This window comes from Parasphingorhabdus sp. NYA22 (assembly GCF_976973735.1).
Genome location: NZ_OZ333477.1, coordinates 980,001 through 1,095,343, shown reverse-complemented (window position 1 = coordinate 1,095,343; position 115,343 = coordinate 980,001). Strand labels below are relative to the sequence as shown.

General features: G+C 55.3%; 96 protein-coding genes, 1 tRNA gene, 2 rRNA genes and 3 pseudogenes (2 of these 102 cut by a window edge). 42 read left to right on the top strand and 60 right to left on the bottom strand.

Annotation, left to right across the window (positions count from 1 at the left end; all coding sequences use genetic code 11):
* Together ACWFTY_RS05330 and ACWFTY_RS05325 are read left to right on the top strand one after the other, a co-directional pair.
* On the top strand, positions 1–1,124 hold the 3' portion of the coding sequence (locus ACWFTY_RS05330; protein ID WP_447526337.1) for an efflux RND transporter periplasmic adaptor subunit. It extends 256 nt beyond the left edge of the window; 1,124 of the gene's 1,380 nt are visible here — the last part of the coding sequence; its start codon lies beyond the left edge, outside the window; it ends in the stop codon at positions 1,122–1,124.
* Positions 1,121–4,357 (top strand): efflux RND transporter permease subunit, encoded by a 3,237-nt coding sequence (locus ACWFTY_RS05325; protein WP_447526336.1) that lies wholly within the window; start codon positions 1,121–1,123, stop codon positions 4,355–4,357. The genes ACWFTY_RS05330 and ACWFTY_RS05325 overlap by 4 nt, the downstream gene beginning before the upstream one ends.
* Positions 4,358–4,484: 127 nt before the next feature.
* Here ACWFTY_RS05325 and ACWFTY_RS05320 read toward each other — a convergent pair whose 3' ends face one another.
* Genes ACWFTY_RS05320 through ACWFTY_RS05300 form a run of 5 tightly spaced genes read right to left on the bottom strand, consistent with a single transcriptional unit; the run spans position 4,485 to position 8,450 of the window.
* Positions 4,485–6,764, bottom strand: coding sequence for a nitric-oxide reductase large subunit (locus tag ACWFTY_RS05320; protein WP_447526335.1), 2,280 nt, complete (start codon positions 6,762–6,764; stop codon positions 4,485–4,487).
* Between the two features lie 22 nt (positions 6,765–6,786).
* Positions 6,787–7,251: a hypothetical protein gene (locus ACWFTY_RS05315; RefSeq protein ID WP_447526334.1), complete on the bottom strand. Its 465-nt coding sequence runs from the start codon at positions 7,249–7,251 to the stop codon at positions 6,787–6,789.
* On the bottom strand, positions 7,244–7,549 hold the full coding sequence (locus ACWFTY_RS05310; protein ID WP_447526333.1) for a DUF1971 domain-containing protein: 306 nt from the start codon (positions 7,547–7,549) through the stop codon (positions 7,244–7,246). The genes ACWFTY_RS05315 and ACWFTY_RS05310 overlap by 8 nt, the downstream gene beginning before the upstream one ends.
* Complete coding sequence (locus ACWFTY_RS05305; RefSeq protein WP_447526332.1) at positions 7,549–7,992, bottom strand: hypothetical protein; 444 nt, start codon at positions 7,990–7,992, stop codon at positions 7,549–7,551. Before ACWFTY_RS05305 ends, ACWFTY_RS05310 begins: the two co-directional genes overlap by 1 nt.
* Complete coding sequence (locus ACWFTY_RS05300; protein WP_447526331.1) at positions 7,986–8,450, bottom strand: group III truncated hemoglobin; 465 nt, start codon at positions 8,448–8,450, stop codon at positions 7,986–7,988. Before ACWFTY_RS05300 ends, ACWFTY_RS05305 begins: the two co-directional genes overlap by 7 nt.
* A gap of 83 nt (positions 8,451–8,533) precedes the next feature.
* On the opposite strand from ACWFTY_RS05300, the gene ACWFTY_RS05295 reads away from it, so the two are divergent.
* Together ACWFTY_RS05295 and ACWFTY_RS05290 are read left to right on the top strand one after the other, a co-directional pair.
* Positions 8,534–8,959, top strand: a complete 426-nt coding sequence (locus tag ACWFTY_RS05295; protein WP_447526330.1) for an RrF2 family transcriptional regulator — start codon at positions 8,534–8,536, stop codon at positions 8,957–8,959.
* Positions 8,960–9,036: 77 nt separating this feature from the next.
* Positions 9,037–9,501 (top strand): MarR family winged helix-turn-helix transcriptional regulator, encoded by a 465-nt coding sequence (locus ACWFTY_RS05290; RefSeq protein WP_447526329.1) that lies wholly within the window; start codon positions 9,037–9,039, stop codon positions 9,499–9,501.
* Here ACWFTY_RS05290 and proB read toward each other — a convergent pair.
* Positions 9,498–10,664, bottom strand: coding sequence for a glutamate 5-kinase (gene proB, locus ACWFTY_RS05285; RefSeq protein WP_447526328.1), 1,167 nt, complete (start codon positions 10,662–10,664; stop codon positions 9,498–9,500). The two genes, ACWFTY_RS05290 and proB, sit on opposite strands and share 4 nt — an antisense overlap.
* Positions 10,665–10,847: 183 nt before the next feature.
* Between proB and ACWFTY_RS05280 the strand changes: the two genes are divergently transcribed.
* Positions 10,848–11,630, top strand: coding sequence for a pyrroline-5-carboxylate reductase family protein (locus ACWFTY_RS05280; RefSeq protein ID WP_447526327.1), 783 nt, complete (start codon positions 10,848–10,850; stop codon positions 11,628–11,630).
* A 98-nt stretch (positions 11,631–11,728) separates the two neighbouring features.
* Here ACWFTY_RS05280 and ACWFTY_RS05275 read toward each other — a convergent pair whose 3' ends face one another.
* The 7 genes from ACWFTY_RS05275 to exbB all read right to left on the bottom strand — a co-directional run bounded on the left by ACWFTY_RS05275 (position 11,729) and on the right by exbB (position 17,715).
* Positions 11,729–12,058 carry a PepSY domain-containing protein gene (locus ACWFTY_RS05275; RefSeq protein WP_447526326.1) on the bottom strand — a complete coding sequence of 110 codons (330 nt, stop codon included), beginning with the start codon at positions 12,056–12,058 and terminating at the stop codon, positions 11,729–11,731.
* The gene (locus ACWFTY_RS05270; protein ID WP_447526325.1) at positions 12,055–12,645 is read right to left on the bottom strand and encodes a sulfite oxidase heme-binding subunit YedZ; all 591 of its coding nucleotides are present in this window, start codon (positions 12,643–12,645) and stop codon (positions 12,055–12,057) included. The genes ACWFTY_RS05275 and ACWFTY_RS05270 overlap by 4 nt, the downstream gene beginning before the upstream one ends.
* The gene (locus tag ACWFTY_RS05265) at positions 12,642–13,325 is read right to left on the bottom strand and encodes a Fe2+-dependent dioxygenase (RefSeq protein WP_447526324.1); all 684 of its coding nucleotides are present in this window, start codon (positions 13,323–13,325) and stop codon (positions 12,642–12,644) included. Before ACWFTY_RS05265 ends, ACWFTY_RS05270 begins: the two co-directional genes overlap by 4 nt.
* Before the next feature lie 62 nt (positions 13,326–13,387).
* The gene (locus tag ACWFTY_RS05260) at positions 13,388–15,751 is read right to left on the bottom strand and encodes a TonB-dependent receptor (protein ID WP_447526323.1); all 2,364 of its coding nucleotides are present in this window, start codon (positions 15,749–15,751) and stop codon (positions 13,388–13,390) included.
* Between the two features lie 17 nt (positions 15,752–15,768).
* A complete protein-coding gene (locus tag ACWFTY_RS05255) occupies positions 15,769–16,515 on the bottom strand; it encodes a TonB family protein (protein WP_447526322.1) in 747 nt (248 codons plus the stop codon).
* Positions 16,512–16,937 carry a TonB system transport protein ExbD gene (gene exbD / locus ACWFTY_RS05250; RefSeq protein WP_447526321.1) on the bottom strand — a complete coding sequence of 142 codons (426 nt, stop codon included), beginning with the start codon at positions 16,935–16,937 and terminating at the stop codon, positions 16,512–16,514. Before exbD ends, ACWFTY_RS05255 begins: the two co-directional genes overlap by 4 nt.
* A gap of 4 nt (positions 16,938–16,941) precedes the next feature.
* Positions 16,942–17,715 carry a tonB-system energizer ExbB gene (gene exbB, locus ACWFTY_RS05245; RefSeq protein ID WP_447526320.1) on the bottom strand — a complete coding sequence of 258 codons (774 nt, stop codon included), beginning with the start codon at positions 17,713–17,715 and terminating at the stop codon, positions 16,942–16,944.
* 734 nt (positions 17,716–18,449) lie between these two features.
* Between exbB and ACWFTY_RS05240 the strand changes: the two genes are divergently transcribed.
* The 3 genes from ACWFTY_RS05240 (at position 18,450) to ACWFTY_RS05230 (ending at position 20,649) form a co-directional block, all read left to right on the top strand.
* Complete coding sequence (locus ACWFTY_RS05240; RefSeq protein WP_447526319.1) at positions 18,450–18,671, top strand: PqqD family protein; 222 nt, start codon at positions 18,450–18,452, stop codon at positions 18,669–18,671.
* A 48-nt stretch (positions 18,672–18,719) separates the two neighbouring features.
* The gene (locus tag ACWFTY_RS05235; protein WP_447526318.1) at positions 18,720–19,181 is read left to right on the top strand and encodes a lasso peptide biosynthesis B2 protein; all 462 of its coding nucleotides are present in this window, start codon (positions 18,720–18,722) and stop codon (positions 19,179–19,181) included.
* Positions 19,182–19,419: 238 nt separating this feature from the next.
* The gene (locus ACWFTY_RS05230; protein WP_447526317.1) at positions 19,420–20,649 is read left to right on the top strand and encodes an MFS transporter; all 1,230 of its coding nucleotides are present in this window, start codon (positions 19,420–19,422) and stop codon (positions 20,647–20,649) included.
* A gap of 123 nt (positions 20,650–20,772) precedes the next feature.
* Here the strand turns inward: ACWFTY_RS05230 and ACWFTY_RS05225 are convergent, their stop codons facing one another.
* Entirely contained in the window at positions 20,773–22,863 is a 2,091-nt protein-coding gene (locus ACWFTY_RS05225; RefSeq protein WP_447526316.1) for a CapA family protein, read from the bottom strand.
* A 197-nt stretch (positions 22,864–23,060) separates the two neighbouring features.
* Here ACWFTY_RS05225 and ACWFTY_RS05220 point away from each other — a divergent pair, with 197 nt between their 5' ends.
* A complete protein-coding gene (locus ACWFTY_RS05220; RefSeq protein ID WP_447526315.1) occupies positions 23,061–24,278 on the top strand; it encodes an FAD-dependent oxidoreductase in 1,218 nt (405 codons plus the stop codon).
* A gap of 8 nt (positions 24,279–24,286) precedes the next feature.
* On the opposite strand, the gene ACWFTY_RS05215 is transcribed toward ACWFTY_RS05220, so the two are convergent.
* From ACWFTY_RS05215 to ACWFTY_RS05175, 9 genes are all read right to left on the bottom strand, one after another.
* Positions 24,287–25,525, bottom strand: a complete 1,239-nt coding sequence (locus tag ACWFTY_RS05215) for a dicarboxylate/amino acid:cation symporter (RefSeq protein WP_447526314.1) — start codon at positions 25,523–25,525, stop codon at positions 24,287–24,289.
* Complete coding sequence (locus tag ACWFTY_RS05210; RefSeq protein ID WP_447526313.1) at positions 25,519–27,102, bottom strand: N-acyl-D-amino-acid deacylase family protein; 1,584 nt, start codon at positions 27,100–27,102, stop codon at positions 25,519–25,521. Before ACWFTY_RS05210 ends, ACWFTY_RS05215 begins: the two co-directional genes overlap by 7 nt.
* A 14-nt stretch (positions 27,103–27,116) precedes the next feature.
* Positions 27,117–28,349, bottom strand: a complete 1,233-nt coding sequence (locus tag ACWFTY_RS05205; protein WP_447526312.1) for a M14-type cytosolic carboxypeptidase — start codon at positions 28,347–28,349, stop codon at positions 27,117–27,119.
* Between the two features lie 21 nt (positions 28,350–28,370).
* Positions 28,371–31,433 carry a TonB-dependent receptor domain-containing protein gene (locus ACWFTY_RS05200; protein WP_447526311.1) on the bottom strand — a complete coding sequence of 1,021 codons (3,063 nt, stop codon included), beginning with the start codon at positions 31,431–31,433 and terminating at the stop codon, positions 28,371–28,373.
* 197 nt (positions 31,434–31,630) lie between these two features.
* A complete protein-coding gene (locus tag ACWFTY_RS05195) occupies positions 31,631–32,542 on the bottom strand; it encodes a LysR family transcriptional regulator (protein WP_447526310.1) in 912 nt (303 codons plus the stop codon).
* Between the two features lie 201 nt (positions 32,543–32,743).
* Positions 32,744–33,655, bottom strand: a complete 912-nt coding sequence (locus tag ACWFTY_RS05190) for a hypothetical protein (protein ID WP_447526309.1) — start codon at positions 33,653–33,655, stop codon at positions 32,744–32,746.
* Positions 33,652–35,481, bottom strand: a complete 1,830-nt coding sequence (locus ACWFTY_RS05185; protein WP_447526308.1) for a glycosyltransferase — start codon at positions 35,479–35,481, stop codon at positions 33,652–33,654. The genes ACWFTY_RS05190 and ACWFTY_RS05185 overlap by 4 nt, the downstream gene beginning before the upstream one ends.
* Entirely contained in the window at positions 35,478–37,043 is a 1,566-nt protein-coding gene (locus ACWFTY_RS05180; protein ID WP_447526307.1) for a cellulose biosynthesis cyclic di-GMP-binding regulatory protein BcsB, read from the bottom strand. Before ACWFTY_RS05180 ends, ACWFTY_RS05185 begins: the two co-directional genes overlap by 4 nt.
* Positions 37,044–37,067: 24 nt before the next feature.
* Complete coding sequence (locus ACWFTY_RS05175; protein ID WP_447526306.1) at positions 37,068–38,333, bottom strand: NAD-dependent epimerase/dehydratase family protein; 1,266 nt, start codon at positions 38,331–38,333, stop codon at positions 37,068–37,070.
* A 282-nt stretch (positions 38,334–38,615) separates the two neighbouring features.
* Between ACWFTY_RS05175 and ACWFTY_RS05170 the strand changes: the two genes are divergently transcribed.
* Positions 38,616–39,770 (top strand): endo-1,4-beta-xylanase, encoded by a 1,155-nt coding sequence (locus tag ACWFTY_RS05170; protein ID WP_447526305.1) that lies wholly within the window; start codon positions 38,616–38,618, stop codon positions 39,768–39,770.
* Positions 39,771–40,060: 290 nt separating this feature from the next.
* Here ACWFTY_RS05170 and ACWFTY_RS05165 read toward each other — a convergent pair whose 3' ends face one another.
* The 10 genes and pseudogenes from ACWFTY_RS05165 to ACWFTY_RS05120 all read right to left on the bottom strand — a co-directional run.
* Positions 40,061–41,092, bottom strand: coding sequence for a PfkB family carbohydrate kinase (locus ACWFTY_RS05165; RefSeq protein WP_447526304.1), 1,032 nt, complete (start codon positions 41,090–41,092; stop codon positions 40,061–40,063).
* An 11-nt stretch (positions 41,093–41,103) separates the two neighbouring features.
* Complete coding sequence (locus tag ACWFTY_RS05160) at positions 41,104–41,757, bottom strand: bifunctional 4-hydroxy-2-oxoglutarate aldolase/2-dehydro-3-deoxy-phosphogluconate aldolase (protein ID WP_447526303.1); 654 nt, start codon at positions 41,755–41,757, stop codon at positions 41,104–41,106.
* Positions 41,758–41,833: 76 nt separating this feature from the next.
* Positions 41,834–43,179 (bottom strand): IS3 family transposase gene (locus tag ACWFTY_RS05155; RefSeq protein ID WP_447524529.1). Its coding sequence is split into 2 segments (ribosomal slippage): positions 41,834–42,847 and positions 42,850–43,179, totalling 1,344 coding nucleotides; the frame shifts between segments, so codons are not numbered across the junction.
* Positions 43,180–43,243: 64 nt separating this feature from the next.
* The gene (locus ACWFTY_RS05150; RefSeq protein ID WP_447526302.1) at positions 43,244–43,696 is read right to left on the bottom strand and encodes a hypothetical protein; all 453 of its coding nucleotides are present in this window, start codon (positions 43,694–43,696) and stop codon (positions 43,244–43,246) included.
* A gap of 78 nt (positions 43,697–43,774) precedes the next feature.
* Positions 43,775–44,356: an RNA polymerase sigma factor gene (locus tag ACWFTY_RS05145; protein WP_447526301.1), complete on the bottom strand. Its 582-nt coding sequence runs from the start codon at positions 44,354–44,356 to the stop codon at positions 43,775–43,777.
* Between the two features lie 326 nt (positions 44,357–44,682).
* The gene (locus ACWFTY_RS05140) at positions 44,683–45,273 is read right to left on the bottom strand and encodes a GntR family transcriptional regulator (protein WP_447526300.1); all 591 of its coding nucleotides are present in this window, start codon (positions 45,271–45,273) and stop codon (positions 44,683–44,685) included.
* Positions 45,270–46,139, bottom strand: coding sequence for a phytanoyl-CoA dioxygenase family protein (locus tag ACWFTY_RS05135; RefSeq protein WP_447526299.1), 870 nt, complete (start codon positions 46,137–46,139; stop codon positions 45,270–45,272). The genes ACWFTY_RS05140 and ACWFTY_RS05135 overlap by 4 nt, the downstream gene beginning before the upstream one ends.
* The gene (locus ACWFTY_RS05130) at positions 46,136–46,756 is read right to left on the bottom strand and encodes an acyl-homoserine-lactone synthase (protein WP_447526298.1); all 621 of its coding nucleotides are present in this window, start codon (positions 46,754–46,756) and stop codon (positions 46,136–46,138) included. Before ACWFTY_RS05130 ends, ACWFTY_RS05135 begins: the two co-directional genes overlap by 4 nt.
* A 139-nt stretch (positions 46,757–46,895) precedes the next feature.
* Entirely contained in the window at positions 46,896–47,654 is a 759-nt protein-coding gene (locus tag ACWFTY_RS05125) for a LuxR family transcriptional regulator (protein WP_447526297.1), read from the bottom strand.
* A gap of 264 nt (positions 47,655–47,918) precedes the next feature.
* Positions 47,919–48,056 (bottom strand): annotated as a pseudogene (locus ACWFTY_RS05120) (DNA -binding domain-containing protein); the annotation flags it as partial.
* Positions 48,057–48,478: 422 nt separating this feature from the next.
* Here ACWFTY_RS05120 and ACWFTY_RS05115 point away from each other — a divergent pair.
* The 14 genes from ACWFTY_RS05115 to ACWFTY_RS05050 all read left to right on the top strand — a co-directional run bounded on the left by ACWFTY_RS05115 (position 48,479) and on the right by ACWFTY_RS05050 (position 61,668).
* Positions 48,479–48,940 carry an Lrp/AsnC family transcriptional regulator gene (locus ACWFTY_RS05115; RefSeq protein ID WP_447526296.1) on the top strand — a complete coding sequence of 154 codons (462 nt, stop codon included), beginning with the start codon at positions 48,479–48,481 and terminating at the stop codon, positions 48,938–48,940.
* Between the two features lie 233 nt (positions 48,941–49,173).
* The gene (locus ACWFTY_RS05110; protein WP_447526295.1) at positions 49,174–49,839 is read left to right on the top strand and encodes a lytic transglycosylase domain-containing protein; all 666 of its coding nucleotides are present in this window, start codon (positions 49,174–49,176) and stop codon (positions 49,837–49,839) included.
* Positions 49,836–50,201, top strand: coding sequence for a TrbC/VirB2 family protein (locus ACWFTY_RS05105; RefSeq protein ID WP_447526294.1), 366 nt, complete (start codon positions 49,836–49,838; stop codon positions 50,199–50,201). The genes ACWFTY_RS05110 and ACWFTY_RS05105 overlap by 4 nt, the downstream gene beginning before the upstream one ends.
* 5 nt (positions 50,202–50,206) lie before the next feature.
* Positions 50,207–50,551, top strand: a complete 345-nt coding sequence (locus ACWFTY_RS05100) for a type IV secretion system protein VirB3 (RefSeq protein WP_447526293.1) — start codon at positions 50,207–50,209, stop codon at positions 50,549–50,551.
* The gene (locus tag ACWFTY_RS05095; RefSeq protein WP_447526292.1) at positions 50,544–52,937 is read left to right on the top strand and encodes a VirB4 family type IV secretion/conjugal transfer ATPase; all 2,394 of its coding nucleotides are present in this window, start codon (positions 50,544–50,546) and stop codon (positions 52,935–52,937) included. The genes ACWFTY_RS05100 and ACWFTY_RS05095 overlap by 8 nt, the downstream gene beginning before the upstream one ends.
* 39 nt (positions 52,938–52,976) lie before the next feature.
* The gene (locus ACWFTY_RS05090) at positions 52,977–53,681 is read left to right on the top strand and encodes a type IV secretion system protein (protein WP_447526291.1); all 705 of its coding nucleotides are present in this window, start codon (positions 52,977–52,979) and stop codon (positions 53,679–53,681) included.
* A gap of 288 nt (positions 53,682–53,969) precedes the next feature.
* Positions 53,970–54,962 (top strand): type IV secretion system protein, encoded by a 993-nt coding sequence (locus tag ACWFTY_RS05085; protein WP_447526290.1) that lies wholly within the window; start codon positions 53,970–53,972, stop codon positions 54,960–54,962.
* 14 nt (positions 54,963–54,976) lie between these two features.
* Positions 54,977–55,327, top strand: coding sequence for a hypothetical protein (locus tag ACWFTY_RS05080; RefSeq protein WP_447526289.1), 351 nt, complete (start codon positions 54,977–54,979; stop codon positions 55,325–55,327).
* 3 nt (positions 55,328–55,330) lie between these two features.
* On the top strand, positions 55,331–56,017 hold the full coding sequence (locus ACWFTY_RS05075; RefSeq protein WP_447526288.1) for a virB8 family protein: 687 nt from the start codon (positions 55,331–55,333) through the stop codon (positions 56,015–56,017).
* The gene (gene virB9 / locus ACWFTY_RS05070) at positions 56,014–56,874 is read left to right on the top strand and encodes a P-type conjugative transfer protein VirB9 (protein WP_447526287.1); all 861 of its coding nucleotides are present in this window, start codon (positions 56,014–56,016) and stop codon (positions 56,872–56,874) included. The genes ACWFTY_RS05075 and virB9 overlap by 4 nt, the downstream gene beginning before the upstream one ends.
* Entirely contained in the window at positions 56,871–58,058 is a 1,188-nt protein-coding gene (gene virB10, locus ACWFTY_RS05065; protein ID WP_447526286.1) for a type IV secretion system protein VirB10, read from the top strand. The genes virB9 and virB10 overlap by 4 nt, the downstream gene beginning before the upstream one ends.
* On the top strand, positions 58,058–59,068 hold the full coding sequence (gene virB11 / locus ACWFTY_RS05060) for a P-type DNA transfer ATPase VirB11 (RefSeq protein ID WP_447526285.1): 1,011 nt from the start codon (positions 58,058–58,060) through the stop codon (positions 59,066–59,068). The genes virB10 and virB11 overlap by 1 nt, the downstream gene beginning before the upstream one ends.
* Entirely contained in the window at positions 59,040–60,875 is a 1,836-nt protein-coding gene (locus ACWFTY_RS05055) for a type IV secretory system conjugative DNA transfer family protein (RefSeq protein ID WP_447526284.1), read from the top strand. Before virB11 ends, ACWFTY_RS05055 begins: the two co-directional genes overlap by 29 nt.
* Positions 60,868–61,668, top strand: coding sequence for an LPD7 domain-containing protein (locus tag ACWFTY_RS05050; protein ID WP_447526283.1), 801 nt, complete (start codon positions 60,868–60,870; stop codon positions 61,666–61,668). The genes ACWFTY_RS05055 and ACWFTY_RS05050 overlap by 8 nt, the downstream gene beginning before the upstream one ends.
* Before the next feature lie 66 nt (positions 61,669–61,734).
* Here ACWFTY_RS05050 and ACWFTY_RS05045 read toward each other — a convergent pair whose 3' ends face one another.
* Together ACWFTY_RS05045 and ACWFTY_RS05040 are read right to left on the bottom strand one after the other, a co-directional pair.
* Entirely contained in the window at positions 61,735–62,499 is a 765-nt protein-coding gene (locus tag ACWFTY_RS05045) for an IS5 family transposase (protein ID WP_447526282.1), read from the bottom strand.
* 231 nt (positions 62,500–62,730) lie between these two features.
* Positions 62,731–62,955, bottom strand: a complete 225-nt coding sequence (locus tag ACWFTY_RS05040; RefSeq protein ID WP_417619462.1) for a hypothetical protein — start codon at positions 62,953–62,955, stop codon at positions 62,731–62,733.
* On the opposite strand from ACWFTY_RS05040, the pseudogene ACWFTY_RS05035 reads away from it, so the two are divergent.
* Positions 62,893–63,032, top strand: a pseudogene (locus tag ACWFTY_RS05035) (IS5/IS1182 family transposase); the annotation flags it as partial. The gene ACWFTY_RS05040 and the pseudogene ACWFTY_RS05035 sit on opposite strands and share 63 nt — an antisense overlap.
* Positions 63,033–63,347: 315 nt before the next feature.
* Here ACWFTY_RS05035 and ACWFTY_RS05030 read toward each other — a convergent pair.
* Complete coding sequence (locus tag ACWFTY_RS05030) at positions 63,348–64,967, bottom strand: acyl-CoA dehydrogenase family protein (protein WP_447526281.1); 1,620 nt, start codon at positions 64,965–64,967, stop codon at positions 63,348–63,350.
* Positions 64,968–65,348: 381 nt separating this feature from the next.
* Positions 65,349–66,581 carry an NO-inducible flavohemoprotein gene (gene hmpA / locus ACWFTY_RS05025; RefSeq protein ID WP_447526280.1) on the bottom strand — a complete coding sequence of 411 codons (1,233 nt, stop codon included), beginning with the start codon at positions 66,579–66,581 and terminating at the stop codon, positions 65,349–65,351.
* Positions 66,582–66,787: 206 nt separating this feature from the next.
* On the opposite strand from hmpA, the gene ACWFTY_RS05020 reads away from it, so the two are divergent.
* Positions 66,788–68,065, top strand: coding sequence for an acyl-CoA dehydrogenase family protein (locus ACWFTY_RS05020; protein WP_417619469.1), 1,278 nt, complete (start codon positions 66,788–66,790; stop codon positions 68,063–68,065).
* A gap of 118 nt (positions 68,066–68,183) precedes the next feature.
* Here the strand turns inward: ACWFTY_RS05020 and ACWFTY_RS05015 are convergent, their stop codons facing one another.
* The 9 genes from ACWFTY_RS05015 to ACWFTY_RS04975 all read right to left on the bottom strand — a co-directional run bounded on the left by ACWFTY_RS05015 (position 68,184) and on the right by ACWFTY_RS04975 (position 82,445).
* Entirely contained in the window at positions 68,184–70,469 is a 2,286-nt protein-coding gene (locus ACWFTY_RS05015; protein WP_447526279.1) for an adenosylcobalamin-dependent ribonucleoside-diphosphate reductase, read from the bottom strand.
* A gap of 132 nt (positions 70,470–70,601) precedes the next feature.
* A complete protein-coding gene (gene moaB / locus ACWFTY_RS05010) occupies positions 70,602–71,138 on the bottom strand; it encodes a molybdenum cofactor biosynthesis protein B (protein ID WP_447526278.1) in 537 nt (178 codons plus the stop codon).
* Between the two features lie 20 nt (positions 71,139–71,158).
* Positions 71,159–72,199 carry a GTP 3',8-cyclase MoaA gene (gene moaA, locus ACWFTY_RS05005; protein WP_447526277.1) on the bottom strand — a complete coding sequence of 347 codons (1,041 nt, stop codon included), beginning with the start codon at positions 72,197–72,199 and terminating at the stop codon, positions 71,159–71,161.
* Entirely contained in the window at positions 72,196–73,014 is an 819-nt protein-coding gene (locus ACWFTY_RS05000; RefSeq protein ID WP_447526276.1) for a peptidylprolyl isomerase, read from the bottom strand. The genes moaA and ACWFTY_RS05000 overlap by 4 nt, the downstream gene beginning before the upstream one ends.
* A complete protein-coding gene (gene narI / locus ACWFTY_RS04995) occupies positions 73,007–73,711 on the bottom strand; it encodes a respiratory nitrate reductase subunit gamma (protein WP_447526275.1) in 705 nt (234 codons plus the stop codon). Before narI ends, ACWFTY_RS05000 begins: the two co-directional genes overlap by 8 nt.
* A gap of 1 nt (position 73,712) precedes the next feature.
* Positions 73,713–74,420 (bottom strand): nitrate reductase molybdenum cofactor assembly chaperone, encoded by a 708-nt coding sequence (narJ, locus tag ACWFTY_RS04990; RefSeq protein ID WP_447526274.1) that lies wholly within the window; start codon positions 74,418–74,420, stop codon positions 73,713–73,715.
* Positions 74,417–75,913 (bottom strand): nitrate reductase subunit beta, encoded by a 1,497-nt coding sequence (gene narH, locus ACWFTY_RS04985; protein ID WP_447526273.1) that lies wholly within the window; start codon positions 75,911–75,913, stop codon positions 74,417–74,419. Before narH ends, narJ begins: the two co-directional genes overlap by 4 nt.
* 26 nt (positions 75,914–75,939) lie before the next feature.
* Positions 75,940–79,689, bottom strand: coding sequence for a nitrate reductase subunit alpha (locus tag ACWFTY_RS04980; protein WP_447526272.1), 3,750 nt, complete (start codon positions 79,687–79,689; stop codon positions 75,940–75,942).
* 17 nt (positions 79,690–79,706) lie between these two features.
* Positions 79,707–82,445, bottom strand: a complete 2,739-nt coding sequence (locus tag ACWFTY_RS04975; RefSeq protein WP_447526271.1) for a nitrate/nitrite transporter — start codon at positions 82,443–82,445, stop codon at positions 79,707–79,709.
* Between the two features lie 208 nt (positions 82,446–82,653).
* Between ACWFTY_RS04975 and ACWFTY_RS04970 the strand changes: the two genes are divergently transcribed.
* Positions 82,654–83,349 (top strand): helix-turn-helix domain-containing protein, encoded by a 696-nt coding sequence (locus tag ACWFTY_RS04970; protein ID WP_447526270.1) that lies wholly within the window; start codon positions 82,654–82,656, stop codon positions 83,347–83,349.
* Positions 83,350–83,374: 25 nt separating this feature from the next.
* Here ACWFTY_RS04970 and ACWFTY_RS04965 read toward each other — a convergent pair whose 3' ends face one another.
* Positions 83,375–84,619: an alginate export family protein gene (locus ACWFTY_RS04965; RefSeq protein WP_447526269.1), complete on the bottom strand. Its 1,245-nt coding sequence runs from the start codon at positions 84,617–84,619 to the stop codon at positions 83,375–83,377.
* A gap of 105 nt (positions 84,620–84,724) precedes the next feature.
* Here ACWFTY_RS04965 and ACWFTY_RS04960 point away from each other — a divergent pair.
* From ACWFTY_RS04960 to hemN, 4 genes and pseudogenes are all read left to right on the top strand, one after another.
* Positions 84,725–85,189: pseudogene (locus tag ACWFTY_RS04960) on the top strand (hypothetical protein).
* Positions 85,189–86,409, top strand: a complete 1,221-nt coding sequence (locus ACWFTY_RS04955; RefSeq protein ID WP_447526268.1) for an NnrS family protein — start codon at positions 85,189–85,191, stop codon at positions 86,407–86,409. Before ACWFTY_RS04960 ends, ACWFTY_RS04955 begins: the two are co-directional and overlap by 1 nt.
* An 88-nt stretch (positions 86,410–86,497) precedes the next feature.
* Positions 86,498–87,199, top strand: coding sequence for a Crp/Fnr family transcriptional regulator (locus ACWFTY_RS04950; protein WP_447526267.1), 702 nt, complete (start codon positions 86,498–86,500; stop codon positions 87,197–87,199).
* A gap of 121 nt (positions 87,200–87,320) precedes the next feature.
* Positions 87,321–88,631, top strand: a complete 1,311-nt coding sequence (hemN, locus tag ACWFTY_RS04945) for an oxygen-independent coproporphyrinogen III oxidase (protein ID WP_447526266.1) — start codon at positions 87,321–87,323, stop codon at positions 88,629–88,631.
* Between the two features lie 415 nt (positions 88,632–89,046).
* Here the strand turns inward: hemN and ACWFTY_RS04940 are convergent, their stop codons facing one another.
* The 9 genes from ACWFTY_RS04940 to ACWFTY_RS04900 all read right to left on the bottom strand — a co-directional run bounded on the left by ACWFTY_RS04940 (position 89,047) and on the right by ACWFTY_RS04900 (position 97,873).
* The gene (locus tag ACWFTY_RS04940) at positions 89,047–90,090 is read right to left on the bottom strand and encodes a relaxase/mobilization nuclease domain-containing protein (RefSeq protein ID WP_447526265.1); all 1,044 of its coding nucleotides are present in this window, start codon (positions 90,088–90,090) and stop codon (positions 89,047–89,049) included.
* Positions 90,090–90,524: a hypothetical protein gene (locus tag ACWFTY_RS04935; protein ID WP_447526264.1), complete on the bottom strand. Its 435-nt coding sequence runs from the start codon at positions 90,522–90,524 to the stop codon at positions 90,090–90,092. Before ACWFTY_RS04935 ends, ACWFTY_RS04940 begins: the two co-directional genes overlap by 1 nt.
* 239 nt (positions 90,525–90,763) lie before the next feature.
* The gene (locus tag ACWFTY_RS04930) at positions 90,764–90,988 is read right to left on the bottom strand and encodes a DUF1289 domain-containing protein (RefSeq protein ID WP_173202508.1); all 225 of its coding nucleotides are present in this window, start codon (positions 90,986–90,988) and stop codon (positions 90,764–90,766) included.
* Positions 90,989–91,243: 255 nt separating this feature from the next.
* Positions 91,244–93,067 carry a hypothetical protein gene (locus tag ACWFTY_RS04925; protein WP_447526263.1) on the bottom strand — a complete coding sequence of 608 codons (1,824 nt, stop codon included), beginning with the start codon at positions 93,065–93,067 and terminating at the stop codon, positions 91,244–91,246.
* Positions 93,068–93,200: 133 nt separating this feature from the next.
* The gene (locus ACWFTY_RS04920) at positions 93,201–93,524 is read right to left on the bottom strand and encodes a DUF736 domain-containing protein (protein ID WP_173202494.1); all 324 of its coding nucleotides are present in this window, start codon (positions 93,522–93,524) and stop codon (positions 93,201–93,203) included.
* A gap of 734 nt (positions 93,525–94,258) precedes the next feature.
* On the bottom strand, positions 94,259–96,091 hold the full coding sequence (locus ACWFTY_RS04915; RefSeq protein ID WP_415179001.1) for a ParB/RepB/Spo0J family partition protein: 1,833 nt from the start codon (positions 96,089–96,091) through the stop codon (positions 94,259–94,261).
* A gap of 158 nt (positions 96,092–96,249) precedes the next feature.
* Complete coding sequence (locus ACWFTY_RS04910; RefSeq protein WP_173202493.1) at positions 96,250–96,630, bottom strand: DUF2958 domain-containing protein; 381 nt, start codon at positions 96,628–96,630, stop codon at positions 96,250–96,252.
* A gap of 14 nt (positions 96,631–96,644) precedes the next feature.
* A complete protein-coding gene (locus tag ACWFTY_RS04905; protein ID WP_447526262.1) occupies positions 96,645–96,860 on the bottom strand; it encodes a hypothetical protein in 216 nt (71 codons plus the stop codon).
* Complete coding sequence (locus tag ACWFTY_RS04900) at positions 96,857–97,873, bottom strand: ArdC family protein (RefSeq protein WP_447526261.1); 1,017 nt, start codon at positions 97,871–97,873, stop codon at positions 96,857–96,859. The genes ACWFTY_RS04905 and ACWFTY_RS04900 overlap by 4 nt, the downstream gene beginning before the upstream one ends.
* Positions 97,874–98,481: 608 nt before the next feature.
* Here ACWFTY_RS04900 and ACWFTY_RS04895 point away from each other — a divergent pair.
* The 11 genes from ACWFTY_RS04895 to ACWFTY_RS04845 all read left to right on the top strand — a co-directional run bounded on the left by ACWFTY_RS04895 (position 98,482) and on the right by ACWFTY_RS04845 (position 111,479).
* The gene (locus ACWFTY_RS04895; protein WP_173202490.1) at positions 98,482–98,796 is read left to right on the top strand and encodes a hypothetical protein; all 315 of its coding nucleotides are present in this window, start codon (positions 98,482–98,484) and stop codon (positions 98,794–98,796) included.
* Between the two features lie 7 nt (positions 98,797–98,803).
* Complete coding sequence (locus ACWFTY_RS04890) at positions 98,804–100,210, top strand: hypothetical protein (RefSeq protein WP_447526260.1); 1,407 nt, start codon at positions 98,804–98,806, stop codon at positions 100,208–100,210.
* A 7-nt stretch (positions 100,211–100,217) separates the two neighbouring features.
* Positions 100,218–100,946 (top strand): DUF6088 family protein, encoded by a 729-nt coding sequence (locus tag ACWFTY_RS04885; RefSeq protein WP_367947070.1) that lies wholly within the window; start codon positions 100,218–100,220, stop codon positions 100,944–100,946.
* Positions 100,943–101,989 (top strand): nucleotidyl transferase AbiEii/AbiGii toxin family protein, encoded by a 1,047-nt coding sequence (locus ACWFTY_RS04880; protein WP_415179002.1) that lies wholly within the window; start codon positions 100,943–100,945, stop codon positions 101,987–101,989. Before ACWFTY_RS04885 ends, ACWFTY_RS04880 begins: the two co-directional genes overlap by 4 nt.
* Before the next feature lie 22 nt (positions 101,990–102,011).
* On the top strand, positions 102,012–103,676 hold the full coding sequence (locus ACWFTY_RS04875; RefSeq protein ID WP_415179003.1) for a VRR-NUC domain-containing protein: 1,665 nt from the start codon (positions 102,012–102,014) through the stop codon (positions 103,674–103,676).
* Between the two features lie 342 nt (positions 103,677–104,018).
* Complete coding sequence (locus tag ACWFTY_RS04870) at positions 104,019–104,825, top strand: RNA polymerase sigma factor (protein ID WP_447526259.1); 807 nt, start codon at positions 104,019–104,021, stop codon at positions 104,823–104,825.
* Entirely contained in the window at positions 104,815–105,381 is a 567-nt protein-coding gene (locus ACWFTY_RS04865) for a hypothetical protein (protein WP_415179005.1), read from the top strand. Before ACWFTY_RS04870 ends, ACWFTY_RS04865 begins: the two co-directional genes overlap by 11 nt.
* Positions 105,368–108,778, top strand: a complete 3,411-nt coding sequence (locus tag ACWFTY_RS04860) for a UvrD-helicase domain-containing protein (RefSeq protein WP_447526258.1) — start codon at positions 105,368–105,370, stop codon at positions 108,776–108,778. Before ACWFTY_RS04865 ends, ACWFTY_RS04860 begins: the two co-directional genes overlap by 14 nt.
* 88 nt (positions 108,779–108,866) lie before the next feature.
* Positions 108,867–109,721: a multiubiquitin domain-containing protein gene (locus ACWFTY_RS04855; RefSeq protein ID WP_173207728.1), complete on the top strand. Its 855-nt coding sequence runs from the start codon at positions 108,867–108,869 to the stop codon at positions 109,719–109,721.
* Positions 109,718–111,112, top strand: a complete 1,395-nt coding sequence (locus ACWFTY_RS04850; protein ID WP_447526257.1) for a ThiF family adenylyltransferase — start codon at positions 109,718–109,720, stop codon at positions 111,110–111,112. Before ACWFTY_RS04855 ends, ACWFTY_RS04850 begins: the two co-directional genes overlap by 4 nt.
* Position 111,113: 1 nt before the next feature.
* Positions 111,114–111,479, top strand: coding sequence for a DUF6527 family protein (locus tag ACWFTY_RS04845; protein WP_415179008.1), 366 nt, complete (start codon positions 111,114–111,116; stop codon positions 111,477–111,479).
* Positions 111,480–112,210: 731 nt separating this feature from the next.
* On the opposite strand, the gene ACWFTY_RS04840 is transcribed toward ACWFTY_RS04845, so the two are convergent.
* From ACWFTY_RS04840 to ACWFTY_RS04825, 4 genes are all read right to left on the bottom strand, one after another.
* A complete protein-coding gene (locus ACWFTY_RS04840) occupies positions 112,211–113,509 on the bottom strand; it encodes a tyrosine-type recombinase/integrase (protein ID WP_447526256.1) in 1,299 nt (432 codons plus the stop codon).
* Between the two features lie 175 nt (positions 113,510–113,684).
* Positions 113,685–113,761 (bottom strand) — tRNA-Met (locus ACWFTY_RS04835).
* A gap of 134 nt (positions 113,762–113,895) precedes the next feature.
* Positions 113,896–114,010 (bottom strand): 5S ribosomal RNA (rrf, locus tag ACWFTY_RS04830).
* A gap of 171 nt (positions 114,011–114,181) precedes the next feature.
* Positions 114,182–115,343, bottom strand: a 23S ribosomal RNA gene (locus ACWFTY_RS04825) (it continues 1,641 nt past the right edge of the window).

Genomic DNA, 115,343 nt, shown 5'->3' with positions numbered 1-115,343 from the left:
AAGGGCAGCGCATAGCGCGCGGCGCGATCCTGTTTCGCATAGACACCTCGGACTACCGCAATGCGGTGCAAACCGCGCAAGCCGATGTCGCTTCGCAGGGTATTTCGGTGTTGCAGGCCAAAGAAGAAGTGGTTCTGGCGAAGGCCGAACTCGAGCGTTTCCAGCAGCGCGCGGTCAGCGGCGGCAATGCTTATGCCAGCGTCGACATCAATGACTATGCTGCAAAGATCCTGCCGCCGGACGCGTTGGCCAAAAAATCAAGCACCGACGCCTCACAACCCAAACAGAATATCGCCACCAACGGCTTGGCTACGCGGGAGCCGCAACTGGAATCCGCCCGCGCCGGACTGCGAAAGGCGCAGGCCAATCTGTCCAATGCCCAGACCGCCCTGCAACGCACCGTTGTTCGCGCGCCCTTTTCAGGTATCGTTCGTACCGAGGACATTGCTCTGGGCAGCTATGTCCAGCCTGGCCAGTCGCTCGGCTCGATGGTCGGCACTGCGGATTATGAAGCGGTCATTCCCCTGTCGGAAAAAGACGCGGCGCTGATCCCGCAATTGTTTCACGCTGGAACCGGCGGCAGGATCGAAGCGTCGGTATATTCCGATTATGGCGGCATTCGCTATCGCTGGGCTGCCTATGTCGACCGGGTCAACGGCTTGCTCAATCCCCAGACACGCACGATCGACGTGTTTTTGCGAATCCCCAATCCGATAGGAGGTGGCGCGCCAGCCGCCGTGCCTGAAAATGCCGGAAAATCTGCGACCGCAGCCTCCGCTCCTCCCCTGTTCGTCGGCAGCTTTGTCGACACCGAAATTACCGGCAGGTCGCTGGATGAATATGCCGTGCTGCCGCTGGCGGCTCTGAGAGCGGGTAACAAGGTATGGCTGGTGAAGGACGGCAAATTGCACATACTAACCGTCGACATATATCAGCGGACCGACAAAACGGCGCTGATCAGCACCAGGAGACTGGGTAGCAATCCGGTCGCCGTAACCGGTAATCTGAAAGTCGCAACCGAGGGCCTGCAAGTCAGAATTGCGCAAGCACGGACGTCAGCCAGCACCGCGAAGCCCGCTGAACCCGATGCAAAATCTGAATCGAAAGCCAAGACGGTTCAATGACGCAATCAACTGATCTAGATCCGTCGCTGCCGGAACAGCCGAGCAAGGAAATCATGGAACAGCGCGGCGTTGTCGCGTTCATGGCGCGCAACGGTGTAGCGGCCAATCTGCTGATGATTTTCCTGCTCGTCGCCGGCATCGCATCCTACCGGACGATTGTTCAGGAAGTTTTTGCGGAAAATAGTCTCGACACAATTCAAGTCAGCGTCGCCTATCCCGGGGCCACGCCCGATGAGGTCGAGGAATCGATTGTCCAGAAAATCGAAGAAGCGGTCGAAGCCGTCGAGAATGTCAAAGAGATCAAGTCCAATGCTGCCGAGAATATCGGAACGGTGTCGATCGAACTGGAACTGGGGACCGATATTGATCGGGCACTGGATGACGTCAAAGCTGAAATAGACCAGATTCAGTCTTTCCCCGATGAAGCAGAAGAGCCCAATGTCCGGGAGCTTACCACACGGCAAAGCGTGGTCCGGATTGCCATTTTTGGCGATGTATCGGAAAATGCTCTGAAGGAGACAGCCTATCGGCTCGAGGATGCGCTCGCGGCGCTTCCCGAAATCTCGTTCGTCGATACCAGCTCGATCCGCGATTACGAGGTTTCGATCGAGGTGCCGCAGGGCACGTTGCAAGCCTTTGGCCTGTCGCTAAACGACATTTCTCGCACGATCGCCGCGAGCAGTCTGGACAGTCCCGCCGGCTCGATCGATACCGATAGCGAAGAAGTGCGCGTCCGGACCATCGGGCAAAATTACAACCAGCAGAATTTTGAAGATATCGTGCTGGTGAGCAATGAGAATGGCGCGATGATCCGGCTCGGGCAGATCGCGAATATCCGCGACGAATTCGAGGATTCGGATCTCGTGTCCTTGTACAACGGCAAACCCGTCGCATTTGTCGAGGTTTTCCGGACCAGCGACGAACGCGTGCTTGATGTATCCCGCGCCACCAATGAATATCTCGAGGGTCCCTTCGCGCACTCACTGCCGGAGGGCATTTCCTATGCTATCTGGAGCGATGATAGCGAACTGCTGAACGACCGGCTGAGTCTGTTGCTGAAAAACGCGGCTATCGGCCTGTTTCTGGTGCTGATTGCGCTTACCCTGTTTCTGGACATCCGGCTAGCAGCCTGGACGGCGCTGGGCATTGGCGTGACCTTTGTCGGCGCGATATTCCTGCTCGATCTCGCTGGGTCCAGTATCAACATGTTCTCACTGTTCGGCTTCATTCTGGCTTTGGGACTGGTGGTCGATGATGCCATTGTCGTCGGCGAGAGCGTCTATGCCCGCCGCGAAGCCGGGCGCACCGGAATCGGCGCAGCGATCAGCGGCGCACGCCGCGTCACCATGCCGGTCATCTTTGCCGTTCTGACGACCGTCGCTGCCTTTTCGCCCCTCTTCGCGATCGGCGGTGTCATGGGCAAGATATTGGCCGATATTCCTCTGGTCGTGGTCGCCGTTCTCTTCCTGTCGCTGGTCGAAAGCCTGTTGATTCTGCCCAATCATCTCAGCCACCTGCCAGCTCCCGGCACAGAGACGCGCAACCCCGTCACCCGCTTTTTCGAACGGGTTCAGGCCAAGGTCGATGTGCAATATCAGAGGTTCGTCAACGGCCCTCTCGATCGGGCCGTGCGCTACTCCGTTCGCATGCCTTTCGTCATATTGGCCGGCAGCCTTGCGTTGTTGATCCTGATCGGATCGCTGATCCCGGCCGGCATTATCAAAAGCTCATTCTTCCCCGCAATTGAAGCCGATATCGTTACCGCAAGCCTTGAAATGCCCGCCGGCACGACGATCGCGGAGACCGAGAAAATGGCGCGGCTGATCGAGGAAAAAGGTCGTGAAACCTACGCAAAATTTGAAACCGAAAAAGAGGATGACGAACCGTCAGCGTTGCGCGGTATATTCACTCTCGTCGGACAGGCACCGCGCGCAACCGGACCAAATGCACAAAGTGGCGGGTTTGCCTCCAATATTGCCAGCGTACAGTTCAGCTTCATTCCCGGCGATCAGCGCGAACTTGCATCGAGGGATTTCGAAAATGCCTGGCGGAAAACCGTCGGCCCGATCGTCGAAGCACGCTCGCTGGTCTTTGCCTCCGATCTCATTTCCATCGGAGCACCGGTCGATGTACAAATTTCCGATCCTGATCCAGCCGTGGTGGAGGCCGCTTCAACGAAACTGATGGAAAGGCTGAACCGCTTTTCCGGCGTGTTCGACATAGAGAGCGATCAGGATCAGGGCCTGAAGGAAATCCAGCTGCGGCTGAAGCCCGAGGCCCGGTCGCTTGGCGTGACCCTGCAGGATGTCGCGCTCCAGGTCCGTGCCGCTTTCTTCGGTAGCGAGGCGCTGCGCGTACAGCGGGGACAGGAAGATATGCGCGTCTATATTCGCCTGCCGGAAGAGGAACGCAACTCGATCATCGATGTCGAGCGGTTCCGCGTGCGGGTGCCGGGCGGCGAAGTCCCGCTTGCCACATTGGCCGACGTATCTTTTGGCCAGGCACCTGCGGTCATCCGCCGCACCGATGGCAGGCGGATCACTACGGTTACGGCCGATATCGACACAAATATCGTGACTGGTCAGGAAATTGCCAAGGCGCTGACCGACGAGATCATGCCCGAACTGCAAGCGGACTATCCGCAATTGCTCTACAGCTTCGGCGGCGAGCAGCAGGAACAGGCAGATTCCTTCGGTGATCTGGGAATCGCATTCGCAGCCGCATTGCTGATGATCTATGCCCTGCTCGCAATACCGTTCCGCTCCTATCTGCAACCGCTGATCATCATGGCGGTGATTCCCTTTGGCATCATTGGCGCCTTGATCGGCCATCTGATCCTCGGCCTGCCGCTTGGCGTGCTCAGCATGTTCGGTATGATCGCCTTGTCAGGTGTGATCGTGAACGGCTCGCTGATCCTGATCGACTTTATCAACGAGAATTTGCGCGATGGCATGGGAATCGAGGACGCGATAATCAGCGCCGCGAAATCGCGCTTCCGGCCGATCATGCTGACGTCGCTGACGACTTTTCTGGGTGTCGCGCCGATAACCTTTGAAACCAGCCTGCAAGCGCAGTTCCTGATCCCGATGTCGGCCAGCCTGGGCTTCGGCGTGCTGTTCGGCGCGATCATCCTGCAATTGCTGATCCCCGCGCTGACGATATTGGAATATCTCGGGAAGCGACGGGCGAAGCAATATTGGCACAGCCTGTTCGGGAACATCTCCCCGGCCTGATAGCCGAAGCCGCAATTTACGAAGTTCGCTCGGGCTCTGCAGCCCCAATCATAACGGCTGATCCTCGCGCCAGGATCGGGACGGTCTGTGCCCTAGCCTGGCGGAGATCTTCAACAGATAGCATGGCTTACCGAACCGTCGCTTTTTGCTTCCCAGGAACAAAGGCGCGGAACACGAACCAGACGAAGGCAAAGACGCCGATGCTAAACACGATGTCCCCCGGCACTCTGGCCCAGACCAGCGCCTGCATGATCGGGCTGTGAATGAACTCGGCCGAGCGGGCGAAGGAATAGCCTTTTTCTATGCTGACATAAGTCTGGAGCACACCCTGCGGCAGCAGCGACAGGAATGTCATCATCGCCAGACCGATATTGAGCGACCAGAACGAGATCTTGAGCATTTTCTCGTTCCAGAAATCAACGTCGGTCAGCCCGCGCATGCAATAGAGCGTCAGACCCAGTCCGAGCATGCCGTAGACCCCGAATAGCGCCGCATGGCCATGGTTGGCGGTGGTGTTGAGTCCTTGCATATAATAGAGCGCGATCGGCGGATTGATCATGAAGCCGAACAGCCCCGCGCCAACCAGGTTCCAGAATAACACTGCGGCAAAGAACAGGAACGGCCAGCGGTAATTGCGTTCCCACTCGGCCTCATGCTCGACCTTGTGCCGGGTATAGGCCTCGAAACCGACAACCAGCAGCGGCACCACTTCGAGCGCGGAAACCATCGCGCCAACGGCGATCACCGAGGTCGGCGTGCCGCTGAAGTAGAGATGGTGGAACGTCCCGAGCACGCCTCCGAACAGGAAGATGATCGTCGCGAACAGGACCATCACAGTCGCTGTCGATGTCCGCAATATGCCCATGCGGACGAACAACAGCGAGATGATTGCGGTGGCGAAGACTTCGAATATGCCCTCGACCCAGAGATGCACCACCCACCACCGCCAATATTCCATGATCGAAATATGGGTATGCTGTCCCCACATCAGGCCGGCAGCATAGAGCAGGCCGATGGCGATGGCGGACACCAGTACCAGATAGATCAGCGACTTCCCGCCCTTTTGCTGCAATACCGGCCACAGGCCCCGGACCACCAGTCCGACCCAGAGAAACAATCCTATGGTCAGATAGATCTGCCAGAAACGGCCGAGATCGACATATTCATAACCCTGATGGCCGAACCAGAAGTTCATCGTCAGATCATCAAAGAAGCGGTGGACCGCGGCCCATTGGCCGGCGAATGAACCGATCACGATGATCAGCAGACTGATGAACAGGAAATTCACGCCAAAGCGCTGGAATTTAGGATCTTTGCCGCCAAGCATCGGGGCGACATACAGCCCGGCTGCCAGCCAAGCGGTTGCGATCCAGAGCACCGCAAGCTGCGTATGCCAGGTCCGTGTCACCGCATAGGGAAGATATTCCGCGAACGGCAGGCCATAGAGCCCCTGCCCCTCCACCGCATAATGGGCGGTGACAATCCCGAGCAGGACCTGCCCCAGAAACATCGCACAGACGATCCAGAAATATTTCGCCGTCGCGCGCATGGAGGGCGTGATGACGGTGCTGTCCAAAATATCGGCTTTGGCAAAGCCCTCTTCCGGCTCGATCTCCTGCCGCCAGACATCAAATTGCTTGGCATAATAGGCGATCAGCGCGCCGGCCGCGCCAAGCAGCAAAATGACCGAGGCAATGCTCCACATCAATACTTCGGTGGTCGGTTTGTTGCCAACCAGCGGCTCGTGCGGCCAGTTGCTTGTGTAGGTAATTTCCTGACCGGGACGATTGGTCGTCGCGCCCCAGGCGGTCCAGAAATAGAAGGCGGAGAGTTGTTTCGCTTCCTTGTTGTTCAAAAGTCCGTGGACCGGAAATGCATAATCACGGCGCAGCGCCAGGGATTGCGGGTCACTGCCCTCATAAAGGCTGACATAATGGGTCTCGACCCGCTTGATCGCCTGCGCGCGCAAGTCACTGACGGTGATCACACCGGTCGCGGGATCATAGCTGTTGGTGCGCATTTCGTCCTGCAAAGCCGCTTTTTGCATGGCCATATGCTGCGTCTCGGACAGGCCTGCCAGTGGCGTTTCCATCGACAGGGCAAGCAATGCTTCTGCTTCCCGGTGCAACCAGTCGGCGCTCCAGTCCGGGGCGAGATAGCTGCCATGGCCCCAGATCGAGCCCTGCTCCATGCCACCGATAGATTGCCAGACATTCTGGCCGGTTTCGATATCATCAAGCGTGTACAGTATTTCGCCCGAGGCAGATTTTACGGCTGCCGGCATGGGCGGGGCCTGTTGATATATCTGCGCCCCGAGCAGCAGCAAGATGCCGAACATGAATATCATCCCGGCTGTCAGGATGATCCAAAGCCGCTTGATGCTGAAAGTATGCCTGTAAGTTTGCATGATGCCGTCCCCCCCCGTTACGTCAAAAAAGTCCGTGGCTCCCGCCGACCGCACCGAAAACTGTGATGATGCTGAACGTCAGTAATATCTGGTGCATCCGCACCATTTTTGCGAAGTCTCGTGCTGGATCCTTCGACTGTTCCATGCGGCGATGCAGGTGGAGCGGCTCGATTACAAAGAGCATCAGCGCGAATATCGCCCAGACCGCGACCATAGCATGCATCCACCAGTAAGACGCATCGAAGAACCGGTTCCACATATCCGTCCGCCAGACCATCCATAAGCCGCTCGCACCGGCGAGCAGCACCCAGATCCGCGCTTGCCAGGCAAAGCCGCTCTCGATCTGTTGAAATCGGGCAAGCCGCTTTTCCGGCGCTTCGCTGGCCTTCAGCATCGGCATGATTACCAGCGTGACAAAGGCAACACCACCAATCCACAGCAGCACGGTCAGGACATGGACAGCCCGGGCGATGCTGTAGTCATCCATCAGAAGGTTCAGCGCCCAGTGGATGCTCGCGGTAAAATTCCACCTGCATCTTCATCGGGCCGGTTAGTTTGACATAATGCGGTGCCTGCGGTGGGATCGGGGCGGGATTATCCACGGTTACCAGCCGCTGTGACGGCGGATCGATGAAAACCAGCTCCACCTCACCTTCCAATACGCGCAGCAGGCCCCAGGTGCCGTCTTTGGTACTATGCTCGTTGCGCAATTTGTCCGGCAGGCTGTTCTCGTCGAATATCGGCGAAGCGCCATAAGGAGCGGCTGGTGTGGATGCGCCGGCCATCAGACCAGAGCCCGGATGACGGCGAACGCGCAGGCAAAGACGGCCAGCAATATCGGCACGGTCAAAATCTGGGCATAAGCCGCTGTATAGTCCATCCATCCGGTCTGCGTTTCGATTCCACCAGTGGAGTGAGCCGGAGGTAGTGATTTCCGTTCGACTGCGCTGACATTGTTCAGAACCGCAGCTGTGCCGAAATACATTACGGTATAGGCGATGCTGATCACCAGCGCGAATATTGCAGCTGTGCCGTGACCGGTTGCGACAAACAAGGCCGTGAAAAACAAAGCATAAGAACCGAACATCGTGATCCAGACTGAAGCGGGCAATTCAAAATTGCGGCTTTCGTGAGCCGGTGCGCGATAACGCTCGGACAGGCCCTGCATTTCGGCAGTGATTTCAGCGGTAATCGCTTGCCCGCCTTCCATCTGAAAATCCATCAACATGACTGTTTCTCCTTTGGTTTCGAAATCGCATCGAGACCGCCACGCTGGACCTTGATGCCGGTGAGAAGACTGGAAGCGATGCGGTCCGCAGCCTCGCGAAAAACCTGAGCGGCGGCGTCATTGGGTGCGATGTCGTCCAGCGTCTGGTTCCAAAGCACGAGCCAGCGGTCAAAATGCAGATTGTCGAGGCCGCCGACGGCAATATGCTTGAGCATGGGATTGCCGCGAAACCGGCCGGACTCCAGCGTTACCGACGCCCAGAAATCTTTCATACGGGCGAGATGCGGCGTCCAGTCTGCGACATGGGATTGAAATATCGGCCCGAGCAGCGCGTCACTACGAATGGCACCGTAAAAAGTCTCGACCAGATTGGAAATCAGAGCGTCGTCAATGCCCAGCGCATTGGCTTGAGCCATTTTTTTTGCTCTGGCGCGTTCGGCATAGGTGGGTTCGGTCATGATCTCGACTCGGTTAATATGTATTTCATATGCACTGTTTATGCCGCTTGGCTTTTAAATGCAATATATGATACGCATCTTTTATGAGATTATCCGTTCAAACCGATTATGCCCTGCGCACATTGATGTATCTGGCTGCGCACGAGGGTCACCATTCGATCTCCGAAATCGCCGGACAATATGGTATCTCGAAGAACCATTTGATGAAGGTAGCGCAGCGGCTGGCCGCAGAAGGCTTTGTCGACAGTGTTCGCGGGCGCAGCGGTGGCCTATTGCTCAACCAGCCGGCCGAGACCATTAATGTGGGAAATGTCGTCCGCACTTTTGAAGAATATGGCGCCTTCGTGGAATGTTTCGATGCAACCAGTGGCGGCTGCGTCGTCACGCCTGTCTGCGGCCTGCGTCATGTGCTCGCCGACGGCATCGAAGCCTTCCTGCGGCATCTCGACGGATTCACCATAGCGGACCTGGTCGGTGACAAGGCGCGGTTCCGTGCCGTCTGGGAATGATCCGGTCATTCTCCGGCTCGCCGAGAAATATGCAATAATCTGGGCCATTGACGCCAAAAATCTGTATCAGGCTTGTCATGTCAAATTCAAACGCACTTTTGGTCGCCTTAAGGCAGATTAACCGGGCGATCGATTTACAGTCCAAAAAACTGGAGCGGGAGACCGGCCAGACAACGCCGCAACTTCTGCTTTTGAAGGCGCTGGAAAAGGACGGTCGGGCGAAACCTTCGGTTATCGCCAAATCGGTGCATCTGTCTCACGCCACGGTCACGTCGATCGTCGACCGGCTGGAAAAATCCGGAATGGTGATGCGCGAGAAAAGCGCTGATGATCGCCGTTCGGTAGAGATAGTTTTGACCGACAAAGGGCGGGAGTGCATCGAAAATGCACCGGAGATGCTGCAGGAAGATTTCCTGATTTCATTGGCGCAACTGGAACCATGGGAACAGAATTTGCTGATTTCCTCGGTCCAGCGCATCGCCGTGATGATGGATGCGAACCAGATTGAATCCGCCCCCATTCTGGAGGTCGGCGAAATCTAGCTTTGCGGTATCACGTCGGTCATGACCTCGTCCGCCGGCAAGTCCCAGGTAAGGTGCCGGTCATCCAGCACGATCATGTTTTTATCCGTGATCAGCGTGCCGAGCGTTTTATAGCCCAGCAACTGCATGGCCGATAATGTCGGATTACGGGCCAGAGCCATGGTTTCGTCGGAAGAGAAATTAGTCAGACCTCTAGCCAGTTCGTCGCCGGATTCTCCATATATGTGGATAACGTCGCCTTTGACATAGGGGCCCTGAATCGAGAGCACGTCCTCGCGGCCGATATTCCGCCGACCGGATTTAAAGGCTTCGGCAGTCGCCTCGGTAACGACAATGCTGCCCGCCATTTGCAGCCGATCCGACAGCCAGTTGGCCCAGGCAGATTCGGGCCGATCATTGGCCAGAATTCTGGTATGCGGCCGTTCATCGTTCAGCACCGACGTAACCGGATGCTCATATTCACCATGCGCGATCCGCGTATCGCAGCCGGCATTTTGCGCCATATGGGCCGCTTGTATCTTGGTCAGCATCCCGCCGCTTCCGAGAGTGCTCACGCCTTCTGTCACAGCGAGATAAGGCGACACATCGGTGACTTCCTCGACCAGCTTGGCGCCGGGCTCGGAAGGGTCTTTATCATATAGACCGTCAACCTGCGTCAGAATGATCAGCTCATCGGCCTGCAGCATTTGCGCAATTTTCGCAGACAGACGGTCATTGTCGCCAACCCGGATTTCTTCGGTCGTGATCGTGTCATTTTCGTTGATGATCGGCATGATATTGGCATCGAGCAGCCGATCGACGGTGTTCTTGGTATTAAGGAAGCGTTTGCGATCCTCAAGGTCGCGCAATGTCACCAGAACCTGCGCTATTTCAAAGCTATATTCGTGGGCAACCTGCTTATAGGCATTCAGCAAAAGCGGCATGCCACAAGCCGCTGCGGCCTGCTTGTCGCGCAGACCAGCCGTCTCCGGCCGCTCGCCGATCATATTCATACCCAGCGCGACCGAGCCGGACGAGCATAATATGACTTTCGCGCCACCTTCCCGCAACCGGGCGATATCTTCCAGCAAATTATGCATGAAAGCCCAGCGCGGCGTGAGTCGTTCTTCGTTGGCCAGCAGGCTGGAGCCGACTTTCACAACGATCGTTTTACCTTGTACCATTTAACGTGATGCCCTTATTACTTGTTGATGGAGGTAGGGATTGAACCTATCCAGTGCAATAATTTAGTGATCAAAACATATAATTTTGCGCCGAAGCTATATAAAACAAGCATTTGTTGACATATCTATTTTGAATACTAAGCACATTGCACAGTCCCTTATCATTAACAGCAAGAGATTAATTTGACAAAAATATTGCTCCTCGGATGCGGAAACATGGGCGGTGCGCTGCTGAAGGCATGGGCTGCCAACACCGATCACGAATTTACCGTGGCAGATCCGGCCAAACCCGATCTGCCGCAAGGCGTCACCCAGGTCGGCTCGGTCGAAGAACTGGGCGAACAGATTTTTGACTATCTTATCGTCGCGCTGAAACCGCAGCTGATTGACGACGTGCTTCCCGGCTATTTGCCGCGCTTGAGCCCTTCCGGTGTAATCAGCTCGATAGCAGCTGGATATTCCGCTGCGAAGCTGGCCGCACATGCGCCGGGCCGATCGGTCATCCGGATCATGCCTAACCTGCCCGCGGTCATCGGCAAGGGCGTCAGCGGCCTCTATGCCCATGGTGCTGTTTCCGAAACGGCATCGGGCGATATAGAGCAACTCGCCTTGTGCTCGGGCGAAATCGTCTGGGTAGACAGCGAGGATATGCTGGATCGCCTGACAGCGGTGGCCGGAAGCGGCCCCGGCTATGTTTTCGAAATGCTGCGCGCCTATGTCGAGGCCGCTGAAAATCTCGGCTTCAGCGAGGAAGATGCCAAAAACCTGGTTCTGGGGACCGTGCGCGGGACATTGGAGCTGGCGCTGGAATCGGACCTTTCGCTCGAGGATTTGCGCAAGAATGTCACCAGCAAGGGCGGCACCACCGCAGCCGGTCTCGATGCGCTGAACGGCAAGGAAGAATTTTCCGCGCTGATTTGCGACACGCTGGATGCAGCATACAAGCGCGCCGTCGAACTTCGCTAATAATAGCAATGTTTCACAGATGAATTACTCAGGCCGGCTGTACCCAGATGGCCTGACTCACGGCTCGTAATCAGACGACAACAGACGGAAGCTGGAACCTAACCGGTAAAGCCCGGCGCCCGATAGATTTCTGTTCCCCGCCGGTAGACGACCAGCTTCTTCAACGTTACCGGATGAAAAAAAGCCTCGATCGCCTGCCCGCTTTCGGTCCGGGCATAGACTTCGTAACAATCGCCCTCAACCTGAGTCTTGAGCAATTCCCAGCCTTCCATCCAAGCCTTTTTCTTCAGCTTCGAGATCGACTTCCAGTCCTTGGTCGGGCCCGCATCACATTTTATGTCGCCATCTGCATAAGCCGGTTGCGCCAGCATCAGCGTCGCCAGAACGGCAGCGGCTACGGCCGTATATTTGCGGGAAATTTTTCTCATGTCATACTCCGTTGCTTGCGGTGCCGTCGGCTGCGGCCGATAAAGCGTAAGATCCAGGCGAATATGAGCGGGGCCAGATGAATTAATGCTGGCTGCCAGGCCCAGTCGAGCAAAATCCAGTGCGCCAGCCCGATGAGGAAAGCCGGATAGACAAGCCGCTGGATATACTTCCAAGTCCGCCCGAGCTTCCGCATCGCGTAGTTGAAGCTTATCACCGCGGGTAGCAGCATCAGTACCAGCGAGAGCCAGCCGGTCCAGATTCCCGGAATGCCGAATTCTTCGGCCATCGCAGCGAGGCTGTTCATATCGAAGATGTAGAAAATCAGATGGAGCAGCGCGTAACCGAAAGCCGCGACGCCGAGATTGCGGCGGATTGCTATCCAGCCCCTGAAAAAGCGGTTGAGACCGAAAAATTCGGAAAGCGGCCCGGGCAGCATGGCGAGGATCATCAATCGCACTGACATCTCTCCGCTGGGATGCAGCATATCCATCGCCAGAGCATCGCCTTGGGTGAAAGACCACAGCATCAGGATACCGGGGACGGACAAAAGGAGCCACAACAGGCCTTTGGTGACGGAACTTTTCAAACCGTTGCCCAGCGCCGCAGCATGTTGTGATAGACGTGAATCAACCGGTCGATATCGGGATCATCGTGCGACCGGTCCGGTGTCAGCGATTGGATCGACTGATCGAGATCAAAAAGCAGCTCTCGTGCCGACGGGTCGGCAACGGCGCTTTGCATCCAGGTGATCGCACAAATCCGCTTGCCGCGCGTGACCGGCGTGACCTGATGCAGACTGGACGAGGGATACAAGACCATATCTCCGGCCGCCAGTTTGACCGGCTGTGCGCCATATTGCTGTTCTATCACCAGTTCTCCGCCATCATATTCATCCGGTTCGGACAGAAAAATCGTCGCCGACAGATCACTGCGGATGGTCATATTGGCTTCGGGAAGACGCATCAGAGCGGCATCGCTGTGGGTGCCGTAATGGCCGCCATTTTGATAAAGATTGAAAATGGGTGGCCAGATTTTCTCCGCCAGAGAGGCGGAGATGAACAGGGGATCATTGCCCAGTTTGCGCAATATGACATTGCCTAGTTCGACCGACAGCGCATTCTGGCGATCAAGCTGCAAATTCTGCTTCACCTTAACCGAGCGAGTGCCTGCCGACGCCGCGCCATCGGCCCATTCGGCAGCTTTAAGCTTCTGCCTGAAATCCCGGATCTGTTCTTCGTCCAGAATATTTTCGATGATTGTCAGCATGTGGTCAGCCGTTTGTTGGAATGGTAAGAGGGAGCGGCGATTCGCCGCTCCCTCTTCTCGTATCAGAAACGTCCGGTCAGCGTTAGCGTCGCGCGACGCTCGTCACCCTTGTACAGGAAGTGACCGCTGCGATAGCCGGCCAGATAATAATCCTTGTTGGTGACGTTGGTCATATTGACCCGCGCAGACAGATTTTCATTCACCTTGTAGCTAGCGAAGGCATCAAAGGTCCAGTAATCCGGAATCCGGTATGTGTAGACTTCCAGATCACTATTATAGCCTGCGGCATCATCCGGCTGGCCGGTGAACATTTCCCCTTTATAGGTAGCGGTACCACCAAAGGCGAAAGCCGACGTCGCCTGATAGCGTAACTGGGCCGTTGCCTGAGTGTTGGAGAAGTTGCTCAAGCGACGACCAATATTGTCCGGATCGTTGGAATCGGTGATTTCCGAATCCATGAAGGTGACCGAAGCCTGACCCGACAGTTTTGGCGTGATATTGCCCACCAGTCCGAGTTCAATGCCGCGAACCCGGTTTTCGCCAGTGTTCAGGCTGCCACCCGAGGCATAGTCATCGCCGGCAGATTCGAACACGTCGCTCTTGGTGATCTGAAAGGCAGCGGCCGTGAACATCAGGTGATCGTCAAACAGGTCAGCTTTCACGCCAAATTCATAGCTGGTCGAGCTTTCAGGCCGTCCGTCACCAATGTCGGTACCATCATCAACACAGATCCCGCCATAGCCGCAATTGCCGCCCAGATCGGATTCTCCGCCGTTGATATTCTTGGCAGAGCCCCAGTTGAAATAGACATAGACTTCTTCCATCGGCTTGATGCCGATGCCGGCATGGCCGTTCCACAATGTGTCCTTGTAGCGATAACCGGTCACCGTGCCGCGGCTGTCTACCGTGTTGCTATAGTCGAATGCATCGACGCGAACACCGCCGTGGACCGAGAGCCATGGATTGATATCGACCGTGTCCATCAGATAAACGGACATTGTCTCCACCTTCCAGGCGCTGTCAGCCGAACCGGTAGCAATATCCCGCTGCAGAATATTGTGAATGTCAGAGACGTTTACATCGCGGTTTTCGTCAGTGATACAATAGGATGCGCTTGGTCCATTACGGCCTTCCGTGATGCAGTTGGTCGCACCATTTGTCGTCAGATCATAGGTACCATTTGTTACTTCGAGGTTCGAATATTCGGCACCAGCAACGATATTGTGCCCAATTGATCCGGTGTCGAATTCACCGAAGACGTTGAACTGGTTGACGAAATATTCGACTTCCTGATTGCCCTGATGGGTGCTCAATGTGACGGGGGCGAAGGTATCCGTGTCCGTATCATAAGCGCCGCCGCGCAGACCGGTCAGCACATAACCGTTTGACGTTTCGCCATAGCGGGTAGAATTGACGATCGAGAAACCGTCAAAGGGCGTGATGAAAACACGTCCGGTGAATGTATCGACGTTAGTGGTGAGAAAGTCCCCGGACTGGGTGTAATTTGGTACATCATCCCATGGACCATAGACTGTCACGTCATCCGGTCCCGTGCCGGTAGGAGCTGGCACATAACCACCGAGATCCGGCGTGTCGTCGGCTTCGAGATGATAATAGTCGAGCAGGACACGGATCGTGTCATTCAGCTTGAAGCTACCCGACAGAGCCGCACCGATACGCTCGCGATCCGAGAAATTGCGGTTCGGCGCTTCGTCATAGCCGTAAAGCAGGTTGGCACGCAGCGCGATGTCGTCGCTCAGCGCCCAGTTGCTGTCGAGTGTGACACGGTAAAAATCGTCAGTGCCGATGCCCAGATCGATGCGGTTGAAATTATAATCGGTGCTGGCCTGTTTGGTGATCGAGTTCACCGCGCCGCCGGTCGAACCGCGGCCAGCGAAAGAAGAGCTTGGGCCCTTGGTGATTTCAATCTGTTCGACCGCAAAGGTTTCGCGCGTCGTCATGCCAGGATCGCGGAGACCATCGACAAACACATCGCTGCGCGCTTCATGGCCGCGAATGATGTAACGGTCGCCGAAAGCATTGCCGTTTTCACCGGTACCGACGGTTACGCCGGGCTGGTTGTCGAGAATATCACGCAAGTTGGTTGCGCCCTGCTCGTCGAGCTGGCTTTCGGTCAGCACGGTGATCGTGGCCGGCGTTTCCGACAATGGCTTCACGCGGCGAAGATCGCCGGAAATACGGGCCTTATAAGGAGCGCCTTTCTGCGTATAAGGGTTCACATCAGCGGCGTTATCTTCGATCTGAAGCGTTTCCAGTTCGACTTCTTCGGGCTCTGCATCTTGCGCAAATGCCGGGGCGGTGGAAAGTGCTGTCGTCAGACCTAATGCAACAACAGCGCTGCGCTTACCCAGGCTGGAGAAACGGAGGCTCGCTGGTCTCTGCATATGGGACGTATTTTTTCTCATCGTGAATTTTCCTTTTTTCAACGAGTTCTGAGGGAATAATCAATGGGCAGCGAGATCGTCACTGTGTCTCGCTCCATGGATGCGGGCATGGCAGGCAATGGCGCGACGCGCTGCATCAGCGCCAGAGTGGCCTGGTCAAGAATGACGTGTCCGCTGGATCCGGTGATCGAGACATTTGAAATATTGCCGCTGCGATCTACCGTGAACCGGACTTTGACCACGCCTTGCTCGCGGGCCTTGCGGGCCTCGGTGGGATATTTTTTGCGCTGGTTGAGATGCGCGCTGACCATCGCGTAATAGTTGGCCCGCTCTTTTTTTGCCTTGGGGCTGTTGCCTGCGCTGCGACTTGGAGCCGCACTGGGAGCGGCGGTCGGTGGTGCTTCTGCTCTTGCTGGCGCCGATATGGCAACAGGGGCGCTTTTAATCTGAGGTGCCGGCACTGATGGCGCTGCCGGGCGTTTGGGTTCTGGCGGCAAAATAACTGCATCATCCGGCAAGGGCGCGCGAACGGTCGGAACCTCGAACGGCAGCTCCTGTTGCGGCGGGATATATTCCGGCTGCGATGCGGGCGTCGGCTCAGACATGGCCTCGCTCGCACTCGCAGGGGGAAGCTCTACAAGAACCACCGGCTCAGGGATGGGGCGAACGTGCGGAGCCTTCCATGCCATCGCAGCCAGGCCAACAAAGCCATGTGCTGCCACGGCAATGGCTGCGGCGATAACCCAGCGACGTTTTTCGTCGGAACTGAGCATCGCCTTATTCATTTTACTGCGCCGGATTCCGCGCCAACCAGGGCGACGTGCAGATAGCCGGCAGAGCGCAGCGAATTCATCGCGCCCATGATGGTGTCATAAGTGATCGTCTTGTCGGCCCGCAGAAAGATGCGTTGCTCTCTGTCGGATTGGGTCGCCGTTTCGATCGCGGCTCCGAGACCGGCTTCGGATACCGGCGTCTCGTTCACGAGTAGATTGCCGTCGGCCTGGATAGACAGAAACACCGGCTTGTCGGGTTTCGGCGCGGCATTGGCCGTAGATACCGGCAGATCAACTTTCACGTCGACCGTAGCAAGCGGCGCCGCGACCATGAAGATGATCAGCAACACCAGCATCACGTCGATGAAGGGCGTGACGTTGATGTCGTGATTTACCGGAAGGTCATCGCTATTGTCGTTGAGCCGGATCGACATCGTTTCAATCCTTTTCGATCTTCACGGTGCCGCGGCTGAGGTCACGGGATACCAGTCGCAGGATTGCCGCAGCCGTGTCCGAAACGATCGCGCGATAGGCAGAAATCTGGCGGGAGAAATGGTTGTACATAACGACTGCGGGAATGGCGGCGACCAGGCCCAGCGCCGTGGCAAGCAGGGCTTCTGCGATGCCGGGCGCGACAACGGCCAAATTTGTGGTCTGTTTCTCGGCGATACCGATGAAGCTGTTCATGATGCCCCAGACCGTGCCGAATAGTCCGACAAAGGGAGCGGTCGCGCCGATGGTCGCCAATATATTGACGCCGCGCGTCATTTTGCGCGACAGAGCGGCTTCATATCGTTCAAATCGGGAAACGATCCGCTCCTTGATGCCGTCGCCGTCCTGCAGGGCATCGGCGGACAGCGCGAGTTCGGCAGAAGCCTCTTGCACCAGCGCGGTTTTTGACAGCACCGGATCGCTGCCAGCGTCGTCAAGAGAGCGCAGCTTGGCAACTTCATCATGGACGACCCGTTCAGCGGCCATTGCCTTGCGCAGTTCCGAAAGCTTGGCGATGAATATGGTCCAGCTCACCAGCGAGGCGATGATCAGGCCGAGGATGACGATCTTCACGATCCAGTCCGCCTGGGCGAACATACCACCGACACTGAGTTCGACGGGAATGGTCGATAAGGGTGAAGCAGCGGCCGCACCTGCTGTCACTAGCAACGCTGCAATCGCCACGGATTTTATAACATGCCCCATAGGTCTTTTGGCCACTCTTGCCCCCTGCTATTACTCATGCGAATCATTCGCATCGACGACATGCCAATTACAGCTTCTTATTGCTATTGCAAGTGATTCTCATTACTTTACTGATGATGAACCGGTTGCAGGAAAGTCTGCCACTCGCCTGCCCGATATCGGAGCACATGCAATTGGCCTTCGCGCTCGGGAACTTATTAAATGGCCAGGACAAAGCCTCCCGTTCGGGTCCCGGCGGCTGGGGGAATGTGGAACACCTGTTCCTACCAATATCGACCGATCTTATTCGGGTCTGCGCGTTCAGTGATCGGCGTTGGCAAAAATTGTTGTACCCGCCGTCCTCCGGAAAGCGACGCAGAGCCCGCCTGCACCCAATGACACCGAGGTTATATGACGGGATCACGGCGTACTTAAAATATCCGCCTCAACCAGCGAGCCATGGTCATCCCGCCGGTAACCGCTCACACCCGGTTTATACCGGAGATAAGGGGAAGAGATCCAGACTTCCGGCGTAACCCATACTTCAACCGGAGGCGACTTTTCAAAACATAGCAGTCCGGCAAATATATATATTTATCTGATCTCACCATTGTTGATTTGTCCAGCGCGGCAACTACGGCGGTGTCGGGCTTCATACCAGCGCTTTTAGCATAGCCATGTGCCTCTTTTCCCTGCCACGCTCGTATCATTTGCCAGCCAGACTTCCGTTTGATAATGCGGTGGCAAAGCTAATAATCTGAGATTTTTTTATGAGCGCCTTGAACCTCGACAGCGTCGAAAACAGCGCCTATTACGGATTGAACGCAGTGGTTTCCTATCTCTTGGAAGCCATACAAAATCCCGTCAGCATCGCGGCCCTATGTAATCATGTGACCGAAAATTTCGATATCGACCTTGTAGTACGCCAGAGCGATGTCATGGAATTGCTGACAGATTTCCGCAAACGCAATCTGGTGCAATTGGCAGGATAGCAAAATGGACGGATTCTCCACGCTCTTGCGTCCGTCATGATCAAGACCATGAAACGGAAATTTGTGACGGCAACACAGATGCCGCCGCTATTCTATCTCTGGCTTATCCCCGCGTGGTTCCTTCTGGGCCTAAGCCGCTTTGTCATTCTCACCGTAACGTTCAAGCGTTTCGTCCATTGGCTGGGCTTGCACGACGGTCTTGCCCCGCGCACACCGCTGACCACGGCCGATCAGCAGATGCGCGCACGCGCCATCAGCAGCGCGATTGCGGTCGCGGCCAAATATGCGCCATGGAAAGCCAATTGCTTTCCGCAAGCCATCACCGCGCGGCTGATATTGGGCTTTTACGATATACCTTATGCGCTATTCTTTGGCGTGACCCGCAGCAAGCAGGACGACGATATGGGAGAGCTGAAGGCCCATGCATGGGTTGTGTCGGGGCGCGTAAACGTCACCGGAGGCCGCAGCTTCCGGCAATTCACATCGGTGGGCTGCTTCGTTTCGAACTGAGCTTTTTTAAAACTGACAATGGAGCAGGCAATATTGTCACGCACATCATACGCATAATTATCGACCGGTGATAATCACCCTGCGGACAATATTCCCGTATCGCTGTCGAGACAGCAGGCTATCCTATATCCATAATTCCGGGTTTCCTCTTGGCAGCGGGTACCTATCCAAGACGAAGAGCCGATGAGCTACCAGTGTCCGTAACGATCCATTTCCACACAATCACGAGGTGACCAATTTGGAGCGTTCTGGCGGATTTCTCGACGAGGCTTTTAGCGGCGGCTGGAAGATACTGCTGGCGGGCGTGATCGGTATGATGCTGGGCATCAGTGCCCTGCCCTTTTACACATTGGGCGTATTTGCCCAGCCGGTGGCCGATGATTTCGGCTGGTCAAGAACGATGGTTGTTTCGGGCTTCTCCTTTCAGATGGCTGGAACCGTCATGGTGGCGTGGCTGGCCGGCTGGATGATCGATCGATACAGCGTACGGAAAATTGCCTTGTTCAGCCAGGCAGGACTTGCATTGGCTTTTCTGTTGCTCGCCATGCAAAACGGTTCGCTGTGGCTGTGGCAGCTGAACTGGTTCATGCTGGCCCTGCTGGGTATCGGGACCTCGCCGATGAGCTGGTCTCGCGGCATCGTCGAACGGTTCGAAAGCGGTCGCGGCCTTGCCCTCGGCATCGCCTTGTCCGGCAGCGGAATCACCGCCTTTGCCGGGCCACCGCTGATCGAAGCCATTATCGGGGCATATGGCTGGCGTGCAGGCTATTATGCTCTGGCCGGTGCAATCACGCTAGTCGGCCTTCCGTCCACATGGTTTCTGTTTCAGGCTTCTGGCCAGAAAGAAGCAGACAGCGGCGCGAAGCCGGCCAACCCGTTAACCGGCCTCAGCTTCAAGCAGGCGCTGCTCACGCGGCAATTCTGGCTGATCCTGGCGGCCTTCTGCACCATCACCTTTGCCGTCAGCGGCACCATTCCCAATCTGGTGCCGATCATGCAGACAATGGGCATCGAACAGGCGGCATATTATGTCAGTCTGATCGGCATCGCGATCATTTTCAGCCGCTTGGTCAGCGGCTTTCTGATCGACCGTTTCTGGGCGCCCGGCGTCGCGGCAACGCTGGTGCTGATCGCCGCCGGTGCCTGCGCCCTATTATCACAAGGCATAGCCCCGGCCTTCGCCGTCATCGCGCTTGGCGTTGCAGCCGGCGCAGAATTTGACCTGATCGCCTTCCTTTGTGTCCGCTATTTCGGCATGCGTGCCTATGGCCGCATCTATGCCTGGCTCTGGGCCGGATTTGCCATCGCGACCGGACTGGGCTCGCTCACGATCGCCTATTTCGTTGAAACAGGCCTCGGGCCGTCGGGCGTCATGCTGGCGGTCGTCGGCGCCTTGATCACCGCAGCGGCTGCGCTGCTGGCGCTGGGTCGCTATCCGGATCCGGATAAATGGGAGCGTGCGGCCTGACCTCTCAAGCGACATGGCACCAATCTCCACGTGCGCACCATCGGCCTTTGCAATCCGGCCAGCCACTGCACCGACACTGCCTGCGTCTTAGTCGCCTGCTGCAAAATCCGGATGGTTTGACAGCTATCGGCGAGACTTGCCGTCTATCCAGAAATTCTGGCGGAGAAGATCGGCGGCGCCTGGGTTTTTGTCCGATCCAGACTCTTCTATCACAGCGAAATCATCAAAGAGAATATCGCCGCCGTCCGATCCGGTCATTTGCAGAATTGGACGCATCGGCAGCGTTTTGCCTTTTTTGGAAAGGAGCGGTTTGAAATCAAAGCGGAAATGCTGCCAGCTTCCCGCCGGTATCGCTACGGATCCCAAAGACTTCCGGTCGGCTTCCTTTAAAGCCTGGAATCGGCCAACGCCTGACGGTCTCGATTGCAGGGATGCTGAAAGCCGTAGAGGATTCTCGGTTTTGATCCACCCGGCAACGGAATATCCGGAACCGTTCAGCACCCGCAGGAAGGTCCGTGGCGCTATCGTGATACTGCCCTTGTCCGACGTCTGTTGAAGTGCCAGTGCATAACGCCCCGACCGGCTGGTTTCCGACAAGGAGGCGTCAGCATTTCCGACCTCCCAGCTCTGGTCGATTACACCGTCATATCGACCGGATTCAAAATCCCCGCGATGCCAGATATCCTCTCCCGAAACCCAGTTTTCGGCAGGCTGATCGATGCACGCTTCCGGGCCGCGTTCAAGATTGAATGACAGGCGCCGCACGCCGCCCTCGCCCTTTTCCGGGACAGAGCAAGTCACCGCCGAGATAGCCGGGACCGTATCCAGGTTCTTGATAACAGCGTGACCGCCGGACATGGAAATATTTGTTCCCAACGCCCGGGATTGACTGAATAACCTGCGCAATACGCCTTCTCGCATATTGGCAACGGCCGGTACCGGTCGATAGTCAAGCAATTGCACCGGAATAGCTTCCGCCCGGTAAAATTGGTCTCCGTCCATCCACACCTTGAGCACATAAGCCAGTTGCGCCTCGAAAAAATACTGATCGAATATGAAATTCCCGAGCGAATAAGCGATCAATTTGCCGCGATAGAGTTCCAGTCCGTGGGTGACATGCGGATGATGGCCGACTACCAGATCGGCGCCGGCATCGACAGAGGTCTTCAAACGGGATTGCGTTATTTCCGTCGGCGCATCGCTATATTCGCGGCTACCGTGATATTGTACCACCGCGATCCGGTCATCAGCCGCTTCGCGCTTCACCGCCCGACCGATATTGCCAGCGCTTCCGTGCGCGGCCCCTCCCTTGTCGGTTCCGGCAACCTGATTGGGCGAGACATTGCCCGCCCATCCGACAAAACCGAGCATCGAATATTTTTGCCCACCAATGTCGACATGTGTTGCTTTCAGCGCATCTTTTGCCCGGTGCCCCGCACCAGAATAGAACAGACCCGCTGCGTCGAGCGCGTCCGTTGTCGATTCCATGCCAGCATCAAGATAGTCATAAATATGATTATTCCCCAAGGTCACATAGTCGATCCCGGCACTTTTCAGGGCTACGGCAGCATCGGGATGGCTGTAGAATGTGATCGACTTCGGAGCTCTCTCCGGCGGCTTGCTTGCCGACAGGACCGTTTCCAGATTTACCGCAGCGAAATCCGATGCGCGCAAATAGGGAGCCATTGGTGTCAGCAACGCCTCCATATCCCTGGCCCGGCTTGTCGGGCGTATCAGGGGCGATGACCGGAAGCGGGGCTTCTCGTATCGCCGGCCCATCATCACATCGCCGGCAAAGATCAGTTCTACGCGGCCGGGCTTGCGCGCGACAAGTTCAGTTTGTGGCACAATATAGTGGCCGTTCTCCGACCGCTGCAGTTCGGCCTGGGCAAATGTATAGATGCCGGTGAAGAGCGAACGGCTATCGAAACGAAGCTGGTAGATATCCGCCTGCGCAACGCGCGCTGCATAACGACCGTCTATTTGTACCGTGAATTTTTGACCGTTTATCGAAACCGTCAAATCCTCGACCGGAAGCTCTCCCTCATCCGCGACCGCTATCCCTTCGATCATAACCATATCAGGCTGACTTGCGATCAGCGGCGTATAAGCGAGAAAGCAGGCCAGAAACCCGATCACCACAAAATAGCAGTCTTTGGCAATATGGCTGAACTTATCCAGGCTCGCAGCCTGCACCGGCTTTCCAAAACTCATGATGACCCTCGCTTTCCCGATATGCGTGCCTTTCTAGTCAGGCGACGTCGGGAATCTGATAACCGAAACGGGAAAGACATCCAACATGCTCATCGTTCAAAGGCGCATAGCCAAAGGCTATGCCAGACCTGTCGAACGATATTGGAAGAACGACAGCAATATGCACAGAGTAGCTGCTCTAATCATTGGAAAAGTAATTGAGCAAACCTCGTACAGCCTTGATCATTGGAGCCGGCGTTGTCGGCATAGCGAGTGCCTATGCACTGGCGCGGCGCGGGGTGGCCGTAACGGTTCTCGACGCAATGCCCGGCCCCGCGATGGGAGCATCCTTCGGCAACGGGCGACAGTTGAGCTATGGCTATACCGATGCCTTGGCGAGCGGGGATTTGCTCGGCAAGATTCCGCGTCTGGCGCTGGGTGGTGACCCGGCATTCAAGATATATCCGACGCTCGATCTCGCCTCAATACGTTGGAAATTGCAATTTCTGAGAAATTGTACCGAACGGAAATTTCGCAAAAACAGCCTGAAAGGCCTGGAGCTTGCCCGCAGATCGCGCGACGCAATGGCGGATCTGCTGGCGGAGCATGAAATCGAATTTGGTCGCCGGACCGCTGGCAAGATGCTGCTTTTCGGCAACGAAAAATCCTTCGCCCGTGGCCGCGAGATCATGGAGATGAAAGTCAGGAATCAAGAGCGCCAGATGGCACTGAGTCCTGATGTAGCGAAAGAAATCGAACCCGCTCTGAATACGGTTGCCAGTCCCCTGGTCGGCGTGATCTACGCTCCGACCGAGGAGACGGGAAACGCTGCCCAGTTCGCCGAGAAACTGGGCGATATCATCAGTCGCGAATATGGCACGTCGTTCCGGTTTAATGCTTCTGTAAGCACGATCAGGTCGGATAGCGGTTCTGCATCAGTGACATTGGATACCGGCGAGGAGTTGAGAGCCGATATAGCGATTGTCTGTTCGGGTGCCACAGCAGGACAGCTGTTGCGCAAGACAAAGATACATATCCCTATTTACCCGATGAAGGGATATTCCTTCATTGCTCCGGCAACCGCAGCCAGTCCCGAGGTCAGCATCACCGATGTGGCCAGAAAACTGGTCTTTACGCGCATCGGAGACGAAATGTTGATCGCCGGCCTGGCCGATTTGGGCGATGACAGCCCCGTCGTCAGACCCGACAGAATGGCAGATTTGCTGGAATCTGCTCAGGCATCCCTGCCCGACGCCGCAGATTATAGTATGACACGGAACCATTGGTCGGGCCTTCGCCCGATGACCCCCAATTCGCTGCCGATCATATCCCGGCCAAGCGACACATTGGCAATCAATGCCGGCCACGGGATGCTCGGCTGGACGCTCGCCATGGGATCGGGCGCACAACTGGCCGAACTGATATTTGCAAACTGACGGGGACGTTACACATCGTCTGCGGAAATATATTCCTCGACGTCAATCTCGCCCGCCATCCGGCCAACCGCAACAGCCACGGTCGCATCACCGGTAACATTGGTCATCGTACGCATCATATCCATGATATGATTAATGCCGGCAACGAAGGCGATGGTTTCAAGCGGCACGCCGATCGAACTGAGCACGAGGCTCATCATCACCAACCCGGAACCCGGTATGCCGGCAGCCCCGACCGATCCCAATGTCGCGGTCAGGCCGATGAGCAGATAGGATGTCCAGGTCAGGTCAATGCCGTAGATCTGCGCGCCAAATAGCGCCACCAAACCCAGATACATGGCAGTGCCGTTCATGTTGATGGTGGCGCCCAAAGCCACGGTAAAACTGGCGACACTTTTGGACACGCCCAGATTGCGCTGCACACAGCGCAACGTGACCGGCAGAGCCGCGTTCGACGAAGCTGTTGAAAAGGCGACCGCCTGCGCATCGACAATACCGCGAAAGAAATCGATGACGGGAAGCTTGGCAATTGTCTTCAATATGACCGGATAGACGACAAGAATGATGATGAAACAGCCAGCATAGTTGAGTGCCACCATTTTCGCGAGTGGCAGCAAGGCCTCGAAACCGAATGTTCCGGCGACCCAGGCCATCAGCGCGAACACGCCAAAGGGCGTCAGCTCCATAACCAGCATGGTCATTTTCTGCATGACGACAGACCCGGCATCGACGCCACGAACGATCGGAGCGGCATCCTTGCCCGCCATCAGCAGGGCGATGCCAAAAAGCATGGCAAAAATGATAAGCGGCAATATTTGCCCCTCTGCCATCGACATTACCGGATTTTCCGGGATAAGCGCCAGGATCATATCTGTTGGAGAGGTGGCCGCTGGCTGAGGAATATCAACGCCAACTGGCAGGCTTATGTCCAGCCCTATACCAGGCTGAAAAATCGTCCCCATGGTAAGGCCGAGCGAAACCGAAATTATCGCGGTTGTGACAAAGAGCAGCAGCGCCTTGCCACCGACATTACCGAGCTTTTTCAAATCTCCCAGTGCCGCAATACCGGACACCAGCGAGAAAAAAATCAGCGGCACGATCAGCATCTTGATCGCCCGGATGAACAGATCGCCGATCCATTTGATGCTCTCAGCCCCCGGCCCCCAGAACAACCCCACGGCTATGCCCAGCACAAGCGCCCCGACGACACGCTGCCACAGCGGGATTTTGAACCAGAATTTCAACATTGAGTTTCCTTAAGCAGGGGTCTTCCGGGCAGAGCTCCGGTTGATTGTCCACCAGATATCACGGGTTGGCCGTTGACAAACAGATAGCGCACGCCAGTCGATAACAGCCGCGGCTGTTCGTAAGTCGCCCTTGGTGCAAATGATTCCGAATCAAAAACTACAATATCTGCCGCCATCCCGGCCCTGAGATAGCCCCGATCTTTCAAACCGACAATGTCAGCCGTCTGTCCGCTGCTCCTTCGAATGAACCGGGAGAGGGACAATATTCTACCATCCACCACAAAATCCCGATAGGCCTTCGGAAAGCTGGCATATTTGCGTGGATGCCCAGTGCTGCCGTCCGACCCCGTAACCACCCAATCCTGCTGGGCAAAGGCCTCGATATCTTCCGCGTTCATGTTGAACGAGGCGACACGCGCATCACCGGTTTTCAGTATATCGATAGCGACATCCAGAGGATCGCTTCTGCTTCGGGCGGCAAGGTCCGCCAGCGTTTGACCAATCTCGATTTCAGTATCGCCCAATCCGCCGGTTATGAGCAATTTATCCGCGCCGCCGCGTCGTTCCAGATTGGCGGCCATTTCGCTTTTTATCCGGTCAAATATGGTAGCATTTCCCACACGTTCGCGCAGGCCCGCCAGACCTCCGTCCAGCGCCCATCTCGGGACCAGTGCATTGCTTATCCGCGTGCCTGAAGCGGCCCAGGGATATTGATCCGCGGTAATTTTCTGCCCCTTTTCTCGCGCCGAGTTGATTAGCGAGATAATCTGGCTGCTCTGCCCCCAGACCACAGGGCCCAGCGCCTTGATGTGGGAAATATGGACAGCAACTCCGGACGCCGTGCCAATATCGAGCGCCTCGTTCACCGCCCCGATCAGACCAATATTATAGTTGCTTTCATCGCGCAAATGGGTGTCATAATAGCCGCCCTGTTGACCGGCGATCTTGGCTAGTTCGACAACTTCCGCGGTCCTGGCAAAATTTTGCGGTGTGTAATATAACCCGGCGGAGAGGCCAACCGCGCCCTCGCACATCGCCTGAGCCATCATTGTTCCCATCCGCGAAGACTCCGCTTCCGTCGGAGCACGATCATCATCGCCTACCACGCTTTTGCGAATATATCCGAAACCGGCCAAATAAGCGACATTGGTCCCGATAGCATCGTGCCGCGCTTGAGTTGCCATCCTCGATATTTCGGTGCTGCCAAAGCCGTCATTTCCAACCAGAACGGTCGTCACCCCCTGAAACGCGAACGCCTTGTTCTGACGTTGCTCGGGATTGCCGGAGGCCAGCTGGTTGTCCGCATGGGTGTGCGGGTCGATAAATCCGGGAGCCACGATCAAGCCCGACGCATCGATTCTTTTGGCCTCGGCGAACTGATCGTCGGTCGCGTCGCCGATGAAGACGATCCGGTCAAATCTGACCGCTATATCAGCGATCCGGGGTGCGGCTCCGCTGCCATCGTACACCACGCCATTTTCGATCAGATAATCTGCCGCCATGCGGTTCGGCTGTTCGGTGGACGTCTGGCAGGCTGTGAGCAACAAAGGCGCAAATGAAGCGATTAAATACGCCAAACTTTTACGCGCCTTCATCGGGGCGCTTCGGTTCCGAGTAGCGTTTCCATCATCGTGGTAGCTGCCGCAATGGCAATTTTGCGAACCAGCCGACGGTCCGTTTCGTCGCCCATTTCATAGGTCATTGTTGGCACACCATATCTCTTGTGGACATAGTTTTTGGAATTCGGCTGCCCCAGATTGTGACCGGCATCCCGATCAATCTGATAATCCGGCAAACGCTGCTCCAGCAAACCCAGCCAGTTCTTCAAGAACAGTGGCGGTGTTGTCTGGTAGCTATCCGGAATAGTGTAGAAAATATCATGTTTGGTGGAATGGAAATCGACAAACAGGCGCAGATTCTTGTCCGGGGCCTCTTCTATACCATCCAGCAACTCTTTCATCAGCTTTGTTTCCGGCTGCGTAAACGGGCCCCAGTCGCGATTGAGGTCGATGTGTCCGGTGCTGTGGCGCCAATGGCCGCGCACGACACCATCGGGATTGAGAATAGGAACAACAATTGTTTCAAATCTCTCGCGATAGCGCTTTGCAAGCGGCGTGTCGGCCAGCAGCGTTTCGACAAATGGCAATATCGCCAGCGCGCCCGTAACTTCCGGAGGATGCTGCCTGCCGATCAAGACCACCTGCTCAAGCGGCTGCGTGCCGTCTTTCCGGATGGTAAGTGCAGGAATATCGCGACCTTCTGCAGATTTGCCGAGCAGCCAGCTTTCGGCAGCGGGAGATTTTGCCGTCTGGCCGAGCCAGGCATTATAGGCCGAAGGTGGCAAAATTTCCTGTGCGGAGACAAATAGCGGAACATTCTTGAGCTTGACGGTAATCCGCGCCCGTTTCAGGCCGTCAACCTCTTCGACTTTGACAAATTTCTTCGGCAGATAGTCCCAGTTAACCCCGTCCGTACTGGTCTTTGGCCAATAGCGATGTCCGCAGGCTTCATAGTTCAAAATCAGCGTGACCTTGCCAGCCGTCCGGGGCGTCAGACGAAACGCATACCACGCGCTGCAATTGATCGGAGGCTTGTCTTCGGGTGCCAGCGTAACATCTATCCGTTTCGATCCCGATGGCTTGCAGGACGCCACATTGCCGGACGGAAAAGCCGTATCCAGCGTGACATTTTCCGTTTCACAACGGATATTGTCACCGGCTCCCGCGGCTTGCGCGGGAGCCGGCAGAAAAGCGGCCAAAGCAATTGCCACTATCCCCATCGAAACCGCACTCAGATCGGTGCGAACGAAACAACGGGGCAACATTCCAGCTAGCTTATACATGGATCAGAATTTCTTCTGGATCTCGAACCGGAACTGACGACCCCTTGCGCTGTGCAAAGCACCATCGAAACCGAACAGCTCGTCCGACAACGGTGGTTCTGCATTGAAGATATTGTTGAACCCGAATTTTAGTCGCGATCCATCCAGCGCAGTATCATTGTTGATCGTGTAGCTGATCGAGGCATTCATGGTGAACCAGTCATCGACCCGGTAGAAGGCGCCGGTATCGTCCTGAACGGCACCGACATCGAATATCTTGCCGACATAACGACCAAACAGGTTGACCGAGACCGGACCCGACCGCCAGTTCAGCGATCCGCTGAGCCGCCATTTCGGTCGACCATCCAGTTCGAGTTGCTCGCCAAAACCTTCCGGCCGCAACGTTGCAATACTGCCTGCAGAAACTTGCGGTATTGCAGCCAGAAGATCAGGCAGGTCCGTCAGCAGCGGCAGTCCGTCCGCACCGGGCGTTTGGTAAATACTCTTCAGGCGCGCGGCATTCAGGGTAAGCTTGAATTTGCCGATGCCAAAATCCGGAACGGTATAGAAAAGACCAAAATCGAAGCCTTTGCTTACCCGGGAGTCCAGATTTCGATACGGGTTCAAAATCTCGATGACATCACCAGCCGGCAGGATACCGGTTCCGGCGTACAGATCGAGCTGGTCTGCATCCGGATCGGCGCGGACAACATTCGGATTGCTCCGGCCTTGCAGACGCTCCACCAAGTCCAGATACAAGGCATTTTGAGCGCCAAAAATACCGACAATGCCAGTCTGTTTCACGCGCCAATAGTCAGCCGTCAGCGTCAGCCCGGGAATGAAACCCGGTGCAACGACGACGCCGAAGTTGATGCTCTGACTCTTTTCCGGTTCGAGATCATTACCCGTCCGATAATCGACAATCGATCTTGTACCGCAATCGCCTGCATCTGTTTCAATGCCCTTGATCAGCTCGGCGACACATTCGACGGCTGGCCGTTCGGAATTCGAACGGGTCGTGCCTGTATCATTGACCTGAATCAGATTTGGTGCCCGGAATCCTCGCGACCATGCCCCGCGCAGGATTAAACCAGAAAACGGTGTCCAAGAAGCGGCCGCTCTGGGAACGAAGGTACTGCTGGTATCCGAGAAGCTTTCGAAGCGCCCGGCCAACTGCAGGTTCAACGAATGCATCAGCGGAATCTCCATATCCTCCGATATCAAGGGCACGAATGTTTCGACAAACGCGGAATATACTTCGCGATTACCGCTGGTATCCGGGGTCGGGCTGCTGCCTACCACATCACTGCCATTGGTCGCACCGGTAACGGCGTTGGTGAAAGTAATGGTTCCGTCCAGTCTGGAATCACGATCATCGAGAAACGTCTCCCGGCGAAACTCGATACCACCGGCCAGGCCGACATCACCGCCTGGCAGGGTGAAGATATCGGGCCTCGAGACCTTGAAATCGGCCAGAGCCAAGGTCGTTTCGCCTTTGCGGAACACGTCAATCGCAATATCTTCCAGAACCTGGTCGTTGCTCGGCGTGCAATCTCCAATATTCACATTGTCGAGGCACCCGCCATTGAACGGGTTATAAGCTGTTGCATCATTGCGGTTGATTGCATCCTGAAGCAGGCTGCTGGAAATCCGGTTGCGGGCCAGATCGGTTGTATTGGCTTGCGAATAGAGAAAACCGGTATCAAAATCCCAGCCCCACAAATCACCTTTCAAGCCTGCGACCACACGATAGGTGTTTTTTGTCACCGTGATATTGCGCGGTCCAGCATCGATTACGCGGTAATTTTCGAGCAAGAGGTCGCGGCCGGAATCGCTGACCCCGGAACCCAAGCCATCCAGCCGATTGGGATTGGTAGACCCGTCGAGCAGGGTCGTCGCGCCCAGAGGGTTATAATAAGCCGATGACAGAACACCCAGCGGCACGGCAGACAGCGGACCGCTTTGTTCCCGAACGCGCGTTGACTTGGACCGGTAAAAAGACCCTTCTGCGTAAAATTCGACAGCATCGCTCAATTCATGATTGAAGAGCGCGGACACATTGTAGCGATCCTTTTCGGAATACAGGCTCCGGTCGGTGTTTGAATCATATCGGAGATCGGCATCCACGCTCGATCCATTATCGGCACAAAGGCCGCCGCCGAGATTAACAGAGCGCGTGTCTCCGTCCGACAAGAAACTGCACGGCTGGATGTGGAAATCATCATCGCGCACCGCCCAGATATTGCTGGAAGTCGCGCCCGATCCCTGGATATCAAAAGTCGCCCAAGGGGTATCCGAGGTTCTGTTATGGAAATTGGAGTCACCCTCAAAATCCGTACCTTCGACAAACGGCCGAAGATCGCTGCTTGCGGAATAGTCGCGCATCGACGTCGGAGCGCCATTTTCATGATAATAATAACCATAAAGCGTGAGGTTGCTGCGGCCCTCGTTGAAATCAAAACCATAGCCGCCGCGAATGCTCGAATTAAACAGGCTCGTGCCCATGGATGCAGCATAGTTGGCGCGCAAGAATCCGCCATCCAGATTGTCCTTCAATATCGTGTTCACCACACCGGCAACGGCATCGGCGCCGTAAAGTGCAGATGCACCGTCCCGTAAAACTTCGAGACGGCGGACGGCGCCGGGTGCGATTTCATTCGTGTCCGACGATACGACCGGAACAAACAGTTCGGTCTGGAAGCCGGGGTTCAGAACCATCCGGCGACCATTGATCAGAAGCAGTGTGTTACCCGTGCCCAATCCCCGCAAATTGATCGAAGCAATATCGCCGCGCGCCGCATTGGGACTATTCGACTGACTGCTCTGGTCATTGAACTCAACCGTGCCAGCTTGCGGGATGGCCCTGAAAAGCTCGTCACCGGAATCCGCGCCAGTGGTTTCAATTGCCTCTTCATCAAGCACAGTCACCGGGAGAATATCGTCAATTTTCGCGCCCTTGATCTGCGAGCCGGTGACCACGATAACATTTTCACCATTTGCAGCATCCTGTGCCGCCGCATCTTGCGCCGCTGTATCCTGTGCGAATGCTGTACCAGTCCCCGTTGCAAACAATGCTGTTGTGCACATTAAAGCACAGATTCGTGTTCTCGATTTTGACATTTCTGCCTCCCTGTTTCGGCGACCCCGGCCGGTTTTAATTCTATGCGAAACACTGATTTTTCCAGTTGCCCCGGATTGTTGTCGCATAAACGCAACCGCATTGGCAACGCCGGGGCCCCGACATTTTCGACCCAAAGTTATAGACCAAGGCTATGCCTTCGCCGTCAGTAATATTCGGGATTCTGGCTTGAGGACATCAGTTTGACGACTTTGGAAAGCGCGATCAGGCAGCTTTCGATCAATTCAGGTTGCTGGCTGTCCCTGTGGCTTACCGCGCACACAGGAAGAATCAGGGGATCGACAAAATGATGCTTGGTCAGATCATTCTCTGATGAACTAGCTGCTGTATATTGGTCGACAACGGATATGCCGACGCCCTTGCTGACCAGGGACAGCGCAATATGATAGGTATGCGCCGTAACCACTTCATGCGGGACAATTTGGCGATCGGCCATAGACTTGGATAATAGCACCCCGGCAGGGCCGCTGTCCTGCAAACCGATAAAATCGGCTTGATGCAGAAACCCGAGATCAACCTCCCCTTTTGGAATGCCCTCATAACCGAAGGGTGCGACCAGCAAAAGCTCGGCATCGCCAAGCCGTTGACTGGAAAGGCGCTCATCGGCCTCATTGCCAAAGCCGATACAAATATCACATCTTTTCTCCAGCAACGACAAATTCATCTCGCTGGAATGCAGGGTTGTCACTTCAAAACTCATCTCCGGATCGGCCAAACGCATGGTCGCTATACACTCGGGCAATAGATCCAGACTGAGCGAGGGCAGCACACCAAAGCGAATATGCCCGCCTTTACGCTTTCTGATATTCTGGGTGGTCCGGTCAAAAGCGCTGATCCGGTTGTAAATATCCTCGATTTCGACGAACAGTTCGTCGGCAGCGGGTGTAGCGAACAAACGGCCCTTTTCCCGCCTGAACAAGGCAAATCCCAGTTGGTCTTCCGCATAGCGGAGCACCTTGCTGACCGATGGCTGCGACACATGCAATTCGCGCGCCGCGCTGCTGATCGATCCCTCTCGATACACGTGATAGAATATTTCAATCTGTCGTAACCGCATAGCCTGTCATGGCATTTGCTATCGCGATTGGCAAACTCAGACGGCAAGATCGGAGCTTCCGGGCGTTTGCGAATGAACGGCTGCTTGCAGGAGCCGGTTTTCACCTAGCCCGGAACATTGTCTGTGACGCAACTTCTCTAGGACGGAGAAAGGCTTCAGATGTTCACGAAATTAATCCATCGGCTCACGGCGGGGCTCAGGCTATCTGCTTTCGAGCGAGAAACGCAGGCCGAGGCGGCCGACAAATCCGTCGAAATCGCGCACCGGAATGTTTGATGCGTTGCTGACATAGCCGGCTTCGGTAAATATCGAGACCTGATCCCATGCCTGATAATCGAGACCCGCGGTCGCCCGTATATGCGTATCGGACCGGTTCACCGGATAAAGGGATGAGAAATTATCCTCATAATCCCGCTGCACAACAGAAAAGCGGGCGAGACCGGTCAGTTTTTCAGCCAGAGCTGTGCTGCCGACCAGACGAAAGCCATAGCCGGTATAGCTGAAGCGATTGTCTTCCGCGTCATGTTTCAATCCAAGCAACGAGATATTGAACGACGTCGGACCACCGTCCGGACGCCAGTTGTGGCGCAATTCGGCCAGCCACTCGGATTGATCAAAGCCGGTGAAACGATCCTCGGACTGGTTGCGAAAGCCATAGCGCAACCGTCCAGTGGTTGTATGTTCTTTGGAGTGGCGGTGAATCAGCTGCGCCTCCGCCCGCGGGCGGTCAAACACGCGTCCGTCTTCACCCAGAACATATTTATATTCGGCACCCAGCCGCAATTTTGTTGCCTCATTCTCGCCCAGTGGAAAGTCGGCGCGGAGCCCCGGTCCGAATGCATAGCGGTTGAACCGGCTATCTTCGGGATAGACGGCAATATCTGCACCAAAATCGAGGAGCAACGGCCCCAAATCATAGCCAAGCCGGATTTCACTCTCGACAACGCTCGCAATGCGATCCTGATCGATCCCGTTTTCGATGATATCAGCCGGTACAACATCCCGCCCTGCCGACAATTCTGCTGTGGCAAAAAACTCGCCGTCTTTTGCAATAGCTGCACTGCTGGCATTTGCTCCGATGGCTAGCGTGATTATGAGAAATGGTGTTTTCATGGGCTGGCGTCGCTTTGTGTCAGGAGAGAAGGTTTGCGGAAGGATTTGGCCGTCCGGTTGATCGGGATTGTCAAAACGGATTCGAGGGTGAACCACGCGCGCATGGCCCGGAACAAAATATATTCCGGCAACCCCAACAGCGCATCGGGCCTGCCGTTGATCAAGATTGCGGCGATGGCCACCAGCATTGGAGCGCCGATCAGGACGGCAGCAATAGCCTGCCAGACCAGCGGGCTGGTCGGGTCCGTATCGGTGAAAAACTGAAATATGCCGAACAACAGGATCGGCACCATCATCGCACGGCGGGCCGAATTCAAAAGCATATAGGGTAGCACGAGCTTCCCGCAAATAGTCATCGAGGAGGATGTGATGATGTCCTGACAGCGTGAAGAGACATGATAGACAGACCGGAACCAACGCAGACGCTGCTCGCGCAAATGGGCGAAGCTGGTCGGCACTTCTGAAACATAGCGCACCCGATGGTCGACAATCGCCCGATAACCCATTTCGCCGATCCGCAACGACATATCGGTATCTTCGCCGTTCATCCCCGATGCGAATTCTCCGACGCTTTTCAAAGGTCCGGTCCGATAGACAGCGAACATGCCGGGTACTCCGACAAGGCCCCACAGAGCGCTGAGCGCCGGCGAATAATAGCCATGTTTCACCAGAACCTCGACCAGCCGGGCACGATCAAAAATCGCCCCTCCCGGTGGCAAGGGTATGCCGCCGACCACACCTATTTCTTCGTCGGAGAAATTCTGTACGGCGAGGGTAATATTATCAGGTGCGATAAGCGTGTCGGCATCGATGCGAATTGTGATCGGGTGGGTGGCTTCCGCGATTCCGCGATTGAGAGCGTGGGCCTTGCCGCTTTGCGCGACGTGAATGATCCGGCCCTGCAATGCGGTAGCTTCGGCGATCGCCTGTCTAGCAACCGCTTCAGTATCGTCGGCCGAGCCATTATCCAGAATGATGAGTTCGACAATTTCACCATAATGTTGGGCGGCTTTGTCAATATGACGGATTGTTTCTGCAATAATATAGCGCTCGTTAAAGGCTGGCACGATGATACTGACGGGCGACCGAAAATCATCTTTTGCGTCCAGTCGCCGTTCAATCAGGCTGATCAGATATAGCTGAAGGAAAAGCATTGGCAGAAACAGAAGGACGCCCGGGCCAATGCCGCCCAGCAACGTGATATCCCGCAAACCTTCCACCACGGCAAAGTCGGAATAACCGACGAAGCCAGAGAGGGTCGCCGCAATCACTGCGGTCGATGCCAGACGCAACACCGGACGGAGATTTTTATGCTCGCCGATATCTATGTCCACTTTTTCAGGCATCGAGCCACGTTCCAGCAGCATCAACGAGAATAAGGCGAAACCAATCAGCCCGGCAATGATCTGCACGACTATCAGGGCATAGGGATCGCCAACCAATGACAGAAAGATCGTGTTCAAAAGGTCGAGCAAACAACAGATCAACAGAAACCGCAGCACAAGATCAAAGGCGAAAAGCAGCCGAGCAATGGCTGAACCGCTGCCAAAACACGCAAAGGCGATGTAAAAGGAAACGATATAGGTACGGATAGCGATGGAATGCTGCCCCGTATAAGGCACAAATATATAATCCCGCTGGGGGAAAAGCCAATCGAGCTGGCCTGTTCCGAAGGCCCATAGCTGAAGCAACGCCAGCAGGCAAAAAGTCAGCAGCATTGCCGGCACGCGCAGAGGGGATACCGAAGCAGCCAATCCTAGTGGGCGACTATCGACCGATCCATATTGCGCCTCTCGCCTGGAATCACTGGTGAGTGGAGTGGTCAACCATCATTCCCTGCCGGACCAGCAACTCCATCATTTCCCGATATGGAAACAAGCAACGCGACAGCTGAACTGGGCAGCGTCACAATTTCACCGACAGGTCGAGCAACGACCCCGCCATCGCGATCCAATGATCTGTAAACAATCCAGTCATTGGGTTGCACACCTTCTTTGGCAATCGCGGCGACAATATCACCGCTGACGATGCGGATTTTTGCAGCTGTCCGGCCTGTTACAAAGGATAATCCGCGAGGATCGAGCTGACCCAGCAATTGCGCAACGGCCTGAGCGTCGACCGCAGTATCAATCTCGCCGAGTAGCGCGACCGTATCAACAGCGGATAATTTCGTGCGCAACAAAGAGAGACTGTCGGAGGCTCTTTGGCCTCCACCTTTCAAAACGGTTTCCGGCAGCAACTCGGCAACCGACTGCGTGTCCGTACCGCAGCGATTGTGATTACCATCGCCCGACGCCAGAGATATTTCTACCTTGTTATCAGCTTGGTGGAGCGCAGCGGGAAGCGCTATCGACTGGCTGACTCGCTCCGTCTGGGGCGACAGGCGCCGTGAGAACAGCAAATGATCATTAAGAGAGACGGTGACGTCATAGCGCGCGTCATTACCCGCTGGCCCCACCACCAAGCGCATATCCAACGCGGATGGCAAGATCTGGTTCGGCAAATCCGTGACGCTATAATGATAGCGCCAGCTAGTCTGCCGATCGAATTTTCGCATACCTTGATTGATATTCTTGCCGGTAAACGGAATTGGATAGGCTGGCTGGATAAATACGTCACTATAAGGCTTCGCTTCGCCGGAGAGTTTTGTCAGAGCGGCACTGTCGAGACCATTGGGACCGAAATGCAGCAAATAGCCTTTCTGCACGAGCCGGGCGCCATGCACCAATGTCACCAATGCGTCTTCATTGCCTTTGCGTTTATTCCATGAAACCGGAACCCGTCCACCCCAAAGGGAGAGCCGGTCGCTTGTCGTTTCGACCGCTTTGGCAAGCTCAAGCCGCAATCCGCTTTCCGGCTTGATCTCGACAACAGCCGCGATAGAATCATTGGGTGAGCATTGGGCGATCTCCCCACGGCCCTGCAAACTCAACCCGACATCAAGAGCACCGGTCGAGAGTTCGCTTGCGGTCAGCTCGATTTCGACTTTTTGCTGCCCCTTGCTCTGGTTCAACAGGATATCGGCGCGTTTGACTCCGTTGATCGAGACGCGCAAAACGCCTTCGAGGCCTTCAGTGATGCGGCTCGAATATACCAGTTCATACCGTCCGCTGATCGGACGAGCATCGGTTGGCAGGTGGAATACCAGCCCGGCGTAGGATGGCAGTCCACTGAGAATAAGCGGCGTGTCGGAGTCTTGCCCCGTCGTAAAAACGCTGGTCCCACTGGTGTCAGAGCCCTGGCCTGCCGTACCTTCATAGTCGGAAAACTGCTGCTGGTCACCACCACTGAGCTTGGTCCAGCCGGATTTGAAAGCACCGCCCTGCCCCAACAGGATCAGAACTCCCGCCAGTACAAAAGCCAGCAATCCTACGCCGATTAATCTCATTTCATTCTTCTTTTCGTTCTATTGTTACGCGGCTTGCTGACTTTGCTTTTGTTCCTGTGGCTCGCGATCCTCGCCTTCGATGTCAGCGCGGCTTTGATTGTCCAACGCATTGGACCGGTCTGCATTCCAGGCCGTACGGGCGGGGATTTTGGCAAGGTTGATCCGGTCTTTGTAACGCGATGATATCTCTATCGTATCGTCGAGCAGGCCGGCGGCCAGCAATATGGGATCAAGGCCCAAAGCACGCAAATGTCTGTTGCTGACATTAAGGTCATTTTCTTCCGCTTCCTTGCGCGGGTTGGGAACATAGGCGATTTCAGCGCCAGTGAGCGACGAAACCAGCTGCGCCAGTTCCTTGACACGCAATGTTTCCGCAACCTGGTTGAGGATTTTGACCGGGCTCCCGGTTTCCGGCGGATTGTTGACGGCTAGTTCAACGCAGCGAACGGTATCCTGAATGTTAATGAAAGCGCGGGTTTGACCACCCGTGCCGTGCACTGTCAGCGGATGGCCGACGGCGGATTCAACCAAGAAGCGGTTCAAGACCGTGCCATATTCACCATCATAATCAAACCGGTTGACCAGCGCAGGATGGCGCCGGGTCTGATCGGTCTGCGTACCCCAGACGATGCCCTGATGGAGATCGGTAATGCGCATCTTGTCGTTGTTCGCATAAAATTGGAACAGCAACTGATCCAGAGATTTGGTCAGGTGATAGACACTGCCGGGACTTGTCGGATAGAGAATATCGCGCTGATGCCTTTTTCCTTCGTCATCAGCCACTTCTACTGGAAGATATCCCTCGGGTATTTCAAAGCCTGCACCGGAATAGCCGTAAACACCCATGGTCCCCAGATGCACCAGATGGGTGTCCAGTCCCAGATCGTTCAGAGCCACGAGAACATTATGTGTCGCCGAAATATTATTGTCGACGGTATAGCGTTTTTCTTTCGCGCCGCGCATCGAATAAGGTGCAGCTCGCTGCTCGGCAAAATGTACAATTGTGTCAGGCCGCAGATCTTCTAAAAAGTCAGAGAACTCCTGATATTCCTTGGCAATATCGATGACTGCATAGTTTATCCGGTTTCCGGAAACTTCTTCCCACGCCTCGACACGAACGTCGATTGGCTCAATCGGTGTCAAGCTACGGATGCCGAGCTCAAGGTCGATCCTCCGACGCGACAGATTGTCCAGGATTGTGACGTCATGACCTATGGATGAAAGATGCAAAGCAGTCGGCCAACCACAGAATCCGTCTCCGCCAAGCACAAGTATTTTTTTGCCGTTCATAAGATAGGGCCCTATTCTTCAAATATTATTGTTCAATCGGGCTAGTATCCCGGCCAGTTACTACTGGAGCGCAATAACTCTCTGCGCGTCATTGATCTGTAGATTTCTGCTCGTCACAACAAGGGTAAATTACATTCCGTTAGACTTGTTTACATTTGAGAATTCCGGTGTGACGCTCGCTCAATTCATCAATTGTGAAGATAAGTCGTTGTAAACTTATTACAATTTCTTGAGAATCAATAGCCGTTGACTTTTCAGGGCCATATCAGCTTAACCTTGGACATGCGACAAGATACCAACTTGATGGAGCAGGTCTTCAACCGCAGGCATATGTTGCGCGGTACGATCGGTACAGGATTCGCGCTTTGCTGCCCGCTTCCGGCTCTCGCGGCCGCCAGCCCCGACAGCTCACTGGCCGCTATTGCCGCAACCCGCGGCATTTCATTCGGGAGCACGGTATCGACGCGATGGCTCGGCAATGAAAAATTGACCCGGCTTATCATTCGCGAATGCGATACCATCACGACAGAAAATAGCCTGAAATGGAAATATCTGGAACCCGAGCGGAATAATCGGGAGAGCGCACCGGCTAAGGCTCTGGCGAAATTCGCAAGGCACAACGGCCTCGATACGCGCGGGCATTGTTTCATATGGAATCATGATGAACGCATGCCTGCATGGATCGTCGAGATGGCCGACGAATTGCGCCGCGGCCGACGATATCCGTTGACCAGACGCATGTGGCGGCATGCTGCTTATCTTGGCCGGACATTCCCTGCCATCACATCCTGGGATGTCGTGAATGAGGCCATCAACCCGCGTAATGGGCAGATCCGACACTCGGCTTTGAACCGGATGATGGGTGAACGCTTTATCGATCTCGCTTTCAAAATGATGAAAGCAAAAGCGCCCAAGGCGCAGCTGGTTTACAATGACACGATGAACTGGGAGGCATCGCCATTGCATCGTGACGCGCTGTTGCGACTGCTTGAGCGGCTGCTGTCGCGCAATGTTCCGATTGATGCCTTGGGAATCCAGAGCCACCTCGGCAATACGCTGGGGAGGCCGCGGGATGAAATTGGCTGGCGGCTTTTCCTGCAGGAAATCAAAGCCATGGGTCTGGATATCATATTGACCGAACTTGATTGCAGCGATCGCAATATAGACGATCCGGATCCCGTCCGCCGCGACGCAGAGACCGCCGCATTTACCAAAGGCTATCTCGATCTGACGCTGGACTTTACCAATGTGAAACAGATAATCTTATGGTCTTTGACCGACGGGACCAGCTATATGAACCGCCCCGGCTATCCGGACTATAAACGCCGCGCCGACGGTCTGGCGTTGCGGGGACATCCCTATGATGATCGCTGGAAACCGAAAAAAATGCGCACGGCCATCGCCGATGCATTGCTGTCGGCTCCGCAACGTCAATAATTCTGCCACTTAACGCGCCAACGCGGCCGGAATAAGCTTGGGGCTGTCGCCCGAAATAGCATATTGTCGGTTCAGCCGATCGTTATGACCGGGGATCGGCTTTTCCTTTATCACTCGTTATCCCCTTGCCACCGTCCAGGCTTTTCCCGCCAAGTTCTCTCTGAACGCATTTCTCGAACAGTTGCTGCTCGCGAGAGGAATTGTCATTTGCGACGCGGATGCTTTGGCTTCCGTCCCCGGGTGCCTTTCTGCCGACAGACATATTGAGTTTGCTCAGCAACATCTGGCAGCTATCTTTGCACGCGACCAGAACCATCGCCGGACATGAGCTTCTCTACTTCCGGAACCGTGACCCGGTTGAAATCGCCCAATATGGAATGTTTCAGGCAGCTTGCTGCCACCGCGAACTCGAGCGACTGTTGCTTGTCGTCATAGGCGTTCAGGCCATAGATCAATGCCGAAGCAAAGCTGTCGCCGCCGCCAACCCGATCGACAATATCGGTCAGTTCATAATGCCGGGACAATTTGAAACCCTGTTCCCGGTCGCGCAGGCAGGCAGACCAGCCGTTGCGGTCGGCGCTGTGGCTTTCCCTGAGCGTGATCGCGATGGTCGACATGTCGGGATATAGTTCCAGCACCTTTTCCGACAGCGCTTCATATTTTTTTGTGTCGAGCTCACCGGTTTCAACGTCGACATCGACGCTGATGCCGAGAGACTTCTGGCAATCTTCTTCATTGGCAATGCCGACATCTACATATTTGACCAGTTGGCTCATCACTTCGGGCGCGCTTTTGCCATATTTCCAGAGTTTGCCACGGAAATTGAAATCACAGGAAACGGTCAGGCCTGCCTGTTTTGCCGCCTTCACGCATTCTATACTGAGATCAGCAGAATCCTGGGTCAGCGCTGGCGTGATACCGGTAATGTGTAACCATTTTGCGCCATCGAAAATGCTGCCCCAATCGAAATCCCCGGGCTTGCACTCGCTAATAGACGAATGGGCACGGTCGTAAATAACCTTGGACGGGCGCTGGTTGGCGCCGGATTCGAGAAAATAGATCCCGACCCGTTCACCCGAGCGGCGGACATGGGACGTATCCACACCGAAGCGTTTAAGCTCGCCAATCGCCGAAGCGCCGACATCATTGTCCGGCAGTGCGGACACAAATCCAGACGACAGGCCGTAATTGCTAAGCGCAACGGCCACATTGGCCTCGCCGCCACCAAAGGTTGCTTCAAACGAGGGTGACTGGAAAAATCGTTCGTGCCCCGGGGTTTTCAACCGCAGCATGATTTCGCCAAATGACAAATATTCTGCCATATCCAAATTCCTTATGGTCTAGAGGCACGTGCGAGAGCGACAGCTTCACGAGCCAGCTTGGTGATTGCATCGTAATCGCCCGCGTCGATCGCCGCTTTGGGCGTGAGCCAGCTACCGCCGCACGCAATTACGGAAGGCACGGCAAGAAATTCGTCCAGATTCTCTGCGGACACCCCGCCTGTCGGCATGAAACGCATATTGCGAAAGACCGAGCTCAATGCCTTGAGCATCGGCACGCCGCCAGCGAGCTTGGCGGGAAAGAATTTCACCGTTCCGAGACCGAGATTATGGGCCTGTTGCACTTCGCCCGGGGTCATCGTTCCCGGGAAGACCGGGAGATCATTTCCCTTGCAGAAATTGACCACCGCGTCGACCAGTCCCGGGCAAACAATGAACTGCGCGCCGCGGGTAGCAGCTGCCTTCGCATCGTCAGCGGTCAAGATTGTTCCCGCGCCAACAATGATGCCCGAAGTCTCCGCGATAATGGCTTCCATGCAATCGAGCGCCGCGTCGGTACGGAGGACGACTTCGATCACATCGAGACCGCCCGCCTGCAGCGCTTTTGCAGTCGCCACCGCAACCGCAGGGTCACTGGCTTCGATCAGGGGCACCACCGGCGCAGCGGCAAATTTCGCCTCTAATATCTGGTTCGTTTCGCTGGTCATTGTCCGTCGTCAGATAATTTGAGACATATGGCGGTTTAAAATAGGCGAGTATTTGGTTCCATCTGGTTGGTTGATATTAGGCGGCGATCTTGCGGTATTGCAATCGCCTTTGTTCGATGGTTTTTCGTTTGATCCTTTCTCGTTGTTTGATGATAGATTCTGCCCTGCCGAAGTAGGCATCGGCGGGTGTGACGTTTTTCAGGCTCTCGTGATAACGTTGGTGATTATAGTGCTCGACGAACGCCTCGACCTGCGCTTCGAGATCGCCGGGCAGATAATAATTTTCGAGCAGGATGCGGTTTTTGAGGGTCTGGTGCCAGCGTTCGATCTTGCCCTGGGTTTGCGGATGGAACGGTGCACCGCGAACGTGGCGCATCTTCTTGTCGGCCAGATAATCCGCAAGTTCACCCGCAACGTAGCTTGGCCCGTTGTCCGATAGCAGGCGCGGTTTGTGCAGCACATGCGCCTGCCCGCAGCCTGATGCCTCAAGAGCCAGCTCCAGCGTATCGGTGACATCTTCTGCGCGCATGGTCGTGCACAGTTTCCAGCTGATTATATAGCGGCTGTAGTCATCGAGGATCGTCGACAGGTAATACCAGCCCCAGCCAATGATCTTGAGGTAGGTAAAATCAGTCTGCCACAGCTGGTTGGGCGCCGTTGTCTTGTCCTTGAACTCGCTGGCGGCCTTCATCACGATGAAGTTCGGGCTGGTGATCAGGTCGTGGGCCTTGAGCAGGCGGTAAACGCTGGCCTCCGACACGAAGTAGCGCTGTTCATCGGTAAACGTCACCGCCAGCTCGCGGGGCGATAGCTCGCAGCGTTCCAGCGCCATATCCAGGATCTTGTCCTGCACCTCCTCCGGGATCCGGTTCCATGCCCGGCGCGGACCGGGACGCCGATCTTCTAGCGCCTCTTCGCCGAACCGCTGGTACAGATCATACCAGCGGTAGAAGGTAGGCCGGGCGATGCCCAGCCTGTCGAGCGTCTGCTTGGCAGGCAGATGGCTTTTCTCGACCAGCCTGATGATCTCGAGCTTTTCTGATGCAGGATATCTCATTCTTCGCCTTCCCCATCCCCGATCATGCTTTTTTTAAGCAGACGCATCTCAAGCATCTGTTCAGCGACAACCTCCTTCAGATCTCGGGCTTCCTTACGAAGGTCGCGCACCTCATCAGTATTGGCAGCGCGGGCAGTATCGCCAGCCAGCCTGCGCTTGCCAGCCTCCATGAAGTCCTTCGACCATTTGTAATACACGCCCTGCGCGATACCCTCACGGCGGCATAGCTCGGCAATGCTATCTTCGCCGCGCAGACCCTCCAGCACGATCCGGATCTTCTCTTCCGCGCTATACTGTTTGCGGGTCGCTCTGCGGATATCTTTGACCACCCGCTCCGCGGGGGCTTTCGAGTGTTTTGGTTTCATTTCCGTTCCTTACAGTCACTGCAATGAAACCAAAACACTCGCTTATTTTATGCAGCCAGTCTGTCTATTGAATGCTGACGGGGGACACCGGCCCAATTCCACGCAGATTCGCATGTGAACCTGAATTAATGTTGTTGTTGATCAGACCGCCACCGCTACCAACGCCTGGATTTTGACCTCCGCTGAAGTTCTGCGGCAAGGATCGGATGGCCTCGCCAAGATCGACCTGTCCGGCTGCGATTATGGCTTCTTGGCCCAGCGTGATGACATCGCCTGCAACCGCTGCGCCCCGGATCCGCGAACCCGTTACGACAATGGTCCCACTTTGATCTGGTGTTATATTGTCATCGGCACCTGCAGGATCGGGCATCCCTTCCTGTGCATTTGCTTTGTCCGTTACTGCCTCCTGGGCAGCAACTGCTTGCGTTGCGAAGGTAAGCGCTGTTCCGGCCAACAAGGCTGAAAATATATGTTTGTGCTGCATCAATATCTCCCTGATCGTTTTTCCGGCCAGCATTTTAAATTTTGGCCATGCAGGGATAGACGCAGAGATTGCCGGCGACCTTAGTTGCAGATGAAACTTTTTTTGAATTGCCTAAACCGCTTCGCCGAGCGCGATGCGAATATGCGACAGCGCTTTCATCATATGATATTCAACGGCAGCCATCGAGATATCGAGAGCGTAGCGAATGTCGCGATATGCCATCTCGTCGAACCGGTGCATGACGAATATCGTGCGCGTCCTTTCAGGGAGCTGCGTCAGCGCGCGTTCAAGGCTTAGTATCAGGTCGGTGGCCTCAATCTCATGCTCCTGTTCGGCGGCGCAGTGCGCGTCGCGCGCCTCGTTCAGTGGCAAAGTTACCACTCTGCACTGCTGCCGCCGCGCGGCATCAATCAGCAAATTCCGGGCGATGCATAAAAGAAAGCCGCGGGGATTGATGAGGCTGGACAGTTGCGGACTGGTGGCCGCGCGCAGGAACACCTCCTGCGCAATATCACATGCCAGCTCGGGTCCGACCCGGCTTTTGAGAAAGCGGATCAACCCATCGCGCTCATGGCGGAAAATTGTCTCGAGTGTCTGTCGCGCCGCATCATCGGGTCGACCTGACTTGCTGCAGTTACCCCGCTCAGGGAGCGCCTCGTCTGTCCGGCTTTCTCGGACATGTGTCTTATGCATGGAACCATCACACTGGCGAGATCAATCATCCCCGCAGCAGATGCAGAGAGTTAAGATTACCAGCGCTACGCCGCCGTTCAGGCTTCTGGCGAAGCCCTTATTCGGTTCGGCCCCCGGTCCATTATCGGACCAGCGTGAATGATGGTTGGCGGATTTTGTCCGCGCAGCCTTCGCCAAGTTTCAGACTGCGTGAAGTTTTTCTAACAAAACAGGAGGTACTGTGCAAGTATCGCTTTCCCTATTCAAGCAAGCATGATTGTCCGCTAATCACTTGCAGCGATGCAAATGTGACTGCGGTTATCGAGGAAAGACGAGGCCTGGCAAGATCATTGTAGGAGTTCGATGAGCGCCGAAGCTTTCTCGCGTCGCCGCTGATGATATAGGTGCAATTTGTTGCGTAATCCGGCCTTTTGCTCAGTCGAAAGCTGCTCCAACTCCTCAATCTCTTGCAGAGCATCGGGAAATGCCAGCGGGTCTTTCATCCGCACGGCATGCATCCGCTCGTTAAGCGAACGTACGGTTTCAATGATAATGATATTTCCGGAAAGGGAAGCGATGAAGTCAAAGAACGAGCCTACCCTGTCAGCATAGGTGCTGTTTTCAGACTTAAATTGTGCATCGCTCAAGTGTTCCGACCGGTCAACAAGCGCTAATTCGAGAAGCGCGCCATTGACTGCGAGCATATCGCGAAGGGCCTTTTCGCTAATGTGTGGAACACGGTAGCCCTCTCCCGGTTTCATATCGACCAGCCGCTCACCGACTAGCCGGTTCAGACAGTCCCTGACTGGCGTCATGCTGATCCCAAGCTCATCTGCCAAACGCAAGGCTTCGAGCTTTTCACCCGGCGGCCAAACCCCTTCCATCAGCATATGCTTCAGCTTTTTGCACGCGGGTTCGAGAACGTGCGCCGGACTCATGGCGCAAAACGTTTACTGTCTGCAAATTCGCGAACGGCGGCTTGCTGGTCCGCTCTCAGCGCATCTGTGGCACGGGGAAAGGCCGGCACAATGTCATGCAAGAGTGTCGAGGGGCACTGTCCTTCGTAATTGCCGAGATTGGGTCGGTGCTGCGTATATCCTGCAAGTTCGGCAATGTCGGGATCAAAATCCTTCGCGATATGCGGCGGGTAGGCAAGCCAGAGATTTTCGTAGGGCTTCAACCAGCCCAGACTGTAACCGATCACGACGGCGCGCCTGACATCATCCGACCGGTTCGCGCCGGCTCCATGGATCGTAGAACCGAGAAAGCAGATCGCCGACCCCGGCCGGCATTCTGCGACCATCGGATCCGGGAGTTGTTCCAGCGATTCGACGCTTTGTTTGTGCGTTCCAGGGTAGAGTCTGGTTGCGCCGTTCACCTTGGTAAAGCGACTGAGTGGCCACATGACGTTCAGCAGATATTGCTGGCCGCCTTTATCTCCCGGCCACATATCCTGATCGCAATGCGGGAATTGCTCAATCTCACCGGGGTGGATCTCGATGGCCTGCGCAACATTGAGCTGGATGCGCTCACAGGCCGGTTTCAAAATCGTTTCCGCAAGCGCCATGATTGTCGGCTCGCGAACCAGATCTGCAGCAAACCGGGATCGCCGCAGGAGGCTACCAAAGCGCTTGGTGCGATATCCGTAAAAATCACCGTACCCGAATGGCGTCTGCTGAAAATCCCTCTCGAGATCGGCCTCCAGATTCCCAAGGGTCGACTGGGGAAGCAGATCGGGAATTATGCAATATCCAACGGACGCGAGTTGATCCAGCCATTGATCGGTTTCTACAACGTAGGTCATTGCAGCCCCGCCATTTCGGTGGACTGATATCGCGGCGGTGAATAGATTCCACTATCCTGGAGTTGCGGAATCGTCTGATCATCAATTTCGATGTGGAGAGCAATGAGCAACTCGGTGCCAATCAAGCGCTGCGGCCCAAGCGCGCGGCATTTCCATCCGAACCGCGAGATTTGGCGGAACCACTGCATATTGGCAACGGCCGTGTAATCGGTGATATTCCAACGCAGCGCATGATCCACGAGCGCCGACACGAGCTCGTTACGCGTCCTGCCCCGCTCCGTCCGGTAGAGCGCGGGGTCAATGCAGAACCGCGTAATTTCTCGTGTTTGCAGACCTGACGGGATATTCCCCTCGCATAAAGACGGAAATAGCTGCCCTAGTATATGCGAACGATCAGTGCGCAGCAGCCGCGCGGACGCCCGGTGATTTGCGCTTTCATCGGCCAAAACAAGATATACCGCCTCGGATGTATCAAATTGGTCGACTTCGAACCGACCGTCGAGAACCGGCACATCCCATTTCAGAAGATCGACAAACACCCTTTTTCTGGCCTCGAACATAGACCGAAGAGCAGGATCCGATTTGTGGAGCACGGATTGGGAGGAATTGAGCAGCATAGAGTTGACCTGTCATGTTGAAGATGAAGACATGACACCAGCTTGCGCGAATAGACTCTATACCAAGAAATGGGGATAGCAATGGGCGCGTCGACAGGAAAACTTGGCCGCCGGTAAGCACGGCCAAAAAAGTCCCAGTTCAGCTTCTGACATATCCCTGCCACTTGAAGACATCTCCAAAGCCGATCAGCCCATCGAACATCGCTGCAAGGATCAGGGACTGAGAGCAGTGCACTTCATATCGTTCGCGCGCCATCTTCAGATGTTGAATTACAGTTTCGGAGCTAATGCCCAGAATGATAGCAGTCTCGGCAGCAGTTTTGCCGCGGGCGACCCACAACAGGCATTCTCGCTGCCGATCGCTTAATCTAGGGAGTGCAACTGGCCGCGCCATGCCACTGATCTTCAGCGCGGTAGCAAGCGCTAGCGTACCAAGATATTCCGCAACAACAAGCCACCGATGCGGCAGGCTCCTGTCGGGCGCAACCGCAAATGTGAATGTGCCTTTGGCCATACCCGGTAGATGTCGCGGTATGGTAAAGCCGTCGCCAATGCCGCATTCCCTGCCGACGGCGAGCATTTGCCGATCGCCTCGCGTCAATGGGATGAGTTGACCGATACCTTCCCATGCGAAACCGGCAAAAGCCTTATCGCATGCTCGTCGGACCGGGTCGCGGCCGGCAAGATCGAAACTCGTGTATACTTTCGCCCATTCATCGGGATAATCGTGCAGCAGCATTTCGGTATCAGCGTCGTCACTCGTTCGGGCTTCAAGTGAGAGGGCGAAGTGATCAAAGCCCATTCGCTGAGAAGCCCGTTTGAGCGCATCTTTCAATTCATTCGCCGTTTTGATTTCAAAAAATGAAGCGCCAAACTCCTGAGCAATCCGAACACGCATTAATCAACCGTTCGATTTAGCGGTGCGTCACCAACACGCTGCCGTTCAATCGCCTGGTTATCCGGGCCGGCAGGTTCCAATCCGCTTTTCCGGTTTGTTTAAGCCTATATTCCGAGCGAGCGCTGCGACCCCTCTATCGATACTGGCGTACGCACTGCTACTTCGGAAACCATGCAACTAATCTAAATAAAATCAGCAAATTATCAATATTATTACCGTTTCTGTCAAAGTAGGACATCGATTTACCCGCATGTCTTATTCAAATTAACGAAGATGAGCATAGGCTGATGTTTGGAGCAACGCCCTATAACCGTGCCGCAGTAGATGATGTGCTACGCTCACCAGACGTTGCACGTGTCGCCGTTCGGATGATGATTTCCATTTTATTGCTCGCCCCAGATCAGATCTTGGATAACTGGTCTTTTCGCGAACCCAGCAGCGGAACGCCGATCGGCTTCATGAACAGACGCTCCCGTTAGCTGGGATGCCAGCTTGATGTTTTGCAACTTTAACCATCGGGATTCGCAAATTGAGCTATACAGCTTGAGGGGCGGGATATTAACCGTGTCGTCCGGTTGATCATTTTGCTTACATCCTTTTAATGATTTAATCTCGGTGCGCATGCGCTTCGGCAGCTGCCCGCTCCTTTTAAAACCTACTTATTGTGAGCTAGCCATCCCCAGAAGTTGGTATGTCGCATTGGTCCGCCCCTGAGTAGATTTGCCGTTGGCAGAGTTTGTGGTCCGAAAGCCGATAAAGGCAACGGGTACCATGATTTGCCTTCGCAAGAATGCCTCGACAGCTGTACATCTTTGGAGCAAATTATGAACCGAAGTCGTTATGTAATCCGACCGATCGACGCGATTGATCGAGCAATTATAGCGTCATTAACTGACAATGGTCGCATCACTGTTCGTGAGCTTGCTGAACAAATAGGATTGTCTAGTCCCAGCATAACCGAGCGCATTCATAAACTTGAAGATGCGGGCGCGATTCAAAGATACACGATTATGATCGATCCCAAAGTGTTTGGTCGAGGTATTGCGGCGCACGTCCAAATACGCGCGATGCCAGGGGAAATGAAGCGTCTGACGCAGATGCTCATCGAAACACCGCAGATTGTGCAAGCTGATCGCGTCACTGGGCAAGATTGCTTACTTGCTAAGCTCATTTTGAACGATGTTGCGGAACTTGAGACTGTAATTGATCGTTTCCTGCCGTTCTCGTCGGCCGACACAGCAATAGTTAAATCTTCAATAGTCGCTCAGCGCCTTCCTAAATTGTAGACCGTGAGTCGTGACCGGATAGCAGGTTAAACCCAAATGGGCACACCGTAAATAAGGCAAAAAACTATAACTGCCTTTGTGAATCCATAGCTGACCTATTCCCCTACCGGCTACCAATGGTTCGATAGTCGGGCAGAGTATTACTGCTCCAAATCAGAGCTTTGGGAGCAATTCAAAGTGAACTTGAAAGCACATCTACGATCACAAACCGTGGTAGGGAGCGGCACCACATAATGGCCTATTCTGCGGCTACCTTGCTTGCACTGGCTTCGCAATGCGCACCAAGTGTTGCACCCGAAACGGTGCTGACGATTATCCAGACCGAAAGCAGCGGCGAGCCATTCGCGCTCAATGTAAACGGTGGTCGGCAACCCGCCCGGCAAAGCAACGCCGGCGATGCGGCAGCCACGGCGCGGCGTTATGTCGCATCGGGCTATTCGGTCGATCTGGGTCTTGGCCAGATTAACTCGCGCAACATGCGCTGGCTTGGTCTGACATGGGAAACAGTATTCGACCCCTGCACCAATGTTGCCGCCTTGGCGCGTGTCCTTACCACTAACTATAATGCGGTCAGCGCCGGACGCGATCCGCAAACCGCCCTCCGGATCGCGCTTTCAATGTATAACACGGGAAGCCAGACGCGCGGTTTTCGCAATGGCTATGTCGCCAAGGTCGTCGGCAATGCTGGCATCGCCGATATGCAAGTATCTTATACCACCACGGCATCGCAACCAATCGAGGAAACAAGCGGCGATCTGCGGACAATCATTGTCGCGGAAAATGCGGCGCAACTGGCGCCACCTCGCCCTGCACCGCCCCCGCGTTGGAACGTCTTTGAGCGTGCGGCTTACGAACGCGTAACCAAAGCTCTCGCAGATAATGAAAGGAGCAGCATATGAGCATCATCCTAAATTTGGCAAGCAGCGCTAACGTGTGGTGCACATCCCGTGCAGCGAAATCTAACCAGCTTCAAAACAAGCGCCTACGCGCGCTGTTCTGGAGCATAGCGTTCTTGTCTGCGATATTCATTTCGCTCGCGCTCCCCGAGCCAGCCTACGCACAAAACCTAGAGAGTTTTGCTAGCAACGTGCGCGGGCTTTTATCATCGACCCTTCTTCGAACGCTGGCAGTCATCGCCGTAATTGTAACCGGCCTACTCTGGTTTACAGGCCGCGCCTCGACCGCTGTTCTGGTGACGGTCATTATTGGCATCGCAATAGTTTTTTCGGCGGATTCCATCGTCGGCCTCATTGCGGGCTGACGGCGATGAGCGATGAAACCGAATTTCTGATCAAAAACACGCTGTTCCTCGCGGTGACGCGCCCGGCGCTCTGGGCGGGGATTCCAATTGAAGCGGCGGTGTTACTGTTGATCGCGAGCGCATCGGTACTGATTCAAAGCAACAGCCCGCTCTATGCCGCATTGATCGCGGCTTTCGGCTATTCAATCTCACGGCTGATTGTGCGTCACGATGTCAATGCGTTTCGTCTGCTGTTCCTTTGGGGCCGGACCAAGGCGGGCAACCGAAACCGAGCGTTTTGGGGCGGCAGCAGCTATTCACCGCTGCCGCTGACCGGTTTACGCCGCAAAGGCTTTGGTCGTCATGGGTAGATTGCTCGCCTCCAACAATTCTGTGCCGCTAAAAATAGCGCAGCGCGAGGCAACGCCTGAAAAGTTTCTGCCCTATGCTCGCCATATAAACGAAGAAATGGTGGCGCTCGATTCTGGCGACATCATGCTGACCTTCGAATTGCAGGGCCGCGCCTTCGAGACATCGGATGTGCGTGATCTCAACGACTGGCATACGAAGTTAAACGGATTACTTCGAAATCTGCATGACGAACGGCTGTCAGTATGGACCCATCTTATCAGGATGCGCGTCGATCAATATCCTGGTGGAGCATTCAAATCTGGTTTCGCTGCCGATCTTGACCGCGCCTATTTTGGCCGGATCAACCGGGAGCGGATGTTCGTCAACCGCTTCTTCGTCAGCCTTGTCATTCGCCCTTCTGCAACGGGAAGCGACAAGATTATCCAGCTCTTCAAACGCAAGGTATCGAAGCAGGCGGATAAAGGTCCGCTGATAGACGAGGCACTAGTCGAATTGCTCGATGATAAAGCGCGCGATTTCGAAAAACTCATGGCGCGCTGTCAGCCGCGCCGCTGCGGGATATATGAACATCGCGGATTGATGTTTTCCGAAACGATGGAAGTCGCGGACATGGTCATGACTGGACGCTACGTCCGGGTTCCCGTCGTGCGCGGGCATCTGGGCGGCGCGCTTTACCGCGCGCGCACAATTTTCGGCGCGGAAACTATCGAGGTTCGCGGTGCCGACACATCAGCCTTTGGCGGTATTTTCGGCATCCGCGAATATCCGGCGCAAACCACCCCACGCCAGTTTGAAGCTTTGCTGTCGGTTGATTTCGGGTTCGTACTGACACAATCTTTCACATTTCTCGGGCGAGCGGCTGCAACCGAGAAATTTCGGCTGCGCATGACGCAGATGGAAAATTCAGGCGACCGCGCAGTCAGCCAGGCCGATGCGCTGATTGATGCGAGCGACGATCTCATGTCAAACCGCTTTGTTCTCGGCGATCACCATTTCACGCTTGCCGTATACGGGACAAGCATGCGCGCCCTGCGCGATCATATGTCTGTGGCCCGCGCGGCCCTAGCCGATACCGGCATGGTGGCGGCGCGCGAGGGCGCTGCGCTTGAAGCCGCCTACTGGTCACAGCTTGTCGGCAATTTTGCATGGCGTGCGCGCCCTGCCCCGATCACCTCGCTCAATTTCGCAGCCTTCTCGCCCCTTCATACTTTCCCGGCCGGACGCGCGAGCGGAAATCATTGGGGCGAAGCCATTGCGCTTCTCAAGACCAGTGCGCGCAGCCCTTACTTCTTCAATTTTCACAAGGGCGATTTAGGCCATACACTCATCATAGGTCCGTCTGGCGGCGGCAAGACAGTACTGCTCAACTTCCTGATGGCACAAGCGGAAAAGACCGGCGCTCGGCAGATATTCATCGACAAGGATCGCGGCGCACAAATCTTTGTGCAGGCAAGCGGCGGAACTTATCTCGCATTGCATAATGGCATCGCCACCGGGTTCTCCCCGCTCAAAGCTCTTACAGATTGCGCCCCGGACAAGAGCTTTCTGTCGATATTCGTCCGCCAATTGGTCCGCGCCGATGGCAAGCCAATTTCTGTCCAGGAGGAACGGCGTATCGAAGACGGCATCAATGCAGTCATGAAACTGCCGGTCGCTGACCGCTCGCTCAGCGCGCTTCGCTCGATGCTCGGCATGAAGGATGCAAGCGGCGTTGGTGCGCGGTTGGAAAAATGGACGTCGGAAGGCTCGCTAGGCTGGGTGTTCGACAATCCCGATGACAGCATGACACTGGATGCGCGGTTCATCGGCTTCGATATGACCGATTTCCTCGACAATGCCGATATCCGCACACCCGTCATGCTGTATCTGTTTCACCGGATCGATCAGCTTCTGACCGGCGAGCGGATGATTATTTGCATTGATGAATTCTGGAAGGCGTTGGGCGATGAAGCCTTCCGGCGTTTTGCACAGGATGGCTTGAAAACTTACCGGAAGCGTAATGCTCTTATGGTGTTCGCCACACAGTCACCAGCAGACGCGCTTAAAAGCGATATAAGCCATTCGATCCTCGAACAGGTCGCAACCAAGATCATGCTGCCCAATCCGTTTGGTGCTCGCCGCGATTATGTTGACGGGTTCGCACTGTCAGAAGCCGAATTCAAACTCGTGCGCGAAGACCTCTCACCAGAAAGCCACAAGTTTCTGGTGAAGCAAGGCCATGACAGCGTGGTGGTCGAACTTGATCTGAGCGGTCTCGATGACGCGCTGGCGGTCCTGTCTGGCCGCGCTGAAACCACAGCCCAAGTCGATGAAATCATTGCCGAGGTCGGGAGCGACCCTGCCACCTGGCTTCCCCTCTTCCATAGTCGAAGGCGTCCCAGCTGAATCCAACAAAGTCGCTGAACCATGAAGAAAGGTAATGTCATGAAGAAGATGATCAAGCTACTAAGTGCAACGCTGCTTTTCGCAGCCCCTTTGCCAGCATTTGCCCAAGGCATGCCCGTCCATGATAGCGCTAGTCTGATTCAGCAAATCAACGCCGTCCGGCAAGCGCTTCAGATTGTGCAGCAAGGCAAAGAGCAAATTGCCGAAGCGCAAAAGCTCTATCAGGATTTGAACAAGCTAACCGACATTCCAAACTTGGCCCAGCAGCTCAAAACTGATGCATTGCGTGAACTCGATACCTCGAACGGCTCGCTTGGAGGGTATGGCAATGGCGATTTGAATGTTGTCGGAGCGGGCCGTGCCAAAGCGGATGAAGTCTATCGCGGCTTGCTCGACAAATTGGGGCTGTCAGGCTCTGAACAATCCCGTGCCAACTATGATCTCAATGCGCGCAACATCGGCATCAATGCGGCGCTTGCTGAAAATATCGGCGCTGCCGTTACGTCGCGGACGCAAGGCCTGGATCAGTTACGGGGCAGATTGGGAACCGCGTCCACCGCCAAGGAAGTCGCTGATCTCACCGCGCGGTTGAGCCTCGAATCTGCCGCCATGCAGAACGACCAACTGCGCTTGCAGGCCATCGCCTTGCAACAACGAGCACAGGAACGCGCTCGCGCTGCTGAAGGACACGCTGCCTTGGCGCAAAAGCTTGATGAAGCGAGCCGTTACTACCGTGGACAATGACAATGCGGGCCGCACCCCTGACGATCCTGTTGTTGCTCGCGGGGTGCGCCGCGTCTGAGACTTCTGGCGGAGCGGACACCAATATCCCTGCCAGAACTTGGCAATATTATGCTGCAAACTCTGCCGAGATCGGTCCGATGCAAGAAATTTGCCGCCGGTGGGCAAGTTCGAATGCCCCAGCAAGCGCGCAGCCTGCCGTGGTCACGACCAACTGCCGTGCAGCAGCATTCGCCAAGTCGCAGCTCCAGCTCACCAAATAACAACACGCCAAAAGGACCAAGTGACTATATGGATTTCAGCGATCATGTTTTTACCACGATGTTTGAGGCGCTTAATTCCGCCTTGGGCGCGATCGTTGGTAAATATGCTGCCATAAGCGGCATTGTATCGCCCGCGCTGCGCATTGGCATCGTGATCTATATTTCGCTGCTCGGTTACGCGATTATGCGCGGCGCTGTGCAATATCCATTCCGTGAATATGCCTATCGCGGCTGCCAGCTCGCGTTCCTCTATTTTGCCGTAACCTCGCTTTACGGAACCCAGATCGGCATGTTTGCGCTTGGCGGCCTACCGAGCCAGTTCGCCACCGCTCTTGGCGGCGCGGATGTTGGCGGTCTTGGCGGCTTTTATGACAAGCTGGCAGGCACCGGCTTTGAAACCGCCAACACTATGCGCAAGATCGCGGCGAATTATCAGGAAACTCAAGGCACGCTTCCCGATATTGGCTATGCCGTCTTTTCGGGCTTTCTGGTGGTGATGGTCCTTATAGCCACCTTGCTATGTGCTGCTATCGGCTTCGTCATCAGCGCGTTTGGCCTGTTTGCACTGGCTTTGTTATCGGTGGTCGGTCCGCTCTTTGTCGCGGCACTCCTGTTCGAGTCCACGCGCGGATATTTCTTTGGCTGGCTGGGTGCATGCATCAACTATCTGATGCTGATCGTCTTCGCGCTCGTTCTGACGCTGTTTCTTACTCAGACCGGCGAGACAATAATCGCCACTATTTCAGAAAATGACGAAATCGGGATGGCCGCGATCAAGGCTCTCGCATTCTATGCGCTCGGCTTTTTCTTTTTCCTGCAAATCCCGATGCTTGCTGCCTCACTTGGCGGGGGCGGCCCTGCCCTCGCCAACCAGTTCGCATCGGCGATTGCAGCGGCAGGCGGGTTCGTCGTCGGACGCGGTGCAACCGGCGCGCAGGCAACGAGCAAAGCCATCGAACGGGGTTTTGCACGCGGCATAGCGCGAATGCGAACATCTGGATCGGTCAGTCGTGGAACCTAATGAAGGAGCAAATCATGCGTAAACAACTCATCGTTCTGATTGCCGTATTCGCAATCACTATACCTGCCAGCCCTATTGCCGCCGCACCAAAGTCGCCCAAGCTATCCAAGTGCGATGGCAAGAAGCGCCGACCCGCCAATCCTTATGGCTCCATATTGCCGAGCGTCGATCCTGAGACGGGAACTTCAACGCCCGCAGGGCAAAGGCCTAGCGAGGAACAGGAACCGGAAAGAGATGGTGTGGACGTGTTCCCGAACAAATCATCCACGCTCGCAAAACCCGAAACAAGACCCGGCGAACAGACCGAAACCATAGTCCCACCCATCAGCAGCGCGCGGCCAAAGCGCGTATATCAGAGTTGCTGAGCGATGGCTGGCGGCGTCACCGATACAGATGATCTCAAAGCCTATTTTGCGGAAAGCGCAAGTTGGGACCGCGACCGCTTTGTCGCAGCGCGTCGTTCAAAGCGGCTCGCCTGGATAGTAGCGGCAGTAGCAAGCGGGCTTGCGATTACCGGCGTGGTAGCTGTTGCAATGCTGACGCCTCTCAAAACCGTCGCTCCCTACGTTATCACCGTCGATAAGGCGACCGGCGCAAGCGAGATTACCTCGCAGATGACGGGCGATAACCAGATTACCTATAATGAGGCGGTCGCAAAATATTTCCTCGCCGATTATGTCCGCAACCGCGAGGGCTGGATACCGCAAGCACGCAAAGAGTTTTTTGAGGGCGTGCTGGCAATGTCATCACGCGAGGAACAGGCACGCTGGACTGCCTTCTATAGCAAAGACAATGCCAGCTCGCCGCAGAACGTCTTTACCGATCTCGATACGGTATTCATCGCGGTTAAATCGGTCACTTTCGTTTCTGAGAATGTTGCGCAAATACGCTTCACAAAATCACTCCAGCAAGGGTCGCGGGTAACAGACACCCAGGCCATCGCAACCGTGACCTACGATACCACGGACACACCAACTACCGAACAGCAGCGGTTCAAAAATCCGCTGGGGCTGGAAGTGCAAACCTACCGCGCTGATCTGGAGGTCACACCATGAGAAATCTGAGAAACTATGCGTTAATGACGATGCTGCTTAGCGCATCACCAATCATGGCTGGCAAAACCCCTCAGCCGACGGCGCAAGACAGCCGTATCCGGGAAGTCATCTACGACGAGAATCAGGTTTTCCGCATTGTAGGGGTATTCCGGTCGGCAACGCAGATCGTATTTTCGCCCAGCGAACGGGTAGAGCATGTCGCGCTTGGCGACACTATATCCTGGGAAGTTGCTCCGGCTGAAAATTCATTGTTCATCAAGCCGCGCGAACGAGCTGGCCCAACCAATCTGATCGTCATCACGCGTTCAAATACAGGAAACCAAACCTATACATTTGAGCTGAGCGCACGTCGCGGGGCGATAGGCGAACGAACCGCTGATACCTTCTTTAAGGTAGCCTTCCGCTATCCGCGCGAAGAGGAAGCGGCTGCGCAAGCTGCTGCTACCCAAGCGGCATACACACAGGCCGTCGCGCTGCAATCAGGCGCAATACGCTCGGCGCTTGATATTGGCGTTCTCGAAGGCACCCGTAATCTCAAATACAGCGTTCAGGGATCATCGGAAATCCAGCCTTCTGAAATTACTGACAACGGGCAATTTACCGCTCTGCGTTTCCCAAACCAACGCGAACTCCCGGCGATATTTGCAATCAATCCGGATGGCACGGAAAGCATCGTTCCGTTTGATGTTCGCGATGAATTTGTCGTCGTCCACGGTGTTTTCAGCGGACTCCGCTTGCGGCGCGGAAAAGAGGTGCTGTGCATCTTCAATGAAGCCCCGGACTTTTATGGGCGCGATCCCAAAACCGGGACGGCATCAAGCATCGTTGAACGCACAGATGACGGGGAGACACGATGATGGCCGACACAGTCAATAACGTCGGGGCCGCTGAACACGCCAAAGTCGATCAAACCCCTAACCCAGAAGAAATCGACCGCAGCCCTGCGGGCGAACGCGGCAGTAAAATGCCGTCTATCCCCGGCACGGCGATGGACCCGAAAAAGATGATCGGCTTTGCCGCCGCCGCTGGCGCGCTTATGTTTACGGTACTGGCACTTGGAACCGGGCTGACTGGCGATTCAGAATTACCGCCCGCAAAACCCAAACCAGCACTCGAAGCCGCAGATTATGATCCGGCAACGGTGATCGCACCGACGCTTGCAGAAGCGGGAACAGATCCCAATGCGCCCATTCCAATCGGAGAGCCGGTTGTTCCAGCTATTGGCGAGCAGCCACCATACTCGCAAGCTCCGGCTCCCGTGCAACAGCGGCAGCAATCGCCAGCGGAAGCGCTGCGCGAAGCCGCGCGCCGGTCAACACTTATTGCCTATGGGGGTGAACGCGCCGGTGGAGGCAGTGCAGCGAACTATAATACGGCTGGTAGTGGAGCAAACACCGGAGAGACTTCGCCCCGGCAATCCACCAATCTTGATACGCTCCGGCGCGCATCAGTTATCGGGCAGACACAGGCCCGTCCGCTTCCCGACCGAAATTTCCTGATCACGGCAGGCAGCTTCATTCCGTGTGTCCTGCAAACCGCGATGGATTCAAGTCAGCCGGGATATGTGAGCTGCATTGTCCCGCGCAATGTCTATTCCGACAATGGCCGGGTTGTGCTGATGGAGAAAGGCACCAAAATCTTTGGCGAATATCAAGGCGGACTCAATCGGGGACAATACCGGCTGTTCGTCCTGTGGACGCGTGCCGTTACGCCGCGCGGGATAGCGATTGACGTGGGTTCGCCAGCTACCGACGCACTAGGTCGCGGCGGTGTGGACGGTAAGGTCGATAGCTTTTTCTGGAAGCGATTTGGCACCGCCCTGCTTTTCAGCCTTGTCGAAGATGCAGCAACCGTTGGGGCGGAAGCGGTCGGCAATAGTGGCTCGAACACGACGCGCGTTCCATCCGACGCTGCATCCACCGTCTTGCAACAGAACGGCGACATCAAGCCGGTGCTGAGAAAAAATCACGGCGAAGATGTTGGCATAACCGTCGCGCAAGATTTCGATTTCTCGACCGTTTACGGCCTCGCGCTTAAATAATGGCCGCGCCGGGCAAAAACACAGCAGTTCTGGACAGCGTAACCCAGCCTTTAGCTAAATATCTGGTTGATGAGAGCGTCACCGAACTGGTCATCAACATTCCCGGTGAAGTCGGCATTGAGCGGGGCGGACGCTGGACTTGGGAAAACGAGCCTTCGCTCGATTTCAAGACGCTTATGGCGCTGGCAACTGCTGCAGCCGCCTATACAGCGCAAGATATTACTCGTGAAAATCCGATAGTTTCAACCATCTTTCCGAGCGGCGAGCGGGTGCAAATCATTGTCCCGCCGGTTATCCCCGATGAAACGGTCTCAATCACCATTCGCAAGCCATCAAGTGTGTCTATGACATTGGATGATTTCGAAGCAGCGGGCTTGTTCAAAAACACTCGGATTGCTGAAAAGAAGGTGAGCCAGCATGAGCTAGACTTACTCACACTGCTTCGCGAGGGTCATCATGTCGAGTTCTTCGATGCTGCGGTTAAAGCAAAGCTTAACATTCTCATCTCGGGTGCAACCGGCTCGGGCAAGACTACATTTTCCAAGGGATTGATTCAGTTGATCCCTCCTGAAGAACGGCTCCTAACCATCGAAGATACGCGCGAACTGATCGTCCCCCAGAAGAATGTCGTGCACATGCTCTATGCAAAAGATGGACAAGGCACCGCCAATGTTACTGCTAAGCATTTGCTAGAAAGCGCGCTCAGGATGCGTCCGGACCGCATTTTGCTCCAGGAGCTGCGAGATGGAACGGCTTTCTTTTACCTACGCAACGTCAACTCAGGCCATCCCGGATCAATCACCACCATCCATGCTGATTCCGCAGAACTGGCCTTCGAACAACTAACCTTGCTGGTCAAGGAAAGTGAGGGCGGCTCCGACCTGGCCCGCGATGATATTCGGGCGTTGCTAAAAATGCTTGTCGATTGCGTCGTGCAAATCAAAAAGACTGACGGCAAATTTCGGGTGACGGAGATCTATTATGACCCAGAAGGCAGGCACGCCGCCTGACGGCGGGGCATTAAGATTACTCATCGCAATCCCGTTCGGGCTGCTCATTGCACTCGCCATAGCCAGTATGATTGGGTGGCTTATTCTAGGCCTGCCCGTCACCGCCTATGATCCGCTCAAAATGCCGCAGTTCGTCTGGTATTATCGCGGTGATCCTCAAGTTGTCCGGGCGATGGCGGGCGGTTTGATCGGCGGCGGCTTACTCCTGATTGGCCTAATCTATGCGCTTTGGCCGCGCGGTGCGCCGCTGCATGGAGCTGCGCGCTTTGCCCGTGAAAGCGAGATAAAGCGCCAGGGCTTTCGTAGCAGTGTCGGAATCGTCCTCGGCCGCAAGGGGGGCCGTTTCCTGACCTTTGGTGGCAGCGAGCATGTCATCGTCGAAGCTCCAACTCGCTCGGGCAAAGGCACCGGTATTGTCATTCCCAACCTGCTGACATGGCAAGGCTCGGTTGTCGTCCTTGACGTAAAACGCGAAAATTACGACGCCAGCGCAGGGTTTCGCGCCCATTACGGTCAGGACGTCTATTTGCTCAATCCAACTGACCGTGAAGGTCGCACTGCCCGTTACAATCCGCTGGCCTACATCAACCGCGATGATCCAGATGATGTCATCATCGAATTGCAAAAGATCGCGACAATGCTGTTTGTTGCGCCCGATCACGGCGAAGCCTTTTGGGCCAACGGCGCACGGACCGGATTTGCTGGTGTCGGTGCATGGATTGCCGAAACCAGCGACGAGCCTCTAACGATGGGCGCAATCTATCGCCACTTGAACGAAGGCGATGCGCGCGGCTTTTTCAAAAAGGAACTGGGCAATCCCGAATTGAACTTGTCGGTCGGATGCCGGACCGCCCTTGCTGATTTTGCTGGTGGTTCAGACAATAGCTTTGCTGACGTCAAGAAAACGATCACAAACGTCCTCGGTCTTTGGCTCAACCCCCTGGTTGACGCCGCGACCGCAGCAAGCGACTTCGATCTTCGCCAGCTCCGCAAACGCCCTATCTCGATCTACCTTGGTGTATCACCCGATGAACTGGACCGCATAGCCCCGCTCTACAATCTCCTGTTCCAGCAGCTTATTGACCTCAACGTTCGAGAACTACCGGGTGAGACCACGCCGATACCAGTGTTGGTCATCCTTGATGAATTTGCGCGGCTTGGCCGCGCATCGGTGATTGCCAGCGCCTTTTCCTATGTCGCAGGGTACGGGATCAGGCTCCTTCCGGTCATTCAGTCGCGCTCGCAACTGCGCGGTGTTTACGGCGAGCATGTCGCCGATGAAATCGTAGCCAATTGCGGTGTCGAAGTGGCATTCACACCCAAGGAACTGCGCGTTGCCAACGATTTGTCCGAACGCATCGGCTATGTGGGACAGGAAAGCGTTACCAAGTCGCTCACTATCAACGGCTTACTAGCCAACCGTTCAAAATCTATTTCAGAGCAACGCCGCGCTTTGATGCTGCCGCAGGAACTGATGCAATTTCCAGCGGACAGACTGATCCTGCTACGTGGTGGTATTCCGCCGATCATCGGCACGAAAATCGCCTTTTTCAAAAACCGCTTCTTCAAACGGCGCGCCTTCCCGCCTCCCGAGGTGCCGGTCGCCACGAAAAGACCACAAACCGCTGATTTTCAGGCACCATTTCGGGACATGACCGACGATGAATTAGCCGGACACGATACAAGAGCAATGAAACAGGAAGATATTATGACACACGATTGCCCAAGCCATATGGCCGATCTGGTGACCATAAATCGCAACGGCAAGGTGACCGGAACGCTATATGAAGGAGACGAAAATGGCTGATAAACTCGAAGGCGACTCTTCGTCCAAAAGAGGCAGTGCTGCCAAATCAAAAGCCGATCTATCCAAATTAACGCCTGACAAAAGCATTTCCAAAAAGCCAAAGCGAAAAGCCGAAAAACCCACGATTACCGATGATTTGACAGGAAGATTCCTGCGTGTCGGCAATAAGATTTACAGAACTTCGGATGACAAAAGGCCACTGGTTCGCTTGGAACCAGACCGCCTCAAAACCAGCAATATCGATGCTCTGCCTGATATTTTGCGCATTGCAAAAGCTAATGGGTGGACATCGGTCAGGATCAACGGCGGCGACAAATTCAAGAAGGCTGCATTCCTTGCCGCCGCAGCGCAGGGACTTACGGTTGAGAATTACAAACCGTCCAAAATTGTCCGTGCCGAAGCCGAGCGTTTGCAAGCAAGAATTGCAGAACGCGAGAAACGCCGCGAGGACAAAAAGCCAAATAGCAAATCGGTTGGCGCGGTCGATGAAACAAAAACATTCAAAACCCTCTCGGACCGCTTCCTAAACCAGACGCATGAGGAAAACGCGCGTGACCCGGAGCTGCGGCGCGCGCAGAGTCTGGTCGCCCAAACCATTTCGATTACGCGTGCAAAATATCCCGATGATCCGGTCAAAGCGTCGAAGGAAGTTGAAGCGAAACGTCATGATGTTGCGCGGCGAATTGCCAGCGGAGACAGTATCGCCGCAATTCAGATACGAAACCAGCAGGCTCAGAGAGTGCGGGAACTCACACAAGATCAAGCTTTGAGCCGCGATGGTCGATCGCGATGAGATAGCGCAGCGTCGGGAACACCAAGAAATATCTTAGAGTCTGACTCATAATTATTATGTTTGATATCATGGTCTTGCGATCCGTCTGGCAAGGAGTTGGACGGAAGCCATAAAGAGCCAAGCGGTTGCAGAAGCGATAGTTTGTTCAAAGTCTTTGGCCAGGCGGCGGTTTCGGTTCAGCCAGGCAAAGGTGCGTTCTACGACCCAGCGGCGGGGCAGAACATGGAAGCCTTTCACATGATCGGAGCGTTTGATGATCTCAATGGTCCAGTCACCGATCTTTGTCAGCGCCTGTTTGAGTTTGCCTCCAGCATAGCCTCCATCGGCGAAGACGTGACGGAGCCATGGGAAACTGGAGCGGATATCTGCCAGGACCAGCGGAGCGCCGTCACGGTCTTGTATATCGGCAGCATGGACAATGGCATGGACCAGATAGCCATTGGTATCGGTGATGATATGGCGCTTGCAGCCCTTGACCTTCTTGCCTGCATCATAGCCCCGTACTCCGCCGCTTTCCGTGGTCTTGACGCTCTGGCTGTCGATCACACCGGCGCTGGGCGAGGCCTCGCTGTCCTGCGCAATCCGCGCATCCTGCACGAGGCAATGGTTGATCCGCTCCCATGTACCATCATCGCGCCACGCATAGAACCAGCGCTGCACAGTGGTTGGTGGAGGGAAGCCAGGGGGCAGCATCGGCCATTTGCGCGGGCGGCCCACCAATGATGGCGGTGGAAAAAAAGGCTCTAACAACCCCCATTCCCCGTCGGTCAAATCGCATGGCAAAGCCAGCCCAGAGCGTGCATATTGCGCCCGAGTGGTGTCAGTCCACATCGTTGATTTCCTTTGGTTCGTTGCAAAACCGCTGAATCAACGATCACATGGAGCGTCAAGCTAAACTACTGATACCACTCAACTTAATTTCGGGTCAGACACTTACACCATTTAAACAGCGCAAAAGGTTCCGCCGAAGGTGTATGTAGTCAGAAGTAAAAATGACCTCTACGACCCAAAGTGGACGCTCGCGCGAGCCTAATCGTATGTCTGCTTCGCGCCCAATTGACGTCATTCCCAAGATCGACGCTCGTTCCTGGAAGCTGCCATTGCCTGAACTCGAAGCAGTCGCACCATCATGGCAACATCTGGGCGGATTGTGTTGAAAAAGTCGATCTTGCCAGCGTTGTAGAGATGTGATTCAGTATTTCTGTGGAAGCGGGAGGTACTGCGATGATGGGCGAGCGAACGGTGATGCAGGAAACGCTGTTTTACGGCTTCAGTTTGGAAGATCATGTGTCGCCTGATCCTCTCCTGCGGACGATGGACCGGCCGTTGATTTGTCGGGCATCCGTGATCATTTGAAGCCTTGGACTTTTACCGGTTTTGCGCCGGTCACTGAACTTCATCAAGCCACTTTGCTTCGAGCGCTGGTGGGCTGATGCCACCCGGATATGAGTGGAAAGCGGAAAATCATCAATCGAAAAGTCAAGGTCGATGGCTCCGGGTGATGTTTCCATTGCACTCACCGCATCGCGAACGACTGCGCTCAGATAGTCCTCTGCCATTACCCTATCGAATGCGGACGTGCGAGAAAGGACGGGGCATGTGCATCGCGTGGTTTTGGGTGGCTGGTTTGCATAGCTGTCCGTTCACCAATGCCTGCCGGGGTCTGCGATGCAGGCGCTTCAACCAAGCGTCGGTGTCGCCCGTTCGATGATTTCGCGCGTGTCGATGGCAGCGCCGGACGCTCCATAGGCAAATGCCGGTCGATCCAAGCGCAGGCGGCAAAAGGCTTCGGCAACCGGGCTGTTCGCGGCAATCAAAACCGCGCCCTGAGCCGCCAAAGCCAGCCGTTCGACGGTATGGCGGGCATGGTGTTCACCAGCATCGCCAAAATCGAGGCCGTCGATCCACTTATCGTACGCGGGAAAACGGCCACGCGCGGTGGCAAGAAATACTCGCAAGGCATCCACTGCTTCGGGCTCGCGCCCCATCGCGCGCAGAACATCAAGTGCGATGACATTGCCGGAGCCTTCCCAGATCGCATTCAACGGCGACTGGCGGAACAGGCGCGGCATCGGGCCGCTCTCGACATAACCGCCGCCACCCAGGCACTCCATCGCTTCATAAACCATGCCGGGCGCGCGTTTGCAGACCCAATATTTGGCGATTGGCGTGAGCAGCCGCGCAAGCGGTTCCCGGGCGTCAAACGCCGCCGCCAGCCGAAACGCCAGCATGGTCGCCGCCTCGCTCTCCACCGCGAGATCGGCTAGCACCGCCGCCATTGCGGGCTGATCAGCCAAGCCGCGCTGAAAAACTGTCCGGTGGGCCGTGTGCCAAAGCGCCTCGGCCAGCGCAGCACGCATTGTCGCCGCTGAACCGACAATGCAATCAAGCCGCGTATGCTGCACCATCTGGATGATGGTCGGCACGCCGCGTCCCTCTTCGCCGAGGCGCTGCGCATAAGCCTGATGAAATTCGACTTCCGATGATGCGTTGGACCGGTCGCCGAGCTTGTCCTTGAGCCGCATGACGCGAAAACCTGCATTGCGTTCGCCATCTGGTGTCCAGCGCGGAACGAGGAAACAGCTAAGCCCTCCCTCGGCATAGGCCAGCGTCAGGAACGCGTCGCACATCGGCGCCGAACAGAACCATTTGTGACCGGTGAGCCGATAGGCACCATCAGCAGGTTCGGCCCTGGTAGTATTAGCGCGAACGTCCGAACCGCCCTGTTTTTCGGTCATCGCCATGCCGATCGTAACGCCGGCTTTCTCCCAGGCAGGGCGGGTTGCGGAGTCATAGCGCGAGGCCGTGATCCGGGGTATCCATTCGCCGCCGATTTCAGGATCGAGGCCGAGCGCCGCGACCGCGGCATAAGTCATTGTCATTGGACAGCCAGTTCCAGCCTCGGCCTGGCCCAGAAGAAAGCTCAGGGCAGCGTGGAGCGTGTGCCCGGCCTCGGTTCCGTCCCACGCAGAAGCGGCGACGCCCTCGTCGAGGCCCAGTGCCATCAACTGGTGATAAGCGGGGTGGAACCGCACCTCGTCGATACGATGACCGAAGCGGTCATGCGTTTCAAGAACGGGCGGGTTCCGGTTCGCAGCTTCTCCCCAGCCAATTACTTCGGTCGAGCCAGTACGCTTTCCGAAGCTGCCCAGCCGGTCGAGATGGCAAGCTGCCCCGGCCATCGCCACCGCGTCGCGCAGCGCGCGATCCGAGCCAAAACGGTCGAAAGCTTCCAGCGGCGGCGGCTGGTTGGTTACTTCATGCGTATCGAGAGTTTCGATGGGGCGGAGGATTTTCATGATCGGTTCCTTCTCAGTGCTGGCGCAGTGCTCCGCCAGCTCGTTATCACAAATGCCATGCCGGCCCGGGCATCTGCAAGGGCCTCCATCCGCTTGTACGCCCAGCCTGCATATCGGGCAAATCCGTCCAATAATTTGATCCCGCGCAAAGACCAGGCAGCTCTCGGATCCTTGCGCAATTATCTCGAGCTTCCCGGCAACAGGATCCTCTCCCTGTTCAGACGCCGGTGGCCGGTCTGCCGGGATGGTAAAAACCCAGTGGATCAACGGAGAACGCCCGGATGTCGCCATCGGATGGATATGTCGGTCATCAGCCGGGCGGCTTCCGGCCCGCCACCCGGGCTGCGACCGGAACAGGCCGGACGCAGCCCGGGCGCGCTATCAGGCCGCCTGTTCGAGCGCCTCTCGCGGTCCGAAAAATTCAAAATGGACCTGCGAGGCCGGGATACCCCATATCAGCAGATCCTGATATATATTCACCATGAAAGGCTTCGGACCGCAGAAATAATAATCGGCATGACGGCTTGGGATCAGGGATTCAATCAGTTCCGCATCGACCATTCCGGCCGAACAATTTTCCTCCGCGAGCACAACATCCTCTGCCATGTCGCTGTAGCGAAAATGCGCTTTCAGATTGGGATGCTCGAGGGCCAATTGGTCGATGAAGGGCTTGAACGGCTGGACGTCATCATTCAGGCAGCCATGGATGAGGATGATCTCGCGGCTGGGCATGGCATTCAGCGTTGCCTTCAGGATGCTCATGATCGGCGTGATGCCGATTCCGGCAGCCAGCAGCACCAGCGGGCGTTCGTGACGGTCTTTGACATTGAGAAAAAACTCGCCGCAGGGTGGCCCGATTTCCAGCGTGTCGCCTTCGGCCATATTGTCGTGCAGCAGGTTCGAGACATATCCGTCGGGCGCACCGGCAGACGGCGCGACTTCCCTTTTGACACTGATTCGGAAATAGTCGCGGCCCGGCTGGTTTGACAGGCTGTAATTGCGCATCGTCGTCGATCCGTCGGCAGTGGGAACCCGGAGGGTGATATATTGGCCCGGCATGAATCCCGGCAGGGCGCCGCCATCTTCCGGCTTGAGATAGAAGGATGTGATATTCTCGCTCTCCTGGTCCTTCCTGTCGATCCTGAAGGTCCGGAAGCCTTCCCAGCCGCCGTCTTTGGTGGCGCTGTCCCTGTATAATTGCTGTTCGCGGCCCACCAGAATGTCGGTCAGAAAACCATAGGCTTCGGCCCAGGCGTCAATGACCTGATCGGTCGCGCCATCCCCCAGGACTTCACTGATCGATGCGAGCAGATTCTCGCCGACAATCGGATAATGTTCGGGCTTCACCATCAGCGACACGTGCTTGTTGGCGATGAGCTCGACGGCGCCGCCCAGCACTTCAAGATTGTCGATATTGGCGGCGTAGGCGCATATCGCTCCGGCCAGAGCGCGTTGCTGCGTTCCTTCGGCCTGGTTCGCCGGATTGAAAAACGGACCCACTTCAGGATTGTGGGAGAACATCCGCTGGTAGAAATGACGGGTCAGCGTTTCGCCATGTTGCTGAAGAACGGGCGCCGTGGATTTGACGATATCTATGGTATTCTGGTTGAGCAATTTTCTGTCCTTTAAAAATGTATTTGATATGCATGTTATGCGTTAGGCGGGCCGAATCTGCTTTGCAAGCTCGTTTCCGTCAAATGATCCAGATCAATTCATCTGCACCGCCATTGCGCTAAGCTGGCCAAGGATGCGGTGGAAAAGGCCAGCAGGGTAGGCTTGCATCGCCCAGAATTTCCGGAACGCGAAAGGCATCTTGCACCATGGATTTCTCCCTCTCGGATCGACAATTGGCCTGGCGTGATCGCGTCCGCGCATTCATGACGGGCCATGTTATTCCCGCTGCCGAAAAATACCGGTCTCAGGTGCACGATTCGCCGGAATCGCGATGGGATGTGCCGCCGATCATCGAGGAACTGAAAGCGCGAGCCTATGCCGAAGGATTGTGGAACCTGTTCCTGCCGCCATCCGAACATGATGATGAACATTATCACGGGGCGGGCTTGTCCAATCTCGAATATGCCCTGTGCGCCGAAGAAATGGGGCGCGTCAGCTTCGCGTCCGAAGCCTTCAATTGCTCGGCGCCGGACACCGGAAATATGGAAATCCTGCACCGCTACGGCACGCCGGAACAAAAGACGGCGTGGCTGCGCCCGCTGCTTGATGGAGAGATCCGTTCGGCATTTCTTATGACCGAGCCGGATGTCGCTTCGTCCGATGCCACCAATATCCAGACTTCGATCCGGCGGGATGGAGAGTTTTACGTCATCAACGGACGAAAATGGTGGTCGTCGGGCGTGGGGGACAGCCGCTGCAAGCTGGCGGTGGTGATGGGCAAAACCGACCCAGATGCCGTTCCGCATCAGCAGCAGTCCCAGATATTGGTGCCGATGGATACGCCCGGCGTGGAAGTCGTCCGGATGCTTCCCGTCTTTGGCTATGACGGTGCCCCTCATGGTCACGCGGAGGTACTGTTGCGCGATGTCCGGGTGCCGGTGTCCAACATTCTCCTGGGAGAAGGTCGGGGATTTGAAATCGCCCAGGGCCGTCTCGGACCCGGCCGGATCCATCATTGCATGCGCGCTATCGGTGCTGCCGAGGTCGCGCTCGAAAAAATGACCGACAGGCTTTTGTCCAGAATTGCCTTCGGCAAGCGGCTTGCCGACCAGTCCATATGGGAGCAGCGCTTGGGCGAAGCGAGGATCGACATCGAAATGACCCGGCTTCTTTGCCTCAAATCCGCTGACATGATGGACAAGACAGACAATAAAACCGCCAAACTTGAAATTGCGATGATCAAGGTCGCCGCACCCAGAACCGCCTTGCGTGTGCTGGACCATGCCATGCAGGCCCATGGTGCGGGCGGACTGTCCGATGACTTCGGCCTCGCCGAGGCTTATGCCGGCATGCGCGCGCTGCGGATTGCGGATGGTCCCGACGAGGTCCACTTGCGGTCGATTGCGCGGATCGAGTTGCGCCGGCATGGCGAACGCATGAATGCATGGAGGGATCAAAAGCAATCCGATTTCGGAGCGGGCTGATCTACGGCGAGACAGCTATTTCGACCGCTGATCGCAGCGCGGTAAAATGCTGACCCACTGAAAGTCCGCTTTTGTCGCATGGCGAATGCGCTCCATTCGGGTGCTGGTGCGGGTCACTCTACCCGCATCTGGAATAGCCGCAGTCCAAGCAGCTATCGCAGCCTTCCTTTCTGATCAGCGACAGACTGCCGCATTGTCTGCAGCATTCCGTCGGCCTTTCATCTTCCGGAATTTGCCTAGGAGAAGCCTGCAGATCCTGCCGCACAAAAGCATCCGTTGCCGAGACGCCGGCGACAGCGACATGTTCGGCGCCCTGCATATGGCGCTCGATGATCGAACCGATCGCCGCGAGCAGGGAGGGGACATAGCGGCCCTGGATCCAGCTGCCGCCGCCGGGATCGAAAACCGCCTTGAGCTCCTCGTGGACAAAGGCGACATCGCCGCCGCGCCGGAACACGGCGGAAATCATCCGCGTCAGTCCGAGCGTCCAGGCATAATGTTCCATATTCTTGGAGTTGATGAATATCTCGAAAGGCTGCTGCTTGCCATTTTCGATCAGGTCGTTGATCGTGACATAGACGGCATGCGCGCTGTGCGGCCATTTCAGCTTGTAGGTTGCGCCGGTCAGCCGGTCTTTGCGCGGCACCAGCGTGGTCAGGTGCGTTTCCCCGGCCGACTGTTCATCCGTCTCGAGCGTGTTTTCGGAACTATCGACGCTCAGGACCGCGCCGGTAATCGCATTGGGCCGGTAGGTCGTCATGCCCTTGCAACCGAGCCGATAACCCTCGACATAAACGTCGGCAAAAGATTTAAAATCAATATCTTCCGGACAGTTGATGGTTTTCGAGATCGAACTGTCGATCAGTTCCTGCGCCGCTGCGAGCATTTTGAGATGATCCAACGGAGCGAGATTCTGGGCGCTGACAAACAGGTCCGCTGGAGGAACTTCATCGCACCGGAGTTCCCGCCATTTTTGCATGGCATAGTCCTCGACCTTTTCCTCGCGGGCGCTGCCGTCCTTATTCAGGATGCGCCGGTTGTAGGAATAGGCGAAGACCGGTTCGATACCGGACGAGACGTTGCCGGCCAGCAATGACGTCGTGCCGGTGGGCGCAATCGACGTCAGGCAGCCGTTTCGCAGCCCATGTTCCTTTATCTGTTTGCGGGTTTTGGCATCGAGCGTTGCCAGACCGGGCTGTTTGAGAATCTTCCTAGCATATACCGGGAAACTGCCCTTTTCTTCGGCCAAAGCTGCGGATGCGCGATAGGCAGAGCGTTTGATAAGGCCCAGCCAGTGGCGGGTCAGGTCTGCGGCTTCATCGGAGCCATAGGCCTTGCCACAAAATAGCAAAGCATCGGCAAGCCCGGTGATGCCCAGACCAATGCGACGCTTTGCCTTGGCTTCGGCTTCCTGCTGCGGCAGTGGAAAGAGCGAAATATCGACCACATTGTCGAGAAACCGGACGGCAGTGGTAACCAGCTTGACCAGTGCCATATCATCGATTTGCGCCGCTTTCGTAAAATGACCTTCTACCAATGCCGCCAGATTGATCGAGCCCAGCAGACAGGCGCCATATGGCGGCAACATCTGTTCACCGCACGGATTGCTGGCGCTGATGGTTTCGCAATATTGCAGATTATTCTGCTGGTTGACCCGGTCGATGAAAATGACCCCGGGTTCGGCTGTGTCATAGGTCGAGCGCATCAACCGCTCCCACAGATCGACCGCGGCAACGGTGCGATGGACTTTGCCGTCAAAGACCAGCGGCCAGTCGCCTTTCCGGGCGAGGCATTCCATGAACGCATCGGAGACAAGCACCGAGAGATTGAAATTGCGCAGGCGGGTGCGGTCATGCTTGGCGTCGATAAATTCCTCGATATCCGGATGCCCGATTTGCATGCAGCCCATCATTGCGCCGCGGCGCTGGCCGGCGGACATGACCGTGCGGCACATCGAGTCCCAGCAGTCCATAAAACTGAGCGGTCCGGAAGCATCGGACGCAACGCCCTTGACCAGACTTCCCCTGGGCCGGATGGTGGAAAAATCCATTCCGACGCCGCCACCCTGCTGCATGGTCCTTGCAGCCTCGCCCAGATGCGCAAATATGCCGTCAAGGCTGTCGGGAATCGCGCCCATTACAAAACAGTTGAACAGGGTTACGCGGCGTTCGGTTCCAGCCCCGGCGAGGATTCTTCCTCCGGGGATGAACCGGAAATCGGTCAGGGCTTCGGCGAAGCGGCCGGCCCATTTTTTCCGCAGTTTTGGTATTTCCGCTTCGGCGACCGCGCGGGATACGCGCTCGATCATATCATCTACCGTCTTGTCTGACCGGCGGCCGTCATCGGGGTTGAACCGATATTTTCCGTCCCAAATTTCCCTAGCGAGCGCGTTGCTGAATTTCATTATCTACTCCCTCGACACCACATATGGGGGTAGTAATAGCTCTCTGGACACAAGTATTCTTGATATATATCAATTTTAAGGGTGAGAATTATGACTGATGCGTGCCCAGTATCGCGCGCGGCATCGACAGCCTTAAGCGCAAAGCCCATGCAAGCGCGGCACCATGCCGGCGATCGAACAGGGGCGGTGGCGGCTGTCGAATTCCATATTCAACACGAGATCCCACGCATCGCGGCACGCTCCGGTGGATCCGGGAACGCTGAAGATGAAGGTGTCGCCGGCCTGTCCGGCAAAAGCCCGAGACTGCAAGGTTGAAACGCCAATGGTGCCAAGGCTTGCTTGGTGAAACACCACCGAGAAACCATCCATATCACGCCCGAACAGGGGCTTGATGGCTTCGGGGGTCACATCGCGCTCGGTAAAGCCGGTTCCGCCGGTGGTGACGATGATTTCAACGTCAGGATCATCGATCCATTGCTGAACCTGCGCGCGGATCGCCGCAATATCGTCGGTGACGATGGCATGGGCGGCATGCTGATGTCCTGCCCCGGTCAGTCTTTCGATCAGCAATTGGCCCGACGTGTCGGTTTCTTCGGTACGGGTGTCGGAAATCGTCATCACCGCTATTTTAAGCGGATAGAAGGTCAGTGTTTCGTCAATGCCGGCCATGTTCAAATTTTCCGTTCCTGCTAGCCGCCGATGGAGGCGAGATGCGGTGTGGCACCGCTATTGTCCTGTTGCAGCAAATGGCCTGGTGCCTTGGTCATGGTCAGAGCGGTGATCCGGGCGACCAGTTCATCCTGTTGGTTGTCGCTCGCCAACAATGGCCGCAGATCGATGCCGCCGTCGCCGAACAGGCAGAGATGGAATTTGCCGGTCGCGGACACGCGCAGCCGGTTGCAGCTGGCACAGAAATCTTTCGAATAAGGCGCGATAATGCCAATCCGCCCCTTGGCGTCGGCGTGGCCATATTCGACCGCGGGTCCGGCTCCGGATACGTGAGGAAGCCGCGTCCAGCCGAGCTGTTCCAGCCGGTCGGTCACATTTTCGCCGGGCAGGTGATGGGATTTGAAAAAGCCGGGATTGTCGTTGGTCCGCATCACTTCGATGAAGCGAAGGGAAATATCCCGGGCCGCCACAAATTCGATAAAGTCGTCGATTTCCATATGGTTGAGGTCGCGCATCAGAACGGTATTGATCTTGATATTCTCTATGCCCGCTGCGCGCGCCGCCTCTATGCCGTCGAGAACCTCTTCCAGCCGCGCATGGCCGGTAATCTGTTTGAACTTCGCTGCGTCGAGAGAATCGATGCTGATATTGATCGCGCGGATACTGGCGTCGTAAAAGCTCTGCGCCCGTTCGGCCAACCGATAGCCATTGGTGGTCATGGCCAGACGGCGAATGCCCGGGACCATGCTCACGGCACTGGCAATCTCGGTGAATTCCTTGCGCAGCGTTGGTTCGCCGCCGGTCAACCGCAGCTTCCACAGACCCAATGTTGCGAACGCTCTCACCAGACGCACGATTTCTTCCGGCGAAAGATTGGACGGCGCGCCCTTGGCCTTGCGATAGCCATCGGGCAGGCAATAGGTGCAGCGAAAATTGCACATATCGGTGAGTGACAGCCGCAGATATTCGAAGCGCCGACCCAGCGCGTCCGACAAGCCACTGCGGGCCTCGATGGGATCGGGGGCTCTGGCGTCGATACGATCCGCTACATGATCCGTCACTGTACCAACGGCCCGTCCGCAGCTGCAAATGCGACGCCTTCAATCTCGGTGCGCGAAGCGAGTATCGAGAGATATTGTGACACGGCCTTGCGGAAACTGGCCTCTTCCAGATAGTCCGCAATCTTCTGCTGGACGGCCTCAAAAGGCAATGTCTTGCCTTCTACCCGGCGACCGGCGCGGATGACGTGGACGCCAAAGCGTGATTTCACCGGATGATCGCAAAGCTCGCCTTCTTTCAAGGCAAACAGCGCCTGCTCAAACGGTTCAACTGTTTGCCCGGGGCCAATCTGTCCAAGATTGCCACCATGCTCCTTTGAAGAACAAGCCGAAAGTTCACCGGCCATTTTGCCGAACAGCTCTGGTTCGGCCTGCAATGTCCGGATCGCACCGCGAGAGTCGCCAATCGCCAGGGAATAGGCAAATTCATCATCCGGTGATGCAGCAAACAATATATGTTCTGCTTCGACAATCGTCGGCGATGAAAAGCGTTCCTTATGATGCTCGTAATAGCGCATGGCGGTCTCGTCATCGGCGGAGGGCGTTTTGACTTCCTGATCCAGCAGCGCCTCGATCCGGGCGTCGTCGGGAGCGAGCCTGTGACCGTCGGCGTCTGTCAGGCTGGGTGCTGCTATATCAAGCCGGTCTGCCTCGTTGAGCAACAATTGCCGGACGACAAGCGCTCTGGCAGCATGAGCCCAGGCCTCGTCAGGCTTTTGCGCCGGATGGTTTTGCGCCTCTGCCGCGATATCGCTTTGCGGGATTTCGATCCCGGCGACACTGATTTTTTCCATCACATTTTCCATTATATCATCCATTGCGCATCGCCATTTTGCGTGAGCGGACGATCTGGTAGCCGGACCGCCAGATATAGCGAACCGGAGCTGACAGCATGTGCACCAGCCGCGTGAACGGGAACAGCAAGAGTATCGTCAGGCCGAGCACAAGATGCAGTTTGAAGACAATATGGGCGTCGGCAACAAAGCTCGATGCGTCGGACTGGAAGGTGAAAATACCTTGCGCCCAGGTCATGAACTTGACCATTTCGCCGCCGTCGAGATGGCCCATCGACAAAGGAATGGTCGACATGCCGAGCACCAACTGGATCCATAGCAAAACCAGGATCATGATATCGCTAAAGCTTGATGTCGCGCGAATTCTCGGATCGAACAGACGCCGGTGCAAAAGCAAGGTGGCCCCTACCAAAGCGAGCGTTCCGGCAACGCCGCCGAGAACAATCGCCATAATCTGCTTGGCACTATGCGGAATGCCCAAGGCATCGAACAAGAAAATCGGGGTTAATAGTCCGCCGAGATGGCCGAAGAAGATCACAATGACGCCAAGATGAAACAGCACCGATCCCAGCATCAGCTGTTTGCGGCGCAGCAACTGGCTCGAGCCAGACCGCCATCCATAAGGTTCCCGGTCATAGCGGATGATCGATCCGATCGCCAATACCGACAGCGCGATATAGGGATAGATGCCGAAGAGCAGATGATTGAAGAAATCAGCCATGTCAGTTACTCCTTGCGGGTTCGGAGCCAGCCGGAACGGCAAAACGATTGACCATCGCGGCGGCTTGCGGACATTCACCTGCGCCATCGGGTGCGGAGCCGGCACCGAAAGTGACTTCCTCCTCCTCCCATGCGGCATCCAGTGCTTCGAGATCATCGGGATCGTCGGCCGGCTTGATTGCGCTTTCGACATCCATGCTGCGATCAACCCCGATCAGGTCGCAAAGCGCGATCAATATGGCAGCATAGTTCGGGTCGCGCTGTTCCAGCCTTTGCGCCAGCGCTACCAGGACAACGCCGGGTTCTGCCAGCTGTTCGAGCGCTTCTTCTTTGGGTAAAATCGAACAATATTCCAGAAATTGCGGCAAATAATCGGGCAGCTCGTTCGAGACCGGATCGAGGCCAGCAGCAAGATAACGATCGCGCAGATCAACCATGGCCTGACCGCGGTCACGGCTCTCGCCATGAACATGTTCGAACAGGTGTAGAGAATGGACTCTGCCGCGATCGAACAGTTCGACATAATCTTCCTGAATATCGATCAGGTCACTGGTGGCCAGTTTGCCCAGCAAAGGGTCGAGTGCGGCAATTTGTTCCGCTCCCAGCAAGCCGTCTTCGATAAGCGCCGCGCGCATTTCGGGCGCTGCCTTTTGTACGTCAGCCGTAGGATATTGCAGCAACGCGGACAGGATACGATAGGTTACGCTCATGATATGACCTCCGTTGGTGTCTGGAGTTTCTTGCGGGCCGGTGCGCCGAACAGGTTGGTTTCGCTGCTCCCGCTTGAACAGCCGTTGCCGAACGAGAAACCGCAGGAGCCACGTTCTTCGAACATGTCTTCGGCATCTTCACGATGGCCTGACGGGATCACGAAACGATCCTCGTAATTGGCAATCGCCATGATCTGGTACATTTCCTCGATCTGCGCCGGAGCAAGGCCTACGCGTTCCGCAATATCTTCGCGGATCACGCCATCGACCGTCTTGCCGCGCATATAGCTGCGCATTGCCAGCATCCGTTCCAGACAGGCCGCAATCGGCTCTTCATCGCCAGCCGTCAGCAAATTGGCGAGATATTTGAGCGGAATGCGCAGCGAGCGTATGTCCGGCATATCATCGACCATTTCGATCTTGCCAGCACCGGCAGCGGCGCTGATCGGCGACAATGGCGGTACATACCAGACCATCGGCAAGGTCCGATATTCGGGATGGAGCGGGAACGCGACTTTCCATTCCATCGCCATTTTCCAGACCGGCGAACGGCGTGCCGACTCGAGCCAGGCTTCGGGCACACCGTCTTTACGCGCCTGTGCGATGACTTCAGGATCATTGGGATCGAGGAAAATATCGAGCTGGGCCTGATACAGATCTTCGACATTTTCAGCGGAGGCCGCTTCCTCGATACGATCGGCGTCATAGAGCATCACGCCAAGATAGCGAATGCGTCCGACACAGGTTTCGGAACATACTGTCGGCTGCCCGGCTTCAATACGGGGATAGCAGAAGGTACATTTTTCCGACTTGCCGGATTTCCAGTTATAATAGATTTTCTTGTACGGGCATCCCGAGACACACATCCGCCAGCCGCGGCATTTTTCCTGGTCGATCAGGACAATGCCGTCTTCCTCGCGCTTGTAGATCGACCCGGAAGGGCAGGCCGCAACGCAGGTCGGGTTGAGGCAATGTTCGCACAGGCGCGGCAAATACATCATGAATGTATTTTCAAACTGCCCGTACATTTCCTTCTGGATGCCGTCGAAATTATAATCTTCCGACCGTTTGGAAAATTCACCGCCGAGGATTTCTTCCCAGTTGGGACCCCAGTTGATCTTTTCCATCCGTTTGCCGGTGATCGCCGAACGTGGCCGGGCTACCGGCTGCGCCTTGGACTCCTTTGCGGTTTGCAAATGGGCATAATCGAAGGTGAACGGCTCGTAATAATCGTCAATTTCCGGCAGATCGGGGTTGGCGAAAATCTTGGCCAGAAGCCGCCATTTCCCGCCCATCCGCGGTTGCAGGCGACCGCCCTTCTTGGTCCATCCGCCGTTCCACCGCTTCTGGTTCTCCCAATCCTTGGGATAACCGATGCCCGGCTTGGTCTCGACATTGTTGAACCAGGCATATTCCATGCCTTCACGGCTGGTCCAGACGTTTTTGCAGGTCACCGAACAGGTGTGACAGCCGATACATTTGTCAAGGTTCAAGACCTTGCCGATTTGCGCGCGAACCCTCATGCCATCTGCTCCCCGGCCAATGCCCCTTCAGGCAATTCATCTTCCAACCAGTCCACTTTGGACAATTTGCGAACGATGACGAATTCGTCACGGTTTGATCCGACCGTGCCGTAATAGTTGAAGCCGTAAGAAAGCTGGGCATAGCCACCGATCATATGGGTCGGTTTCAGCACCGCCCGGGTGACGCTGTTATGGATACCGCCGCGATTGCCGGTCAGCGGTGAGCCTGGCACATTCACCAGCTTTTCCTGCGCGTGATACATGAACAAGGTTCCTTCCTTCATGCGCTGGGAGACGACGACACGGGCGACCAGAGCGCCATTGGTGTTGAAAGTCTCGACCCAGTCGTTATCGACGAGGCCCGCTTTCGCGGCATCTATTTCCGACATCCACACAATCGGTCCGCCGCGCGACAGCGTCAGCATCAGCAGATTGTCGGTATAGGTTGAGTGGATCCCCCATTTCTGGTGCGGCGTAATGAAGTTCAGGATGACGTGCTTTTCATCTTTTGCCTGATCAATCATCGGCTTGACCGTCTTGGTGTCGATTGGCGGACGATAGACCGCAAATCCCTCACCAAAGGCCCGCATCCAGCTGTGATCCTGATAGAGCTGTTGCCGCCCGGTCAGGGTGCGCCAAGGGATCAGCTCGTGCACGTTCGTATATCCGGCATTATAGCAGACATGCTCGCTCTCGATCCCTGACCACGTCGGAGAGGAGATGATCTTGCGCGGCTGGGCCTGCAAATCGCGGAAACGGATTTTCTCGTCTTCCTTGGGCAGTGCGAGATGCTTGTGTTCGCGTCCGGTATTTTCGGACAATGCCTCCCACGCCTTGACCGCCACTTCGCCATTGGTTTCAGGCGCCAGCATCAAGATCACCTCGGCCGCATCGATCGCGCTTTCGATCTTCGCATGGCCCTGGGTCGCGCCGCCGTCATTGACGGTTCCGTTGAGCTCTTTGAGCAATCGCACTTCCTGATCGGTGTTCCAGCCAATGCCTTTGCCGCCATTGCCCAGTTTTTCAAGCAACGGACCGAGCGAGCTGAAGCGTTTGTAGAGACCTGGATAATCTCGTTCGACGACCGCGACATTGGCCATGGTGACTCCGGGAACTGGTTTTGCATCGCCCTTGCCCCAGTCTTCGACATCAAATGGCTGCGCCATTTCGCCCGGCGTGTCATGGAGTATCGGTGTCAGCACGATGTCCTCTTCAACGCCCAGGACTTCCGGTGCTATTTCGGAGAATTTCTTGGCAATGCCCTTGTAGATTTCCCAATCCGACTTGGATTCCCACACCGGATCGACCGCAGCTGACAGTGGGTGGATGAACGGGTGCATATCGGACGTATTGAGGTCGTCCTTTTCATACCAGCTCGCGGTTGGCAGAACGATGTCCGAATAGAGGCAGGTGGTGGACATCCGGAAATCGAGCGTCACCACCAGATCGAGTTTTCCTTTTGGTCCCTCGTCATGCCAGACGACATCGTCGGGTTTTTGGGCGCCGGTCTCTCCGAGATCCTTGCCCTGAACACCATGGGCCGTGCCCAGAAGATGCTTGAGGAAATATTCATGGCCCTTGCCCGATGAACCAAGGATATTGGACCGCCAGACAAACATGTTGCGCGGCCAGTTGGCCGGATCATCCGGATCGTGGCAGGACATTTCCAGCTCGCCGGATTTCAGCCCTTCGGCAACAAAATCCTTGGCGTCCTTGCCAGCAGCCTTGGCCGCTTTGGCGACTTCCAGCGGGTTGGTCTTGAGCTGCGGCGAACTCGGCAACCAGCCCATCCGTTCGGCGCGGACATTATAGTCGATCAATGTGCCGGACCAGTCGCCTTCGGGCGCGGTCGGCGACAATATCTCTTTGACGTCGAGGGTTTCGTAGCGCCACTGGTCGCTATGCGCGTAGAAGAAGCTGGTCGAGTTCATCTGCCGCGGTGGACGATTCCAGTCGAGACCGAAGGCAAGCGGTTGCCAGCCGGTCTGCGGGCGCAATTTTTCCTGGCCGACATAATGCGACCAGCCGCCGCCCGACTGACCGATACAGCCGCACATCACCAGCATGTTGATAATGCCGCGATAGTTCATGTCCATGTGGTACCAGTGGTTCAGCCCGGCGCCGAGAATGACCATCGACTTGCCGTTGGTCTTTTCTGCATTGGTCGCGAACTCGCGGGCAACGGTGACGATCTTTTCGACCGGAACACCGGTGATCTTCTCCGCCCATGCCGGCGTATAAGGCACGTTGTCGCTATAGTCCTTGCTGACATGATCTCCGCCCAATCCTCTGTCGAGGCCGTAATTGGCGCAGAGCAGGTCAAACACGGTGGCGACCATCGCGTCGCCGTCTTTCAGGGTTACCGAGCGCACCGGTACCCGCCGATTCAGAACATCGGGATGATCCGTTCCTTTGAAATGGTCATGTTCCTGATTGCCGAAATAGGGGAAGGATACTTCGACAACATCGTCGCGATTCTGTTCCAGGATGGCGGTCAGGCGCAAGTCGACGTCGTTGCCCTTGCCATCTTTTTCCTCGAGATTCCATTTGCCCTTTTCGCCCCAGCGGAAACCGATCGATCCCAAGGGGGTGACGACGTCGCCGGTCTTTTCGTCGATGGCGACCGATTTCCAGTCCGGATTATTCTTCTCGTCAAGACCGCCCTTGAAGTCGGACGCGCGCAGCATCCGGTCGGGAACATAAGCGCCGTCTTTTTCAACCAGCCGGACCAGCATCGGCATATCGGAATATTTGCGGCAGTAATTTTCGAAATAGGGAACCTGCCGGTCGAGATGATATTCGCGCATGATGACATGGCCCAGCGCGAGGGCAAGCGCGGCGTCGGTGCCTTGCTGCGGGTTGAGCCAGATGTCGGCAAATTTCGTCGCTTCGGCATAATCGGGGGACACCACGGTCACCTTGGCGCCGCGATAGCGTGCTTCGGTCATGAAATGGGCGTCGGGAGTCCGGGTCTGCGGAACGTTGGAACCCCAGAGCATCAGGTAACCGGAATTATACCAGTCGGCGCTTTCCGGCACATCGGTCTGTTCACCCCAAGTCTGCGGTGACGATGGCGGGAGATCGCAATACCAGTCGTAAAAGGACATGCAGGTGCCGCCGAGCAGGGACAGATAGCGCGATCCTGCGGCGTAGCTGACCATCGACATTGCCGGGATTGGCGAGAATCCGATCACCCGGTCGGGGCCGTATTTCTTGGCTGTAAAAGCGTTAGCCGCCGCGATGATTTCGGTGACTTCGTCCCAATGGGCGCGGATGAAGCCACCATGGCCGCGAATGCCGGTATAGCTTTGGCGCTTGGCCTTGTCTTCGACGATCGAGGCCCAGGCAGCGACCGGTTTCATGGTCTTGCGCGCTTCGCGCCACAGGCGGACCAGCCGCGAACGGACCAGAGGATATTTCAGCCGCTGCGCCGAATAGATATACCAGCTGTAGCTTGCGCCGCGCGGGCAACCGCGCGGTTCATGATTGGGCAGGTCGGGCCGGGTCCGGGGATAATCGGTTTGTTGTGTTTCCCAGGTTATGATCCCGCCTTTGACATAGATTTTCCAAGAGCAGGAGCCGGTGCAGTTTACGCCATGGGTCGAGCGGACAATCTTGTCATGCTGCCAACGCTTGCGATAACTGTCTTCCCAGCTCCGGTCTTCGCCGGTGGTCACGCCGTGGCCATTGGCAAAGGGTGCCTTGGTTTGCTTGAAGAAAGTTAGACGGTCGAGAAGATGGCTCATTTTTCAGTTTCCTCGGTTTATACGGTCGCAGGGATGGGGCTGGCAGCTTCGCGTCCCCGTTCGATATCGTGGAGCAGGCTACCGCGTCGCGTGTAGCTGTTCCATGTGACGAAGGCGCAGCCGGCATAGAAGGTCAGAAATGCCCACAATGCGCCGTCAGGCGTGCCGGTCATCGAGATCGACGTGCCATAAGCTTTCGGGATGAAGAACGCACCGTAGGCGGCGATGGCAGAGGTGAAGCCGATGATTGCTGCCGATTCCTTTTCCGCATTGCGCAGCTGTTCGTTGGCGGGCAGGCCGGGCATCAGTCGCCCGATTTCCTTGCGCATGATCACCGGGATCATCTGGAAGGTAGAGGCATTGCCGACACCGGTTGCGAAGAACAAAAGCATGAACATCGCGAAGAAGCCCCAGAATGCGCCTTCCTGATCCTTGATACCAAGGAAGTAGAGGACACCGACCACCGCCGCGATCATCAACAGGAAGGTCCAGAAGGTAACCCGTCCGCCACCCCATTTGTCGGAGATCCAGCCGGTAGCCGCTCTTGAAACCGCACCGACCAACGGCCCGAGGAACACATATTTCAGCGAATCCACGTCGGGAAAGGCGATTTTGGTCAGCAGCGGGAAGCCGGCGGCATAGCCGATGAACGACCCGAACGTACCGGTGTATAGAAAGCACATGATCCAGTTATGCTTGCGCTGGAAAATTACTGCCTGATCGGCAAAGCTGGCTTTGGCCGAGGCAATGTCGTTCATGCCGAACCACGCCAGCGCCGAACTGATCAGGATGAACGGCACCCAGATGAAGCCGGCATTCTGGACCCAAAGCTCGCCGCCATCGGTCGTAACCTGTGGTTCACCGCCCATGAAGCCGAACACACCCAGGGTGATAACGATCGGCACCAGGAACTGCATGACCGATACACCCGCATTGCCGAGACCGGCATTGAGCGCGAGCGCATTGCCTTTCTGCCGCTTGGGGAAGAAGAAGCTGATATTGGCCATCGAGGAAGCAAAATTGCCGCCACCGAAGCCGCAGAGCAGTGCCAATACGAGGAAGATAAAATACGGTGTATCGGGGTTCTGCACCGCATAACCAATACCGAATGACGGAATGAGCAGCGACATGGTCGTCAATGTGGTCCAGAGGCGGCCACCGAAAATCGGTACCATGAAGCTATAGAAGATTCTCAAGGTCGCACCCGACAGACCCGGCAGAGCTGCCAGCCAGAAGAGTTGATCGGTCGAATAGTCGAACCCGATTAGCGGCAGTTTTGCAACCACCACCGACCAGACCATCCATACCGAGAAGGCGAGCAACAGGCAGGGAATGGAAATCCACAAATTGCGTTGGGCAATTTTTGCTCCCTTGTCATCCCAGAATCCCTGATCCTCGGGCTCCCATTGGTGGAGAACCTTGCTGGCTGGTTCTTTGTGGACTTTTTCGTCATGGATATCCGCCATTTCGGGGAATTCCGGCAATGACCGCTGGTCAACGCCCGCAGCATCCTGTTCCATCTGGCGTACCGCGAAATGCATCCAGGCCAAGGCAATGCCTACCAGCGCGAACAGCACCATGAAGCAGCTCGTCCAGATGCCGGTGAGATCACTGACCGCACCGAAAATGATCGGCAGAATGAATCCGCCCAGACCACCGACCATACCGACCATTCCGCCGACTGAACCGACGTGACCGGGATAATAGACCGGGATGTGCTTATAAACGGCGGCCTTGCCCAGCGACATGAAGAAGCCGAGCACGAAAACGGTGATGACAAAGGGTATCAGGCTCATCGATGTCGAGAAACGGATGTCGCCCTCAATGCCGTGGATCACATAGTCGGTTGCCGGATAGGAGAGCATGAAAAGGCAAAGAAGCGATATGCCGAAGGTGGTATACATGACCTTGCGGGCGCCATATCTGTCCGAAAGCATGCCGCCATAGGCACGGAACAGGCTGGCCGAAAGTGAGAAGGTTGCAGCCAGGATTCCGGCCATTTTGATGTCGAGGCCATATACGCCCATCAGATATTTGGGCAGCCAGAGAGCGAGTGCGACAAAGGCACCGAAGACGAAGAAATAGTAAAGCGAAAAACGCCAGACCTGCTGGTTCTTCAGCGGTTCGAGCTGTTGTTTCAGGGACTTGGGCTTCTCGCCGGAAATCTTACGCGAGGCAAAATCGGGATCGTCTTTTGCGAATATGAAGAAGGCGATCGCGGTGACACCAAGCACCGCTGCCCAAATCTGTGCGACTGCGGTCCAGCCGAGCGCAACCATTACAAATGGCGCAGAAAATTTGGTAACCGCTGCGCCGACATTGCCCATGCCGAAAAAGCCGAGCGCCGTTCCCTGCTTCTCTTGTGGATACCATTTGGAGACATAAGCGACACCGACCGCAAAACAGCCACCGGCCAAGCCCAGACCAAGCGCTGCAACCAGCGTCAGGAAATAGGTGTCGGCATAAGAGAGCAGGAATGTCGCGGTGGCAGAGGCCAGCATGGTAAGCGGAAAGACCAGTCGTCCGCCATATTGGTCAGTCCAGACCCCAAGAAACAGCCGGGTCAGAGATCCGGTAAGAATTGGCGTGCCAACGAGCAGACCGAATTGGGTATCATTCAGACCCAGTTCGGCTTTGATCTCGATACCGATAATGGCAAATATCGTCCAGACAGCAAAACAGATGGTAAAGGCAAAGGTGCTTAGTCCGATGGCCCGGTTTTGATCAGCTTCGGATGGAATATGAGTCGTTGGCATGATATGGCCCCAATGGAGTTTCTCGCGACGCTGTTGGATGACTGAACCAGACGGTTTTTTGATCTGAATCAAAGCAGGAGGGAGCCGGGGGTAAAATTCGCTTGTTGCCTGATAAGTTTCAGGCCAGTCCTAGATTGTTGTCGTCCGATGAATTGATAATTATCAATTGACTCGAGTGTTTTGAATATTTTGATCTGAGGAAATGTTTTTGCGTGAAGGTGAACGTCCGGAAATAGCCAAATTGCCGCTTTTTGCCGAAATGAAGGAAGAACAGCGCGAACGTGTGTTCTCTGCATCCCATTTGCAGGTATTTCCCCCGCAGTTGATATTATTCGATGTCGGTCAGAAACCGGACTTCCTCTATGTCCTTGTCGATGGTCTGATCGAGCTGTTCACAACAAATGGTGACCGGGATTCGACCATGGCGATTGTCGAGCCGGTCAGCAGTTTCATTCTGGCTGCGCTCGTGACCAATCAACCGTTTCTGATGTCTGCGCGGACGTTGCAATCATCCCGAGTCATGCTGATCCCGGCAGATTTATTGCGCGATGTGATCAAACAGGACGGCGCTCTGATGCAGGAGGCGATGCGCGAATTGGCGGTCGGCTACCGGCATATGGTGCGGGCGCTGACCGATATGAAATTGCGTCAATCGACCGAACGGCTTGGGAATTTTCTGTTGCTGGAGAGTCACAAGCGCAATGGCGCGATGAATTTGCAACTGCGCGGCGAAAAGAAACTGCTCGCCTCCCTGCTCGGAATGACTCCGGAAAATCTCTCTCGGGCGCTCAGCGCGCTGGCGAAACATGGTGTATCCGTTGCTGGCGGCAATATAACCATCACCGACCATGACGCTTTGGTCACATTCGCCCGTCCCGATCCATTTCTGGATAGGGTTGAGTGATAGTCGCCATTCGGCTTGTCCTGGACTAGAATTTGGCCTCAACGGAGAACCAGGCCTTGGTGGTATCGGTGGAGAACCGATCCGCGTCGTAACGGGCAAATTTACCGAGCAGCGTGATGTTTTTGCGAATGGGCACGCTGACCACCGCATCCCATTCACTGCCATATCCGATGCCCAGCCGGGTAGACCGGAAATCATGGTAGACCAGCCGGAAAACCGTTCCCTTAAGCGGCCCGTCACCGCCCAGCTTATAGCCAAGATCAGCATAGAGGTCGCGCAGGCCGTTTGCCGGGGTGACGAGAAATTTGTCGGACCAGCCATTGAAGGCATGAAGCGTCGCCAGCGGCGTCTGCAGCGCTGAACTGCCATCGCCTTCCAGCCGTTCAAAGCCGATTTTTGCGGTAGCCGCTCCAGCAGAAAGGCCGGCCTCGGCGAGCAGATAGTCATTGTCCGCAGCAAGTGGATTGGATCCATGATCCTGCTGGTTGGCATATTCCGCCGTATAGAGTATTTTCAGGTTCTGGTTGAGCGCCTGATCACCGGACAACCGGACGCCGAACGTGCGCGACGACATCGCCGGAGCAGAGGGTATGTCCAGCCAATAGCCATAAGCAGAAAGGGTGCCCAGCGGCTTGATTGTTACGCCAGCGCGCAATCCGTGGATATCTGTGTTCCGCCAAATCCCTTGAGGAGAGTCCGTTCCGAAAATACGGTTGACGCGCCAGGCATGGAAATAGTCGACCGAGACATCAGCAACTGGTCTTGCCGATAGCCTGACCGCATCCAGTGTCTGGTCATTCTGACGCCAGCCGACCGAACCGATCCATCTCTGGTTATCAAGATTTACCGCCTGCCGGCCTGCGGTCGCCTCGATCCGGCTATCCGGATTCCAGCGGACATAGGCCTGATTGAGCAGAATATCTTCCGGGTCTGCGACAACGGGAAATTGGGTCCGCCCGTTGACCGTGTCGTTGAACCGCTCCTTGCCGACGGCGACAATCGCTTCCCCTTCGACAACCGCGCTCAGCCCGTTCCATTCGCCGGTCTTCAAACCGGCTCGAACTCGCAAGGTCGAAGCAGTCGCGTTCCTGGCGATACCGTCTTGATCGACTAGCTCCAGCCGATAACGAATATTGGCATAAGGCTTGATAACGGGAACCTTTTTTTCAGCCTGAGAGCCGGAACTGTCTTGCGCCAAAGCGGGAGTAGCCAAGCTGCCACCGACCAATAGCGCGAGCGCGACGAAATTCTTCTTGTTGATCATTGTCATGCTGGCGGAGTAGAGGCCGGCTCGCACGAAGTAATTGATTTAAATCAAGAGGTATGATGCTGTTTTGTGGCTATTGTCCCGCCATGCTGCAAAAAAGACAAAGATATGGATGATTTTACAATAGCGCGCGTTGTTCACGTCTCCAGCGTCCTTCTGTGGATTGGCGGGGTGGCCTTCGTGACGATGGTCGCGATGCCGGCAATCCGGCGTCAGTCGCGTGCCGACGAGCGTCTGTTCACCTTTCACGGGTTGGAAAATGGTTTCTCATGGCAAGCCAAAATATGGGTCTTGCTCGCAGGCGCGAGCGGCTTCTGGATGACCTGGCGCGCCGATCTGTGGGATCGGTTTGCCGATCCCCGCTTTTGGTGGATGCACGCGATGGTGATAGTCTGGTTCATATTCATGATGATGCTGTTTGTGCTGGAGCCCTTGTTCCTCCATCGGAGGATGGCGGAATCCAGAGAGCCCGAACGCGATTTTGCCAGAATGGAGAGGGTGCACTAAATTTTGAACATATTGGGAATCATAACCGTCATCGGGGCGGTCGCCGGCAGTCACGGGCTCATCTGATGCGGGCGCGGATCGCGATTATCTTCGCCGCTCCCCATCGTTCGCTGTTCCTTGCCGGCGTGCTGAATTTTGCATTGCTGATGATCTGGTGGACCGCGACGCTTTTTGATATCTATATCTGGCCGATAGGGATGGCGTCCGGCAATGTTCCGGCCTCACTTCTACATGCGCCGCTGATGCTCTTTTTAATGGTGCCATCGTTCTTCTTCGGCTTCCTGCTGACCGTCTTCCCGCGCTGGATCGGCTTTCCAGACCTCGGCCAGAACCAATATGCGCCGACAGGAGGCGCATTCATCATTGCATCTATCTTGGCATGGATTGCTTTGAATGGTGGCAATCATCATTTGCTCGCGATCGCGCTGTGCGTTGCCGGGCTCGGCTGGCTGGTTGCTCTGTGGCATATGATCGTTCTGCTGATAGCCGAAATCCGCGATAGCAAGGGTCCGACATGGCACGGATGGTCAGCATCTGCGGCTCTGTGCTTCGGCCTGGCCGGACTCGGTTTTTCGGTTAAATTCCTGCTGACGCTGGATGCTCATGCCTATCAGATCGCAAACAGCCTCGGAACATTCGGATTTCTGTTGCCCATATTCTTGACCGTCGCCCACCGGATGATCCCGTTTTTTGCGGGCAATGTCGTCAAGGACTATTTGGCTTGGCGACCTTTTTGGTTGCTGGCGCTGCTGTGGGTCTTTCTGCTGGCCCATCTGATATTGCAAATAGGTGGTTACAATGATCTGCAATTTATCAGCGCTGCTGCTCTGTTTGCGCTGACCGTGACAATGCTTTGGCGCTGGTGGCCACGACAGCAGGCTCCGGGTCTTTTCATGGTATTGGTATGGGGCTTTGCCTGGGCGCCGATCGGCTTTTCACTGATCGCGCTTGGCAGTTTCGCCGAGTTCGCCGGATATAATATCAGTCTGGGGCGGGCGCCGGTCCATGCGATCTATATCGGCATGGCGGGAAGCCTGGTGATCGCGATGGTGACGCGGGTCACCCTTGGGCATTCTGGCCGACCGCTGGCGATGAGCCGCCTGACCTGGCTTGCCTTCTGGGCCATCCAGCTATCGGCTATCGCCAGAATAGTCGCCGGCGTTCGCGGCGAACATGGCCACTGGTTTGTTCTGGCGGGCGTTATCTGGATCCTGCTCGTCACGCCATGGACCTTGCGACAGGCCCGCATCTATTTGTCAAAGCGAGTCGACGGGAAAGCTGGGTGATTGGCGGACGATCAATATCGCACGGCGTTTCAGGGGTGAAGACCATCGGTTTGTTGTGTTTGGCGTTGCCCGGGCGTAGACGTCGGGCATGAGCGATTGTTCAACATGCGTTGTCCGCAACCGCGCGATTTGCGCCAGCCTTGAAACTGATGAACTGCAGTTATTGGGGAAGATGGGCCGTAAACGGACGATCAAGCGCGGTGAAACTCTGTTGTGGGAGGGTGATCCGGCTCCGGTTGTCGCCAATATCATTGATGGCGTGCTCAAGCTCTCCGTGAACCTGCAAGACGGGCGCGAGCAGATCGTCAGCGTTATGTATGCCGCCGATTTTATCGGCCGGCCGTTTGGCAAGGAAAGCCCCTATCGGGTGACCGCAATGACAGATGCCGAGCTCTGTGTTTTTACAAGGTCTTCCTTTGACAGCTTTGCAAAGGAGCATCCCGACCTGCAAAATAAACTGCTCCAGCGGACTCTCGACGAGCTCGACCGCGCTCGCGAATGGATGACCTTGCTGGGCAAGAAATCGGCAACCGAGCGCATTGCTACTCTGCTGGTCGAATTGTCCGATCGCCTGAGCATGGATGGCTGCAGTCCGGAGACGCTCTATCTGGACCGTTTCGAGCTGCCCATGGACCGGCAGCAAATCTCGGACATATTGGGCCTGACGATCGAAACCGTCAGTAGGCAGTTTACCCGCATCCGCAAGGAAGGGATCATAGAACTGCCGGACCGGCGCACGGTCATCATCAGGGATCGTACCCGGCTGAAGGCCCTCTCAGAAGCGGAGTGACTCCTGCCATTTGGGGAATATGTAGTTCCTCATTTCGGGCATTCCATCTCCGTTGCCCGGTGACAGGAGTTTTTGACCGAGATCAAAGCGCAACGCGGCCGTCGCACCTATCACCCGCATCATGTGGCCATATTATCCAGAATTGCTGGCAAAGCCGGTACCGCGCTATACGAGCTACCCGACGGCTGTGGAATTCAACAGCAGCTGTGGTGCAGACGAATATATTCGGGCGCTGCGCAACGTGCCGCCCGGGACAGCGCTATCGCTCTACGTCCATATTCCCTATTGCCAGTCGATCTGCTGGTACTGCGGTTGCAATACCGGTGCGGCTGGCAAGGTCCAGCGGCTGACGGCTTATCTGGACGCGCTCGAAAGCGAATTTGCATTGATTGGACGGTTGCTCGGCGGCCGGGGGAAAGTACGCCGTATCGCATTTGGCGGCGGCAGCCCGAACGCCATTACGACCATAGAATTTGTCCGCCTTCTCGACCGGATTACGACAATATTCGATGCCGGCACGCCAGAAATCTCGGTCGAGCTGGATCCGCGCGGCTTTACCTCCGAATGGGCGCTGGCGCTGGCGGCGTCCAATGTCGGCAGAGTGAGTCTCGGCGTCCAGACCTTTGCGCCCCATGTCCAGGAAGCGATCGGTCGCGTCCAGCCGCTCGCCGATATCGAGAAATCGGTATCCGCCTTGCGCTTGCGCGGCATTGATTCGATCAATTTCGATCTGATGTATGGCCTGCCCAAACAGTCTTTGCAGGATCTCAACGAAACGCTGACTCAGGCAATCGAACTTCAACCCAGCCGCGTCTCGTTATTCGGCTATGCCCACATGCCCGAGATGATACCGCGGCAGAGGCGGATTGATGGCGACAGCCTCCCCGATGCAGAATTGCGCTTTGAACAAAGCGAGCTCGGCTATCAGCGGCTGACCGAAGCAGGCTATGTGGCGATCGGCTTTGACCATTTCGCCTTGCCGACAGATTCATTGGCCATTGCGGCAACAGAAGGCCGGGTCCATCGGAATTTTCAAGGCTTTACCGATGATCCCAACGAGGTCCTGCTCGGCTTTGGGGCCAGCGCAATCAGCAGCTTGCCGAGCCTTTTAGTGCAGAATGAAAAAAATGTCGGGCGATACCGGTCTTTGGTCTCTTCGGACACGGTCGCGGCTGTTCGCGGCGTGACCCGCGACGAAGAGACAAGGAAACGGGGTGCGACAATCTCTTCTCTTCTGTGTCAGGGGCATGTCGATGCCGGGGCCGCCAATATGTTGCCGGATGCCCATATGCTCGATATTTTTAGAGAAAAGGGTCTGATCCGGCAGCGCGATGGCCAGTTGGTCATTACCGAAGCGGGACGGCCTTATGCACGGCATATTGCGTGTCTTTTCGATCAGTTTCTTACTCGGCAGGAAACAGCTGCAGCGTAGCGGCGACATTACATTTTTGTTTCCCATGACAGAGAGAAGAAAAATGTCTCCATACTCTGATCGAGACAGTCGACAGTACCACATCGTCAGAACATCTGGTATCGATGGCTGCGTAAACTAACCAAGCGATAGTTCCGTCTCGTTTCCTGCATCTTCCTCTTTCGCAGAGTCCATCCTTGAATACAGGCAGACCAGTTACGGCCGAAATCCGGAGCTGCGGACTTTCCTGAAACGCGAGCAGCAACGTCCGCTTTGTCGGTGTTGAAGGTTAAATGCGGACAGACCGCTTACGGCCCAGAAACTGACGTTTAAATTGCGTGCCTGGAACTTCCGCTCCCGACCCAACTCCAAACATTTGCAGATCTTATATCGAAGGTCGTCTTCGGCCCAATTTAAATATCAAAGAAAGTGAAGCTCACCTTGCTCGATCACGTGGTGAGGCTACACGCGACTGCGCCAGTTTCCCTCGATCTAGTCCCAGATTTCGAGCATGATGTGCAGCAAAGATTTCCGGCGTTGCATTCATATCGGGGTGCTTATCAAGGAATTTACGAACATCGTCTGCTAAAGCCTGATCCTCGGACTGTCCGGTTGCTCCGAGCGCCGCAGCAGCTTGCCCATAAGCTTCACGTATCTTCTGCCAGCGCGTTTTTCCTTTGGCGATAAACGGCGGAAGATCTGATTGGCCGCGCGCGACAGCAACGGCCTGTTCGTTAGTGCGCCGATCTGCATTGGTCATTGCTGGGCTTGCCCCACTTGCCAATCGGGCGCGCAATTTGACGAGTGCCATACTTGACCCGGCAATACCGCGACCCCGCGCGCGTCTCGGTGTGGCTTCGGCGGCAACACCGCGCGCTCGCAGTTCATGAGCAAACCGCTCGCGAAACCGGCTAAGCTGAGCAGGACGGGGATTAAACCTCACGCGGTCCAGCCCTTCGGCCTGCACTGTCAGATGGACATGCGGACGCGGCGTATCTGTGTGCAATGCCAAGACGTAATCATGATTGTCGCTTAGCTCACTGTGGGCAAGCGCGCGGACAGCTCCCATTACCTTTTCGGGGTCGGTTCCTGCTGGCATCGAGAACACCAAGGACACCGATGATACGGTTGGCCGCGACCGCCATTGCATCGTGTCGCTCCACTCTGCTGCGCGCTCGGTAACATCTTCCTTTGAGGTCAGGATCTCTCCATCGCGACTCTCAATGTCGACGATCCCTTTGCGCCCGATATAATCGAGATGGGCTTTGACATGGCTACCGCCGCGCTGGCGGCCAGTGACCTTGACCAACACTTCCGGCGCTCCCCGCACAATCCGGGCCAGCTTTGCCCTCGCCGTCTTGCCAGTGGCAGCACCGTAACTTCCATAAAGCGGGATATGCACTGATCCGTTTGGATCATGGATATAGCGTACCCGGTATGCGGGACGGGTCGCTTCCCATAAGGCCGAATCCAGGCCCATTAGTCAGCAACCTTCCAGTAACTCACATCACCGTGCATGGCATCACCGACAGCGGCGATCTGTTCGGAAATTTCCGTCCGCATATCAGCGATCCGTCGAAGGTCGTTTTCGATCTTCTTGTCGCCGTCATCCATCATTCGCAGATTGGCAGCCTTCATCGCTTGATTGAGATTGCGGCCAATGCGGAGCAATTGCATCCTGATTGGCGCAAGCTCGTTAAGCAGGCCATCATCGACGCGAGATTTCAAAGCAAGGTGACGGCGCACCAATGCCTTGATCCAGCCTGACCGATTGGTCGAACGCTGTGACGAACGGTATTCGATCACGGCAATTTCGGCATCGGTAAAGCGCAACGAGATACGATTATGCGCGATTCCTTCGCGGCGTTCTAACAGAGTACGGCCACTATTCTCCTTCAACATCTGTTCAATCATTTGCCGCAAGATCGCGCTTCTACCACCCCGCCCTACTGCGAAGCTGTCGAGCGCAGATAGCGCTCCAGCATCTAGCCTGATGCTCAACATCGCAGGTTTTAGATCGGTATTTGTCGCCATGAAATTGCCTCGTGAAACACGGGCATTGTAATACAACACGCGCCGCTAGGCATATCCTGCAATTAAGACAAATACCCTAAAACCCCCTAAGAAATGCGCATCCAAAGTGGCCATATTTGTTAAATATGAAGGCACCCTTGGATGCGCTTGGGGGTTAGGACTCTAAGTGCGTTTGTGAAGCGAGGCTTGCCAAACGGACAAAAGATCGCCGCACGATTTCGTGCTGGCGCGTTCGCACTCCCCCATTCGGCGATCTCGGCGACGGAGCGACCGCAGCCGTTGCAGACGCTGGCACTGGTGTCGAGCGCGCAAGTATCTTTGCAAGGAGAGAGTAGCCGTTCAATGACAATTCTAACCAGCTCTCTACCTATTCCGCCAGCTAATCTACTCGAGGGAGCGTATGAGGAGTGAAACGTTGGCTTCCATGGTCACGATTGATCGACTGGATTTCCGCTCCTGGGTGGAAAACGGAAGGTCTGCTTTCGAGCTGCAGGCTTAAAAGGGTGCTTTAAGACATATCGGAGATCGCCAACAACTGCCGCTAATAATGCGCACGTTCAGGGAATGTGTGGCGCGGCCTCAGAGCGAACATTTAGTTATTATTGCTTGCCCAGAATTCGAGGCTTCGCGACAGGACTTCCAGTATCACGTGACAGAAAATAACGATCAATCGCGAACGACATTCCAGCGATCATTCCAGAATGAGTGCCTGCCAGTAGCTCTGGCAAATCGAGCCCATTTTCCAGATACATGCCGAGATAGTCCATTTCGTAACCAAAAATTGGTGTCGCGCCTTGGAGCCGCTCGCGTGCGGCGAAGTAATTGAGAAAATCTAGAGGATCGCTCAGGATATCGACGCAACTACCAAGTTCTGCAAGATTCAAGGTTGGAGGCAGTTTGAGATCCTGAGGAATCCAACCTGCTCTTTTGAGTTCAAATTCAGACATAGCCATCGTTGAAAAGTCATCGAGCGTAACTGAAATACGCACCACAGCATCGATGTTGTGAGGATCGAAGCCGAGGCCCGCCGCGACTGCCAGAGCGTCAGAGTTTCCTTCAGTAGCCAGTTTTAAGATACCAGTCAGTCGGGCTGATTGCTCTGCTGGTTCAACGATCAGTCGCTTAACGTGCTGTTTGAGCGCTTTTGGGGAGCCGCGCAGTGCGGATGATGAGACACTGCCAGATTTGGCTTCTGCAATCAGCAGGATCCGGTCGAAAGTAGCCAATAAATCGGTGTCATACTGAACGCCTTGCCATTGCCATTTCACGCCGCTCTTGACGCAAGCTGAAGGTAGAGCGGTTCGCACAACTTTGCTAATTTCGTCTTCAAGATAGGTAGATTTCCGACGGTCTAAATCATCAACGATTCCAGCTTTTTCGCTTAGGTCCCGCAAGATCACTGGCAGAAACGCCGGGATCGACTGTGGAATGAAGAAAAGGAAATCGTCGCCGTCGTGCAAGCCCGGTTTCTGCCAGACAGGGTTTGCTAAAAATAGGTGCTGCGTGTCGGAGTCCTCTAGACATCCCGGCACCATGCTCAATGATCGTAGAATTGAAACCACTTTGGCGACGGGCTGTCCCGTCTGAGCGGCAATGATTGAAGGATCGATCAGCATTTCCATCATAAGCCAGCGGTCGGCATGAACTTGCAGCATCATACGGAGACTGCGAAGGCTCATGCGCTTTGGAAGGCTATCGAGAAGTTCGGCGGGATCTCCAGCGACTCCCTCGTAACGAACAAAGAAATCATGAACAATTTTCTTCTTCGTGCGTCCTTTGAAGATGTCCTTTAACAGAATGAATCGGTCACCAAGGCGTTTTTGGTGCAAAGATACCATCTTCTCGATTGTCGAAATCAAGTCGCTGGCACTGAAGCCATGATGGACCTCAAGTGCTCGGTCTAGCGGCTCATGCCATGACCGAACGATCCGAAGCATGTCATCGTAGTAGCCCCAGTTTCGGACCATCTGTGTATGGTCACGCATTTTTTCCTGAAGCCCAATGACCAAGAGTGTATCTGGGTCGTGCGTGCCACTCAATTGCTGCAATCGCTGTTTGTGGAAAGCGGCACTAACCGCCTTCACTGTATCAATTGCTTTCTGGACATCTGACGGTGTTGCAGGTTCGGTGCCCCACTCCCGGCGGTCGATGGTCAGCAACAGTGCCTGTAGCAATTCTATGTGATGTTGCTCAATCCCTTCGAGCAACCCTTTGCCTGAGGTTCCGTCAGGGCCGACTGGTGAAGACATTCCCCAGCAGGCTATTGTTGCCATAAGATGTGGCGGGAAGGCAGAACGGAACAAGTTCTGGATTGAGTTGATATGAGCAGGGAAATGCTCGGCTGCCTGTTCCGCCATTGCTATTGACGCGCGCCGATGAACGTCTTTGTTGATTTTAGAAAAGGGTAACTCCCGGATGATCATGTTTGAGATATATGCGGGCGGGAGCCTTTTGGTAAGCGGTGATTGGCAAGCCCAGAGGCAAAAGGTGCTCTAAGCGATTAAAACACAGCGAAGCCCCGCCCGAACGGATCGGGCGGGGCTGAAATTTGTTTGCTTATTCGCCGCTGGCCTTGCGGGCGCGTGACCAGATCAGATTAAAGGTCTTGCCATCTTCGTCGTCGAACAGGTTGGCGAAAATGGGTGCGGTGAAGCTGGGATCGTCGAGCTTGACCGACAGATACGCCCGGTCTTCCTTCGAGGTCTTGGTCCAGGCTGCTCCGATTTCTGCGCGACCGACAAAAACCCGGTGGGTCGGTGCGTTTTCATTTTCGCTTGCTTCTTCGGGAACGATGCGGACGTTCTTGGTCTGAACGCTCATTGTGACGATTTCGCCTTTGTAGCTTTCACCTGACTTTGTGAATGATCCGATATTTGCCATGATATTTCTCCTTGAGTTTATATCGATCCCGCGCTCATCGCGGTCTCGATGGCTGGTTCAAAGGCCGGGATATGGACTGATGCACCCGCAGGGCCGCAGCGCAGCGAAGGACGTTGGACACGCGGATTTCTTGTTTCCGCGAGGAATGCCTGGAACAGGCAGGGGAAGAAATTGGTGGGGCCAGCGTTGCAGCAAAGGCCATAAGGCGCAGCCGTTCCCAGCCTACCAAGCCATTCGCAGAGACCGGGCTGGGCGCGGACCCGCTAAATCAGAACAATGGAGAAACTGGCAAATATCGCTGTCTGAACCAATAGCAAAAAGTGCAAATCCGGCGAAATCTGTGAGCATGACCTCAAACCAAATTCCAATGATTTCCCGATCTGCGCGATGGTAATATGCCGCCCACCCCCGTATTGAACGCGCAGAAACCGAAGGCTGCCGCCAAGACTTGAATCAGATCAGCAAATTGATCGCTCATCACGAACACCCAGCCAATGCAAACCATCCTGCCTGTTCGCCGATGAAAATGGCTGACAGTCGCTCGGCTACGCGCCTTTAAGGCTGGCGAAAGATAGCCCAATAGCCCCGCCCGATCTGTTCGGACGGGGCTTTCTCGGAAAATTGGAGGCTTGGCAAATTCACACTGATCGCCGCCAGTGTATCCCAATCATAAGGCGGGTTGTCTTTATCGGACAAATACACGGACGGCGCTAACGCGCCGTCCGCTCATTCACTCAAGCCGCAATCCGCCCGTCCTCGGCGGCTTCGCTATGGGTAGCTTCGCCGCTCTCGTCCTCGTCTTTTGCTTCTTCGGGAGACACCGCAACCTGCGGGACTGGATCCGATGGTTCATCCTCCTCCATGAGCCACTTGGCTCTTTCAGCGGCGGCCACCGTTCCGACCCCGCCGCGCTCGGTATAGGCGGATGGCGGAAACGCCATCCAGCGCGGAACCCAATGCTCCTGCTTTTCGCGGCCATTCTCGCCGGTCAGGAAATCACCAATAACGCCTTTCACGACCTTGGTCTTTTCGCTGGCATTGGCGGCAGCAATGCTGGCTCCGCCAACATCCGCCAAAAGCGCGGTCAAGACTTCACGGTCGCGCACAAGGTCCATGAACGCATCATCCGCCGTCCAGTAATCCGCCATCTCCACATCAAGATGGACACCCAAGGTTTCGATAAGATCGCTTCCCGCTGCCAGCGTTTCGGCCATGACAACACCCAATATCTCCATGACCACGCTATCGGGCACATCAAGCAAACGCAGCAGCAAGCCGCTCATGCCGTTTCTTGTCTCATGGCCAAGCGTGACCGTGGGTTCATCGGCATCAAAGCCAAGCACCGCCAACACCGAACGGCGGCGCTCGTCAAAACGGGCCTCCGCCACGCTGGTTTCGACGCTCTCGGTAATCGCTTCCTTGCGGCTGCGCTGCTCCTGCACCTTCACATTCCACAAAGGCGACCCGCAAATCGCGTGAGCGACCATCACGCGCAGCGCGACATAGGGACTGGCCGCAAGTTCGCAGCGCACAGCCGCATGGCGGTGTAGATTGACATATTCCGCCATTGGTCCGGTAATTTCGGGACGCTTGGGCTTGTCTGCCTTGCTATCCACTTGCCCGGTTTCCCGCACCCGCGCTTCCTTGGCGGTCAGATAGCCTTCGTGGACAGTCACTTCACCCTTTGCGCTAACATCAATATAGACCCGGCCCCCTTTGCGCTTGGTGGTCTTTTCATGGTCCCAAGTCTGGAAATAGCTGTCTTGCGGGATGATCTGCACATCGCTCCAGCCATCCTCAAGATATGCCGCTTTCTTCGCTTCAATGGCGGCAGACTGTGCTTCCCAAAACTGGTCCGCGTCACCAAAATAGCCATCCTCGGCAAACAGATCGCTGACGATCTGGCCCTTGAACTGTGCCATATCGAAGATTGCAGCGGACACCGAAATCGACGCGCCGCCAAAGAGCCACGCCTTTAGCTGCGTCCCGCGCGGCGCATAGGCTTCTTCATCCTTGAACAGAGCCAGCCACGCCTTTTGCTGCGCCTTGCTGGCCAAGGTTAGATGGCGCACGGTGGCCGCATCAATTTCTTCGGCGCGGTAGGCTTTGCGGATGGGCGGCAAAAGATTGCCAAGCGCAAGAATGCGCCCCACCATCTTTTCGTCCATCCCGAATGTATCGGCAATCTCGGACGCCTTGCGGCCTTTCTTCACCAATTGCGTAAACTGTTCCCACTGCGTCACCTCGTCGGGATTTTCGCGGACAAGATTTTCAATGAGCGAGGCCTCCAACGCGGCGGCATCGTCGCCATCTTCCAATATCGCGCAAGGGAGCGGTCCATCGCTGCCGCCTTCTTCGGCAACTGTGGTTGCCGCATGATAGCGCCGCCGTCCCGCGACAATCTCGAATGTTTCGGCGCTGCCGTTGGGACGCACCAAGAGCGGAACAAGAACGCCCCGCACCCGCACCGAGGGTAATATATCGCTAATATCGGGCGGCTTCTTGCCGTTTCGCATATTGGCCGGTGACACCGACAGTTTGGCGAGCTCTATATTTTCGAGTTGCATTGGTATTCTCCTACAAAGTTACGTTGATGATTGGCCCCGCTCCCGTTGCATACGGGGGTGGCGGTGGAAGCGGGGCCGGTGGGCCGCACGGCAGGATTGCCGTGCGGGGTCTGCCGCGCCTTGACCGGAGGGGTGGGCAAGACGGCGGAAGCTGTAGATCATGCGCGGCGCTCTTGCCTTTGCGCCAAGACGGCGGCTTTCAGCCGCGCCTCATCCTCGGTGATGCGCCCGACCATTCGGGCGGCATCGGCGTAAACGGTGAGCGGAAATCGCGCTTCAAAATGCAGATCGCGCTCAATGGACAGATCGAAAGGCAAGGTCAGAGATGCAATCTCTGACAGGCTGACCGAACCGAGTTCGGGACAGCCGAACCCTAGATCGGCCAGACCGAACAAAGTGTCGCCATCGCTATCCAGTTCCGACAACAGCCAAGTGGCTGCGCCGACCGGATTGAAAAATTTGACCACAGGCACATGATCGCCGCGATTTTGGCCGTTGGCGATCAGGCGCTTTCTGTGATCTTGGGTCAGTAGCATCATAGCAAAAACTCCTTTCAGAACATCTCGATCTGGTTGCGGCTATTGGTGTCGAACAGGCCATGATCGGCGGGTCGCTGGGCCTTCTTGGGTTCCATCGGCGCGTTGGCGCGCATCGCGAGCCGCTGGGCTGGCGTGATCGGCGCGACACCCGACACCAAAGTCTGGACACCGAGGGGAGTCTGCTCCGCTTCAAGCGGGGCGGTGGCATGATCTGGCGACACACTGCTCATGCCACACACTCCGAGCGCAGCGGCTCCTGATCGGCGAACGCCAAAAGATAATCCGCCGCCTTGCTGGCCTGACTGGCGGCTTTGAAAATGGCGCGGTTGTCCTGCCGCAACACCGCCAGCCAAGAGCCGAGATAATCGGCATGGCGAACGGTGGGCACGATACCGAGCGCAGCGCAGAGAAAAGCCGAGGTGAGTTCAGCGCATAATTCTTCCCGCGCATAAAGCGCGGTCCCGAAATTGCCCGACTGGTCGCGGCCAAGGCGGGTCTTGTGGCCCGTCCAGTGACCAAGTTCGTGCAAGGCGGTGCGGTAATAGTCGATTTGATGGGTGAATGCGGGTTGCGGGGGAACCTGCACAAAATCCCCGCCGACATTGTAAAAAGCCTTGGTCCCGCCCGTTCGAAAATCCGCTGCGGTTGCTGCAATCAAAGCCTCGGCCTGATCGTGCAATTCGCGCTGCGGAAGCGGTGCGGGTTCGGCGGTCAGCCGCTCCGGCAAGCCATCGCACTGCGCGGCATTAAACACGGTAAAGCGTTTGAGGAATGGAATTGAGCGGGGCGCATCTGAATTGCCAGCGTCACCGTTCCCCTGCTCTTTCCTATCATCATCCGGCGTAAAGCGGTCGGCATAGAAGATTGTCCGGCCCTTCTCGCCTTTGCGGACGCATCCGCCAGCGGCCAAGGCTTGTCGGAATGTCAGCCAGTCCTGCGAGGGATAACCGCCATCAATGACAGCGCCCCAGAGTATAAGGATATTGATGCCCGAATAGTGCCGCCCAGAAATCGCATTGCGCGGCAAGCCGGTCACGGCGTTTCCGCTGTTCCACGGCTTGACCCAAGGAAAAATGCCTTCCTCAAGCTGCGCGATAATCTGCGCGGTCACTTCATCATAGAGCGACACTTTCGGCGCAGCATGACCGCCACGGCAAGTCTTGCGCGCAGCGCGCGAAGCGCGCTTGGCCTTCGCTGTTCTGCCTTTGCCGCCATCCGAAACCCTAGAATTTTCATGCAACATAACCGCCTCCATCGCCCCAAAACTGCCGCACCCGGCCCCGGAGAGGCGGGGTGGGCGGCAAGAGCGACCAGAAAGGCCCGCATCAAGCGGTCAGGCGCACCCGAAGGGATGGAACAACGAGGAATACCCGGTCCTGAAAGGCCGGGTTGCGCCTGAGCGCGGCGGGCCTAGCCGGGAGCGCCGCCCACACCGTCTCTCTGGTGCCGGAAAACAACGCCGGCGCGTCCGCGCCGTCCATATCCATCGCAATAAATCGCGATTCCCTCATCCGCGAAGCGGCCTGATAAAGACGGCACCCTTGCACGGCGCGACGCCGCGCGGTGGTGTGCGCGCGCGTCCGTGCGCCAGCGCCCACCGGGCAAGGAGAGAGGCAAGAGTGCCAGCGGGTCAGAACAAAAAGCCGCACCCTCAAGGAGCGCAGCGGGAAAGAGTGCGTCCTTAGAAAATCCCGCTCATTATCCAGGGCGTTGCGGGGTGTCCCCGCAGAAGGGGTAGCCGGAGACAGCATAGCGGCTCCGGCTCAGGGGAAGGCCTTCCCCCAACCACAATTTCAAACAATGTTCTTGAAATGTTTTTACCTCTGTCAGTGAACAAGCTACAATATCCCAATGAGCAATTTGTCCAACCGACCTGATCAATTTGAAGCCATCCATATCGCCCACCAAGCCCGTGAAATTCTGCGCATATTGAATCACGAAAGAAGCACAAATAGCCAAATTCTAACCAGCTGGCTCGGCAGCATAGGCCTTGGAATCTCCCATCGCGGCCTTCAAGATTTACTGGATCGTCTCGAAAAAGAGGCTTTGGTTCGCACCGAGAAAATCGACAATTTCCGTGTCATCCACCTCCGGCAACTGGGCGGAGAAATAGCTTCCGGCACTGAAACATTGGACTGGATCGCCAAACCAGATCTGCCCGATTGATAATATTATGGCAGATCATAAACGTACTATCCGGATCGCTGACTTTGAACTGCCGCGAGGTCCAGTAACAATCGAGATGCTCATGGCTATGCCGCGGGCAAGCTGGGAACATTTGCGCTCGCAGATCAATCTGCGCCGACAATCTGATTCATCAGTGCCATTGGCCCGGTGCAGGCTTTGCGAGGCTGGTATATTCATTCGCTCGCAGGCGACGAAGAACGGTCATGTGCCAATGTTTGTTCATTTTCCGGAAGGTTCCAAGGACTGCCCTTGGTACGAGGGCCGGACTTTGCGGCCGGATGCCGCCCGTGCCGCGCAATATCAAGGGCATCAGGAATCGGCACTCCACCGTCAACTATGCGTAACAATTGAACAACTGGCTAACGCCGATACCCGCTGCACACATTCGGCGGTGGACACTTATCTGCGGCCCGCGATCCACATGCGTGGGCGCTGGCCAGATGTGTATCTTGAATTTGGAGAATTGGGCAAGTTTGCACTCGAAGTCCAGCTTTCCAAGCCCTTTGCGCCGGAGATTGCTGCACGCCATATTCACTATGACAATGAAGGCGTCAGGCTCGTATGGATTTTCAATATTCGCGAAGACCCGCTGCCGCAAGGCTTCCATGATGTCATCACGATGCAGCGAGGCAATGCCTTCCTGTTCGATGATGCTGCACAGGCGGCTTCAATCGAACGCGGAACGCTGGTCCTGAAATGCTATCTCGAAAATGGTAAAGGCGGTTGGCTCGATCCACAACTGGTAACGCTGGATGATCTGCAAACTGACTATGGCCGGTCGGCATTTGTTGAGGACCGGCGGAGCGATTTGTTGGTAGCAAGCAGCAAGGAAGAACGATCGCGCTGGTGGAAGGCATTTCAACAAGCGCAAAATGACAAGCCCAATTCGCCGTTCTACAGCACAGCATTTGTATCTGCCTGGGATTCGCTACAATCGAGTGTGCCGGGGCTGGATGCGTGGAGGGAAGAATTTTGGGCATCGCGCTCCGACAGAAGCCAAGCGCATTTGGCCATGCTCTTTGCGATCCTTTGCTCGGTCGCGCACAGCGCCGACACCGGCACGGAAAATGTCTATATCACAAAATATAAAGGGGAAGGCGCTGTTCTCGCCATGCTCAATAGCAAACTGAGTAGCGGCGATTTCAAACATTGTGCCAATCTCATAGATAGCTTTGTTCGCTCGACCGCGCTAGCCGATCTTGCGGAACGGCCATCATTAAAGCGAATGATCAAACAGGCCCAAGAAACTGAAGCGCAAATCGATAACGAACATCCGGTTTGGCGGGCGATGACTCGGCTTTTCCCGGAAGTGCTGGATGGTCTAGTCAGAGCTGAACTGGACGATCTTGGACGCCTTCCCAAATGGGCCGCTTGTTCTGATAAGGCTAGTTGAGCAAAAAGTGTCCGAAATCATGCTACATATTTCGGACATTTCTAACTCGACATTGTCCGAAATCATGCTACATATTTCGGACATGGACAAGTCACCCATCAGTCTGAAAGAGCAAATTCTTGCTCGCATCGAAAGCGGTGCAACTATCACGGTCTGGACACCGAGCGATTTTCTTGACCTTGGTAGCCGTGATGTCGTCGATAAAACCCTGCAACGTCTCGTCCGTGCGGAAGAATTGCGCAGGATCGACAGGGGCCTCTATGATAAACCCCGAACCAACAAACTTACACAGCAGGATAACCCGCCAAATCCAAAGGCCGTTATCGATGCCGTCGTGCGGCGCGATCAAATACGAGTGCTGGTTGACGGGATGACCGCAGCTAACGATCTCGGCTTTACCAATGCGGTGCCAGCCAAGATCATCGTCCATAGCGAAGCGCGCTCCAAGAAGATCAACCTCGGAAATCTTACCATTTATTTCAAACAGACAGCTCCAAGCAAACTTTTCTGGGCAGGCCGCCCCGCGATGCGCATCGTCCAAGCCCTTCACTGGCTGCGCGACACGATGCCGGGTGACGATATGGCAAGTTGGAAGAACAAACTATCGATCCTGCTCAAAGACCCAAAGCATGGGACGAAGCTGCGTGCTGACCTGACCAATGGTATGTCCACCCTTCCGGCCTGGATGCAGGAATTGCTCCGTCCGCTTGTTTCCAACGAAACGCCGTCCGCATGAATCCAGCTTTTGACGATATCTTGCGGGCCGATATTGATACGCGCCAAGGTCTGTTCACCACAACGGCTCAACGCATGGGAACAACCCCGCAAAATGTCGAAAAGGATTTCTGGGTCTGCTGGACGCTTGATGCCCTGTTCAATGGCATCACCGAAGGCCCGCGCCTACTGTTCAAAGGTGGCACCTCGCTTTCCAAGGGGTTCGGATTGATACAGCGATTTTCAGAAGACATCGACGTCACAGTCTTTCGCGATGATCTCGGCGTTCCCGCATCGATCAATGAACTGGCCGCGTTGAGCGGCAAAAAGCGCCAGAAAGCGCTTGATGCGATCAAAGACGCTTGCGAAGCATATATAAATGGCCCGCTGATGCAGCACCTTTCAGCGATTTCAGAAAATGCCTGCACCCGAAATGGTCTGGAGCAAAATGCGATCCGGATAGAGGCGGACCCTGCCGACCGGCAAACCTTGCTGGTTATCTATCCCAGCATAACACCGACCGACGCCTATATCGCTAAATCAGTAAAAATTGAATCGGGCGCTAAATCGGCACTCGATCCAAACTCCAACCGGTCGATAACGCCTTATGTTGATACCGATGTTCCTGGGATTGATCTGGCCGTTCCCAATGTCACCATTGTCGATGCCGAGCGAACCTTCTGGGACAAGGTGGTGATCCTGCACGGGCTGCGCCGATGGTATGAAATCCGAGGCCAACTGCGCGGTAACGGCCAGCGTATTTCGCGCCACTATTATGATTTATACCGTCTGATCCAGTCGGAAACGGGACAATCGGCTACCGAAAACCGGGCGCTGGGTGAGGATTGCGTCGCGCACGCCCGCATGTTTTTCAACCGTCCGCCCTTTGATCTGGCTTCCGCGCAGCCTCCAACATTTGCGCTATGCCCCGAGGGAGGAATGGTTGACGACCTTCGGCAGGATTATAAAGCGATGAACACGATGATTTTTGGCGATCCGCCGCCGTTTGATGCGATCATCGAGAAAATTGCAGAGCTCCAGCAAACCCTCAACGGTGCCGCATGACCGACTGCGCAAGAGCCGCAAAATGAGATCATTTCTCAAGCGACTATTTGGAACTGATGCTGAAACCAAATCCAATGAGCCACCAGCGTCATCCCAGGACCTTGAAATCCAAGAATTTGGTCATGGTCTCATCTCTATCGACCCGCTCGATTTTATTGGTCGTTCCTCCAAATCGCCGAATGGACAATATCGCCTCATCTGGTCTGATAGAAATCCCGAAGGCACGAGAGGCGGTCATCGTTATGAAGGGCATGGATCATGGACGTTGCTATCACAAGACCAGATATTAGCGGAAGGCAGGCTCGAACGACCAAACGACGGACAGGTAGCTGACAATGGTACTTTCATTTTCAACGACTGGATGTTCGGAGACGGACTGAATGGACGTTTCCACGCTTTCTCTGTGGATGGAACGCAGCTCATTGCGAAAGATCTAGCGGCCAACCTTTCAAGCAATGGCCTGTCCAAAGATGGCCGATATGCCATTTGCCAGACGGCCAATGCGCCCGGCAGCGATGACAGTTGCCGCTACATCCTGTTCGATCTTGAGGAAGCGCGGGAAATGGCGCGATGGGAGCCTGAAACCGGATGGGCGAGCGGCTATGAATTTGACAGCGTAAATCGGCGGTTATTCATCATATGCGAAGGTGATGAGCGCGTTGGCTACAATTTCGACGGTCAGATGGTTGACCGTGACGGATGGCAAGAGCGGAAAATAGCCGATGGCGATATCAATATCATCCGTAAAGTTCTTGAAGGTGTTGATAGCAAACCGGACAGCGACCTTCGGAGCGCAATGATCGATGGGCTAAACCGCACAATCGAACAGGGAGAAGGCTGGCATCAGGCACGCGCATTACGCTTGCTTGGCGAAATCCACGAAGCCTCCGACAAGCCAGCTGAAGCATTAAAGGCTTATGACAAAGCTTTGACGATTGATCCGCAGGTTGGCGTTTCAAGACGAGCCGAAAAGCTAAGAAAGTCCCTCACCCCCAAATCCAAACAAGGTAGCGTCAAAAAGATGGGGAAGTTTGAACGGCAAGCGCATCGGCTGGGCATTGAGCATGAAGTGGTGAACCTGGAAGCTGGAGAAAAGAATAATTGGCGGTTCCAAACGCGCGATGCCTGGTCATCGGTCGAAGAAGCCACCCTCACCCACTACGAGAATGCTGGTTGGGCCGGGGCCGCAGCAGAAGGCGGCCTAATGTTGACGCTCATTAAAGCCGCATCATTCACAAAACTGGACCGCAGGAATGCCGACACTTTTATAGAGGCCCTTTACGCTCAGAATGTTGCATTTGACCAAGACAAATTCGACACTAACCAGCTGATTGGGACGCTCACTCGCGCAACGCATGAGCAGCTCAAGCACAATTGGAAAATCATTTCAGCGACTGCCGGAGTGTCGCCCGCATATTACCCGACTGTCCGATTGAATCATGTCCTCGAATTATTCGATCATCTAGGTCCGGAACGGCTTGCACAGATTGCACAATTATTTGCGAAAGCACCCTACGATCTTCGCGCCGGTTGGCCCGATCTGACGCTTTGGAACGGTGACGATATTCGCTTTGTGGAAGTGAAAGCTCCAGGCGATTCCATGCACGCAAGCCAGTCGCGCCTCATTTCAACCATTTTACTGCCCTTGGGGTTCAAAGTCAGCCTCGCGGAAATTCGTATCAAGTAATTCGCACTCGAATTTACTCATAGATTTTGCGAACCAAGACTACACAGCGGCTCTGAATGAAAATACCAATTCAACTCCAAGCCAGATCAATCATGGCAACGTGCAACCAGGCAGTTTCTCAAACACGCAGAATGTGCAGCGTTGCCGAGTAGATCTTTCCTATCCCTTACGAATTAGCCATTTAACAGCAGCCGTAAACAGCGAATCGCAAACATTCTACCTGTCACTCACACTAAGATTTCAATATAGCTAAATCATCAAAAGCCTACCCTCTGCATAAAAAATTCTATAGCCATAATACATATGAGACTTTGCTCGTAAATTACTATAAAGATCGCAAGAATGGACAATCTACCGCCACTTAGAAAGACGACTGAGGAAGGGAAGCTTTATGAGCGGAGACCTGAAACAGTAGCGCTCATCCAAGTATGTCGTGAATTGACCTCTGAACAGCTTTGCGATCGTGCGGAGATCAGCGCCCGAACGCATTCCGAGTACATTCCTTCAGAGGTGCTGGTGTACTTTCTGAGGCAAACAAAAACACATAATAGCGATGCCCAGTTTGGAGCACTGTATCAGCTTCTGCAAACACGCATAAAGAGAGTGTGCCCACATTCTGAAGTCCGCCTAGGCGAGAAAGATGGTGCCGTCGCACATTTGCTGGATCTTCAGGAATTCGTTCTCGATGATTTTGCTGAACGGGTCATGTGCGATCGGCAAGTTTACGACGAGAAGCTTGACGGTTTCGAAGTCGCATTTGACCATATGATTGCCCGGCGCAAACATGATGCGATGCGAAAAATGTATAGGCGGGATAAGCCAACAACACAGCTTGAGTATGATGAGGATGGGGATATTCCCTTTGAAGTGGAGGAAGCCCTCGCCCGATTGAATCCTGCTTCAAAAAGCATTGAAGATGAAATCACTTACCGGTTTCAACTGCAACGAGCGATTGACACCCTTCCAGAAGACGAAAGGCGAGTGATCAACATGATTTTTGCAAAAATACCGAGCGAGAGCAAAGACCCAGAAGTTCAAACGATATCAAAACTTCTTGGTTGTGGTCCACAGACAGTCCGAAATCGTCGTGATCGAGCAGTCAAGAAATTGCAGCAAATACTAGAAACGGAGGCTAAGAATGTCAGCTAAAACAGATAAAGATGACATTCTCGATGACTTCGCAACGGAGCCGTCGCTAGGCCCCGAGACGTTACAGAATTACGTCCAAAGATTCCCTTCGCTCGCAGTGGAGCTAACTGACCTATATCACGAGTTGCGCCTGGTTGATCTGTCAGTCGCGGTTGATCGCATGCCATTGGAAACAAAATTGGCAGATGAGAGCTCTCAACAGAGCACAACCGTCGTCATGAATGCTCTATCCGGAACCAATCTACGCGGACTGGCCCAGAGTTTGGGCCTTCCAAGAGATTTCGTTGCGGGATTTCGCGATAGAAAAATCCGCCTTGGTTCAATTCCTGGTGCCGTAGTCGGAAATCTCGCGCGAACCGCCAGAGTAAGTATCCATCAGCTGATCGACCATCTTCAAAATACAGCAGGACCTGCCCCGCAAATGGCCTACAAGGCCGATGCAAAACCGCAGGGATCTGCGGCAGTTGAATTTGATGATTTTGTCGCTGGCCTGGATTTGGATGAAAGCGAAATGGAATCTTTAAACAAATTGTCCGCATCAAATGGATCGGATTGAGCTTGCCAGACAAAAGGCCGCCGAGTTCCATGCGAATTTGGTTGCAAAGGGTGGCGATCCGGAAGACTCTCTGGCGTTTGTTCGTCGGGAAGCCAAAAGACGTGATATCGAAGTGCGCTCCTATCCCCCAGGCCATGCTCAACTGGAAGGCGGCCGCGCACTTTTCGATGCTGATTCCAAGGCCATTCGCCATGAAGACACAGGCAATAAGTTTCTGAACGCCTTTCTGATTGCTCACGAAATCGGGCATGACGAGTTTGACAGCACCGATGCTGCAGAACCGGTAATTGAGATTGATCCGGCTCGTTCTGCCGATCCATCGGCGACCGGCGCGGAGCGTCTGGTCGATTACAGTCACAAAGGTCGTCAGGAAGTCTTGATGGACCTGTTTGCCCGCGAGCTGCTCTTTCCGAGATCATTGGCGCGAGAATGGTATCTCGTGGAAAGCCTATCGGCAAAACAGATCACGGATCGGCTTGGGGCACCATACGATATGGTCGCAGTCCAACTTTTCGATGCTCTGTTACTACCTGAAATTGAACCTGCATCGCCTAAATCATCGAAGCCAAAACCGCTTAACCCCGAACAGAGTGAAGCTGCAATCCACTCGGAAGGTGCCCTGCTGCTGAGAGCTGGACCAGGTACGGGAAAAACTCAAACATTGGTGGGGCGGCTCGAACATCTTAGGGACAAAGGTGTCGATCCAGGCTCAATCTTGGTTCTCACATTTTCAAACAAGGCCGCTGGAGAGCTTTTGGAAAGAGCGCTTGCTTTGTGGCCCGAGGCAGCCGGGGCTATCTGGATAGGAACCTTTCATTCCTTTGGGCTCGACCTTGTTCGCCGCTTTCATGATCGTTTGGATCTTCCCGCTGATCCAACACCACTCGATACAACCGATGCCATAGCGTTACTCGAAAATGAGTTCGTTCGCTTGTCCTTGTCTCATTTTAAGGACCTGTGGGATCCTACCGAAAAACTCAAAGATATCCTGTCGGCGATTTCCCGTGCGAAAGATGAAGTGGTTGATGCGCCCCGCTACAAAAAACTCGCTGACGCAATGCAAGCGAAGGCCGCCTCAGACGAGGAAATTGAAGCCGCTGAACGCTGCCAGGAAATCGCTCAAGTTTATCAATCTTATGAAACCCTTAAGAAAAATGGTGGCTTCGTAGATTTCGGCGATCTGGTTGCATTACCAACAACGTTGCTGGAAAGCGATGTCGAGGTCTGCACTAACCTGCAAAACAAATATGAACACATCCTCGTCGATGAATATCAGGACGTAAACAGAGCCAGTGTCCGGCTGTTACGCGCGATGAAGCCGAGCGGCGAAGGCCTATGGGTAGTAGGCGATGCCAAACAATCAATTTATCGCTTCCGCGGCGCGTCTTCGTTCAATCTGGAACGATTTAAGGACGAGGATTTCGCGGGCGGCGCAGTCAAAAGCCTGAAAACGAATTATCGTTCTTATCAGGAGATTTGCGACGCGTTTGTCGAATTCGCAGAAGCTGACATGCTTGCTGCGGAACCCAATGTCGAAGCCATCGCCCACAGAAAGGTAGCAGGCAAGCTACCAGCCTTTGTCGCTGTTGAAAGCAAAGAGGATGAAATTGCTGAAATTGCTGCCCGGATAGAAACTGCGCATAAAAATGGCGTTCCGCTCAAAGAGCAAGCGGTTTTATGCAAGGCCAATGATCGCCTGGCAGCCGTTGCTAAGGGATTGGAGGCCCATGGCGTCCCAGTTTTATTTCTAGGACCGCTTTTTGATCGACCCGAAGTAAAGCAGGCGCTGGCGTTCCTGTCTCTGCTTACCGACCCGCGCGGCATGGGCCTTGGTTGCGTGGCCACCATGCCTGGCTTCGAGTTGTCTGTAGATGACGTATCAAAATGCGCACATCATATGGCTTCTATTCCTGAACCGGACTCACTTGAATGGAAGGAATGCCTGTCCAGCCTTGCTGATCTGAGCCAAAATGGACGACACAGCCTTGCTTCGATCATCGCCACATTGGACGGGCTCACAGAAACATCCACTCCTTGGCGCGCTTTTACAGCGATTTATTTGGACAATTCCAATCTGGTCCGCGACCTTGTCAACCAGGCGGCTGACGAACCATCATTACCAGCGATAGCCTTGTGGCAATTCCAGAATTTCTTGCGTTCCGTTCGTGCAGACGGAGAAGGATATCCCGTCACGCTTCTTCTCGACCATATTCGCAGACTAGTGATCCTTTCCGATGAAAGAGATTTGCGTGACTTGCCAGTAGCGGCCCAATCTCTGAATGCGGTTCGCCTGATGACAATTCATGGAAGTAAGGGTTTGGAGTTTAAGACACTGCATCTTCCAAGCTTGACCGGGCGTTCAATGCCATCTTCTGCACGGCAGAATACTCCGGCTCCGCCTGATGGAATGATCGAGGGCGCAATTCACTCAGGAAAGGATGCCGTTAGAGCTGGGCATGACGAAGAACAGGAGTGTCTGTTTTTCGTTGCACTGTCTCGAGCTGAAAACGAGCTTTTGATGTACGCCCCGTCAAAACAGGCTGATGGTAGATCACAGAAGCGGTCCAAATTTATCGATCGCATCGTGGATAAACTCGAGTTTCCAACGCCAATCGCAGTATCAGGCTCATCAGTCGATAGTAAGAAGGCAGTTGGCGTCTCCTTCGACACGCCCTTGGTGATCACACCATCTCAATTGGCGCTCTACGAAAAATGTCCAAGGCGGTTTCTGTACACACACGCTCTAAGGCTGGGAGGTCGGCGAACGGAAACTGCCTTCATGCAAATGCACTCAGCAGTTCAAGGCGCAATCCATGATCTCGTAAACCCGGCCACTACGGTGGCGACTGAAGCGGAGCTAGACAGCCTCTTTCAAAGCCACTGGGAAACCAGGGGTCCGGTCGATCACGGATATGAAGATGACTATAAACGCATCGGGCGACAGTTGCTTTCATATCTGTTCAATTTACGCAGCAATGAGGTACCCGAGGCAGTCACCGACCTCGTTTTGAATTTGGCCGGCGCGCAGATTATCGTGCGACCGGATGAACGCACGACCAGCTCTGATGGTCGGCTCATTTTCAGGCGCATCAGAACGGGCCGAAAAACTTCCACGTCAACTGATACACTGGATGCTGCGGCCTATCAGCTCGCAGCAGAATCAATAGGTGACATCGAATTTGTGTTTCTGACTGATGAGCAGCGCTCACCGGTAGATATGGGGACGACAAAGCTCAATTACCGCAAAAAGCGGATTGAGAGCGCTGTATCATCGATCATGTCGGGTAGATTCCCGGCCAGCCCCAAGCAGCCAGCGAGAACTTGTCCGCGCTGCCCATATTTTTTCATTTGCACAGACATACCGTCGGGCAGTCTTGCGAAAAAAAATCTGAACTGACTTACCGGTTTCCCGCTGGGCCAGCGATTAACCTTGTGAAAGCACAGGCATGAGGCCGGTGCTTCGTAACAAACAAGGTATTAAACTTATGAAACCGAACGAAAAAGATGATCGCTTCCGCGTTCTCATTGCAGATGAAAATCTCGACTACAAACCTCACATTTTTGACGATCCGAAGGTTCTCGGTCGTCAAATTATTGAAGCAAACGGCAGCCATCCGGTCGATGAACATGTCGCAATCGCAATTCTTCCAAATGGCGATTTCGAGGATCTTCGCCTTGATGAAAGCTATGATCTTCGTGGGCGTGGTGCTGAAAAAGTACTTGTTGCTCGCACCGATCGCAGCTTCAAGTTCAAGATTGACGATAAGGATCTGGAGTGGCCGCATGCCTGTATTAGCGGCTTCGTCCTTCGCAAGCTTGCCGATCTGCCGAAAAACTACAATCTCTGGCAGGAAATCCCTGGTCAACATGACCTCAAGATTTCTGATACCGACGTCGTTAATCTTGCCGAGAAAGGTGTCGAGCGCTTTGTCTCGTTGATCGATCAGACGACCGAAGGCGATGTTCTTCCATCGATCGATCAGTCATTCCTGTCCGGACATGGATATGATTTTGAGGTCGTCCAGGAAGGCAATCAGACCGGTATTGTGCTGAAATCGCTAAAACTGCCTGCTGGCAAGTTTGAATGCGAAACGGCTGATATTCTGGTGCTGTTGCCAGGCGGATACCCTGATTGCCCGCCGGACATGTTCTATGCTTCGCCGAAATTGGTTCTGAAGGGCACCGGGCAGGTTCCCAAAGCCTGCACGGTCGAGCACAATTTCGCTGGGCGGGTCTGGCAGCGCTGGTCGCGTCACAACAATGCCTGGCGTCCAGGCATTGATGGTTTGCGCACTATGGTGGCGCGTATCAAGACGGCTTTGGCTGGGGCGCGGACATGAAAGGCGCCTTAGATATCGTTCTGCTAAAGCCACATGAAGACGGCATCCGGTCCTTGCTGACGCAAGGGGCCGGTGCCGAACGTTCGGCATATATGCTGTTTGGGCGCGCTGACATCCAAATGGACCCGTGGTCCAGGGCACCGCGTACTCGTCTGATCTCGCATGCGTTTTCGAACCTTGATCCTGCCGATTTGATTTCGGCCTCAAACCGCCATGTGACCTGGCAAACCGACGGATTTATGCGGTTGCTTGGTGATGCGTTGACCGACAATTTGGTACCTGCCCTTGTCCATACCCATCCCGAAGGCAGGGCCGCGTTCTCTGAACAAGATGATCAGAACGAAGCGATACTTGCGCGTACAGCGCTGATGAAAGGTGCGGCGGGCCTTATCAGCATCGTCATTGCGGGTAACGGCGAAGTCGCTGCCCGTATCTGGATGTCAGAAGAAAAGCCGGTCGACATCACTCGCATCTTCCATTCAGGACCACGGTTAAAGCTGGATTACGACGATGATGCCGAGATTGCATTTTTAGACCGCCAGACTCGGCTCTTTGGTGAACATACGACTCAGATGCTGACGAAGTTTCGGTGCGGTATTGCGGGAGGCGGAGCGACGGGAAGTGCTGTTCTTCCTCTCCTGATGCGGCTCGGTATTCGTGAAGCGGTCATGTTCGAGAAGGACCGTGCAGAACAGTCAAATCTCAACCGGCTTTACGGAGCGAGACAAGGGGATGTGGCTGCAAAGGCCCTCAAGGCCGATATTCACGCTCGCACGGTTTCTGAAGCAGACCTCGGCATGTCACTAGTAACAATCGATGCATGGGCGGGAGAGCCATCAACGTGGGACTCCTTGAAGGCCTGTGATGTGATTTTTTGCTGCACGGACGATCACGCGGGGCGATTGTTCTTAAACCGGTTCGCACGGTTTTACGGCATCCCTGTCATTGATGTGGGTTTGGCCATGCAACGCCGAGACGATCAGTCCTTTGATCTATTTGCTCGAGTCTCCACATTGGTTGTTGGGCATGCATGTCTGCTCTGTGGAGGTTTCATCGATCCTCGACGTGCGCGCGAAGAGACGCTGCGTCGGACCGATACCAACGCATACCAGAAGCTGAAAGAAGAGGCATATGTTCTCGGTGAAGGTGATCCGTCCCCAGCTGTGGTGACGTTTACCACTGAAGCTGCCAGCATGGCGGTGAATGAGTGGTTGACCGGCATTACAGGTTTTGCCGGGCCTTCCGGCATGCTGCCAACCCGCATTCGCAGGTTTCACGCGCGCGATGAGCGGGTGCTGGGATTACCTCCAAAGCCGGATTGTCCCTGTTGCGAGAACCCAAGCACTTTGGGACGCGGCGACGTGACCCCCTTTATTGACATGGTGAGCTGAAATGAGAGCATTTTTTGCAAAAACGCTAAAACGGCTTGGATGGCTGCGCTTTGAATTTCAGGTCAAGCGAGAGGAAATATTGCCAGATCGTGCTTCAATTGAACCAGGCACCATGGTTTCGGTGGAGAGCGGCAAAATTAAAAAATGGGCCTGCATGTCCTGCCCCGGCGGTTGCGGAGAGATGATTTCACTTTCACTCAACCCTCAACGCCGACCGCGATGGACGCTCGTCACTGATTTCTGGCTGCGACCTACGATCCATCCGTCGGTGCATCAAAGGAATGCCTGTGGATGCCACTTTTGGCTCAGGAATGGTCAAGTGCACTGGTGCAAGGATGGGCGGCCGCAACCCAATCCCATGAATTGAAACAGCGCCCCTCTATTCGCTGAAAAGACCTGGCTGAAGTCAAAGCTGTTCTGGTGGCTAAGCGCATCTACGACGCAAGCGCTATAGAGGATCGACAAAACACCGTACCAGTCAATTACCAAAGGCAGAATGGCGCATCGCGCCGTAAATTTGTGGTTATGGCCAAATCCCGTCCGGGATCTCTTAGGCCAACATGACAATAACCTTCGATTGTCATTTCGCGAACGCGGAGCGCGGGACGTGCGTCCCTAAGCGATCCGCTAATGCAGGCTCCTACCCACCGTGCGGTGGGCTTATCGGAGCCTGCTAATTTAGATGGTGCGGGCGGTGGGAATCGAACCCACACTCCTTGCGGAACGGGATTTTGAGTCGAACGAGACTACCGACTCGACCTTAGCATTTCCGTGCTTCGATCTTCGAGCGAATTCATGATTTCCGGAAATGGACCAATTTCCGGGCAAATTGTGTAAGGCTTTGTGTAAAGCGCAGTTGATCAGAAATTGATGTCTTTTCCAATTCGAGCTTTCAGCACGGATGAATATGGCGGTCTGAGGGGCTTTCTAAAAATTCAGGCGATGGCTCAGTCGCCTTCGGGATTTACTTCGCCAACATGACTGGCCATTGCCTGTCATTTCGCAGAAAACAGAGGCGCTGCCCCTTTGGTCAGTCTGCCTCATTGGTATGGTTATACCACCGTACAGTGGTCTTTCTCGACCATACCGTTAGCAAGACTAATCATCGTCAATTCCGATCACAGGGCGGGCTGATGTTTTCAATCCCGCAGGTCGCTTAGGACGGCGGACATTGATCGAGGCCGCATCAAGGGTGCTCTTGATGTGCGCGGCATAGAATTTCTCGATCATCTCGACGCTGGTGCGGCAATTCTTAGCAATTTGGTAGATGTCGGCACCCTCCATCAACCGCATGCAGATATAGGTGTGACGCAAGCTATAAGCAGTGCGCGGTTTTTCGTCCCTGTCGCGCTTTAGGTTTGCCCGCTCCAAAATTCCGTTGAATAATCTCACATGGTTGCCTGGAAACACAGAATCTCGTAAATCCGGATATTCCAGTTCCGGTGGATCTTCAGACAGGGGCGGTAAACCCGCTTTGCGGCGGCGCTGCTTTTCACGACGGCTTTCGGCTTGCACCGGCTTCGCCCGATTGAGCAAACGCTCATAGGGCCTCACAGCGCTCGGCATTGATTTGCAATAGCCGACACCGCGTTTGCCTCGAACTTCGATTTCAAGGATCGTCTCACCGCTCGCATCATCTTCGACAATTGCCACATCGCGGTGCTGAAGGTTCTTTGCCTCATCGGGCCGCAGGCCCGTGTTGGCAAGGAATAGCACATAGTCATGTACCTGCTCGGCATTCCAGCGATCCCGTTCATGATAGGGCTCACGCGCATAAGCGCGTGTGGCTTCATAAAGCTGCTTATATTCAGCGGGACTGAACCAGGGACGATGCACTATTTTGCCCTGCGTTCTGTATGGCGGAGACAAGTCCGGCAAATGTTCTAGCCAGCCATTGCGGATCGCTGTCTTCAAGACCATGCGGAGTGTAACGATTTCGTTGTGCAATGTGCTGCGCGCCGGCGGCTTGTCGACTAATGGGCGATTGCTCCGCGAGGCTGGATTTGGTTCAAGCCGCGATGTCATACGGTGAACGCGGTAATCTTGCACCTTGGCTGGATTAACCTTTGAGACGCCAAGCTCCCCGAAGAATGGCAACAGATGTAATCGCAGACGGATTTCATGGCCCTCGGTCCACTTTTGACTGCGCTCGCCCTCCGTTATGACTGCATATTCCGAAAGGAACTGCTCGGCGGCCTGGGCAAAGCTTTTCTCCGAAAGGAGAATACCGGCATGATCTTTACCCCGCAGAGCCAAATACCAGTCTTCGGCAAACTCAGAAGCAAGCGCGAGACTTTCACGCTTGGTAGTCGCCCTGCGCTGTTTGCCGCCAACCGAGGCCGAACACTGCCAGATACGGCTTTCGCCGCGCCGGTAGAGCTGAACCTTGCCGTTCAATATTGGATGGCTTTTCACGAAACCGCTCCATCATTTTGAAGATCAGAACCTATAGCTATCAGGTTTTAGTCAATTCGTCAAAATGTGTTAGCGATGTGATAGGGCTTAAACGAGCAAAAGCCCCGATCTTTCGACCGAGGCTTTTGGTTACGTCACTGATATTATGACATTTTGTTGGTTGCGGGAGTAGGATTTGAACCTACGACCTTCAGGTTATGAGCCTGACGAGCTACCGGACTGCTCCATCCCGCGCCAACGTTTCCGGTTTGGCTTTTGTGCCGTACCAGAGAATCAAAAAAGCGGCCGGCCCTACGAGGGACAGGCCGCTTTTGAAAAGGTGAATGGGTTATTTCCTCGTGACTACAAGTCTATGCGCCTGCTGCAATGCCTGGCGACGTCCTACTCTTCCATGCCTTGAGACAAAGTACCATCGGCGCAACCTGGTTTCACGGCCGAGTTCGAGATGGGATCGGGTGGGGCACAGGCGCTATGGCCACCAAGCAATGAAGCAGGCGCATAAGCTGTAATCACGGGTCTTTTAATCGATGTTGGTAAGATCACGCCCGGACATATCCCGAGGGGTAATATCCGTGCATGTTGACCATGGGCCGAGCTTAATTGTCCGTTCTTCAACAAACATGCTTTCCAACATTGTTGTTGATGGCGGGATTCTACAAGCGCGAATTGAGTAATTAGGACTGGTTAGCTTCACAGGTTACCCTGCTTCCACACCCAGCCTATCAACGTGGTGGTCTTCCACGACTCTATGATAACTTATCTCGAGGGAGGCTTCCCGCTTAGATGCTTTCAGCGGTTATCCCGTCCATACATAGCTACCCAGCAGCACGCCTGGCGGCATGACTGGTACACCAGAGGTATGTTCAACCCGGTCCTCTCGTACTAGGGTCAACTCCTCTCAATTATCGACGCCCACGGCAGATAGGGACCAAACTGTCTCGCGACGTTCTGAACCCAGCTCACGTACCACTTTAATTGGCGAACAGCCAAACCCTTGGGACCTGCTCCAGCCCCAGGATGTGATGAGCCGACATCGAGGTGCCAAACGATTCCGTCGATATGAGCTCTTGGGAATCATCAGCCTGTTATCCCCGGCGTACCTTTTATCCGTTGAGCGATGGCCCTTCCACGAGGGACCACCGGATCACTATGACCGACTTTCGTCTCTGCTCGACTTGTCAGTCTCGCAGTCAGGCTGGCTTATGCCATTGCACTCTAACAGACGGTTTCCAACCGTCCTGAGCCAACCATCGCGCGCCTCCGTTACTCTTTAGGAGGCGACCGCCCCAGTCAAACTACCCGCCACAGAGGGTCCCTGATCCGGATAACGGATCTAAGTTAGACACCAGAAAACAATAGGGTGGTATTTCACATTATGGCTCCACTCGGACTGGCGCCCAAGTTTCAAAGCCTCCCACCTATTCTACACAATTCTTTCCTAATGCCACTCTGAAGCTGCAGTAAAGGTGCACGGGGTCTTTCCGTCTAACCGCGGGTACTCCGCATCTTCACGGAGAATTCAATTTCGCTGAGCATATCCTGGAGACAGTGGGGAAGTCGTTACGCCATTCGTGCAGGTCGGAACTTACCCGACAAGGAATTTCGCTACCTTAGGACCGTTATAGTTACGGCCGCCGTTTACTCGGGCTTCAATTCAGAGCTTGCACTCCTCCTCTTAACCTTCGAGCACCGGGCAGGCGTCAGACCCTATACGTCGTCTTGAAGCCGACTTAGCAGAGTCCTGTGTTTTTGCTAAACAGTCGCTACCCCCCAGCTTGTGCCCCCTACCAAAAGTTGCCTTCTGATAGGGCCTCCT

Coding starts and splice junctions, on each gene's coding strand:
- ACWFTY_RS05325 (WP_447526336.1), top strand. CDS start 1,121: ATGACGCAATCAACTGATCTAGATCCGTCGCTGCCGGAACAGCCGAGC.
- ACWFTY_RS05320 (WP_447526335.1), bottom strand. CDS start 6,764: ATGCAAACTTACAGGCATACTTTCAGCATCAAGCGGCTTTGGATCATC.
- ACWFTY_RS05315 (WP_447526334.1), bottom strand. CDS start 7,251: ATGGATGACTACAGCATCGCCCGGGCTGTCCATGTCCTGACCGTGCTG.
- ACWFTY_RS05310 (WP_447526333.1), bottom strand. CDS start 7,549: ATGGCCGGCGCATCCACACCAGCCGCTCCTTATGGCGCTTCGCCGATA.
- ACWFTY_RS05305 (WP_447526332.1), bottom strand. CDS start 7,992: ATGTTGATGGATTTTCAGATGGAAGGCGGGCAAGCGATTACCGCTGAA.
- ACWFTY_RS05300 (WP_447526331.1), bottom strand. CDS start 8,450: ATGACCGAACCCACCTATGCCGAACGCGCCAGAGCAAAAAAAATGGCT.
- ACWFTY_RS05295 (WP_447526330.1), top strand. CDS start 8,534: ATGAGATTATCCGTTCAAACCGATTATGCCCTGCGCACATTGATGTAT.
- ACWFTY_RS05290 (WP_447526329.1), top strand. CDS start 9,037: ATGTCAAATTCAAACGCACTTTTGGTCGCCTTAAGGCAGATTAACCGG.
- proB (WP_447526328.1), bottom strand. CDS start 10,664: ATGGTACAAGGTAAAACGATCGTTGTGAAAGTCGGCTCCAGCCTGCTG.
- ACWFTY_RS05275 (WP_447526326.1), bottom strand. CDS start 12,058: ATGAGAAAAATTTCCCGCAAATATACGGCCGTAGCCGCTGCCGTTCTG.
- ACWFTY_RS05265 (WP_447526324.1), bottom strand. CDS start 13,325: ATGCTGACAATCATCGAAAATATTCTGGACGAAGAACAGATCCGGGAT.
- ACWFTY_RS05260 (WP_447526323.1), bottom strand. CDS start 15,751: ATGAGAAAAAATACGTCCCATATGCAGAGACCAGCGAGCCTCCGTTTC.
- ACWFTY_RS05255 (WP_447526322.1), bottom strand. CDS start 16,515: ATGAATAAGGCGATGCTCAGTTCCGACGAAAAACGTCGCTGGGTTATC.
- exbD (WP_447526321.1), bottom strand. CDS start 16,937: ATGTCGATCCGGCTCAACGACAATAGCGATGACCTTCCGGTAAATCAC.
- ACWFTY_RS05240 (WP_447526319.1), top strand. CDS start 18,450: ATGAGCGCCTTGAACCTCGACAGCGTCGAAAACAGCGCCTATTACGGA.
- ACWFTY_RS05235 (WP_447526318.1), top strand. CDS start 18,720: ATGAAACGGAAATTTGTGACGGCAACACAGATGCCGCCGCTATTCTAT.
- ACWFTY_RS05225 (WP_447526316.1), bottom strand. CDS start 22,863: ATGAGTTTTGGAAAGCCGGTGCAGGCTGCGAGCCTGGATAAGTTCAGC.
- ACWFTY_RS05215 (WP_447526314.1), bottom strand. CDS start 25,525: ATGTTGAAATTCTGGTTCAAAATCCCGCTGTGGCAGCGTGTCGTCGGG.
- ACWFTY_RS05205 (WP_447526312.1), bottom strand. CDS start 28,349: ATGTTGCCCCGTTGTTTCGTTCGCACCGATCTGAGTGCGGTTTCGATG.
- ACWFTY_RS05200 (WP_447526311.1), bottom strand. CDS start 31,433: ATGTGCACAACAGCATTGTTTGCAACGGGGACTGGTACAGCATTCGCA.
- ACWFTY_RS05195 (WP_447526310.1), bottom strand. CDS start 32,542: ATGCGGTTACGACAGATTGAAATATTCTATCACGTGTATCGAGAGGGA.
- ACWFTY_RS05190 (WP_447526309.1), bottom strand. CDS start 33,655: ATGAAAACACCATTTCTCATAATCACGCTAGCCATCGGAGCAAATGCC.
- ACWFTY_RS05180 (WP_447526307.1), bottom strand. CDS start 37,043: ATGAGATTAATCGGCGTAGGATTGCTGGCTTTTGTACTGGCGGGAGTT.
- ACWFTY_RS05175 (WP_447526306.1), bottom strand. CDS start 38,333: ATGAACGGCAAAAAAATACTTGTGCTTGGCGGAGACGGATTCTGTGGT.
- ACWFTY_RS05170 (WP_447526305.1), top strand. CDS start 38,616: ATGCGACAAGATACCAACTTGATGGAGCAGGTCTTCAACCGCAGGCAT.
- ACWFTY_RS05165 (WP_447526304.1), bottom strand. CDS start 41,092: ATGGCAGAATATTTGTCATTTGGCGAAATCATGCTGCGGTTGAAAACC.
- ACWFTY_RS05160 (WP_447526303.1), bottom strand. CDS start 41,757: ATGACCAGCGAAACGAACCAGATATTAGAGGCGAAATTTGCCGCTGCG.
- ACWFTY_RS05150 (WP_447526302.1), bottom strand. CDS start 43,696: ATGCTGGCCGGAAAAACGATCAGGGAGATATTGATGCAGCACAAACAT.
- ACWFTY_RS05145 (WP_447526301.1), bottom strand. CDS start 44,356: ATGCATAAGACACATGTCCGAGAAAGCCGGACAGACGAGGCGCTCCCT.
- ACWFTY_RS05140 (WP_447526300.1), bottom strand. CDS start 45,273: ATGAGTCCGGCGCACGTTCTCGAACCCGCGTGCAAAAAGCTGAAGCAT.
- ACWFTY_RS05135 (WP_447526299.1), bottom strand. CDS start 46,139: ATGACCTACGTTGTAGAAACCGATCAATGGCTGGATCAACTCGCGTCC.
- ACWFTY_RS05130 (WP_447526298.1), bottom strand. CDS start 46,756: ATGCTGCTCAATTCCTCCCAATCCGTGCTCCACAAATCGGATCCTGCT.
- ACWFTY_RS05125 (WP_447526297.1), bottom strand. CDS start 47,654: ATGCGTGTTCGGATTGCTCAGGAGTTTGGCGCTTCATTTTTTGAAATC.
- ACWFTY_RS05115 (WP_447526296.1), top strand. CDS start 48,479: ATGAACCGAAGTCGTTATGTAATCCGACCGATCGACGCGATTGATCGA.
- ACWFTY_RS05110 (WP_447526295.1), top strand. CDS start 49,174: ATGGCCTATTCTGCGGCTACCTTGCTTGCACTGGCTTCGCAATGCGCA.
- ACWFTY_RS05105 (WP_447526294.1), top strand. CDS start 49,836: ATGAGCATCATCCTAAATTTGGCAAGCAGCGCTAACGTGTGGTGCACA.
- ACWFTY_RS05100 (WP_447526293.1), top strand. CDS start 50,207: ATGAGCGATGAAACCGAATTTCTGATCAAAAACACGCTGTTCCTCGCG.
- ACWFTY_RS05095 (WP_447526292.1), top strand. CDS start 50,544: ATGGGTAGATTGCTCGCCTCCAACAATTCTGTGCCGCTAAAAATAGCG.
- ACWFTY_RS05090 (WP_447526291.1), top strand. CDS start 52,977: ATGAAGAAGATGATCAAGCTACTAAGTGCAACGCTGCTTTTCGCAGCC.
- ACWFTY_RS05085 (WP_447526290.1), top strand. CDS start 53,970: ATGGATTTCAGCGATCATGTTTTTACCACGATGTTTGAGGCGCTTAAT.
- ACWFTY_RS05080 (WP_447526289.1), top strand. CDS start 54,977: ATGCGTAAACAACTCATCGTTCTGATTGCCGTATTCGCAATCACTATA.
- ACWFTY_RS05075 (WP_447526288.1), top strand. CDS start 55,331: ATGGCTGGCGGCGTCACCGATACAGATGATCTCAAAGCCTATTTTGCG.
- virB9 (WP_447526287.1), top strand. CDS start 56,014: ATGAGAAATCTGAGAAACTATGCGTTAATGACGATGCTGCTTAGCGCA.
- virB10 (WP_447526286.1), top strand. CDS start 56,871: ATGATGGCCGACACAGTCAATAACGTCGGGGCCGCTGAACACGCCAAA.
- virB11 (WP_447526285.1), top strand. CDS start 58,058: ATGGCCGCGCCGGGCAAAAACACAGCAGTTCTGGACAGCGTAACCCAG.
- ACWFTY_RS05055 (WP_447526284.1), top strand. CDS start 59,040: ATGACCCAGAAGGCAGGCACGCCGCCTGACGGCGGGGCATTAAGATTA.
- ACWFTY_RS05050 (WP_447526283.1), top strand. CDS start 60,868: ATGGCTGATAAACTCGAAGGCGACTCTTCGTCCAAAAGAGGCAGTGCT.
- ACWFTY_RS05045 (WP_447526282.1), bottom strand. CDS start 62,499: ATGTGGACTGACACCACTCGGGCGCAATATGCACGCTCTGGGCTGGCT.
- ACWFTY_RS05040 (WP_417619462.1), bottom strand. CDS start 62,955: ATGATCTTCCAAACTGAAGCCGTAAAACAGCGTTTCCTGCATCACCGT.
- ACWFTY_RS05030 (WP_447526281.1), bottom strand. CDS start 64,967: ATGAAAATCCTCCGCCCCATCGAAACTCTCGATACGCATGAAGTAACC.
- ACWFTY_RS05020 (WP_417619469.1), top strand. CDS start 66,788: ATGGATTTCTCCCTCTCGGATCGACAATTGGCCTGGCGTGATCGCGTC.
- ACWFTY_RS05015 (WP_447526279.1), bottom strand. CDS start 70,469: ATGAAATTCAGCAACGCGCTCGCTAGGGAAATTTGGGACGGAAAATAT.
- moaB (WP_447526278.1), bottom strand. CDS start 71,138: ATGGCCGGCATTGACGAAACACTGACCTTCTATCCGCTTAAAATAGCG.
- ACWFTY_RS05000 (WP_447526276.1), bottom strand. CDS start 73,014: ATGGATGATATAATGGAAAATGTGATGGAAAAAATCAGTGTCGCCGGG.
- narI (WP_447526275.1), bottom strand. CDS start 73,711: ATGGCTGATTTCTTCAATCATCTGCTCTTCGGCATCTATCCCTATATC.
- narJ (WP_447526274.1), bottom strand. CDS start 74,420: ATGAGCGTAACCTATCGTATCCTGTCCGCGTTGCTGCAATATCCTACG.
- ACWFTY_RS04980 (WP_447526272.1), bottom strand. CDS start 79,689: ATGAGCCATCTTCTCGACCGTCTAACTTTCTTCAAGCAAACCAAGGCA.
- ACWFTY_RS04975 (WP_447526271.1), bottom strand. CDS start 82,445: ATGCCAACGACTCATATTCCATCCGAAGCTGATCAAAACCGGGCCATC.
- ACWFTY_RS04965 (WP_447526269.1), bottom strand. CDS start 84,619: ATGACAATGATCAACAAGAAGAATTTCGTCGCGCTCGCGCTATTGGTC.
- ACWFTY_RS04955 (WP_447526268.1), top strand. CDS start 85,189: ATGCGGGCGCGGATCGCGATTATCTTCGCCGCTCCCCATCGTTCGCTG.
- ACWFTY_RS04950 (WP_447526267.1), top strand. CDS start 86,498: ATGAGCGATTGTTCAACATGCGTTGTCCGCAACCGCGCGATTTGCGCC.
- hemN (WP_447526266.1), top strand. CDS start 87,321: ATGTGGCCATATTATCCAGAATTGCTGGCAAAGCCGGTACCGCGCTAT.
- ACWFTY_RS04940 (WP_447526265.1), bottom strand. CDS start 90,090: ATGGGCCTGGATTCGGCCTTATGGGAAGCGACCCGTCCCGCATACCGG.
- ACWFTY_RS04935 (WP_447526264.1), bottom strand. CDS start 90,524: ATGATTGAACAGATGTTGAAGGAGAATAGTGGCCGTACTCTGTTAGAA.
- ACWFTY_RS04925 (WP_447526263.1), bottom strand. CDS start 93,067: ATGATCATCCGGGAGTTACCCTTTTCTAAAATCAACAAAGACGTTCAT.
- ACWFTY_RS04920 (WP_173202494.1), bottom strand. CDS start 93,524: ATGGCAAATATCGGATCATTCACAAAGTCAGGTGAAAGCTACAAAGGC.
- ACWFTY_RS04915 (WP_415179001.1), bottom strand. CDS start 96,091: ATGCAACTCGAAAATATAGAGCTCGCCAAACTGTCGGTGTCACCGGCC.
- ACWFTY_RS04910 (WP_173202493.1), bottom strand. CDS start 96,630: ATGATGCTACTGACCCAAGATCACAGAAAGCGCCTGATCGCCAACGGC.
- ACWFTY_RS04905 (WP_447526262.1), bottom strand. CDS start 96,860: ATGAGCAGTGTGTCGCCAGATCATGCCACCGCCCCGCTTGAAGCGGAG.
- ACWFTY_RS04900 (WP_447526261.1), bottom strand. CDS start 97,873: ATGTTGCATGAAAATTCTAGGGTTTCGGATGGCGGCAAAGGCAGAACA.
- ACWFTY_RS04895 (WP_173202490.1), top strand. CDS start 98,482: ATGAGCAATTTGTCCAACCGACCTGATCAATTTGAAGCCATCCATATC.
- ACWFTY_RS04890 (WP_447526260.1), top strand. CDS start 98,804: ATGGCAGATCATAAACGTACTATCCGGATCGCTGACTTTGAACTGCCG.
- ACWFTY_RS04880 (WP_415179002.1), top strand. CDS start 100,943: ATGAATCCAGCTTTTGACGATATCTTGCGGGCCGATATTGATACGCGC.
- ACWFTY_RS04875 (WP_415179003.1), top strand. CDS start 102,012: ATGAGATCATTTCTCAAGCGACTATTTGGAACTGATGCTGAAACCAAA.
- ACWFTY_RS04870 (WP_447526259.1), top strand. CDS start 104,019: ATGGACAATCTACCGCCACTTAGAAAGACGACTGAGGAAGGGAAGCTT.
- ACWFTY_RS04865 (WP_415179005.1), top strand. CDS start 104,815: ATGTCAGCTAAAACAGATAAAGATGACATTCTCGATGACTTCGCAACG.
- ACWFTY_RS04860 (WP_447526258.1), top strand. CDS start 105,368: ATGGATCGGATTGAGCTTGCCAGACAAAAGGCCGCCGAGTTCCATGCG.
- ACWFTY_RS04855 (WP_173207728.1), top strand. CDS start 108,867: ATGAAACCGAACGAAAAAGATGATCGCTTCCGCGTTCTCATTGCAGAT.
- ACWFTY_RS04850 (WP_447526257.1), top strand. CDS start 109,718: ATGAAAGGCGCCTTAGATATCGTTCTGCTAAAGCCACATGAAGACGGC.
- ACWFTY_RS04845 (WP_415179008.1), top strand. CDS start 111,114: ATGAGAGCATTTTTTGCAAAAACGCTAAAACGGCTTGGATGGCTGCGC.